General features: G+C 62.7%; 90 protein-coding genes, 4 tRNA genes and 1 pseudogene (1 of these 95 only partly in view). 52 read left to right on the top strand and 43 right to left on the bottom strand.

Translation table 11 applies throughout. From position 1 onward, the window contains the following. Positions 1-242 precede the first annotated feature (242 nt). The 3 genes from BMY68_RS28485 to BMY68_RS28475 all read left to right on the top strand — a co-directional run bounded on the left by BMY68_RS28485 (position 243) and on the right by BMY68_RS28475 (position 3,098). A complete protein-coding gene (locus BMY68_RS28485) occupies positions 243-1,298 on the top strand; it encodes a Gfo/Idh/MocA family protein (protein ID WP_085534575.1) in 1,056 nt (351 codons plus the stop codon). Positions 1,299-1,300: 2 nt separating this feature from the next. Next, complete coding sequence (locus BMY68_RS28480) at positions 1,301-2,116, top strand: sugar phosphate isomerase/epimerase family protein (RefSeq protein WP_085534577.1); 816 nt, start codon at positions 1,301-1,303, stop codon at positions 2,114-2,116. A 103-nt stretch (positions 2,117-2,219) separates the two neighbouring features. After that, positions 2,220-3,098 carry a DMT family transporter gene (locus tag BMY68_RS28475; RefSeq protein WP_085534579.1) on the top strand — a complete coding sequence of 293 codons (879 nt, stop codon included), beginning with the start codon at positions 2,220-2,222 and terminating at the stop codon, positions 3,096-3,098. Positions 3,099-3,180: 82 nt separating this feature from the next. Here the strand turns inward: BMY68_RS28475 and BMY68_RS28470 are convergent, their stop codons facing one another. Continuing rightward, positions 3,181-4,494 (bottom strand): MFS transporter, encoded by a 1,314-nt coding sequence (locus BMY68_RS28470; RefSeq protein ID WP_239694143.1) that lies wholly within the window; start codon positions 4,492-4,494, stop codon positions 3,181-3,183. Positions 4,495-5,163: 669 nt separating this feature from the next. Between BMY68_RS28470 and quiC the strand changes: the two genes are divergently transcribed. Together quiC and BMY68_RS28460 are read left to right on the top strand one after the other, a co-directional pair. Continuing rightward, entirely contained in the window at positions 5,164-7,074 is a 1,911-nt protein-coding gene (quiC, locus tag BMY68_RS28465; RefSeq protein ID WP_009045747.1) for a 3-dehydroshikimate dehydratase QuiC, read from the top strand. Positions 7,075-7,178: 104 nt separating this feature from the next. Beyond that, complete coding sequence (locus BMY68_RS28460; RefSeq protein WP_007928882.1) at positions 7,179-7,856, top strand: TetR/AcrR family transcriptional regulator; 678 nt, start codon at positions 7,179-7,181, stop codon at positions 7,854-7,856. A gap of 4 nt (positions 7,857-7,860) precedes the next feature. Here BMY68_RS28460 and BMY68_RS28455 read toward each other — a convergent pair whose 3' ends face one another. Continuing rightward, the gene (locus tag BMY68_RS28455; protein WP_085534581.1) at positions 7,861-9,348 is read right to left on the bottom strand and encodes a MocR-like pyridoxine biosynthesis transcription factor PdxR; all 1,488 of its coding nucleotides are present in this window, start codon (positions 9,346-9,348) and stop codon (positions 7,861-7,863) included. Between the two features lie 135 nt (positions 9,349-9,483). Here BMY68_RS28455 and BMY68_RS28450 point away from each other — a divergent pair, with 135 nt between their 5' ends. Continuing rightward, positions 9,484-10,683: a benzoate/H(+) symporter BenE family transporter gene (locus BMY68_RS28450; protein WP_085534583.1), complete on the top strand. Its 1,200-nt coding sequence runs from the start codon at positions 9,484-9,486 to the stop codon at positions 10,681-10,683. 86 nt (positions 10,684-10,769) lie between these two features. Here BMY68_RS28450 and BMY68_RS28445 read toward each other — a convergent pair whose 3' ends face one another. From BMY68_RS28445 to BMY68_RS28430, 4 genes are all read right to left on the bottom strand, one after another. After that, entirely contained in the window at positions 10,770-11,624 is an 855-nt protein-coding gene (locus tag BMY68_RS28445; RefSeq protein ID WP_085534585.1) for a shikimate dehydrogenase, read from the bottom strand. Next, on the bottom strand, positions 11,621-12,070 hold the full coding sequence (gene aroQ, locus BMY68_RS28440) for a type II 3-dehydroquinate dehydratase (protein WP_007928871.1): 450 nt from the start codon (positions 12,068-12,070) through the stop codon (positions 11,621-11,623). The genes BMY68_RS28445 and aroQ overlap by 4 nt, the downstream gene beginning before the upstream one ends. Positions 12,071-12,403: 333 nt before the next feature. Further along, positions 12,404-13,483 carry a tRNA (uridine(54)-C5)-methyltransferase TrmA gene (gene trmA, locus BMY68_RS28435; protein ID WP_085534587.1) on the bottom strand — a complete coding sequence of 360 codons (1,080 nt, stop codon included), beginning with the start codon at positions 13,481-13,483 and terminating at the stop codon, positions 12,404-12,406. Continuing rightward, positions 13,480-14,775, bottom strand: coding sequence for an NCS2 family permease (locus BMY68_RS28430; protein WP_009045742.1), 1,296 nt, complete (start codon positions 14,773-14,775; stop codon positions 13,480-13,482). Before BMY68_RS28430 ends, trmA begins: the two co-directional genes overlap by 4 nt. A gap of 205 nt (positions 14,776-14,980) precedes the next feature. Here BMY68_RS28430 and BMY68_RS28425 point away from each other — a divergent pair, with 205 nt between their 5' ends. The 3 genes from BMY68_RS28425 to BMY68_RS28415 all read left to right on the top strand — a co-directional run bounded on the left by BMY68_RS28425 (position 14,981) and on the right by BMY68_RS28415 (position 16,672). After that, positions 14,981-15,430, top strand: a complete 450-nt coding sequence (locus tag BMY68_RS28425; RefSeq protein WP_062824522.1) for a DUF4879 domain-containing protein — start codon at positions 14,981-14,983, stop codon at positions 15,428-15,430. A gap of 69 nt (positions 15,431-15,499) precedes the next feature. Next, positions 15,500-16,051 carry a DJ-1 family glyoxalase III gene (locus BMY68_RS28420; RefSeq protein ID WP_009045740.1) on the top strand — a complete coding sequence of 184 codons (552 nt, stop codon included), beginning with the start codon at positions 15,500-15,502 and terminating at the stop codon, positions 16,049-16,051. A 324-nt stretch (positions 16,052-16,375) separates the two neighbouring features. Further along, on the top strand, positions 16,376-16,672 hold the full coding sequence (locus tag BMY68_RS28415; RefSeq protein WP_007930022.1) for a hypothetical protein: 297 nt from the start codon (positions 16,376-16,378) through the stop codon (positions 16,670-16,672). A 22-nt stretch (positions 16,673-16,694) separates the two neighbouring features. On the opposite strand, the gene BMY68_RS28410 is transcribed toward BMY68_RS28415, so the two are convergent. Beyond that, entirely contained in the window at positions 16,695-17,948 is a 1,254-nt protein-coding gene (locus tag BMY68_RS28410) for an MFS transporter (protein WP_085534589.1), read from the bottom strand. A gap of 501 nt (positions 17,949-18,449) precedes the next feature. Here BMY68_RS28410 and BMY68_RS28405 point away from each other — a divergent pair. The 3 genes from BMY68_RS28405 to BMY68_RS28395 all read left to right on the top strand — a co-directional run bounded on the left by BMY68_RS28405 (position 18,450) and on the right by BMY68_RS28395 (position 21,156). Next, positions 18,450-19,886: a cytochrome ubiquinol oxidase subunit I gene (locus BMY68_RS28405; protein ID WP_085534591.1), complete on the top strand. Its 1,437-nt coding sequence runs from the start codon at positions 18,450-18,452 to the stop codon at positions 19,884-19,886. Between the two features lie 3 nt (positions 19,887-19,889). Further along, positions 19,890-20,897, top strand: a complete 1,008-nt coding sequence (cydB, locus tag BMY68_RS28400) for a cytochrome d ubiquinol oxidase subunit II (protein ID WP_009045736.1) — start codon at positions 19,890-19,892, stop codon at positions 20,895-20,897. A gap of 91 nt (positions 20,898-20,988) precedes the next feature. Next, the gene (locus tag BMY68_RS28395; RefSeq protein WP_023969448.1) at positions 20,989-21,156 is read left to right on the top strand and encodes a DUF2474 domain-containing protein; all 168 of its coding nucleotides are present in this window, start codon (positions 20,989-20,991) and stop codon (positions 21,154-21,156) included. Between the two features lie 151 nt (positions 21,157-21,307). Here BMY68_RS28395 and BMY68_RS28390 read toward each other — a convergent pair whose 3' ends face one another. Further along, positions 21,308-22,432: a methyltransferase gene (locus BMY68_RS28390; RefSeq protein ID WP_085534593.1), complete on the bottom strand. Its 1,125-nt coding sequence runs from the start codon at positions 22,430-22,432 to the stop codon at positions 21,308-21,310. Between the two features lie 228 nt (positions 22,433-22,660). Between BMY68_RS28390 and BMY68_RS28385 the strand changes: the two genes are divergently transcribed. After that, positions 22,661-23,437: a ferredoxin--NADP reductase gene (locus BMY68_RS28385; RefSeq protein WP_009045734.1), complete on the top strand. Its 777-nt coding sequence runs from the start codon at positions 22,661-22,663 to the stop codon at positions 23,435-23,437. A gap of 53 nt (positions 23,438-23,490) precedes the next feature. Here the strand turns inward: BMY68_RS28385 and mscL are convergent, their stop codons facing one another. Continuing rightward, positions 23,491-23,904: a large-conductance mechanosensitive channel protein MscL gene (gene mscL, locus BMY68_RS28380; protein WP_085534595.1), complete on the bottom strand. Its 414-nt coding sequence runs from the start codon at positions 23,902-23,904 to the stop codon at positions 23,491-23,493. 286 nt (positions 23,905-24,190) lie between these two features. Between mscL and katB the strand changes: the two genes are divergently transcribed. The 4 genes from katB to BMY68_RS28360 all read left to right on the top strand — a co-directional run bounded on the left by katB (position 24,191) and on the right by BMY68_RS28360 (position 28,634). Next, the gene (gene katB, locus BMY68_RS28375; RefSeq protein WP_085534597.1) at positions 24,191-25,732 is read left to right on the top strand and encodes a catalase KatB; all 1,542 of its coding nucleotides are present in this window, start codon (positions 24,191-24,193) and stop codon (positions 25,730-25,732) included. A gap of 187 nt (positions 25,733-25,919) precedes the next feature. Further along, positions 25,920-26,468 (top strand): ankyrin repeat domain-containing protein, encoded by a 549-nt coding sequence (locus BMY68_RS28370; RefSeq protein WP_007930033.1) that lies wholly within the window; start codon positions 25,920-25,922, stop codon positions 26,466-26,468. Between the two features lie 45 nt (positions 26,469-26,513). Then, a complete protein-coding gene (gene radA / locus BMY68_RS28365; protein ID WP_007930034.1) occupies positions 26,514-27,881 on the top strand; it encodes a DNA repair protein RadA in 1,368 nt (455 codons plus the stop codon). Positions 27,882-27,905: 24 nt separating this feature from the next. Next, positions 27,906-28,634 (top strand): hypothetical protein, encoded by a 729-nt coding sequence (locus BMY68_RS28360; protein ID WP_085534599.1) that lies wholly within the window; start codon positions 27,906-27,908, stop codon positions 28,632-28,634. A gap of 25 nt (positions 28,635-28,659) precedes the next feature. Here the strand turns inward: BMY68_RS28360 and BMY68_RS28355 are convergent, their stop codons facing one another. Continuing rightward, positions 28,660-29,028 carry a PilZ domain-containing protein gene (locus tag BMY68_RS28355; RefSeq protein ID WP_007930036.1) on the bottom strand — a complete coding sequence of 123 codons (369 nt, stop codon included), beginning with the start codon at positions 29,026-29,028 and terminating at the stop codon, positions 28,660-28,662. 53 nt (positions 29,029-29,081) lie between these two features. After that, on the bottom strand, positions 29,082-29,543 hold the full coding sequence (locus BMY68_RS28350) for a methyltransferase family protein (RefSeq protein ID WP_007930037.1): 462 nt from the start codon (positions 29,541-29,543) through the stop codon (positions 29,082-29,084). Between the two features lie 210 nt (positions 29,544-29,753). On the opposite strand from BMY68_RS28350, the gene BMY68_RS28345 reads away from it, so the two are divergent. The 3 genes from BMY68_RS28345 to yjiA all read left to right on the top strand — a co-directional run bounded on the left by BMY68_RS28345 (position 29,754) and on the right by yjiA (position 33,156). Continuing rightward, positions 29,754-31,820: a carbon starvation CstA family protein gene (locus tag BMY68_RS28345; RefSeq protein ID WP_009045728.1), complete on the top strand. Its 2,067-nt coding sequence runs from the start codon at positions 29,754-29,756 to the stop codon at positions 31,818-31,820. 15 nt (positions 31,821-31,835) lie between these two features. Beyond that, on the top strand, positions 31,836-32,033 hold the full coding sequence (locus tag BMY68_RS28340; RefSeq protein ID WP_007930039.1) for a YbdD/YjiX family protein: 198 nt from the start codon (positions 31,836-31,838) through the stop codon (positions 32,031-32,033). 151 nt (positions 32,034-32,184) lie between these two features. Next, positions 32,185-33,156 (top strand): GTPase, encoded by a 972-nt coding sequence (gene yjiA, locus BMY68_RS28335; RefSeq protein ID WP_085534601.1) that lies wholly within the window; start codon positions 32,185-32,187, stop codon positions 33,154-33,156. Between the two features lie 81 nt (positions 33,157-33,237). On the opposite strand, the gene BMY68_RS28330 is transcribed toward yjiA, so the two are convergent. The 5 genes from BMY68_RS28330 to BMY68_RS28305 all read right to left on the bottom strand — a co-directional run bounded on the left by BMY68_RS28330 (position 33,238) and on the right by BMY68_RS28305 (position 41,779). Further along, positions 33,238-33,948: a GntR family transcriptional regulator gene (locus BMY68_RS28330; RefSeq protein ID WP_085534603.1), complete on the bottom strand. Its 711-nt coding sequence runs from the start codon at positions 33,946-33,948 to the stop codon at positions 33,238-33,240. A 45-nt stretch (positions 33,949-33,993) separates the two neighbouring features. After that, a complete protein-coding gene (locus tag BMY68_RS28325; RefSeq protein WP_053281003.1) occupies positions 33,994-34,698 on the bottom strand; it encodes a FadR/GntR family transcriptional regulator in 705 nt (234 codons plus the stop codon). Positions 34,699-34,781: 83 nt separating this feature from the next. After that, positions 34,782-36,095 carry a C4-dicarboxylate transporter DctA gene (locus BMY68_RS28320; RefSeq protein WP_009045724.1) on the bottom strand — a complete coding sequence of 438 codons (1,314 nt, stop codon included), beginning with the start codon at positions 36,093-36,095 and terminating at the stop codon, positions 34,782-34,784. Between the two features lie 354 nt (positions 36,096-36,449). After that, a complete protein-coding gene (gene glyA, locus BMY68_RS28310) occupies positions 36,450-37,703 on the bottom strand; it encodes a serine hydroxymethyltransferase (protein ID WP_009045723.1) in 1,254 nt (417 codons plus the stop codon). A gap of 236 nt (positions 37,704-37,939) precedes the next feature. Then, positions 37,940-41,779, bottom strand: a complete 3,840-nt coding sequence (locus BMY68_RS28305) for a sensor domain-containing protein (RefSeq protein ID WP_085534605.1) — start codon at positions 41,777-41,779, stop codon at positions 37,940-37,942. Positions 41,780-42,064: 285 nt separating this feature from the next. Between BMY68_RS28305 and ettA the strand changes: the two genes are divergently transcribed. Together ettA and gdhA are read left to right on the top strand one after the other, a co-directional pair. Then, a complete protein-coding gene (ettA, locus tag BMY68_RS28300) occupies positions 42,065-43,729 on the top strand; it encodes an energy-dependent translational throttle protein EttA (protein ID WP_009045721.1) in 1,665 nt (554 codons plus the stop codon). Positions 43,730-44,101: 372 nt separating this feature from the next. After that, on the top strand, positions 44,102-45,439 hold the full coding sequence (gdhA, locus tag BMY68_RS28295) for an NADP-specific glutamate dehydrogenase (protein WP_085534607.1): 1,338 nt from the start codon (positions 44,102-44,104) through the stop codon (positions 45,437-45,439). On the opposite strand, the gene BMY68_RS28290 is transcribed toward gdhA, so the two are convergent. The 4 genes from BMY68_RS28290 to BMY68_RS28275 form a co-directional block, all read right to left on the bottom strand. After that, entirely contained in the window at positions 45,436-45,930 is a 495-nt protein-coding gene (locus tag BMY68_RS28290; RefSeq protein WP_085534609.1) for a GreA/GreB family elongation factor, read from the bottom strand. The genes gdhA and BMY68_RS28290 overlap by 4 nt on opposite strands. A gap of 72 nt (positions 45,931-46,002) precedes the next feature. After that, positions 46,003-46,359 carry a hypothetical protein gene (locus tag BMY68_RS28285; RefSeq protein WP_009045718.1) on the bottom strand — a complete coding sequence of 119 codons (357 nt, stop codon included), beginning with the start codon at positions 46,357-46,359 and terminating at the stop codon, positions 46,003-46,005. A gap of 94 nt (positions 46,360-46,453) precedes the next feature. Then, entirely contained in the window at positions 46,454-48,307 is a 1,854-nt protein-coding gene (locus tag BMY68_RS28280; protein WP_085534611.1) for a DUF7840 domain-containing protein, read from the bottom strand. Positions 48,308-48,401: 94 nt separating this feature from the next. Next, positions 48,402-48,890, bottom strand: coding sequence for a DUF3015 domain-containing protein (locus BMY68_RS28275; protein ID WP_007924760.1), 489 nt, complete (start codon positions 48,888-48,890; stop codon positions 48,402-48,404). Positions 48,891-49,163: 273 nt separating this feature from the next. On the opposite strand from BMY68_RS28275, the gene BMY68_RS28270 reads away from it, so the two are divergent. Next, positions 49,164-51,602, top strand: a complete 2,439-nt coding sequence (locus BMY68_RS28270) for a Lon protease family protein (protein ID WP_007924759.1) — start codon at positions 49,164-49,166, stop codon at positions 51,600-51,602. Positions 51,603-51,812: 210 nt separating this feature from the next. Further along, positions 51,813-52,124: a PA4575 family protein gene (locus BMY68_RS28265; RefSeq protein ID WP_007924756.1), complete on the top strand. Its 312-nt coding sequence runs from the start codon at positions 51,813-51,815 to the stop codon at positions 52,122-52,124. Between the two features lie 32 nt (positions 52,125-52,156). Here the strand turns inward: BMY68_RS28265 and BMY68_RS28260 are convergent, their stop codons facing one another. Further along, on the bottom strand, positions 52,157-53,989 hold the full coding sequence (locus BMY68_RS28260) for a hypothetical protein (protein ID WP_085534613.1): 1,833 nt from the start codon (positions 53,987-53,989) through the stop codon (positions 52,157-52,159). A 159-nt stretch (positions 53,990-54,148) separates the two neighbouring features. Here BMY68_RS28260 and BMY68_RS28255 point away from each other — a divergent pair, with 159 nt between their 5' ends. From BMY68_RS28255 to BMY68_RS28245, 3 genes are all read left to right on the top strand, one after another. Beyond that, on the top strand, positions 54,149-54,637 hold the full coding sequence (locus tag BMY68_RS28255; RefSeq protein ID WP_062824539.1) for a TIGR00645 family protein: 489 nt from the start codon (positions 54,149-54,151) through the stop codon (positions 54,635-54,637). 135 nt (positions 54,638-54,772) lie between these two features. Further along, entirely contained in the window at positions 54,773-55,075 is a 303-nt protein-coding gene (locus tag BMY68_RS28250; RefSeq protein WP_009045713.1) for a DUF6482 family protein, read from the top strand. A gap of 131 nt (positions 55,076-55,206) precedes the next feature. Beyond that, positions 55,207-55,824 (top strand): BamJ family beta-barrel-assembly machinery protein, encoded by a 618-nt coding sequence (locus BMY68_RS28245; protein WP_007924751.1) that lies wholly within the window; start codon positions 55,207-55,209, stop codon positions 55,822-55,824. 98 nt (positions 55,825-55,922) lie between these two features. Here BMY68_RS28245 and BMY68_RS28240 read toward each other — a convergent pair whose 3' ends face one another. The 3 genes from BMY68_RS28240 to BMY68_RS28230 form a co-directional block, all read right to left on the bottom strand. Beyond that, positions 55,923-56,195, bottom strand: coding sequence for a PA4570 family protein (locus tag BMY68_RS28240; RefSeq protein WP_009045712.1), 273 nt, complete (start codon positions 56,193-56,195; stop codon positions 55,923-55,925). Between the two features lie 208 nt (positions 56,196-56,403). Then, complete coding sequence (locus tag BMY68_RS28235; protein ID WP_007924748.1) at positions 56,404-56,745, bottom strand: zinc ribbon domain-containing protein YjdM; 342 nt, start codon at positions 56,743-56,745, stop codon at positions 56,404-56,406. A gap of 149 nt (positions 56,746-56,894) precedes the next feature. Then, positions 56,895-57,863, bottom strand: coding sequence for a polyprenyl synthetase family protein (locus tag BMY68_RS28230; RefSeq protein WP_009045711.1), 969 nt, complete (start codon positions 57,861-57,863; stop codon positions 56,895-56,897). Between the two features lie 241 nt (positions 57,864-58,104). On the opposite strand from BMY68_RS28230, the gene rplU reads away from it, so the two are divergent. From rplU to BMY68_RS28205, 5 genes are all read left to right on the top strand, one after another. Then, positions 58,105-58,416 carry a 50S ribosomal protein L21 gene (gene rplU, locus BMY68_RS28225; RefSeq protein WP_007924746.1) on the top strand — a complete coding sequence of 104 codons (312 nt, stop codon included), beginning with the start codon at positions 58,105-58,107 and terminating at the stop codon, positions 58,414-58,416. A 35-nt stretch (positions 58,417-58,451) separates the two neighbouring features. Beyond that, on the top strand, positions 58,452-58,709 hold the full coding sequence (gene rpmA / locus BMY68_RS28220; RefSeq protein WP_003228360.1) for a 50S ribosomal protein L27: 258 nt from the start codon (positions 58,452-58,454) through the stop codon (positions 58,707-58,709). A 195-nt stretch (positions 58,710-58,904) separates the two neighbouring features. After that, entirely contained in the window at positions 58,905-60,128 is a 1,224-nt protein-coding gene (gene cgtA / locus BMY68_RS28215) for an Obg family GTPase CgtA (RefSeq protein WP_007924745.1), read from the top strand. A gap of 121 nt (positions 60,129-60,249) precedes the next feature. Continuing rightward, positions 60,250-61,368 (top strand): glutamate 5-kinase, encoded by a 1,119-nt coding sequence (gene proB / locus BMY68_RS28210; protein WP_085534615.1) that lies wholly within the window; start codon positions 60,250-60,252, stop codon positions 61,366-61,368. Positions 61,369-61,378: 10 nt separating this feature from the next. Continuing rightward, a complete protein-coding gene (locus tag BMY68_RS28205; protein WP_062824544.1) occupies positions 61,379-61,843 on the top strand; it encodes a CreA family protein in 465 nt (154 codons plus the stop codon). Positions 61,844-61,995: 152 nt separating this feature from the next. Here the strand turns inward: BMY68_RS28205 and rpsT are convergent, their stop codons facing one another. Further along, complete coding sequence (gene rpsT, locus BMY68_RS28200) at positions 61,996-62,274, bottom strand: 30S ribosomal protein S20 (protein WP_007924739.1); 279 nt, start codon at positions 62,272-62,274, stop codon at positions 61,996-61,998. A 253-nt stretch (positions 62,275-62,527) separates the two neighbouring features. On the opposite strand from rpsT, the gene murJ reads away from it, so the two are divergent. The 6 genes from murJ (at position 62,528) to ispH (ending at position 70,022) form a co-directional block, all read left to right on the top strand. Then, positions 62,528-64,066 carry a murein biosynthesis integral membrane protein MurJ gene (gene murJ, locus BMY68_RS28190; RefSeq protein WP_062824545.1) on the top strand — a complete coding sequence of 513 codons (1,539 nt, stop codon included), beginning with the start codon at positions 62,528-62,530 and terminating at the stop codon, positions 64,064-64,066. 129 nt (positions 64,067-64,195) lie between these two features. Then, entirely contained in the window at positions 64,196-65,140 is a 945-nt protein-coding gene (gene ribF, locus BMY68_RS28185; protein ID WP_007924736.1) for a bifunctional riboflavin kinase/FAD synthetase, read from the top strand. Positions 65,141-65,153: 13 nt separating this feature from the next. Beyond that, a complete protein-coding gene (gene ileS / locus BMY68_RS28180; RefSeq protein ID WP_085534617.1) occupies positions 65,154-67,985 on the top strand; it encodes an isoleucine--tRNA ligase in 2,832 nt (943 codons plus the stop codon). Then, the gene (gene lspA / locus BMY68_RS28175) at positions 67,978-68,490 is read left to right on the top strand and encodes a signal peptidase II (protein WP_009045705.1); all 513 of its coding nucleotides are present in this window, start codon (positions 67,978-67,980) and stop codon (positions 68,488-68,490) included. Before ileS ends, lspA begins: the two co-directional genes overlap by 8 nt. A gap of 7 nt (positions 68,491-68,497) precedes the next feature. Next, positions 68,498-68,935, top strand: coding sequence for an FKBP-type peptidyl-prolyl cis-trans isomerase (fkpB, locus tag BMY68_RS28170; RefSeq protein ID WP_172833189.1), 438 nt, complete (start codon positions 68,498-68,500; stop codon positions 68,933-68,935). Positions 68,936-69,074: 139 nt separating this feature from the next. After that, the gene (gene ispH, locus BMY68_RS28165) at positions 69,075-70,022 is read left to right on the top strand and encodes a 4-hydroxy-3-methylbut-2-enyl diphosphate reductase (protein ID WP_085534619.1); all 948 of its coding nucleotides are present in this window, start codon (positions 69,075-69,077) and stop codon (positions 70,020-70,022) included. Here ispH and BMY68_RS28160 read toward each other — a convergent pair whose 3' ends face one another. After that, complete coding sequence (locus tag BMY68_RS28160; protein ID WP_085534620.1) at positions 70,023-70,547, bottom strand: GspH/FimT family pseudopilin; 525 nt, start codon at positions 70,545-70,547, stop codon at positions 70,023-70,025. A gap of 133 nt (positions 70,548-70,680) precedes the next feature. Here BMY68_RS28160 and BMY68_RS28155 point away from each other — a divergent pair, with 133 nt between their 5' ends. The 7 genes from BMY68_RS28155 to thiO are packed head-to-tail and all read left to right on the top strand — an operon-like array spanning position 70,681 to position 77,426. Then, the gene (locus BMY68_RS28155; RefSeq protein WP_062824548.1) at positions 70,681-71,151 is read left to right on the top strand and encodes a GspH/FimT family pseudopilin; all 471 of its coding nucleotides are present in this window, start codon (positions 70,681-70,683) and stop codon (positions 71,149-71,151) included. Beyond that, the gene (pilV, locus tag BMY68_RS28150; RefSeq protein ID WP_085534622.1) at positions 71,148-71,603 is read left to right on the top strand and encodes a type IV pilus modification protein PilV; all 456 of its coding nucleotides are present in this window, start codon (positions 71,148-71,150) and stop codon (positions 71,601-71,603) included. Before BMY68_RS28155 ends, pilV begins: the two co-directional genes overlap by 4 nt. Then, a complete protein-coding gene (locus tag BMY68_RS28145; RefSeq protein WP_085534624.1) occupies positions 71,600-72,310 on the top strand; it encodes a PilW family protein in 711 nt (236 codons plus the stop codon). The genes pilV and BMY68_RS28145 overlap by 4 nt, the downstream gene beginning before the upstream one ends. 11 nt (positions 72,311-72,321) lie before the next feature. Beyond that, a complete protein-coding gene (locus BMY68_RS28140) occupies positions 72,322-72,798 on the top strand; it encodes a pilus assembly PilX family protein (protein WP_239694141.1) in 477 nt (158 codons plus the stop codon). Continuing rightward, a complete protein-coding gene (locus BMY68_RS28135; RefSeq protein WP_085534628.1) occupies positions 72,785-75,856 on the top strand; it encodes a pilus assembly protein in 3,072 nt (1,023 codons plus the stop codon). The genes BMY68_RS28140 and BMY68_RS28135 overlap by 14 nt, the downstream gene beginning before the upstream one ends. 13 nt (positions 75,857-75,869) lie before the next feature. Further along, on the top strand, positions 75,870-76,271 hold the full coding sequence (locus BMY68_RS28130; RefSeq protein ID WP_007924724.1) for a type IV pilin protein: 402 nt from the start codon (positions 75,870-75,872) through the stop codon (positions 76,269-76,271). 54 nt (positions 76,272-76,325) lie between these two features. Next, a complete protein-coding gene (gene thiO, locus BMY68_RS28125; protein ID WP_085534630.1) occupies positions 76,326-77,426 on the top strand; it encodes a glycine oxidase ThiO in 1,101 nt (366 codons plus the stop codon). Here the strand turns inward: thiO and BMY68_RS28120 are convergent. From BMY68_RS28120 to BMY68_RS28110, 3 genes are all read right to left on the bottom strand, one after another. Beyond that, the gene (locus BMY68_RS28120; protein WP_085534644.1) at positions 77,423-78,751 is read right to left on the bottom strand and encodes a sigma-54-dependent transcriptional regulator; all 1,329 of its coding nucleotides are present in this window, start codon (positions 78,749-78,751) and stop codon (positions 77,423-77,425) included. The genes thiO and BMY68_RS28120 overlap by 4 nt on opposite strands. A gap of 290 nt (positions 78,752-79,041) precedes the next feature. Then, entirely contained in the window at positions 79,042-79,269 is a 228-nt protein-coding gene (locus BMY68_RS28115) for a PP0621 family protein (RefSeq protein ID WP_009045695.1), read from the bottom strand. A 134-nt stretch (positions 79,270-79,403) separates the two neighbouring features. After that, positions 79,404-80,426 (bottom strand): outer membrane protein assembly factor BamD, encoded by a 1,023-nt coding sequence (locus BMY68_RS28110; RefSeq protein ID WP_007924720.1) that lies wholly within the window; start codon positions 80,424-80,426, stop codon positions 79,404-79,406. A 151-nt stretch (positions 80,427-80,577) separates the two neighbouring features. On the opposite strand from BMY68_RS28110, the gene rluD reads away from it, so the two are divergent. The 7 genes from rluD to BMY68_RS28075 all read left to right on the top strand — a co-directional run bounded on the left by rluD (position 80,578) and on the right by BMY68_RS28075 (position 85,685). Further along, positions 80,578-81,540, top strand: coding sequence for a 23S rRNA pseudouridine(1911/1915/1917) synthase RluD (gene rluD / locus BMY68_RS28105; protein WP_007924719.1), 963 nt, complete (start codon positions 80,578-80,580; stop codon positions 81,538-81,540). Then, positions 81,537-82,262: a peptidoglycan editing factor PgeF gene (gene pgeF / locus BMY68_RS28100; RefSeq protein WP_085534646.1), complete on the top strand. Its 726-nt coding sequence runs from the start codon at positions 81,537-81,539 to the stop codon at positions 82,260-82,262. Before rluD ends, pgeF begins: the two co-directional genes overlap by 4 nt. Positions 82,263-82,392: 130 nt before the next feature. Next, positions 82,393-84,957 carry an ATP-dependent chaperone ClpB gene (gene clpB / locus BMY68_RS28095; protein ID WP_009045693.1) on the top strand — a complete coding sequence of 855 codons (2,565 nt, stop codon included), beginning with the start codon at positions 82,393-82,395 and terminating at the stop codon, positions 84,955-84,957. A gap of 315 nt (positions 84,958-85,272) precedes the next feature. After that, positions 85,273-85,348, top strand: a tRNA-Asn gene (locus tag BMY68_RS28090). 9 nt (positions 85,349-85,357) lie between these two features. Further along, positions 85,358-85,434, top strand: a tRNA-Pro gene (locus tag BMY68_RS28085). A 5-nt stretch (positions 85,435-85,439) separates the two neighbouring features. Further along, positions 85,440-85,515 (top strand) — tRNA-Lys (locus BMY68_RS28080). A gap of 93 nt (positions 85,516-85,608) precedes the next feature. Continuing rightward, a tRNA-Pro gene (locus BMY68_RS28075) sits at positions 85,609-85,685 on the top strand. Between the two features lie 32 nt (positions 85,686-85,717). On the opposite strand, the pseudogene BMY68_RS28070 reads toward BMY68_RS28075, so the two are convergent. The 14 genes and pseudogenes from BMY68_RS28070 to BMY68_RS28005 form a co-directional block, all read right to left on the bottom strand. Continuing rightward, positions 85,718-86,415 (bottom strand): annotated as a pseudogene (locus BMY68_RS28070) (transposase domain-containing protein); the annotation flags it as partial. Positions 86,416-86,562: 147 nt separating this feature from the next. After that, positions 86,563-89,055, bottom strand: coding sequence for a fimbria/pilus outer membrane usher protein (locus BMY68_RS28065; RefSeq protein ID WP_085534648.1), 2,493 nt, complete (start codon positions 89,053-89,055; stop codon positions 86,563-86,565). A gap of 113 nt (positions 89,056-89,168) precedes the next feature. Then, positions 89,169-89,894 (bottom strand): fimbrial biogenesis chaperone, encoded by a 726-nt coding sequence (locus BMY68_RS28060; RefSeq protein ID WP_085534650.1) that lies wholly within the window; start codon positions 89,892-89,894, stop codon positions 89,169-89,171. A gap of 50 nt (positions 89,895-89,944) precedes the next feature. Then, complete coding sequence (locus BMY68_RS28055) at positions 89,945-90,538, bottom strand: fimbrial protein (RefSeq protein ID WP_085534652.1); 594 nt, start codon at positions 90,536-90,538, stop codon at positions 89,945-89,947. Positions 90,539-91,186: 648 nt separating this feature from the next. After that, positions 91,187-92,485: an NAD(P)/FAD-dependent oxidoreductase gene (locus BMY68_RS28050; protein ID WP_009050927.1), complete on the bottom strand. Its 1,299-nt coding sequence runs from the start codon at positions 92,483-92,485 to the stop codon at positions 91,187-91,189. Between the two features lie 60 nt (positions 92,486-92,545). Next, complete coding sequence (locus BMY68_RS28045) at positions 92,546-92,719, bottom strand: DUF3094 family protein (RefSeq protein WP_009045687.1); 174 nt, start codon at positions 92,717-92,719, stop codon at positions 92,546-92,548. 209 nt (positions 92,720-92,928) lie between these two features. Then, positions 92,929-93,558: a DUF1780 domain-containing protein gene (locus BMY68_RS28040; protein WP_007924708.1), complete on the bottom strand. Its 630-nt coding sequence runs from the start codon at positions 93,556-93,558 to the stop codon at positions 92,929-92,931. A gap of 115 nt (positions 93,559-93,673) precedes the next feature. Continuing rightward, the gene (locus BMY68_RS28035; protein ID WP_085534654.1) at positions 93,674-95,080 is read right to left on the bottom strand and encodes a lipid II flippase MurJ; all 1,407 of its coding nucleotides are present in this window, start codon (positions 95,078-95,080) and stop codon (positions 93,674-93,676) included. Next, positions 95,080-95,901, bottom strand: coding sequence for an acyltransferase (locus BMY68_RS28030; protein WP_009045684.1), 822 nt, complete (start codon positions 95,899-95,901; stop codon positions 95,080-95,082). Before BMY68_RS28030 ends, BMY68_RS28035 begins: the two co-directional genes overlap by 1 nt. After that, positions 95,898-97,295, bottom strand: a complete 1,398-nt coding sequence (locus tag BMY68_RS28025; RefSeq protein ID WP_009045683.1) for an O-antigen ligase family protein — start codon at positions 97,293-97,295, stop codon at positions 95,898-95,900. The genes BMY68_RS28030 and BMY68_RS28025 overlap by 4 nt, the downstream gene beginning before the upstream one ends. Continuing rightward, positions 97,295-98,398 (bottom strand): glycosyltransferase family 4 protein, encoded by a 1,104-nt coding sequence (locus tag BMY68_RS28020; RefSeq protein ID WP_085534656.1) that lies wholly within the window; start codon positions 98,396-98,398, stop codon positions 97,295-97,297. The genes BMY68_RS28025 and BMY68_RS28020 overlap by 1 nt, the downstream gene beginning before the upstream one ends. Further along, positions 98,389-99,603 (bottom strand): glycosyltransferase family 4 protein, encoded by a 1,215-nt coding sequence (locus BMY68_RS28015; protein ID WP_085534658.1) that lies wholly within the window; start codon positions 99,601-99,603, stop codon positions 98,389-98,391. The genes BMY68_RS28020 and BMY68_RS28015 overlap by 10 nt, the downstream gene beginning before the upstream one ends. A gap of 25 nt (positions 99,604-99,628) precedes the next feature. Further along, the gene (locus BMY68_RS28010; protein WP_085534660.1) at positions 99,629-100,978 is read right to left on the bottom strand and encodes a glycoside hydrolase 5 family protein; all 1,350 of its coding nucleotides are present in this window, start codon (positions 100,976-100,978) and stop codon (positions 99,629-99,631) included. Beyond that, positions 100,975-101,302: the final stretch of a glycosyltransferase gene (locus tag BMY68_RS28005; protein ID WP_062824564.1), read on the bottom strand. 854 nt of this gene lie beyond the right edge of the window; 328 of the gene's 1,182 nt are visible here — the last part of the coding sequence; its start codon lies off the right edge, out of view; the stop codon is at positions 100,975-100,977. The genes BMY68_RS28010 and BMY68_RS28005 overlap by 4 nt, the downstream gene beginning before the upstream one ends.

Genomic DNA, 101,302 nt, shown 5'->3' with positions numbered 1-101,302 from the left:
GTTTTACGGCCGCTGCGCGCCCGATCGCAGCCTCGCGGGGCTCGGCAGCGGCTACAGGGTTTCCTCGTTTTCTGTAGCCGCTGGCGCAGCCTGCGATAAGGCTTGCAGGGCCTTTGCGATCTCAAGCCTTAAAGCTGTTCGCTGATCGGACACTATTTTGTTTTGCTCTTGTATGAAAATGGAACCGAGTTCTAAATATTTGAAATTTCGCGTTCCCATAACAATCACAAGAGGATCCCGCCTTGGACTCGCCTTTGCGCATTGCCCTGATCGGCGTCGGCAATATGGGCCAGCAGCATTACCAGCACCTCAAGACCCTCACCGAGGCCAGGCTCTGCGCCGTGGCCGACCCCGGCCCGCAAGCAGCCGGGATCGCCGCGCAGTGGCAGGTGCCGTATTACCCCAACCATGGACTGATGCTCGAACAGGCCCGCCCCGACGCCGTGATAGTCGCCAACCCAAACAACCTGCACGTCGGCACCGCCCTGGATTGCCTGGCGGCCGGTGTGCCGGTGCTGCTGGAGAAACCGGTCGGCGTGCGCCTGGATGAAGCGCGCGAACTGGTGGCCGCGGTGAAAAGCAGCGGTGTTCCCGTGCTGGTGGGCCATCACCGGCGCCACAACCCGCTGATCGTCCGTGCCCATGCGCTGGTGCGGGGCGGGGCATTGGGCCGGTTGACTACGGTCACCGCGCTCTGGCAATTGCAGAAGCCCGACAGCTATTTCGAGATTCCCTGGCGTCGCGAGCCCGGGGCCGGGATGTTGCTGACCAACCTGATTCACGACCTCGACCTGCTGCGTCATCTGTGCGGCGAGGTGCATCAGGTGCAGGCCGTCACCAGCAACGCGGTGCGCGGTTTTGCCAACGAGGATTGCGCCGCCGTCCTGCTGCAATTCGCCAACGGTGCCCTCGGCAGCCTGACCGGTTCCGACGCTGTTGCGGCGCCCTGGAGCTGGGAGCTGGATTCCGGCGAGAACCCGGTGTACCCGCGCCAGGCCGACCAGCCGTGCTACCTCTTGGCCGGCACCGGTGGCGCCCTGAGCATTCCGCAACTCAAGCGCTGGCGGTACGCCGAGGCCGGCGCCGGCTGGCATCGGCCGTTGCTGGCGATCGAGGAGCCTTTCACTGCTGCCGAGGCCCTGCGCCTGCAGTTGCAGCATTTCGTCAAAGTGGCGCGACGCGAGGTCGAGCCGCTGGTCAGCGTGGCCGATGCGGCGCGGACCCTGGCGCTGATCGAGGCGATCCGTAAAGCGGCGGCGACCGGTCGCGCCTGTGCCCCGGCGCCGATCGAGGGATGAGCATGAGCGAACGCATTCTGTCCCTGGCCAGCCTCACGGTGCTGGAAATTTCACCGCCGCAGATGGTCGAGGTGGCGGCCCGTGCCGGTTATAGCCACGTCGGTTTGCGCCTGGTGCCGGCGACGCCGCAGGAGCATCACTTTGCCCTGGTGGCCGATGCCGGGCTGCGCCGACAGACCCTGAGCCGCCTGCGCGACACCGGCGTCGGCGTGCTGGATGTGGAGATCCTGCGGCTCAAGCCGCACACCCGGGTGGCGGATTTCGAGGCGGTGCTGGCGGTCGGCGCGGAGTTCGGTGCCAGCGAGCTGCTGGTGGCCGGCAACGACCCCGACGAGGGGCGCATGACCGAGCGCTTCGCCGAACTGTGCGACCTGGCGTCGATCTACGGCCTGCACCCGCACCTGGAGTTCATGCCCTGGACCGATGCACGCAACCTGCAGCAGGCAGTGCGGGTGGTGGAGAACGCCAGGCGCGATAACGCTGCGGTGCTGGTGGACGCATTCCACTTCGATCGCTCGGCCTCGCGCCTGGAGGATCTGGCAAAGGTCGCGCCGTCACGGCTGCGTTATGCCCAGCTGTGCGACGTGGCCGGCCCGCGACCGGACGATATGCAGGAGATCCTGCGCCAGGCCCGCAACGAGCGGCGTTTCCCCGGGGATGGCGATTGCGACCTGGCGGGGCTCTTGCATTGTCTGCCGGCCAACTTGCCGTTGAGCCTGGAGATCCCCACGGTGAAATTGCTCGAACAGGGCGTTGGCGCCCTGGAGCGGGCGCAGATGGCCCTGGACAAGACCCGGGCGTTGTTGGCCAGGATTTAATGGATAGCCCGGATAGCCCTATCGCGGGCAAGGACTGGGCGCCCAGTCCTTGCCCGCGAAGCTGTTTTTCTACAAACAAACCCTATCTTGAGAGACTCCGCGGATGACCCTCAGCACACCCCTTTCCGGTGTCAACCAGCCCTTCAAGGGCATCCTGCTGGTCGTCGTGGCGACCTTCCTGTTCGCCAGTCATGACGCCCTGTCGAAATACCTTTCGGGGTTCTATCCGATCGTGATGGTGGTCTGGGCCCGCTACCTGGTTCATACCCTGCTGATGGCCGGGATCTTCCTGCCGCAATCGGGCCTGCGGGTGTTGCGCACCAAGCGGCCGTTGCTGCAAATAGCGCGGGCCTTGTGCCTGCTTGGCACCAGCCTGCTGTTCACCTCGGCGCTGCTGTTTATCCCGCTGGCGGAAGCCACGGCGGTCAACTTCCTGGCGCCGGTGCTGGTCACCGCGCTGTCGGTGCCGCTGCTGGGCGAGCGGGTCACGAAGGGTCAATGGCTGGCGGTGATCTGCGGTTTTATTGGGGTGCTGATCATCGTTCACCCGGGTGGCGACCTGTTCACCCCGGCGGTGCTGCTGCCTTTCTGCTCGGCGCTGTTTTTCTGCTTCTACCAACTGCTGACCCGCAAGCTCGCCGAGCACGACAGCCCGACCACCAGTAACTTCTTCGCCGGCCTGTGCAACACCCTGGTGATGAGCGCGCTGGTGCCGTTGTTCTGGCAGGTACCGAGCTTTGTCCATGGCGCGCTGATGCTGGCGCTGGGGGCCTGCGGCATGACCGCCCACCTGTTCCTGACCCAGGCTTTCCGCCACGCGGCGCCGGCGCTGCTGGCGCCGTTCGGCTATTGCCAGATCGTCTTCGCCGGGTTGCTGGGCTGGCTGTTGTTCAGCCATACGCCGCAGCCGATCACCCAATTGGGCATCGCGGTGATCTGTCTCAGCGGCCTGGCGGCTGCCTGGCAACAGCGGCAGCGCTGAGTGGCGTTGGTAACGGGAGGACAGTGAGAGAAGCGGGGGAGAAAAAAAGCAGGCCCGGAACCGGGCCTGCGAGAGGAAAGCGTCAGTCTTCTACTTTCGGAATCTTGCGGGGAGCCATGAAGTACATCCAGGTCAGGGCAATGAAGTACATCGCCGGGATCAGGGTGAACAACACGGTGTAGTTGTTGTTGGTGACGGTGAGGATGTGGCCGACGATCTGGGTCATGAACATGCCGCCGATGGCTGCGCACATACCGCCGAAACCGAACACCGTGCTCATCATGTGCTTGGGCGTGTAGTCCATCACCAGGCTCCAGATGTTGGCGGTCCAGGCCTGGTGCGCGCCGATCCCCAGGGAGATGGCGAACACTGCCAGCCACAGGCTGGAGGTACCGGCTGCCATGATCACGCCGATGATGCAGCAGGCGAACAGGAACATGGAGACCAGGCGCGCCTTGATCGGGTTGACCCCGCGGCCGATCAGGAACGACGAGAGGATGCCGCCACCGACGCTGCCGAAGTCGGCGGTCAGGTAGATGATGATCAGCGGGATGCCCATCTGGGTCACGTTGATGCCCAGGTTGTACTGCTGGTTGAGGAAGGGTGGCAGCCAGTACAGGTAGAACCAGAACACCGGCGCGGTGATCGCGTAGGCCAGGGCGAAGGCCCAGGTGCCGCGCATGCGCAGGATGCGCGAGAAAGGCACGCGGGCCTGCTCCGGTTCGACTTCTTTCTGGATGTACTCGAGCTCGGACTGTTTGACGCTCGGGTGATCTTCCGGGTTGAAGTACTTCAGGCCCCAGAACAGCAGCCAGATGCCGCCCAGCGCAGCCATGCACAGGAACGCCGCCTGCCAGCCCCAGGCGTGCAGGATCAACGGCAGCAGCATCGGCGTGAACATGGCGCCGACGTTGGTCCCGGCGTTGAAGATGCCGGTGGCCACGGCGCGTTCGCCGGCCGGGAACCACAGGCGCGTGGTCTTCACGCAGGCCGGGTAGTTGGCGGCCTCGGTCAGCCCGAGGATGAAGCGGCAGACCATGAAACCCGCGGCAGAGGTGGCCAGGCCATGAGCGCCGGTGGCCAGGCTCCACAGCAGCACGGCGAAGAAGAACACGCGCTTGACGCCGACCCGGTCGATCAACCGTCCTTGCAGGACGAAACCGACGGCGTAGCCGACCTGGAACCAGAAGTTGATGTTGGCGTAGTCCATCGCCGTCCAGCTCATTTCCTTGGCCAGGATCGGCTGCATCACACCCAGGGCGGCGCGGTCGATGTAGTTCAGGGTGGTGGCGAAAAACACCAGAGCGAGCATGCCCCAGCGGGTCTTGCCGACCGCCATGGCGCCGCGGATCTTGTCGCCGATGCCGCCGGAGGCGGTGCCGAGGCTCGGGGCCATGCGGGAGCTTTGAGAAGGAATCATGTGTGCCATCCGTTCAATGACTGACGAGGGACAACTCGTCGGGACTCAAGGGCGCGTGATCGATTGTCGGCTATGCGGACGGGCCGCGGGTGAACTCGATGATCGATCGGCTGAGTGCTTTGGTCGACGCGCGTCGGGCGCGGCGGTGGAAAGCGGGTTGGTCAGCGTGCGGGCATGATCAGCCCAGGGGCCGTAGTGCGTCGGTCTGAAGGCGGCTGTTGGAGGCATGGCCGGGTGAGGGCCAGAGGGCCAGGCAGAGAGGTGTGGCGTTGAGTGCAAGCATGAGGGTGTACCCGATTTTTGAAATTTTTATGGTGTGTTCTGGGTCTGGGTGATTGAAGCCGGCGGTTCGGTGCCGGCTCAATGTGTTGCCGATGGTGCGCAGCGGACGAAAAATCGTCAATTCGCCAATGGCCATTTTGTTCGATAATCGCACGAAAAACTAACTGGTTCGTACACTTTGAATTGCTGTCTGCAATGCCCGGCTCAATAATCCGCCCCATCCAATAACAAACGTACCTGTAGCTGCTGCCGCAGGCTGCGATCGCCCGCGAAGCGGGCGCGGGATCTTCAGTGCGCTGGAGGACCTGCGGCAGCGGCCACAGGCACGGCGCCCGATCTGTGGTCATTACCGGGAGTTGAAACATGCAGCGTTCCATTGCCACCGTCTCCTTGAGCGGTACCCTGCCGGAAAAACTCGAAGCCATTGCCGCCGCCGGTTTCGACGGCGTGGAGATTTTCGAGAACGACCTGCTCTACTACGACGGCAGCCCCCGGGAAATCCGCCAGATGTGCGCGGACCTGGGCATCGCCATCACCCTGTTCCAGCCTTTTCGCGATTTCGAAGGTTGCCGCCGCGACCGCCTGCAACGCAACCTGGAACGCGCCGAGCGCAAGTTCGACCTGATGCAGGAACTGGGCACCGACCTGGTTCTGGTGTGCAGCAATGCCGCGGCCGACAGCGTCGGCGACCGGCAGATCCTGGTGGACGACCTGCGCCTGCTGGCCGAGCGCGCTGGCAGCCGTGGCCTGCGGATCGGCTACGAAGCCCTGGCCTGGGGCCGGCACGTCAATACTTATCAACAGGTCTGGGACATCGTTCGCGAGGCCGACCATCCGAGCCTGGGCGTGCTGCTCGACAGCTTCCACACCTTGTCGCTCAAGGGCGACCCGGCGGCGATCGCCGAGATTCCCGGGGACAAGATCTTCTTCGTGCAGATGGCCGACGCGCCGATCCTGGCCATGGACGTGCTGGAGTGGAGCCGGCATTTCCGCTGCTTCCCGGGGCAGGGTGATTTCGACTTGCCGGGGTTCCTCGCGCCGATCATCAAGAGCGGCTACACCGGGCCTTTGTCCCTGGAGATCTTCAACGACGGTTTCCGCGCCGCGCCACCGCGGGCCAACGCCGCGGACGGCCTGCGTTCGCTGCTGTACCTCGAGGAGAAAACCCGCCAGCGCCTGGAACAGGAAGCCGCGCCGGTGGCCAATATCGATACGCTGTTCGCGCCGCCGCCGGCCAGTGAATATGGCGGCACCGAGTTTCTCGAGTTCGCCGTGGACGAAGCGCTGGGCGCCAAGCTTGGCGGCTGGCTGGAACGCCTGGGGTTCGCCAGGGCCGGCCAGCACCGCTCGAAGAATGTCAGCCTGATGCGCCAGGGCGATATCAACCTGATCCTCAACTCCGAGCCTTATTCCTTTGCCCACAGCTTCTTCGAAGCCCACGGCCCCTCGGTGTGCGCCACGGCGATCCGGGTCAAGGACAGCGCCAAGGCGCTGGAGCGCGCGGTGGCCTACAAGGGCCAGCCGTACCGCGGCTTGGTGGGCCCCAACGAACTGGAACTGGCCGCCGTGCGCGAGCTGGATGGCAGCCTGATCTACCTGGTGGACCAGGAGCAGGGCGGCCAGCACCTGTACGACACCGATTTCAATATGCTCCCGGGCGTGGTGGCCAAGGGCGGCCTCAAGCGCATCGACCACATGGCCATGGCGCTGCCGGCCGACAACCTCGACAGCTGGGTGCTGTTCTACAAGAGCCTGCTGGATTTCACCGCCGACGACGAAGTGGTGCTGCCCGATCCCTACGGCCTGGTGAAGAGCCGGGCACTGCGCAGCCGTTGCAGCACCATTCGTTTGCCGCTGAACATTTCCGAGAACCGCAAGACCGCGATCTCCCACGCGCTGTCCAGTTACGGCGGCTCGGGCGTGCATCACATCGCCTTCGATTGCGACGATATCTTTGCCGAAGTCAGCCGGGCCAAGGAGGCGGGCGTGCCGCTGCTGGACATCCCGCTCAACTACTACGACGACCTGGCGGCGCGCTTCGATTTCGACGACGAGTTCCTCAGCGAGCTGGCCTACTACAACGTGCTCTACGACCGTGACGCCCAGGGTGGCGAGCTGTTCCATGTCTACACCGAGCCGTTCGAGGGGCGCTTCTTCTTCGAGATCATCCAGCGCAAGAATGGCTATGTCGGGTATGGCGCGGCGAACGTCGCGGTACGCCTGGCGGCCATGGCCAAGTCGCGCAGCGGTGGGGTACGGCACGCGAAGTTGTAGGAGTTTCGTAACGGCGGCGGCAAAGGGCCGCCGTCCTGCTTTCCTTCGCTGCGCGAGGCGGCCCATAATCGCCCGCGTGTGCAGCGATGGCCGTGAGCCCCAGAATGACAATGACCACAGAACTCTCCGTAGCGCCCGAGCAGCCCGTGATCGAGCCACGCAAGAGTCGCAAGAACAACCCGGAAAAGACCCGCGAGAACATTCTTCAAGAGGCTATTGTCGAGTTCGTGCAGCAGGGCCTGTCCGGTGCTCGGGTGGATGCCATCGCCGAGCGCATCCACACCTCCAAGCGCATGATCTATTACTACTTCGGCAGCAAGGAGCAGCTGTACGTCGAGGTGCTGGAGAAGCTCTACGGCGATATCCGCAACACCGAAAGCCGCCTGCACCTGGCGGAGCTGGCGCCGCGCGAGGCGATTCGCCGGCTGGTGGAGTTCACCTTCGATCACCACGACCGCAACGTCGATTTCGTGCGCATCGTCAGCATCGAGAACATCCATAACGCCGAATACGTGAAGCGCTCCGAAGCGATCAAGGCGATGAACAACACCATCCTGCATGCCCTGGGCGAGATCCTCCGGCGCGGGGCCGACGAGGGCGTGTTCCGCGCCGGCCTGGACCCTCTGGATGTGCACTTGCTGATCAGTTCGTTCTGCTTCTACCGCGTGTCCAACCGCCACACTTTCGGCGAGATCTTCCAGATCGACCTGCCCGACGAAGCGATCAAGCAGCGCCACCGCGAGATGATCTGCGAGTCGGTGCTGCGCTACTTGCAGGCCTGATCCTCTAGGCGGTTGAACCCCGTTGCCGGTCGATCAGCCGGCACAGGGTTTCAACCGCATCCTGCATCGACTCCGCTCGGGTATTGCCAAAGCCCATCAGCAAGCCGGGGCGTGATCCGCCCTGGGCACCCACGAAAAAACCTGACAGCGGCGCGACGCCGATCTTCCGGGCATGGGCGGCGGCCGCGATCGCCTGGTCGTCGAGCCCATCGGGCAGTTCGGCGAGCAGGTGCAATCCGCTGGCGCTGCTGGCTACCGTCATGCGCTCGCTGCCGGTGTTGTGAATGGCCGCCAGCAAGGCGGCGCGACGCTGCGCATAAACCGCCTGGCTACGACGGATATGGCTGCCGAGGTGGCCATTGCCGATGAACTCCGCCGCCGTCGCCTGGAGCGACAAAGGCACGCGGTGGCCGCTGCCATTGCGCACGTTGCGCAACACCTCCACTACCCCCTCGGGGGCGACCAGGAAGCCCAGGCGCAGGCCCGGCGCCAGCAGCTTGCTCAAGGTCCCGACGTAAATGACCCGCCCCTGATTGCCGTCCAGGGCCTTGAGCGCCGGGGTTGGCGCGCCGCCGTAGCGAAACTCGCTGTCGTAATCGTCTTCGAGGATGAAGGCATCGGCATCGTGGGCCCATTGCAGCAAGGCCAGGCGTCGCGCCAGGCTCATGCCGACCCCCAGGGGATACTGGTGCGAAGGCGATACCAGGGCGAGCCGCGCGTCGGGCGCGAGCCGGCGGCCGGCCTGCACATCCAGGCCTTCCGCATCCACCGGAACGCCCACGGCTTGCACACCGGCCAGCAACACGCTGCGGTAGGCCGCATCGTAGCCGGGGTTCTCGACCCAGACCCGCTCTCCCAGGTCGGTGAGCGCCAGGGTGGCAATCGACACCGCCGCCTGGGCACCGGGGGTAATCACGATGTGACTGGCCTGGCACACCACTCCGCGCGCCGCGCCGAGATACGCCGCCAGGGCTTCGCGCAATGGCAGGAAACCCTGCGGGTCGCCGTAGGACAGGTCGGGAAGTGGCCGGCGTCGCCAGAAGCGGCCTTCCAGGCGCCCCCACAGCGCATAGGGAAAGGCGTCCAGCCCCGGCAGGCCCGGGGTCAGCGGCCAGGCGGCCCGGGCCAGGGACATCGAGTCGGTCCCCGTCAGCGCCCGGGCCCGGGTGGAGCCGGCGGGGGCCTCTGTCCGGGCGGGCGGCGAGGCCGTTTGCTCGGCGATCCGCGCCATGACGTAGGTACCCGAACCTGTCCGGGCCTCGAGGAACCCCTCGGCGATCAACTGCCCATAGGCCTCGGTCACGGTCATGCGCGATAGCCCCAACTGTGTCGCCAGCACGCGTGAGGCGGGCAGGCGGATCCCGGCCTTGACGCTGCCGTCGGCGATGCCTTTGCGCAGGAACAGCAGCAATTGCTCGCGCAAGGACAAGTGGCCGTCCTTGGCCAGTTGCAGGCGGTTCCAGATGGGATAGGCGGTTTTGCGGGTTTTCATCGGGGGGCCTGGGGATCGCCGGTCGGCGGCAGCTGGAAAAGTGGTCTGGGATATTGATCGAAAGTGGATATTTTATACAGGCCATTACCTGCGGATACTCCCTCGCCTTGCCAACACAGCCAGAGGGTTTCCCCGATGAAAACCGCCAGCATCAGAATTGCTGACCTGCTGCATCCAAGCGTTGCCGCGCTGATCTCGGTCATCGTCAATTACGGGGGAACCTTCATTCTGGTTTTCCAGGGGGCCAAGGCGGCCGGGCTGAGCCCGGAGCAGACCGCCTCGTGGATCTGGTCGATCTCTATCGGCGTTGGCCTGACCGGCGCCTGGCTGAGCTATCGCTACCGCGAGCCGATCATTACCGCCTGGTCGACACCGGGCGCGGCCTTCCTGATCGCGGTACTGCCGGGCACGCCTTACCCGGAAATGATCGGCGCCTTCATGCTGTCGGCTGCCGGCTTCGTGGTGCTGGGCATGTCGGGTTATTTCGAGCGGGTGGTGAAGCTGATCCCGCCGGGGATCGCGGCGGGCCTGCTGGCGGGTATTCTGTTGCGCTTCGGGATTGGTGCTTTCGACGGCGCGGGGGTCGATCCTTTGCTGGTGGGCGCGCTGCTGCTCAGCTATGTACTGCTACGGCGCTTTACCGCGCGTTATGCGATTGTCGGGGTGTTGCTGATCGGCATCGTGCTGCTGCTCGGGTTGGGGCAGGTCAGTTTCGCCAGCCTCGAACTCAAGCCGGCCCTACCGGTGCTGACCGTGCCGGTGTTCTCGCTGAATGCGCTGCTGAGCGTGGCCCTGCCGTTGTTTCTGATCACCCTGACCGGCCAGTACATGCCCGGCATGCTGGTGCTGCGCAACGATGGGTTCAAGACCAGTGCCAATCCGATTCTCACCGCGACCGGCCTGGGCTCCTTGCTGATGGCGCCGTTCGGTTCCCATGCGTTCAACGTCGCCGCCATTACCGCCGCCATCTGCACGGGCAAGGAGGCGCATGAAGAACCGGCCAAGCGTTATCTGGCCGGGCTCGCGTGTGGGGTGTTCTATCTGCTGGTGGGGATCTTCGGCAGCACCCTGGCGGCGCTGTTCGTGGTCCTGCCGGCGACCTTTATCACCACCCTGGCGGGCCTGGCCCTGCTGGGGGCGATCGGCGGCAGCCTCGCCACCGCGCTGGTCGAGCCTAATGGCCGGGAAACCGCCTTGATCACCTTCCTGGCGACCGCCGCCAATATCACCTTGTTCGGGTTGGGCGGCGCATTCTGGGGCTTGCTGGCGGGGTTGCTGGCGCACGGCGTGATGCACGGACGGCTGCGGCCAGCCGGTCGCCATGAACGCGCCTAGTCGCCATGCATGGCCGCGGGGAGTGTGGCAGGTACCTGCCGAGAGCGGAGCCGATCACAGCCCCGCATTGGCCCGGTCAGGCACTGTCAGCCATTCATGCTCTGGAAATGCGCGAGCATGCGTTGGGCATCCGGCGCCACGCCGCTGAACAGCTCGAACGCTTTCACCGCCTGAAACACCGCCATGTTGCCGCCGTCCAGGGTGCGGCAACCAAGGGCGCGGGCGTTGCGCAGCAGCTCGGTTTCCAGGGGGAAATAGACGATTTCCGCGACCCACAATCCGGGGCGCAGCAACTCGACCGGTACCGGCATGCCCGGCAGCTTGGCCATGCCCACGGGCGTGGTGTTCACCAGGCCGTCGGCGGCAGCCAGGGTGGCGGGCAGGTCGACGCCGGCCTTGGCCCGGCCGGGGCCGAAATGTTGGTTGAGGTTATCCGCCAGGCTCTGGGCGCGAGCGCTTTCCACATCGAAGATGCTCAGTTGCTGCACGCCTTCGCTGAGCAACGCATGGGCCACCGCGGCACCGGCACCGCCGGCGCCCATCTGCACCACGCGCGCCAGGGCCACGCCCTGCAAGCCGCGGCGGAAACCTTCAGCAAAACCCAGGCAATCGGTGTTGTGGCCGATGCGCTTGCCATCCTTGAGCACCACGGTGTTCACCGCGCCGATGCCGCGGGCTTCCGGCGACAGCTCGTCGAGCAGCGGGATGATGCTTTGCTTGCACGGGAAGGTGATGTTCAACCCGGTGAAGTTCATGCGTTCGGCGGCCAGCAGCAGGTCGGGCAGGGCGTTGCTGTCGAGTTGCAGCTGGTCCAGGTCGATCAGCCGGTACAGGTAACGCAGGCCCTGGGCGTCGCCCTCGTGTTCATGCAGCGCCGGGGTACGCGAGGCCTGGATGCCGGCGCCGATCAGTCCGGCCAGTACTGTGTTCTGCTGGGTCATGCCTGGGCTCCTTGAAAGCGCTGGCTGAAATGCGCCAGTGCCAGGCGATAGCCATGGCTGCCAAAGCCGCACATTACCGCCAGGGCGATGCCCGAGACAAAGGAATGATGGCGGAACGGTTCGCGGGCGTGGACGTTCGACAGGTGCACTTCGATCACCGGCAACTCACTGGCCACCAGGGCATCGCGGATCGCCACCGAGGTGTGGGTCCAGGCCGCCGGGTTGATCACGATCCCGGCGCAACGGCCACGGGCGCCGTGAATCCAGTCCAGCAGTTCGCCTTCGTGGTTGGTCTGGCGAAACTCCACGGTCAGGCCGAACTCCTCGGCGGCACGCCCGCACAGGGCGGAAATGTCGGCCAGGGTCTCGTGACCATAGGTGGCGGGTTCGCGGGTGCCGAGCAAGTTCAGGTTCGGGCCGTTGAGCACCAGAACGATAGGGCGCATGGGGGGAATTCTCCGTTGTTATTGTGGGCGTGGCTTGAGCGGCCAGCGGCTGGAGCTAAATTGTACTAACTAGTTAATTTGGTCAATTGCGACGGGAGAAGGCAAGGCAGGTCCTGTCAATAAGTGTTCGGTGATCGAACATGTTCATGCCGCTGCCAGCGAATGCTTGCCACCTGGCCAGGGTTGCCGGAGCTTGCGGACCGGCCTCAATCACGCCAGGCGAGGGTTCATCGATAAAGGTGGCAGCGCACAAGGCGCAGGCGTTGTCATGAAAGGGCGCAGCCACAAAAAAGCCGTCGCAGGGACGGCTTTTTTGTGGTTCGCGACAGGCCATCAACGCCGGGTCAGCAAGACCCCTGATTCCATGTGGTGGGTCCACGGGAACTGGTCGAACATCGCACAGCGGGTGATGCGGTGGGTGTCGTGCAACTGGGCGATGTTGGCCGCCAGGGTCTCTGGGTTGCACGAGATGTACAGGATGTTGTCGAAGCGCCGGGTCAGCTCGCAGGTGTCCGGGTCCATGCCGGCGCGCGGCGGGTCGACGAACACGCTGCCGAACTCGTAGCTCTTCAGGTCCACGCCCTGCAGGCGGCGGAACGGACGCACTTCGTTCAGCGCCTCGGTCAGCTCTTCGGCGGACAGACGCACCAGGGTGACGTTGTCCACCGCGTTTTCACTGAGGTTGCTCAGGGCCGCGTTGACCGAGGTCTTGCTGATCTCGGTGGCCAGTACCTTGCGCACCCGGGTGGCCAGGGGCAGGGTGAAGTTGCCGTTGCCGCAGTACAGCTCCAGCAGGTCGTCCGGGCGATCGCCCAGGGCGTCGTAGGCCCAGTTGAGCATCTTCTGGTTGACCGTGCCGTTGGGCTGGGTGAAGGCGCCTTCGGGCTGGCGGTAGCTGAAGGTGCGCCCGCCGACTTCGAGTTTCTCCACCACGTAATCGTGGCCGATCACTTCGCGCTTGCCTTTGGAACGACCGATGACGCTGACGTTCAGCTCGGCCGCCAACTGGCTCGCCGCGGCGTGCCAGTGTTCGTCCAGCGGGCGGTGATAACACAGGGTGATCATCGCGTCGCCGGCCAGGGTGGTGAGGAACTCGACCTGGAACAGCTTGTGGCTCAAGGCGCTGCTGGCTTGCCAGGCGGCCTTGAGTCGCGGCATCAGCTGATTGATGCGCTGGCTGGCGATGGGGAATTCTTCGATCAGGATCGGCGTGCGTTTGTCTTCCTGGGAAAACATCGCGTAGTGACGCTCGCCGGCTTCGCGCCACAGGCGAAACTCCGCGCGCAGGCGGAAGTGCTGCAGCGGCGAATCGAAGACCTGGGGCTCGGGGGCATCGAACGGCGCCAGCAGTTGACGCAGGCGCGCGACCTTGTCGGCGAGCTGGGTGGCGTAAGCCTGGGAATCGAAAGTCATGCGTTGAACCAACCCAACTTGATCACAAACAGTACCGACAGAATTACCAGCGGCGCGTTCAGCTCACGGGCACGGCCCGACAGCAGCTTGATCGCGGTCCAGGCAATGAAGCCGAAGGCGATGCCGTTGGCGATGGAGTAGGTGAACGGCATGGCCAGGGCGGTGACCACCACGGGCGCGGCGACGGTGATGTCGTCCCAGTCTATTTCCGCCAGGCCCGAAGTCATCAGCACCGCGACGAACAGCAGGGCCGGGGCGGTGGCGAAGGCCGGGACGCTGGCCGCCAGTGGCGAGAAGAACAGCGCCAGGAGGAACAGAATGGCCACGACGATGGCGGTCAGGCCGGTGCGGCCACCGGCGCTGACGCCCGCGGCGGATTCGATGTAACTGGTGGTGGTCGAGGTGCCCAGCAGCGAACCGGCCATGGCCGCGGTGCTGTCGGCGATCAGGGCCCGGCCCATTTTCGGCATGTGGCCGTCCTTGCCCATCAGGCCGGCGCGCTTGGCGACGCCGATCAGGGTGCCGGAGTTGTCGAACAGGTCGACGAACAGGAAGGCGAAGATCACGCTGACCAGGCCGATGTCCAGCGCGCCCTTGATGTCCAGTTGCAGGAAGGTCGGCGCCAGCGAAGGCGGCATCGAGGTCACGCCGCCGAACGGGGTGAAGCCCAGGGCGATGGAGACGATGGTCACCGAGAGGATGCCGATCAGGACCGCGCCGCGCACTTTCAGGGCTTCCAGGGCGACGATCAGGGCGAAGCCCAGGGTCGCGAGGATCGGTGCCGGTTGCTTGAGGTCGCCGAGGCCGACCATGGTCGCCGGGTTGCTGACCACGATGCCGGCGTTGTGCAGGGCGATCAGCGCCAGGAACAGGCCGATACCGGCGGCGATCGCCGAGCGCAGCGGCAGCGGGATGCTGTTGATGATCCATTCGCGGATCTTGAAGATCGACAGCAGGAAGAACAGCACCGCCGAGATGAACACCGCGCCCAGCGCCACTTGCCAGGTATGGCCCATGTGCAGGACTACGGTGTAGGTGAAGAAGGCGTTCAGGCCCATGCCCGGAGCCAGGGCGATCGGGTAGTTGGCGATCAGGCCCATCACGGTCGAGCCGATGGCGGCGGCCAGGCAGGTGGCGACGAACACCGCACCCTTGTCCATGCCGGTCTCGCCCAGGATGCTCGGGTTGACGAAGAGAATGTAGGCCATGGCCAGGAAGGTCGTGAGGCCCGCGAGAATCTCGGTCCGCACATTGGTGTTGTGTGCCTTGAGTTGAAACAGCCTTTCCAGCATGTCTGCTCCCCGTGGCGCGCAGGGCGCCGTGAATGTATCGACCCAGACAGCAAAGCACAGACCCTGAAAAAGCGTCCGGGGATTTTGTGCGGGTCGGAAAAAGCCGCGCATCATACCAGCAGCGCAGGGCTATGGCTGCGATCCTCGGCGATGTTTTGCCCGAGTGGCGACTGGGGCATACTGCGCCGACGTTTTGGGGGGACTTATGCACAGCACGATAAAAACGATGGCCTTGGCGGTAGTGGCCAGCAGCCTGTGGTTGGGTGCGGCGCCGGCCATGGCCCGTTCCGCGCCGCCCTTGAGCCAGGTGGAAATCCTCAAGGTCGAGTCGCAGTCCTGCGGCCTGGAGGATGTGTCGGACGGACGCGACAAGACCGCCTGCGATCACCAGGGCCCGAACATCAAGGTGTATGTGCTGGAAATCGGCTATGGCCGCCAGCCCCGGGTGGCGCTGGACGGCTTCGAGGTCAACGGCACGCGCGCGGCGGTCTGCGAAGAGGGTTCCAGCCTGGTGCCGTGCGGCAACTCCGGGACCACCGTCGGCTACATCTATACCTTCGACCTGGCCGGCAGGCAGGAAGGGACCTTCACCTTCAGCAACACCTCGCTCAACGCGCCGGGCAACAGCATGAGCGCGCAGATCTACATCAAGTGACGGCAGCGTCCGAACGCGGAGGGCTTTAAAGCTGACTAAGCTTTAAAGACCCTACCGCGGACACAGCCCATGACCTTTAGAGCCCTGATTCCCCTCGCCGAGGGTGTCGACGATCTGCAAAGCGTGACCCTGATCGATGTGCTGCGTCGTGCCCAGGTCGAAGTGCTGGTGGCCAGTATCGAAGGGCGGCGCATGCTCACTTGTGCCCGCGGCACCCGCATGACCGCCGACGGCATGCTGGTGGATGTGCTGGCCCAGCACTTCGACCTGATCGTGCTGCCCGGTGGCGCGGTTGGCGCGCAGCACCTGGCGGCCCATCAACCGCTGATGCAATTGGTCAAGGACCAGGCCGCCGCCGGGCGCCTGTTCGCCGGCATCGCCGAAGCGCCGGCCCTGGCTTTGCAGAATTACGGGGTGCTGCGCCAGCGGCGCATGACCTGCCTGCCCAGCGCCAGCCATCAGCTGTCGGGCTGCAACTTCGTCGACCAGCCGGTGGTGGTGGATGGCAACTGCATCACCGCGCAAGGCTCGGGGGCGGCCCTGAGTTTTGCCCTGACCCTGGTGGAACAACTGTGCGGCAGGGGCCGGCGGACGGTGGTGGAGGGGGAGTTGCTGGTTTAGGGGCGACTGCGACTGACGCTCAAAAAACCGGGTAACAAAGGCTAATTAGCCGCTCCTTGCACAGCCCATCCGATCACACCTATAGTTCGCGCCGTCGCTGCCAATTCAGCGAACGGGTTTGGTCACCCGAAATTAAGAAGGCGCATGCGCCACCCTGGTATTGCGGGCATTTTTTCTATGCCCGCACGCTTTATGGTGGGCTGTGCGCGGGACACCTTCGGGTGTGCCGGGTGCCTTCTTTCCCGGTTGACCAACCTGTGCACAGTCCGCCACCTATCGTTTGGTCACGATTGGGGGCGGTCATTCATAAAGAAGGATTTAAGGATGAATACCCCGAAAACTACCGCTCACTATGTGCCGCTCAAATCCAACATAAGCCGGCCAGGCGTTTTCTTTATCAACGCCAACGCTTCCTCGGAGGCACTTCACGAAGCGGCGGAGCAACGTATGCGTGCGGCTGCCAATCTGCTGGAAACCCTGTGCTGTCTGAACTTCAGCCACGGCGATGTGAAGGACATACCGCACATCATCGATGTGCTCTATCTGCTGACCCGGGATGGGTGCGATCTATTGGAGGCGGCAAAATGGCGAGTGGTCGATGAGGCGCAACCCAGCCACTGACGCTTGAGTCTGGCCGCGCCTGTCAGGCGCGGCTTTCGGCCTTGGCTTCTTCTTCCACCGGCCCATGCATGCGATCGCGATGGGCCAGGGTCGGGAACAGTTTTATCCACACCCCGGTCACCAGCAGGGTGCCGACTCCGCCGAGGACCACCGCCGGCACGGTGCCGAACCAGTGGGCGGTGAGCCCGGACTCGAACTCGCCGAGCTGGTTGGAGGCGCCGATGAACAGGCCATTGACGGCGCTGACCCGGCCACGCATTTCATCCGGGGTTTCCAGTTGCACGAAGGAGGCGCGGATCACCATGCTGATCATGTCCGCCGCGCCCAGCACCACCAGCACCGCAAGCGAGAACCAGAACGAGGTCGACAGGCCGAAGGCGATGGTGGCGACGCCGAATACGCCGACGGCGCTGAACATCACCCGGCCGACATGGCGGTCGACGGCAAAGCGCGCCAGCCACAGCGACATCAGCAGTGCCCCCACCGCCGGCGCCGAGCGCAGCAGGCCCAAGCCCCAGGCGCCGGTGAGCAGGATGTCCTTGGCGAACACCGGCAGCAGCGCGGTGGCGCCGCCCAGCAATACGGCGAACAGGTCCAGGGAGATCGCCCCGAGAATGTCCGGGCGGCTGCGAATGAAGCGCACCCCAGCCAGCAATGAGTCCAGGGTGGCCTTGCCCTTGTTCAGCGGCGTCTGCCGCGCGGGCAGGTTGAGCATCAGGCAGCAGGCGATCACATACAGCAGCACGGTCGGGCCATAGACCCACACGCTGCCAAAGGCGTAGAGCAGGCCGCCGAGGGCGGGCGCGACGATGGTCGCCGATTGCTGGGCGGACTGGGCCGCCGCCACGGCGCGCGGGAACAGCGCGCTGGGCACGATGCTCGGCAGCAGCGCCTGGGTGGTCGGCATCTCGAAGGAGCGGGCGGCGCCCAGCAGGAACGCGAGGATGAAGATCATCTCGCGAGTGACGTTATGGGTGGCGCTGCCGATGGCCAGGGACAGGGCGATCAGCGCCTGCAGCGACTGGCAGATGGCTGCCACCTTGCGCCGGTCATAGCGGTCGGCCACATGCCCGGTGTGCAGCATGAACAGCACCCGCGGCGCGAACTCCACCAGCCCGACCAGGCCCAGGTCGAGCACGTTGCCGGTCAGTTGGTAGAGGTTCCAGCCGATGGCCACGGTGAGCATCTGGAAGCCGCTGGCGGTGAAGATCCGCGCCAGCCAGAAAGCAATGAACGGACGGTGATGGCGAAGCAGCAGAGGGTCTTGGCTGGGCATCTGAAAGACAGGTCTGGGCGTGGAGTAAGGCGAGGTTATCACCAAGATGTAACCAATAGTTGCAGAATCGTTAGCCCCGCATCTATCCCGGTTATTCGAAATAGCCCAATCCCTGTAGCCGCTGCCGCAGGCTGCGATAAGGGCCGAAGGACCTTCGACGGAGCAGAAATCGCCACGACCGTTCCGGTCGATCGCAGCCTGCGGCAGCGGCTACAGGGAGAGCAAAACTTCGGGGAAACCCCGTGCTTGACGTGGTGAGGCAACCTGTCACGCGACAAAAGACCACACAAACCAATGGCGAAAATGCGACTACTCTTTCAACGTTGATTGATCCAGATCAAAACCTTTTGCAAGGTTGGGTCTGGTGGCCAGATGGCCAGACTCCCTGCGTTGCGATGGGTTTAAAAAGAACGAATTCGAATTCGCCACACTCCAGATCCGTGGGGGCAGTGGGTGCAGGCCTCCAGCCGGCAGCCGGTATTACCTGACAGAGGAAAGCTTATGTTCGGTTTGGAGGCACTAGATCTCGCCCGAATTCAGTTCGCGTTCACCATCTCGTTCCACATCCTGTTCCCCGCCATCACCATCGGTCTGGCGAGTTACCTGGCGGTGCTCGAAGGTTTGTGGCTCAAGACCCGCGACGATACCTACCGTGACCTGTACCACTTCTGGTCGAAGATCTTCGCCGTCAACTTCGGCATGGGGGTGGTCTCGGGCCTGGTCATGGCCTACCAGTTCGGCACCAACTGGAGTCGCTTCTCCGATTTTGCCGGCGCCGTTACCGGGCCGCTGCTGACCTATGAAGTGCTCACCGCATTCTTCCTCGAAGCCGGCTTCCTCGGGGTCATGCTGTTCGGCTGGAACCGCGTGGGGCGCGGCCTGCACTTCTTCTCCACGGTGATGGTGGCCATCGGTACGCTGATTTCGACCTTCTGGATTCTCTCGTCCAACAGCTGGATGCAGACCCCGCAAGGCTACGAAATCATCGACGGCCGCGTGATTCCGGTGGACTGGCTGGCGGTGGTGTTCAACCCGTCGTTCCCGTACCGCCTGGCGCACATGGCCACGGCGGCCTTTGTCGCCACCGCGTTCTTCGTCGGTTCGTCCGCTGCCTGGCACCTGCTGCGCGGCCGTGACAACCCGGCGATCCGCCGCATGCTCTCGATGGCGATGTGGATGGCCCTGATCGTCGCGCCGATCCAGGCCGTGATCGGCGACTTCCACGGCCTCAACACCCTCAAGCACCAGCCGGCGAAAATCGCCGCGATCGAAGGGCACTGGGAAAACGTCGGTCACGAGCCGACCCCGCTGATCCTGTTCGGCTGGCCGGACATGAAGGCTGAAAAGACCAGGTTCGCCGTCGAGATCCCGTATCTGGGCAGCCTCATCCTCACCCACTCGCTGGACAAACAGGTGCCGGCGCTCAAGGAATTCCCGCCGCAAGACCGGCCGAATTCGACCATCGTGTTCTGGTCGTTCCGGATCATGGTCGGCCTGGGCATGCTGATGATCCTCACCGGCCTGTGGAGCCTTTGGCTGCGCAAGCGTGACCGCATCTACCAGAACCGCGCGTTCCTGTACCTGGCGCTGTGGATGGGGCCGTCCGGCCTGATCGCGATCCTCGCCGGCTGGTTCACCACCGAGATCGGCCGCCAGCCGTGGGTGGTCTACGGGCTGATGCGTACCGCGGACGCTTCGTCCGGGCATAGCCTGATGCAGATGAGCATCACCCTGGCGCTGTTTGTCGTGGTGTATTTCTCGCTGTTCGGGGTCGGTATCGGCTACATGATGCGCCTGGTGCGCAAAGGGCCGAAGACCAACGAAGGCACGGAAGTCAGCCACGGTGGTCCTGGCCAGAAACGCACGCCGGCCCGTCCGCTGTCGGCCGCCGACGACGATGCCGAAGACAACGGCACCAGCCTGAACAAGGGGAATTGAGTCATGGGTATCGATCTTCCGCTGATCTGGGCCGTGATTATCATCTTCGGCATCATGATGTACGTAGTCATGGACGGGTTCGACCTGGGGATCGGGATTCTCTTCCCGTTCGTCAAGGATTCCCGCGACCGTGACGTGATGATGAACACCGTCGCCCCGGTCTGGGACGGCAACGAAACCTGGCTGGTGCTGGGCGGTGCCGCGTTGTTCGGCGCCTTCCCGCTGGCCTATTCGGTGGTGCTTTCGGCGCTGTACATGCCGCTGATCCTGATGCTTATCGGCCTGATCTTCCGCGGCGTGGCCTTCGAGTTCCGCTTCAAGGCCAAGGAAGCCAAGCGCCACATCTGGGACAAGGCGTTCATCGGCGGCTCGGTGGCGGCGACTTTCTTCCAGGGCCTGGCGCTGGGTGCCTTCATCGATGGCCTGCCGGTGGTCGACCGCCAGTACGCCGGTGGTTCGCTGGACTGGTTCACGCCGTTCACCCTGTTCTGCGGCGGCGCGCTGGTGGTGGCCTATGCCTTGCTCGGCTGCACCTGGCTGATCATGAAGACCGAAGGCAAGCTGCAGGAGCAGATGCATGACCTGGCGCGGCCGTTGGCTTTCGTGCTGCTGGCGGTGATCGGTGTCGTCAGTATCTGGACGCCGCTGGCCCACCCGGAAATCGCTTCGCGCTGGTTCACCCTGCCGAACCTGTTCTGGTTCCTGCCGGTGCCGATCCTGGTGCTGGTGACCCTGTACGGCCTGCTGCGCGCGGTGGCCCGCAATGCCCACTACACGCCGTTCCTGCTGACCCTGGTGCTGATCTTCCTCGGCTACAGCGGCCTGGGCATCAGCCTGTGGCCGAACATCGTGCCGCCGTCGATCTCGATCTGGGACGCCGCCGCGCCGCCGCAAAGCCAGGGCTTCATGCTGGTGGGCACGCTGTTCATCATCCCGTTCATCCTGGGTTACACCTTCTGGAGCTACTACGTGTTCCGCGGCAAGGTCACCCACGAAGACGGCTACCACTAGTCAATGCGCCGCTCCCCGTGCGGGAGCGGACCTGCTCGCGATGGCGCCCCGAGCGACGCCATCGTCTCCATTCCGAGAGGAGTATTCGATGATGGCTGGTAAACCCACGTTGCAGGAAATCGAAGAAGCCGAGAAGAAACCGCTCTGGCAGCGTCTGGGCTGGCTCGCCGGGATCTGGGTCGGCAGCGTGCTGGCGCTGTTTATCGTCGCCAGCCTGATGCGCATGTTCATGAACGCTGCGGGCCTGACCACGCACTGATTTTCACCACCGCTCATCCCATCCCGTTGCCTTGCGGCACGGTTTTATAGCCCTCCTTTGGAGGGCTTTTTTTGGCCTGGAGTTTTATAAGAGAAAGGGGGGCTGGCGATGGCCGTGCAGTCGACCGCGAATGGGGCGGCTGCCGGGGGGATTATTTGCGCGCCTTGAGGATCACGAACTTGGGCGTGGCAGCCACTTGCTCGACGCCGCGGAACAGCCGCGCCAGCTTGCTGTGATAGCCCAGGTGGCGGTTGCCGACGATGTACAGCGCGCCGCCCACCACCAGGGCTTCGCGGGCCTGCTGGAACATGCGCCAGGCGAGGAAGTCGCCGACCACCTGCTGCTGGTGGAAGGGCGGGTTGCACAGCACCACGTCCAACGACTGCGGTTCCTGCCCGGCCAGGCCGTCGCCGGCGCGCACGGTCACTTCGCGCTGGCCCAGGGTCGCGCGCCAGTTCTCCAGGGCCGACTGCACGGCCATGAAGGATTCGTCCACCAGGGTGTAATGGGCATCGGGGTTGTGCAGGGCGCTGGCGATGGCCAGCACGCCGTTGCCGCAACCCAGGTCCGCGACCCGGGCCTTGCCGAGGTTTTTCGGCAGGTGCGGGAGGAAGGCGCGGGTGCCGATGTCCAGGCCTTCGCGGCAGAACACGTTGGCGTGGTTGAGCAGCTCGATGGCGGGCTCGTCGAGCTTGTAGCGGGTCGGGTAGGGCGAAACCGCCGGGGTTTTCGCCTCCGGGGTGGCGATCAGCAAACGGGCCTTTTTCACCGCCAGCGAGGCTTGTACCGGACCGATGTAGCGTTCCAGCAGGTCGCCGGCGGCCCGTGGCAGGTGCTTGACCATCGCCGCTGCCACCACCTGGGCGCCCGGGGCCAGTTGGCCTTGCAGGCGGATCAGCTGTTCTTCCAGCAGGGCCAGGGTCTTGGGCACGCGGATCAGTACGCGGTCGAACGGCCCGGTCAACGGCTCGCTGGCCGGCACCACTGTTACGGCGTCGAATGGCCGGCCATTGCGCACCAGGTTCTTCTCCAGCGCCAGCGCGCCGAGAAACGAATCGCCGCTGCTGTGCACCTGTACGCGCCCGACCAGGCTGGCCGCCAGCGCGCCGAAACTGTCATTGAGCACCAGCACCCGGGTGTCCGCCGTCGGCTGCTGTTCGGCCAGGTGATTGAGCAGGTACTCGTCCGCCGCGTCGAAAGCTTGCAGGGGCTCGTTCTGTTGTTCGGGCTGGCGGATCAGGTCGAGCTGGGCGAAGGGGCTTTCGAGCAGGGGCATGGGACGGACTCTTGGTAATCGGTGAATGTCCTGCCGGCGGGAGGGGCGCGATGCGGGCTGGACCGTTCGGGCAGGTGGCGCGCAGGCCGCGTGGCACCTGCCCGAAGAGGGGGCCAATGGTACGTTTTTTTGCGCCCGATTGCCCGCGCTCTATGCCATTACAAACCGCCGGTGTTTCTGCCGCGCGCTTTGCGGGACACTAAGGGCATTCGCTTATTGGAGCCTGCCATGACTGCCAGTGCAGAAAAATACACGCGCCAGACCTTGCTCGACGTCCAGCCCCTGACTCCCAGCCTGTTTACCCTGCGCGCCACGCGGGACGCGGGTTTTCGCTTTCGTGCCGGGCAATTCGCCCGCCTGGGGGTGACCAAGGCCGATGGCAGCACGGTGTGGCGTGCGTACTCCATGGTGTCTTCGCCCTTCGACGAGTTTCTTGAGTTCTTCTCCATTGTCGTGCCCGGCGGCGAGTTCACCAGCGAGCTGAGCCGGCTGGGGGAGGGCGATACCCTGATGGTGGACCGCCAGGCGTTCGGTTATCTGACCCTGGACCGTTTCGTCGATGGCCGCGACCTCTGGTTGCTGTCCACCGGCACCGGGATCGCGCCTTTTGTTTCGATCCTGCAGGACTTCGAAGTCTGGGAGAAATTCGAGCGGATCATCCTGGTCTACAGCGTGCGCGAAGCCAAGGAGCTGGCTTATCAGCAATTGCTGGCCGAGCTGAAACAGCGCGATTATCTGGCGGAAGTTGCCCACAAGCTGCAAGTCATCACCACGGTGACCCGTGAACAGCATCCGGGCAGCCTCAACGGGCGGATCACCCATCTGATCGAGAGTGGCGAACTGGAACGGGTCGCTGGCGTGCCCCTGAGCGCCGAGCACTCGCGAGTGATGCTTTGCGGCAACCCACAGATGATCGACGACACCCGCGCCTTGCTCAAACAACGGGATATGCACCTGAGCCTGACCCGGCGGCCCGGGCAGGTGGCGGTGGAAAACTACTGGTAAAAAAATGGCGCCGCCTGACTTGCAGGGGGCGCCGTTTTGTTGCGGCAGAAGCCTCAGGGCTTGTTGTTCTGCGCCTTGAGCAGGTCGCGGATCTCGCCCAGCAGCTCTTCTTCCTTAGTCGGAACCGGCGGCAGGGTTGGCGCCACGGCCTCTTCGCGCTTCAGGCGGTTGATCGCCTTCACACCCATGAAGATGGCAAAGGCAACGATGATGAAATCGATCAGGCTCTGGATGAATTTGCCATAGGCCAGCGTCACGGCCGGTGTCTCGCCGACGGCGTCCTTGAGCGTGATCGCCAGATCACTGAAGTCCACCCCACCGATCAGCAGGCCGATTGGCGGCATCACCACATCACCAACAAACGACGAGACGATCTTGCCGAATGCGGCGCCGATGATAATACCGACGGCCATGTCGACCACATTACCTTTGACCGCGAAGGCCTTGAACTCACTTAGCACGCTCATAGGTTATTCCTTGTTACAGATGAGGTTGGTGAACGCAGTGTAATTCAGCACAAGGTATCTTGCTTGCAACAACTGCTTACAGCGTTCGCAGTTATCGACCGAGTTAACGGCAAATAGTTTACAAAGTGCCATCAATCGCGCGCGAAATACCCGCGCTTGCTCTTAGATACCAGAATATTTTTTCAATCAGACTGTTGCGACCTTTCTATTTAGAGTTCGACTCTTTGGTCACTAGCCTCTGACAGGCGCACCTGGATGCGTTCGATTAAAACCAGAGGAATAAAACATGACCATGATCATTGGCCTTGGGAGTTTTTCCCAACGACGCGTATTGGGCGTACTCGCCGCCAGTATGCTTTCTCTTTCCGTACAGGCCGCCACTCTGACCCGCGATAACGGGGCCGCGGTGGGCGATAACCAGAACTCGCAGACTGCGGGCGCTACCGGACCGGTATTGCTGCAGGATGTGCAGTTGATCCAGAAACTCCAGCGTTTCGATCGCGAGCGCATTCCAGAGCGGGTGGTGCATGCCCGTGGCACCGGTGCCCATGGTTCCTTCACCGTGACCGACAGCCTGAGCGACCTGACCAAGGCCAAGGTATTCGCCGCCGGCCAGGTAACACCGGTATTCGTGCGTTTTTCCGCGGTAGTGCATGGCAACCACTCGCCGGAAACCCTGCGTGACCCGCGCGGTTTTGCCACCAAGTTCTATACCGCCGACGGTAACTGGGACCTGGTCGGCAACAACTTCCCGACTTTCTTTATTCGCGACGCGATCAAATTCCCGGACATGGTGCATGCGTTCAAACCTGATCCGCGCACCAACCTGGATGACGATTCCCGGCGCTTCGATTTCTTCTCCCATGTTCCGGAAGCCACCCGGACCCTGACCGAGCTGTATTCCAATTCCGGCACTCCGGCCAGTTACCGGGAAATGGACGGTAACGGCGTGCACGCCTACAAGTTGGTGAATGCCAAGGGCGAAGTGCATTACGTGAAGTTTCACTGGAAGAGTTTGCAGGGCATCAACAACCTCGATCCCAAACAAGTGGTCGAGGTGCAGGGGCGTGATTACAGCCATATGACCAATGACCTGGTCACGCATATCAACAAGGGCGACTTCCCGAAATGGGACCTGTATGTCCAGGTCCTGAAGCCGGAAGATCTGGCCAAGTTCGATTTCGACCCGCTGGATGCCACCAAAATCTGGCCGGGCGTGCCTGAGCGCAAGGTCGGGCAGATGGTGCTCAACCGCAACCCGGCCAACGTGTTCCAGGAAACCGAACAGGTGGCCATGGCCCCGGCCAACCTGGTGCCGGGCATCGAGCCTTCGGAAGACCGCCTGCTGCAAGGCCGGGTGTTCTCCTATGCCGATACCCAGCTGTACCGCCTGGGCGCCAACGCCCTGCAATTGCCGATCAACGCGCCGAAAGTCGCGGTGAACAATGGCAACCAGGATGGCGCGATGAACAGCGGCAGCACCAGCACCGGCGTGAACTACCAGCCGAGCCGCCTGATGCCGCGTGAAGAGCCGCAAAGCGCGCGTTACAGCCAGCTGGCGCTGAGTGGCAGCACCCAGCAGGCGAAGATCCAGCGCGAGCAGAACTTCAAGCAGGCCGGCGATCTGTATCGTTCGCTGAGCGAGAAGGAGCGTCAGGACCTGATCGAGAACTTCGGTGGCTCCCTGGCGACCACCGATGACGAGAGCAAGCACATCATGCTGTCGTTCCTCTACAAGGCCGATCCGGAGTACGGCACTGGCGTGACCAAGGTGGCCAAGGGCGACCTGGCCCGGGTCAAGGCCCTGGCCGCCAAGCTGTCGGATTGATCCCACCCCGCGTCACGCCCCTGGCGTGACGCTTCCTCTTTATATAGGCGCGAGGCTTGCCCGCGAAAGGCCGCAAAGCGGCCCCAATGCCGGTGATGGCGTTCTAGCTGACGAACGTTTGCCCGGGCTGAAGTCATTGCGGGCAAGCCTCGCTCCTACAGAATCTTTGAGACAAGGGAGTCGCACCATGCGCCTGTTCATTTCGCTGCTGCTGGCCGCCTGCTCGCTGGGCGCTCATGCGCAGCCACCGGCCCCCGCGGACCCGGTGGCGGTCAAGGTCCAACTAGAGAATTACTACTTCGATGCGGCCCGTCGCGGCGACGTCGAGATGCTCAATACCTTTATCGAGGCCGGATATTCCCTCGATACCCAGGACGAGAAGGGCTACACCGCCCTGATCCTCGCGGCATATCACGGCCAGGGGCCGGCGGTGGAGCGTTTGCTGGCCGCCGGTGCCGACGCCTGCGTGCAGGATAAAAGAGGCAACACGGCGCTGATGGGCGCCATTTTCAAGGGCGAAGTGAAGATCGCCCGGCGCCTGCTGGCCACCGACTGCAACCCCGATCAGCGCAACGGCGCCGGCCAGACGGCGGCGATGTACGCCGGGCTGTTCAAGCGGGTGGAACTGCTCGACGCCCTGGCGACCAAGGGCGCCGACCTGAATGCCGAAGATTCGCTGGGCAATAGCGCCACGCGTCTGGCCGAGGGCGAAATCCGCACGGTGGCGCCGCGCTGATCCGCTCCAGCTGAGCTATCATCGCGGTTTTGCCCGGGGGATCAGATGGCCAAGGCCAAGCGCATGTACGGCTGCACCGAGTGCGGCGCAACCTTTCCCAAATGGGCCGGCCAGTGCGGCGAATGCGGGGCCTGGAACACCCTGACCGAAACCATGGTGGAAAGCGGCGGTGCCGCGGCCCCCAGCGGTCGTACCGGCTGGGCCGGGCAGCAGGCGCAGATCAAGACCCTGGCCGAGGTCAGCGTCGAAGAGATCCCGCGTTTTTCCACGGCTTCCGGCGAGCTGGACCGGGTGCTCGGCGGCGGCCTGGTCGACGGTTCGGTGGTGCTGATCGGCGGCGACCCGGGGATCGGCAAGTCGACCATTCTGTTACAGACCTTGTGCAACATCGCCACGCGCATGCCGGCGCTCTACGTCACAGGCGAGGAATCGCAGCAACAGGTAGCGATGCGCGCCCGGCGCCTGGGCCTGCCCCAGGACCAGCTGCGGGTGATGACCGAAACCTGTATCGAAACCATCATCGCCACGGCCCGGCAGGAGAAGCCCAAGGTCATGGTGATCGACTCGATCCAGACCATCTTCACCGAGCAACTGCAATCGGCCCCCGGCGGTGTTTCCCAGGTGCGCGAAAGCGCGGCGCTGCTGGTGCGCTACGCCAAGCAGAGCGGCACGGCGATCTTCCTGGTGGGCCACGTGACCAAGGAGGGCGCGCTGGCCGGGCCGCGGGTTCTCGAGCACATGGTCGACACCGTGCTGTATTTCGAAGGTGAATCCGACGGCCGCCTGCGCTTGCTGCGGGCGGTGAAGAACCGTTTCGGCGCGGTCAACGAACTGGGCGTGTTCGGCATGACCGACCGCGGCCTGAAAGAAGTTTCCAATCCTTCGGCGATCTTTCTCACCCGTGCCCAGGAAGAAGTCCCGGGCAGTGTGGTCATGGCTACCTGGGAAGGCACCCGGCCGATGCTGGTGGAAGTCCAGGCGCTGGTGGATGACAGCCACCTGGCCAATCCGCGGCGGGTCACCCTGGGCCTGGACCAGAATCGCCTGGCGATGCTGCTGGCGGTACTGCACCGCCACGGCGGCATTCCGACCCACGATCAGGACGTGTTCCTCAACGTCGTCGGCGGGGTCAAGGTGCTGGAAACCGCCTCCGACCTGGCGTTGATGGCGGCGGTGATGTCCAGCCTGCGCAATCGGCCCTTGCCCCACGACTTGCTGGTGTTCGGCGAAGTCGGCCTGTCCGGTGAAGTGCGCCCGGTGCCGAGCGGCCAGGAGCGCCTCAAGGAAGCGGCCAAGCACGGCTTCAAACGGGCCATCGTGCCCAAGGGCAATGCCCCTAAAGAGCCTCCACCGGGCCTGCGGATCATTGCGGTAACCCGTCTGGAGCAGGCGCTGGATGCGCTGTTCGAATGATCCCTTACTGAAAGGAAGCAGTTGATGCGGATGACAGGAGTGGGCCTCGGCGCCCTTGGTTTTACGCTGTTGTGGGCCAGCGGCCTGGCTGTGGCCAGCCAGGAAGATGCGCCGCACGGCTATCGGATCGCCCAGGAACTGCTGGTCGGCGACGGCACGGTGCTCGAGGTGCTGGAAGACCGACGCATCACCGCGCAATTGCATGCGCAGAGCTGGGGCAGCGGCCTGGACGAGGAAACCTTCGACGAGTCGACGGACAGCGAGCACCAGCCGCAGCTGGAGGCTCGGGTGCGCCTGGTGTCGGAGGCCGGCGAAGTGCTGGCCGAGCAGTCCCTGGGCTACCCGCTGGCGAAGGTGGAGAAGGCGCCGCTCAGTGGCCTGCCATACCCGGCGTTTTTCCTCACCGTCGATCAGACGGCCCCAATGGGCAGCTATAGCGGCCCGGCCACGCAGATCCTGGCGCCGACGCAAAGCCACTTGGAGCCCGTACTGTATCGGGACGAAAACGGGGAGCAGCGACCGCTGGCGATGGCCCAGACCGGCAAGGCGGCCTGGCAGATCCTTCCATCGGCATCGGGGGCTACCGAGTCGATCGCCCAGGTGTCTTCAGCGCCTGCCAGCGAGGGTGACGATTTTGTGACCACCTACCGGATTTATCGCTGGGTGGACGGGCAGTGGACCGCCGCCAGTCGGCAACAGCCCGGTTATTGGGATATGGAAAGCGAATTCCCCGAGCCCTCGGCGTTCCCCTGAACGGCTGACGGGAAGAGGCGGGCGCTCAAACCTCCAGCAGCGCCCCCAGCTCGCGCTCCAGCTCCTGCGGGTCGGCGAGATTCAGTTCGATCAGCCGGCGCAGATGTTCGATCGACTCCAGGTCTATATGCAGGCAGACGAAGCCCAACTGACCGTGATCGTCGTGCGCCAGTCGCACGTCCATGCGTACTTCGGCGTCATCGCTCAAATGGATATCGGCTTCGAACGGCTGGCTTTCGTCCCCCAGCCAGGGATCGGGGCGCTGGATCAGCATGCCCCTGAGCGAGAGATCGACCAACTGCACGGACCAGCGATAAGGACCCTGGCTCAGTTCGGTACGGGCATCGAAGGCGATGCGTTTGAAACGGCGACGATCGGAATGGTGTTCGCTCATGAGCAGCCCCCCTGCATGGTGAAATGACTATAGACCCGGGTTTGCCCAACCCGCTACAGCCAGCGGCGCACCTTGCGGCAATAGTCACGGTAGCGGTCGCCGAACAACTCCAGCAGATGGTGCTCGTCCGGCCGGATCACCGTCAGGTTCATCAGGTAAATCAGCAGCGGCAACAGCAGCCATGGCCACAGGCTGCCGAGCAACAGGGCGATGGCGCAGTAACCCAGGGTGTCGCCGAGATTGATGGGGTTGCGCGAGATTGCGAACGGGCCATCGCACAGCAGGCGCCGGGGTTCGCCGGCATTGCTGGTGGTGGTGTGCCGTTGCCTGAGACGCCACATCGCCCAGAACGACAGGCCCTGGCCGCCGATAATCAACAGCAGGGCCAGGGTGCGCAGCCAGCCGTTGACCGGGACCGGCAAGGGCACTCCGTCGGCAAGCGACAGCGCCGCCACCAGGAACAGCAGATACAGCAGCGGCGGTGACAACGGCGGTCTATTGGGCGGCGCGGGCATGGGCACTCCAGGCGACGAGTCGTTAAAGGTGCGACCGCTTTTTCGCTCGGGTGGTTCAGTGCTTGCGCAAACGCTTGCACCGAGGCGGTGCAAAACCTAGGAAAAAACTCAAAAGGACGCTCTAGACCAACGTGGGGGGTGGCCTTTGGGGCCAGTAGCGCTAAACTCCGGATGGCTGTCTTTCTTGTCCACCCTGGCTGGAATAATAAAATGAAAAATAATAATAGCCCGCTACGCCACTTACCCTGGCTGGTGCTGGCAATCGTAGGAGCGTGCGCCCTCGGCGTAGTGGCATTGCGCCGCGGCGAGGCGATCAACGCCTTGTGGATCGTGGTCGCTGCCGTGGCCATCTATCTGGTCGCATACCGTTACTACAGCCTGTTCATCGCTAACAACGTGATGCAGCTCGATGCGCGCCGGGCCACCCCCGCCGTGCTCAACAACGACGGTCTGGACTACGTTCCGACCAACAAGCACATTCTTTTCGGTCACCACTTCGCGGCCATCGCCGGCGCGGGCCCACTGGTGGGTCCGGTGCTGGCGGCGCAGATGGGCTACCTGCCCGGCACGCTCTGGCTGATTGCCGGGGTGGTGCTGGCGGGGGCGGTGCAGGACTTCATGGTCCTGTTCATGTCCACCCGGCGCAACGGCCGTTCCCTGGGCGACATGGTCCGTGAGGAAATGGGCCGGATCCCCGGGACCATCGCGCTGTTCGGCTGCTTCCTGATCATGATCATCATCCTCGCGGTGCTGGCGCTGATCGTGGTCAAGGCCCTGGCCGAAAGCCCGTGGGGCATTTTCACGGTGATGGCGACCATCCCGATCGCGATGTTCATGGGCGTCTACATGCGCTACATCCGCCCGGGCCGCATCGGTGAAATCTCCGTCATCGGCGTGCTCCTGCTGCTGGGCTCGATCTGGCTGGGGGGCCAGATTGCCGCGGATCCAGTGTGGTCCAAGGCTTTCACCTTCACCGGCGTACAGATCACCTGGATGCTGATCGGCTACGGTTTCGTCGCCGCGGTGCTGCCGGTATGGCTGATCCTGGCACCTCGCGACTACCTGTCGACCTTCCTCAAGATCGGTACCATCATCGCCCTGGCGATCGGCATCCTGATCACCATGCCCGAGCTGAAAATGCCGGCGCTGACCCAGTTCACCGACGGCACCGGCCCGGTCTGGAAAGGCGGCCTGTTCCCGTTCCTGTTCATCACCATCGCCTGTGGCGCGGTGTCCGGCTTCCACGCGCTGATCTCTTCCGGGACCACGCCGAAGCTGCTGGATAACGAAACCAACGCCCGTTACATCGGTTACGGCGGCATGCTGATGGAATCCTTCGTGGCCATCATGGCGATGGTTGCCGCTTCGGTGATCGAGCCTGGCGTGTACTTCGCCATGAACAGCCCGGCGGCCATCGTTGGCGGTGACGTGGTCACTGTGGCGCAGACGGTTAGCAGCTGGGGCTTCGCCATCACTCCGGACGCCCTGCAAGCGGTGGCCAAGGACATCGGTGAAACCACCATCCTGGCCCGTGCTGGCGGTGCGCCGACCCTGGCGGTCGGTATCGCGCAGATCCTGCACACGGTGCTGCCGGGCGAGAACACCATGGCGTTCTGGTACCACTTCGCGATCCTGTTCGAAGCGCTGTTTATCCTGACCGCGGTGGACGCCGGTACCCGTGCCGGTCGTTTCATGCTGCAGGACCTGCTGGGTTCCTTCGTGCCGGCACTGAAACGCACCGAGTCCTGGACCGCCAACCTGATCGCCACCGCGGGCTGCGTGGCCCTCTGGGGTTACCTGCTGTACCAGGGCGTGATCGATCCGCTGGGTGGCATCAACACCCTGTGGCCGCTGTTCGGCATCTCCAACCAGATGCTGGCGGGTATCGCGCTGATGCTCGGCACCGTGGTGCTGATCAAGATGAAGCGTCAACGCTACATCTGGGTGACCTTGCTGCCAGCCGCCTGGCTGCTGATCTGCACCACCACCGCGGGCCTCATCAAGCTGTTCGACGCCAACCCGGCAGTCGGTTTCCTGGCCCTGGCCAAGAAGTACAGCGATGCCCTGGCCAATGGTCAGATCCTCGCGCCGGCCAAGGACATCACGCAGATGCAGCACGTGATCTTCAACGCCTACACCAACGCCACGCTGACGGTGCTGTTCCTGCTGGTGGTATTCAGCATCCTGTTCTACGCCCTCAAGGTGGGTATTTCCGCCTGGGGTAAAAAAGAGCGCACGGATAAAGAATCGCCATTCCATGCACTGCCAGATGCTTGATCGAGGATTGCAATCGTGTTCAATGACCTGAGTCGCCTCGGTAAATACCTCGGTCAGGCCGCGCGCCTGATGGTCGGCATGCCCGACTACGACAACTACGTCGAGCATATGCAGACCAAGCACCCGGACAAGCCGGTGATGTCGTACGAGGCGTTCTTCCGGGAACGCCAGGAAGCACGGTACGGCGGCAAAGCCGGGCCAAAATGCTGTTGATTCGTTAGTCCCTCTGTAGGAGCGAGCGTGCTCGCGAAAAACGTAAAGACGCCGAGTTCATTCTGAACGCACGCGGTGTCCTTGAGTTCTTCGCGAGCAAGCTCGCTCCTACAGTTGTTTTTGCGTTCCCATTTTTTCAGGAGAACCGCTTTTGTCCTCTCCAATCCCCGTCACCGTTCTCAGCGGCTTCCTCGGCGCCGGCAAAACCACCTTGCTGCGTCACCTGCTCAAGGCCGAGCACGGCCTGAAAATCGCCGTGATCGAAAACGAATTCAGCGATGCCGGCATCGACACCCAGTTGCTGGGCGACGAGCCGGTACAAGTGATGACGCTGTCCAATGGCTGCGTCTGCTGCACCATCCACACCGATCTGACCAAGGCGCTGTACCTGTTGCTGGAACGGCTGGACAGCGGCGAGATCGCCTTCGACCGGCTGGTGATCGAATGCACCGGGCTGGCCGACCCCGCGCCCGTGGCCCAGACCTTCTTCATCGACGAAGAGCTGCGCGAGCGCTATATCCTCGACGGCATCATCACCCTGGTGGACGCCAGGCACGCCGAGCACCACCTGACCCAGACCATCGCCCAGGCCCAGATCGGCTTTGCCGACCGCTTGCTGGTGAGCAAGCGCGACTTGGTGGACGAGCAGACCTTCAATGCGCTGAGCGAGCGCCTGACCCGGATCAACCGCCGTGCGCCGATCCGTGTGGTCGAGCATGGGCGCATCGATTTGGCCGAACTGCTGGATGTGCGAGGCTTCAACCTGAATGCCGACCTGGGCGGCGGTGTCAGCCTGCGTCCGGTGAGCAAGGCGCCCTCTATCGATCGTATTTCCAGCCTGGTGCTGCGCACCGACGCGCCGCTGGATATCGACCGACTCAGCGAGTTCATGAACGAGCTGCTGGAAGAACATGGCAAGCAGCTGCTGCGCTACAAGGGCGTGCTGAACATTGCCGGCGAGCCACGGCGCCTGGTGTTCCAGGGTGTGCTCAAGCTGTACGGTTTCGACTGGGATACCGAATGGGCCGAAGGCGAGACACGGGAGAGCGTGATTGTGTTTATTGCCGACGATCTGCCGGAAGAGAAGATCCGTGCCGGGTTCGCCCGGATGGCGGCGCAGTAGTTTCGTTACACATTTGCCACGAGGTCATCGCGAACAAGCCCGCTCCGGTCTGCAGGAGCGAGCGTGCTCGCGAAACGCCGGTTACTGCGAACCCGCGCTGGCCTTGAGCAGCCTTTCCTCCAGGTGATCCAGGTGCCCGGTCATCAAGGCGACCGCGGCCTTTACGTCACCGTCTTCGATGGCATCGACAATCGCCGCGTGCTCCTGCCAGGCGCAATGGCTGCAGGCGCGGGTTTCATGGTGGGCAATCGCCAATGACGTCAGCGGCACCAGGCTGCCGAGGAAGTGCGCCAGCGGCGCGTTGCCGGCCACCTCGGCCAATTGCAGGTGGAATTCGCCGGACAGGCGGATCGCCGGGCCACGCAAGCCGCGGTCGATGCAGTCGCGCTCAGCGGCGATCAGCTCCCGCAGACGCTTGAGGTTGCGCGGTGCCGATTGCTGGCAGGCAAGCCTGACCAGGGTGATTTCCGTCAGGCGTCGGGCATGCAGGATCTGCCGCGTTTGCTCGTGGTCCGGAGCCGCCACCTGAGGCCGGTGGTTGGGCCGCAGGATGATCACCTGCTGGTGGGACAAACGCGCCAGGACCTGGCGAATGATGCTGCGACTGACCCCGAACACTTCGCCGAGGCTGTCCTCGGTGAACCGGCTGGCGGGGGCGATGCGTTGTTCGAGAATGGCATCGAAAATCTGCGGGTAGACATCGTCGACCAGCAGTTTTTTCTCGCCGCTGCGGCGCCGTGGCAGGGCAGTGGGGAGGGGAAATGCAAGTTTGTTCAAGGCGTAGCTGGCCATGGCCTGTCTCCAGTCCGGTTACCGATACGAAGGTGTTGGTGCGGCTTAGTTGCCCAGATGGTCGTCCGGGATGTTCAGCTCGATGCCCATGCGCTGGCCTTCCTTGAGGATGTGCCGGCGCATTTCGGCACTGGCCAGCGCGCTGTTCTTGTTGCGGATCGCCCGGACCACCGCTTCGTTTTCTTCCAGGCGTTCGGCCAGGTGCTCCGGCGAGTTGCGCAGGATCTCAGCGCTCTGCTTGAGGGCGTTGCTGGTCTGCTGCACCACGTTCTGGAAGATCGGGTTGGAGGTCAGGGTGAACAGCTCTTCATGGAAGGCGATGTAGGCGTTCATCCCGGCTTCGCTGTCGTTGGCGTCCAGGGCTTCGCGCATGTCCATCAGGGTCAGGCGCAGTTGGCCCACTTCCTTGCTGCTGATGGACTGCGCCACCAGGCCGACGATGAACGGCTCGAGGGTGTAGCGCAGTTGCAGCACATCCTCGAGGCTGGCGCCCGCCACGCCGCTGTCGCTGGCCGGTTGTTCATTGAGGCTGGCCTCCAGCACCACCACGCCTTTGCCGGGCATGGAGCGCACCAGGCCCAGGGTTTCCAGAACAGTCACCGCCTCACGCAGGCTCGGGCGGCTGATGCCCAGTTGCTCGGCCAATTCACGTTGCCCCGGCAGCATGTCGCCGGAGCGCCATTGGCCACGGGCCAAGGCCGCCCGCAGCTTTTCTACCACTGAATTTACAACCGTTGACGAGGTGATCACTGTTCACTCCCTGGAATATGGCGGATGAGGCCCATGGCAGGCGCTGATTGTTGTGCCTGCCGGCGAGAGGCACAAGGCATGCCTCAGAACTCCTGCTGCTGCGCGCCGGGCAGCGGTTTGCGCGGTTGGAAACCATAGCCCTGCTGGCCGCTCAGGACTTTGTTGGCCCGTTGAATATCGATGTCTTTTTCCCAGCGGGCGATCGCCACGGTGGCGACGCAGTTACCGATCAGATTGGTCAGCGCCCGGCCGATGCCCATGAACCAGTCCACCGCCAGCACCAGCACCAGGCCCACCACCGGGATGGCCGGGATCGCCGTCAGGGTGGCGGCCAGGATCACCAGCGCCGAACCGGGAATCCCGTGGGCGCCTTTGGAGGTGATCAGCGACACCAGCAGGATGGTCAGCAGGTCGGACATCGACAGCGGCGTACCGGTGGCATTGGCGATGAAGACGATGGCGAGGGTCAGGTAGATCGAGAACCCGTCGAGGTTGAACGAGTAGCCCGTCGGGATGACCAGGCCGACTGTGGAGCTGCCGATGCCCAGGTGCTCCAGTTTGCGCATGATCTGTGGCAGTACGGCGTCGGAGGAGGCGGTGCCGAGGACGATCAGCAGCTCTTCGCGCAGGTATTTGAGGAACGGCAGCATGCGCAGGCCGGAACAGCGCATGACCAGCCCGAGAATCACCGCCACGAAGGCGAAGCAGGTCAGGTAGAACAGGCCCACCAGGCTGCCCAGGTGCTGCAGCGAGTCCAGGCCGTATTTGCTGGTGGTGAAGGCGATGGCGCCGAACACGCCGATCGGCGCCAGGCGCACGATCATGCCCATGATGCGGAAGATGATGTGGCTGAGTTCGTTGATCAGCCGCGAGATGCCGGAAGCGGCTTCGCCCACCAGGTTCAACGCGCTGCCGAACAGCACGGAGAACAGCAGTACCTGCAGGATGTTGTTTTCGGCGAAGGCGCCCAGTACCGAGTTGGGGATCAGCCCCATCAGGAACTCGGAGGTGCCGTGCATGTGCTGGCTGCGTTGGGCGATGTCGCCCATGTCGGCGGCGGACAGCTGTTCCAGATGGATATTGGCGCCGCTGCCGATGCCAGTGGTGAAGGCGAAGACCAGGCCGATCACCAGGGCGATGGTGGTCAGGACTTCGAAGTAGATGACCGATTTGAGCCCGATGCGTCCGACCTTTTTCAGGTCGCCGGCGCCGGAGATGCCGCTGACCACCACGCAGAAGACGATCAGGCCGATCAGCATCTTGATCAGCTTGATAAAGGCGTCGCCCAGTGGCTTGAGTTGCGAGGAGTATTCGGGGAGTGTCAGTCCGCACACGATGCCGAGCATCAGTCCGAGGACTACCTGGAGGAAAATCGAACGCGAGCACCATCTGAGCATGAGGGGAATCCTGGTCGGTGTCCCGGCTGCCGTGCGCGGAGCGCATCAGATTCGGGACTTAATTATTGTGGTCTTACCGGTATGTCCAGTGCAGGCGCAGTCTATGCCCGAGTTTCCCGCGAATACAAGGGTAAATCCGAAAATTGGCATGACCGGTCTGACCAGTGGTGCTGGTCCTGTAGCCGCTGCCGCAGGCTGTGATAAGGCCGAAGGCCTTCCTGCGATCTTCAGAGTGTCACAGCCGTGCCGGCCGATCGCAGCCTGCGGCAGCGGCTACAGGTCCCGGGCCAGGCAATTTGCGGACGAAAAAAAGCCCGGCGCGAAGGCCGGGCTTTTCAGGTAACGCTCTGCTAATTAAGCGCCGTATACCGGCAGCTTCTTGCAGATGGCTTTGACTTTCTCACGAACGGCGTCGATCACCGCTTCGTTGTTCAGGTCGGCCAGGATGTCGCAGATCCAGCCCGCCAGTTCCTTGCACTCGGCTTCCTTGAAGCCGCGAGTGGTCACTGCCGGAGTACCGAAGCGCAGGCCGGAGGTGACGAATGGGGAGCGTGGGTCGTTTGGCACGGAGTTCTTGTTCACGGTGATGAAAGCCTTGCCCAGGGCGGCGTCGGCGTCTTTACCGGAGATTTCCTGCTTGATCAGCGACAGCAGGAACAGGTGGTTCTGCGTACCGCCGGAAACCACGTCGAAACCGCGCTCGATGAACACGCCGGCCATGGCCTGGGCGTTCTTCACCACTTGTTGCTGGTAGGCCTTGAATTCAGGCTGCAGCGCTTCCTTGAAGCAGATCGCCTTGGCCGCGATCACGTGCTCCAGCGGGCCGCCCTGGGCGCCCGGGAATACCGCGGAGTTCAGCTTCTTCTCGATGTCGGCGTTGGCGCGCGCCAGGATCAGGCCGCCACGTGGACCGCGCAGGGTCTTGTGGGTGGTGGTGGTTACCACGTCGGCGAAAGGCACCGGGTTCGGGTAGACGCCAGCGGCGACCAGTCCCGCAACGTGAGCCATATCAACAAAGAGGTAGGCACCGACCTTGTCGGCGATTGCGCGGAAACGTGGGAAGTCCAGGATCTGCGAGTAGGCAGAGAAACCGGCCACGATCATTTTCGGCTTGTGCTCGACCGCCAGGCGTTCGACTTCGTCGTAGTCGATCAGGCCGTTGGCATCGATGCCGTACTGGATGGCGTTGTACAGCTTGCCGGAGGAGGAAACGCTGGCGCCGTGGGTCAGGTGACCGCCGTGGGCCAGGCTCATGCCCAGGATGGTGTCGCCAGCCGACAGCAGCGCCAGGTAAACGGCGGCGTTGGCTTGCGAGCCGGCGTGCGGCTGAACGTTGGCGTAGTCGGCGCCGAACAGCTCCTTGGCACGGTCGATGGCCAGCTGCTCAACCACATCGACGTATTCGCAGCCACCGTAGTAACGCTTGCCTGGGTAACCTTCGGCGTATTTGTTGGTCAGCACCGAGCCTTGAGCTTCCATCACCGCAGGGCTGGTGTAGTTTTCCGAAGCGATCAGCTCAATGTGCTCTTCCTGGCGCTGAGCTTCTTGCTCCATGGCGGCAAAGAGATCGGCGTCGTACTTGGCAATAGTCAAATCACGGCTGAACATGGCGGTCCTCAAGGATCGGGGCAGAAAAGGGGGGCATTCTAACCCAACGGGTTTTAGATGGCATATGAAAGGACATCATGTCGCAGACAAGTGGTGTTCATGAGCTGCCCAGGCTGAGTCCTGTAGCCGCTGCCGCAGGCTGCGATCGACCACGCAGTGGTCGTGCTCTTGAGGCCACTGAAGGCCTTCGGCCTTATCGCAGCCTGCGGCAGCGGCTACAGGGAAGGCGAGGTTGATCAATCGAACATGAACAGCGCGTCGTTGCTGAACTGCCCTTCGAAGCTGTTGGCCGGCATCGGCCGGCCGAACAGGTAGCCCTGGACCTCGTCACAGCCGTGTTCGCGCAGGAAGTCCAGTTGCTCATGGGTTTCCACGCCCTCGGCGATCACCGCCAGATTCAGGCTGTGGGCCATGGCGATGATGGCGCGGGCGATCTGCGCGTCCTGCTCGCCGGACGGCAGGCCGTCGACGAAGGTGCGGTCGATCTTCAAGACATCGATGGGGAACTGCTTGAGGTAGTTCAGCGATGAATAACCGGTGCCGAAGTCGTCGACTGCGATGCTCAGGCCGAGGTTCTTCAGGCCGTCGAGGATCTGCATCGCCTCGCTGACTTCACGCATCAGGATACTTTCGGTCAGTTCCAGCTCCAGGCAGGCCGGCGGCAGGCCGGTGTCCTTGAGGATGGTGGCGATCCGCATGCCCAGCTGGCCATCGGAGAATTGCCGGGCCGAGATGTTCACCGAGACCTTCGGCACCCGGACCTTGGCCTGGTGCCAGGCCTTGAGCTGGCGGCAGGCTTCGCTGATAACCCAGTCGCCGACATCCACCACCAGTCCCAGTTCTTCGAGCACCGGGATGAAGTCCCCCGGCGGTACCAGCCCGCGTCGCGGATGGCGCCAGCGCAGCAGGGCCTCGGCGCCGGTCAGGCGCTTGCCGTCGCCGCTGAACTGCGGCTGGTAGTAGAGGATGAATTCCTGCTGTTCCAGGGCGTGGCGCAGGTCGCTTTCCAGCTCCAGGCGTTCCAGGGCGCTGGCGTTCATGTCGGCCTGGTAGAACTGGAAGTTGTTCTTGCCGCGCTCCTTGGCGTGGTACATCGCGGTGTCCGCGTTTTTCATCAGCTGGCTCAGTTCGTTGCCGTCCTGCGGGCTCAGGGCGATGCCGATACTGGCGGTGACGAAGAACTCACGGCCTTCGAGCACGAACGGCTTCACCAGGCTGGCGAGAATCTGTTCGGCGACGTGGATCGCCCGGTTCAGGGCGATCTCGCGGCTGGTCCGCGGTTGCAGGAGCAGGGTGAACTCATCGCCGCCCATGCGCGCCACGGTGTCGTCATCGTCGACGCAATCGAGCAGGCGGGTGGCCATTTCCTTGAGCATGCGGTCGCCCGCGGCGTGGCCCAGGGAGTCGTTGATCGGCTTGAAGCGGTCCAGGTCGAGGAACATCAGCACCACCCAGGACTTCTGCCGCTCCGCCGATTGCAGGGCGGTGTGCAGGCGGTCCTGGAACAGGGTGCGGTTGGGCAGGTGAGTCAGGGCGTCGTAGTAGGCCAGGCGGTGAATGCGCTGTTCGCTGGCCTTGCGTTCGCTGATGTCGGTGAAGAAACACACGTAGCTGGCCAGGTCGCCTTCGTCATCGAGCACCGCGGTGATGCCGACCCAGGCCGGATAGTGCTCGCCGTTGCGCCGCTTGAGCCAGACCTCGCCTTCCCAGGTGCTGTGCTGGTGCAACTGCTTGAGCACATAACGCAGATGGGCTTCCTGTTGCTCGTCGACGGTGAGCATGTTCGGCAACTGGTCGAGCACCTGGGACACCGCGTAGCCACTGACCCGGCTGAACGCCTCGTTGGCCTGGACGATGTAGCCCGCCGGGTCGGTGATCAGGATCGCCGAGGTCGAGTGCTCGAATACCGTGGCCGCCATGCGCAGGTCTTTTTCCGCGCGACGCTGCTGGCTGATATCGCGGCCGACCCCGAGCACGCCTTCGAAAGCGCCGTGTTCGTCCCATACCAGCACCAGGCGCAACTCGATCGGAATCTTGCGCCCGTCGGCCCGCAGGCAGTCGAACAGGAACAACTGGGTCTGCACCTGGTTGCGCAATCGCGCCAGTTGCTCGGGTTTGTCCAGGGCCTTGCTGACCCGCTCCATCAGGGCATAGATGCCGGTCAGCTGTTGCGGGTTGGCGATGGTCGATTGCCAGCCGTTCTGGAAGATCCACTCCGCGTCATAACCCAGTACCGACTGCACCGAGGGGCTGACATAGTTGAGGGCCATCTTACTGTCGGTGGAGAAAATCACGTCGCTGATGCTTTCGGCGAGCATGCGATAGCGTCGTTCGCTGTCGCGCAGGGATTCGCTGGCCTCGATCTGGTCGGTGATGTCCTTGGCCACGCCGATGATGCGCGTGACCTGGTCGTACTTGTCCCGCGCCAGGGCCTGTTCGCGGATGTCGAAACAGCGCCATTGGCCGCTGCGGTGGCGAAAGCGCAAATGGCACTGCAGCAACTGCAGGTAGCCGGCATGCCGCTGTTCCTGGCGCAGGCGGTGATAGAGGTCAGCGTCTTCCGGGTGCAGGAGGATTTCCCAGAAATACTCGCCCATCTGGTGCAGTTCGGTCTTGTTGTAGCCCAGGGTCTGGCCCAGGTGATGGTTGCTGAAGATCATCCGCTGGCTGATGACGTCCTGCACATACAGGTGGTCCGGCACGGTGCGCACCACATCCGACCAGAAACCCTCGCGCTCCAGCAGCGACAGCTCGATAAGCTTGCGGCTGGTGATGTCGCTGATGCTGAGGATCACCGCGCGATAGTCGCAGGGGTCTTCCGGCAGGCGCAGGACCAGCCACAGATGCTGGTCGTGGCCCTGGGCGTCGCTGAGGCGGATTTCCAGCTCCAGCTGTTTGTGCTGGTTGATCACGGTCTCCAGCAGTTGGTTGCCGATGGCGCTGCTGTGGAGCGGGCTGCCTTCGATCAGCAGTTTCCAGGCCTGCTCGCAGGAGTCGACGTTGAGCAGCCGCAGGGCTACCTGATTGACCTCGGTGACGCGCAGTTCTTCAAGCAGCAGCTGGCGCTGCTGTGGGTTGTGCTCCAGCCAGGCCTTGAGCTGTTCGCTGTCGTGCAGTTGCGCCTTGTCGAGAAATGCCGGCAGCCCGGAGATATCCAGGACACAGAGAGCGACCCCGGTGCCTTCGAAAATATCCTGATAGCGCCGACGCCCTTCGTGCAACTGACGCTGGCGGCGGCGCATGTTCAGCAACGCGATCACCGGCAGCAGGGAAAACGCCAGCCCCAGCAGGCATTTGGCGATAAACGCCGGCAACAGTTGCTCGATCACCGCGCGCTCGTCGAACAGGCCGCGCAGTTGCCAGTCGCTATTGCCCAGGGGGGCGACCAGCACGCTGTTGGCGATGTCGTCGGTGCTCACCGAGGTGCTGCTGCCGTCGTCGCGACTGAGGGTTTTCTGGTTCAGGCGGTTTTCAATGACCCAGGTCGGGTGAAAACCCTGGTCGGGACTGGGCTGCAGGGACTGGACGAAAGACGGTGCCAGGCGCAGCACCCAGTAACTCTTGAGGGCGCCGCTGGGCTGGTGCAACAGCAGCTGTACCAGCGCGCCGTTGGTGGCGTTGCTGTAGTAATAGCGCTGGCCTCGGCTGCGGCTGGTCAGCTCGGCGAGCCATGCGGCGTCCTGGCCGTCGGCGCCGCTGTCGCTGATGAGCTGGCCCTTGGCATCCAGCAACGCGATGCTTTGCAGGTCGGGCAGGGACAACTGCAGCTTTTTCAGCAGCAGTTGTTGCTGTTCGGCATTCTGGGGCGGCTCGACGATCGGCAGCAGGTTGAGGGCGATCTGCGCATTGAGTGCCAGGTTGAGGCTGATGTGCTCGGCCAGGTCGGCGTTGTAGTCGATCGCATGTTGACGCTGGTCTTTGCGGGTCTGTTGCAGTTGGTCGAGCAGTTGCCAGAACAGCAGGGCGAGCAGCAGCAGGACCAGGGTCGCCAGCACGCCTTTCACGGTGCCGCGCAGGGGCGAGCCGGACGCAGGTGCAGGTGCGCGCAGGGAAAAGGGCGGAGTGGCATTGGACAAACTGTGATCCTGCGGTTTGGCTGGACTGGCGCGACGTGCACTATAAGCCGGACGCCCGAAGGGCGGCTAGCATGCCTTGAGTTGTGGCAAAGTGCCAGTCCGGGCTGGCTGGACCTTGCCCGGCCATTGAGGTAGCTTTGCCGGTTACGCGGGAGCGCTCCAGCTCCAGACAATCAGGCTTTTTCCGTACGCAGGCATTGATCGCGATCAAATGCCGGCGCCGCGCATGGCCTGGCCCGGGCTTCGCCCGCTCTCCATTCATCAGTCACTGACGCTAGGTTCATCATGGCTCAATACGTCTTCACCATGCATCGGCTGGGAAAAGTTGTTCCGCCGAAGCGGGAAATCCTGAAAAACATCTCTCTGTCGTTCTTCCCGGGCGCCAAGATCGGCGTGCTGGGCCTCAACGGTTCGGGTAAGTCCACCCTGCTGAAAATCATGGCTGGCGTCGACACCGAGTTCGAGGGCGAAGCCCGTCCGATGCCCGAGCTGAACATCGGCTACCTGCCCCAGGAGCCTCAGCTGGATCCGACCAAGACCGTGCGTGAAGTGGTCGAGGAAGCGGTCAGCGTGATCAAGGACGCCCAGGCGCGCCTGGACGAGGTCTACGCGGCCTACGCCGATCCGGATGCCGACTTCGACAAGCTGGCCGCCGAACAGGCCAAGCTCGAAGCGATCCTGCAGGCCAGCGATGGCCACAACCTGGAGCGCCAGCTGGAAGTCGCCGCCGATGCGCTGCGCCTGCCGGCCTGGGACGCCAAGGTCGAACACCTGTCCGGTGGTGAAAAACGTCGCGTGGCCCTGTGCCGCCTGCTGCTGTCCGCCCCGGACATGCTGCTGCTCGACGAACCGACCAACCACCTGGACGCCGATTCCGTGGCCTGGCTGGAACACTTCCTCCATGATTTCCCGGGCACCGTGGTTGCGATCACGCACGACCGTTACTTCCTGGACAACGTCGCCGGCTGGATCCTCGAGCTCGACCGCGGCGCCGGCATTCCTTACGAGGGCAACTATTCGGGCTGGCTGGAAGCCAAGTCCGATCGTCTGGCCCAGGAGTCCAAACAGCAGTCGGCCCATGAAAAGGCCATGAAGGAAGAGCTGGAGTGGGTGCGCAAGGGCGCCAAGGCTCGCCAGTCGAAATCCAAGGCCCGTCTGGCCCGCTTCGAAGAAATGCAATCGCAGGAATTCCAGAAGCGCAGCGAGACCAACGAGATCTACATCCCGGCCGGTCCGCGCCTGGGCGACAAGGTCATCGAGTTCAAGAACGTCACCAAGGGCTACGGCGATCGCGTGCTGATCGACAACCTGTCGTTCTCCATGCCAAAAGGCGCCATCGTCGGCGTGATCGGCGGTAACGGTGCCGGTAAGTCCACCCTGTTCCGCATGCTGATGGGCAAGGAAACGCCGGACTCGGGCAGCATCGAAGTCGGCGAAACCGTGCAGCTGGCTTGCGTGGATCAAAGCCGCGAAGACCTGGACGGCAGCAAGACTGTGTTCCAGCAGATCTCCGACGGTTCCGACCAGATCCGCATCGGCAACTACGAGATCCCGTCGCGTACCTACGTCGGCCGTTTCAACTTCAAGGGCGGCGACCAGCAGAAGTTCGTCAAGGACCTGTCCGGTGGTGAGCGTGGCCGCCTGCACCTGGCCCTGACCCTGAAAGAGGGCGGCAACGTCCTGCTGCTCGACGAACCGTCCAACGACCTCGACGTCGAAACCCTGCGTTCCCTGGAAGAAGCCCTGCTGGACTTCCCGGGCGCCGCCATTGTGATCTCCCACGACCGGTGGTTCCTTGACCGTGTCGCGACCCACATCCTGGCGTACGAAGACGACTCGCAAGCGGTGTTCTTCGAAGGCAACTACACCGAGTACGAAGCCGATCGCAAGAAGCGCCTCGGCGACGCGGCAGCCCAACCGCACCGCGTGCGTTACAAGAAACTGGCCTGATCCGGGCCGGTTGCTTGAAAGAAACGGAGCCTTCGGGCTCCGTTTTTTTTGCGCGTGTTTCCAGGTGGAGCCTGTGGCTCTTATCTCGAGCAAGCTCGCTCCTACAGGGGCTGTGTCGTTCTTGTAGGAGCGAGCTTGCTCGCGATGCGCCCTGACTGGCATCGCCGATTTTTAGGTTGCCCAACATGGGGCGAGACCTGCGGTTTTAATCCCTTGAATGGTGCGTAAAAGGCCGAAAACAGCCGAATATTTATATCTATTGCACCATTTAAATTCATAACTGCGACATTTTGCGCTGTCATGGTGCTGTTCGAGTTGCTAAAGTCCCGGACAAATCTGCGTTAACGACAATAAATTTGCCGAGACTTTCCCATGATCGAATCCGTCGAAGACTTCCTCGCCCGCCTGAAAAAGCGCGACCCGGACCAGCCTGAATTCCACCAGGCGGTGGAAGAGGTGCTGCGCAGCCTGTGGCCGTTCCTGGAGGCTAACCCGCATTACCTGACCTCGGGCATTCTCGAGCGCATCTGTGAGCCGGAGCGGGCGGTGGTGTTTCGTGTGTCGTGGGTCGACGATCAGGGCAAGGTCCAGGTCAATCGCGGGTTCCGCATCCAGATGAACAGTGCTATCGGCCCGTACAAGGGCGGTTTGCGCTTCCACCCTTCGGTCAATCTGGGGGTGCTGAAATTCCTCGCCTTCGAGCAGACCTTCAAGAACTCCCTGACTTCGCTGCCCATGGGCGGCGGCAAAGGCGGCTCGGACTTCGATCCGAAGGGCAAGAGCGACGCCGAGGTGATGCGTTTCTGCCAGGCCTTCATGAGCGAGTTGTATCGCCATATCGGTTCGGACGTGGACGTGCCAGCGGGGGATATCGGCGTGGGTGCCCGGGAAATCGGCTTCCTGTTCGGCCAGTACAAGCGCCTGAGCAATCAGTTCACTTCGGTGCTGACCGGCAAGGGCATGAGTTACGGCGGCAGCCTGATCCGTCCGGAGGCTACCGGCTTTGGCTGCGTGTACTTCGCCGAAGAAATGCTCAAGCGCCGTGACGAGCGGGTGGAGGGCAAGCGCGTGGCGATTTCCGGCTCCGGCAACGTGGCGCAATACGCCGCGCGCAAGGTCATGGACCTGGGCGGCAAGGTGATCTCCCTGTCGGACTCCGAAGGCACGCTGTACTGCGAGGCCGGGCTGACCGAGGAGCAATGGCAGGCGGTGCTGGAACTGAAGAACGTCAAGCGTGGGCGCATCAGCGAGCTGGCGACCCGGTTCAACCTCGAGTTCCTTGCCGGACAGCACCCCTGGGCGCTGCCGTGCGACATCGCGCTGCCGTGCGCCACCCAGAACGAACTGGACGCCGAGTCGGCACGCGCGCTGCTGCGCAATGGCTGCATGTGCGTGGCTGAAGGGGCGAACATGCCGACCACCCTGGAGGCTGTGGATATCTTTATCGAGGCCGGCATTCTGTTCGCCCCGGGCAAGGCGTCCAACGCCGGGGGCGTGGCGGTCAGCGGGTTGGAGATGTCGCAGAACGCCATGCGCCTGCTGTGGAGCGCCGGCGAGGTGGACAGCAAGCTGCACGGCATCATGCAGTCGATCCACCACGCCTGCGTGCATTACGGCGAAGAAAACGGCCGGATCAACTACGTCAAAGGGGCCAACATCGCCGGCTTCGTCAAGGTCGCCGATGCCATGCTGGCCCAGGGCGTGGTTTAAGCCGGGTCGATGCGGATCACCTCGATCAGTTGATCGCCCGCCGGCCGCTGCCACAGCACTTCATCGCCAAGCTGGGTGCCCAGCAGCGCCCGGCCCAGCGGCGAGTCCCAATTGATCAGGCCCTTGGCGACATCGGCCTGATCCTCTCCCACCAGTTGCACACACTGCTCGGTGCCGTGCTCGTCGGCGAAGACGACCCGGCTGCCGATCTGCACTTTCGACCGCGATGTTGCCTGGGGAACCACCTGGGCGCTTTGCAGGCGCTGGTTGAAGTAGCGCAGATCGCGCTCGATATCGGCCAGCTGCTGTGGGTCCGCCTGGTCGCCCAGCGCCGATTGTTCGTTGTGCCGGGTTTGCAGGAACGCGACCTTGGCTTGCAGTTCGCTCAGGCCCTGCGGGGTGACGTAGTTGGGCTGCGCGCTGATCTGCCGTTCCACTGGTTGGTCGGCCTGGGCGGCAGTCAGTTCCTCATTGACGAAGGCTCGGCTCATGGGCGTTTTCCCGTAATGGAGGTTTGGGCCATGGTCGCAGCCTTTTGGTTTCGGGCCATGCCTGAAAGCGACTTACTGTGAGCGATAGGCTCTCGCGGCGTCGCGGTCTTTTTCTTCTTGCCAGGCGCGTTCGCGTTCGTCCCAGTGACGCTCCCGATAATCGTTGCGGTCCTGGTTTTCCAGCATGGCCTGGCACTGGCGAAAGCCGTCGCTCCAGCCCTCGGCGTATTGCGGGTCCTTGAGGTAGCGCGGCACATTCTTGCGAAATTCGCCGTTGATCGCCCCGGCGGCCTGGCGACCGCTGGCGCAGCCATCATCGAAGCCGTCGGCGAAGGCCGGTGGATAACCTTGCTTGAGCAACTGCTCGTGGGTCGTCTCACAACCGGTCATCAACGCCAGCAACGCTGCCACTACCGCATACCGCCACATCTCTGACTCCCACGCCGCTGAACGGCTGATAGAGAAAGTCTAGAAGGGGATTCGTCAGTGGTCTGTGAAAGCGCGGCAAGAATGCTACCGGGCGTCAGTAGTGGTACCACTTCAGTTCCAGCATCACCTCGTTTTCCGCCGTGGCCAGGTGGCTGAACTCGCGCTGGGCGCTCAGGCGCAGGCCCAGGTTGCGCGACAGCTCCCATTGCTGGTTGAGGCTCAGGCTGCGGCGCACCTCGCCATTGGTGAAGTAATCGCCCTTGGCTTCGACGCTGAAGTTGCCCAACGGATTTTTCCACAGCAGGCCGGTGTTGAAGCCGGCCGCCGGGGTGATGAAACCGGCGAAATCGGCGTTGTGCTCGACGCGCACGGTGCCCAGGGCGAAGCCGAGCATGTTCTCGGTGAGCTGCCAGGTGCCGCCACCGCCACCGTTGACATGGCTGACCAGGGTTTCATCGTCGTGTTTGCCCGGCACCCGCTCCAGGCCGCCGGTGACCTGCCAGGACCAGGGTTGCAGCAGTTCGTTACGCGGCGTCAGCGAACGAATGGTCGCCAGGTCCAGTTGCTGCAGCTGCCAGTGGTTGCCTTCGTACTGGCGCAGTTTCATTTGCAGGATTTCGATCTGTGCGCCCAAGGGGAAACCTTCGGCGTTGTCATTGAGGTCGTGATAGGCCATGCGCAGCCCGTATTCGCCAAAGGCCTGGTCGCCGCGGGTGCCCACGCCGACCTGCCAGGTGCGCGATTCATGGCCGTCTTCCGGCAGGCCAGGGCGCTCGATGGACAGTTCGGGCGGCGGGTTGCGGTTGATCGCCCGCAACAGCTCGAAACTGCGCTGCGCCCGTTGCGGATCGCGCTCCTGGCCGTTGGCCCGGTAGCGCTCAAGGCGATAGGCCGCATCGATGATCAACGCCTGGCGGTCCCGTGGCAGGGCCTTGAAGGCGGGCTCCTGCAACTGTTGCTGGTCGGCGCTGACCTTCAGCACCCATTGCTGTTCGTCGCTGCTCAGCGGCTTGGCGCGCTCGAGCAGCTCACGTTCGCGGGACGGGCGGTACTCGATCTTCTCCACCAGGCCGGCTTCCTTCACCGCCTTGACGGTGTCGGTAGGAATCGCCGTCAACGGGAATTGCCCGGTCAGGCGCAGGCTCGGACGGGCTACTTGCAGCAGCTCGAGCAAGCGGTAGGAGCAGTTCTCGTCGAAGAAGAAGTAGTCGAACTTGATCTGCTTCAGTTCCCAGACGTGCTCGACCATGCGTTCGGTTTCGGCCTGGGTCAGGTTCAGCCGGTATTCCCACAGGTCGCGGTTTTCCAGGCTGCGGTATTCCGAGAGCTTTTCCTGGTAGGGCACCAGGGCGAACAGGCCGGGATAGCCACCCATCAGGCCTTTCCAGGCATAGAGAATGCTGTTGTCCGAGCCTTCGATGTAGGCGCCGAAGTTGATCGCGTAGCTGAGCAGGGCGGTGTGGTTGCTTTGTACGTCGGCCTGGTCGATGCGCAGCAGGGTATGGCCGAACATCGACGACGGGCTGTTCAGGTAAGCCGCCGGGAAAATCATCACCGTGCTGTGGGGCGAGACGTCCTTGAACCACTGGTTGAACTCATTGCAGTCCACCGCCGGCAGATCGCTCAGGCGCAGCTGGGCCTTGAGCCAGCGGGTGCGGGCGGGGTACACGCATTGAGCATGCTGGTTGCCGCTGCCGGCGGGGGCGTAGAGCGCGTCAAGGGTGGCCTTGAGTTCGGCGTCGGGGTGTTCGGCGCCGTCTTTGGCGAGGAAAAATTTCGGGTCGCTGACATAACTGCGCCAGCCACCGAGCTTGGCGGTTTCGTAGTGGCCAAGGGAAATCCAGAACGGATCGCTGGCCAGTTGCTGCAAACGTGAGTGGTCGATTTGTGGCGCGGCGGACAGCGGGGCGCAGACACAGAGCGCCAGGGAGGCAAGGCGTTTGAGCATGGTGGGCAACTTGAGTCGGAAAAAACAAAGACCCGGGAGGGGTCATGTCCGAAAAACAAAAGCCCGCTCCTCGAAAAGAGCGGGCGGGTCGAGATTAAGCCGGGGTGGCGTACTTGGCCAGGCGTGCATCGCTTTTCAGCACGGCCAGGGTGTTGGTGTGCACATCTTCCGCGGTCACGTCGGCTTTGCTGAAGATCTGCTGGAAGTGCTCGTGGGTGACTGCGGCGAAGTGCGCGCGGTCTTCAGGAGCGACGCCCAGGACCACGGCGTAGGTGGTCAGCGCTTCGCCTTCACCTTTGGCCATGTCTTCGGAGAGCTCGTTCATCATGCCATTCATGGCAAACCAGGATTTGCCGCCGTAAGTCAGCGCGCTGTTGGTCGAGCAGCCGTTGGTGCCGGAAGTCATACCGAAGGTCGCGTTACCGGAGGTGCCGTTGGTGGTAGAGGCCAGGAAGTGAGCCGGAGTGCCGCGCTGTCCTTCGAACAGCAGGTTGCCCCACCCACAATCCGGACCGCCTGGCGCTTGGGCCATTGCATTGATGGAAACAGCGGTGAAGAGAGTACCGAGAAGAATCCGTTTCATAGCTTTGTTCTCTTTGTGTGCAAACCAATGGACAAGGGTTCTGGCCCATGTCGGCGCCAGTGGGCCGGTTATTAGTCCAGCCGCGCAGCTTGGAGTTTAGGCAGATTCCAAGGGTTCCGTGTTTTTTTGCATGACATTCCTTGAAATAGACGGTTTTTATGCTGTCTGCGTGGGACCAGGGATCTGTCCGCGCTTTCGCTGCGTCGCGCCTTGCCAGCCGCTGTACCCGGCGCCAGAATGCCCCATCTGCCCCGCCTGATGTAAGGAAGCCCGATGCCTGATCCTGTTGCTGCCAGCTTGCGTCTAGCGCCCGAAGCGCTGACCCGTCCGTTTTCCGCTGAACAGTTCAGCTTCTCGACCACCAATGATTTGGAGCCCTTTCGCGGTGTGCTTGGCCAGGAACGTGCGGTCGAAGCCTTGCAGTTCGGTGTGGCCATGCCACGCCCCGGTTACAACGTCTTTGTCATGGGCGAGCCCGGCACTGGCCGCTTCTCTTTCGTCAAACGCTACCTGAAGGCTGAAGGCAAACGTCTGCAGACCCCGTCCGACTGGGTCTACGTCAACAATTTCGATGAGCCGCGCGAGCCTCGCGCGCTGGAGCTGCCTTCGGGGGCCGCGGGTGCGTTCATCAGTGACATCAACGGCCTGATCGACAATCTGCTGGCGACCTTTCCGGCGGTCTTCGAGCATCCGTCCTATCAACAGAAGAAAAGCGCCATCGACCGCGCGTTCAACCAGCGTTACGACCGTGCCCTCGACGTTATCGAGCGCCTGGCGCTGGAGAAGGACGTCGCGCTGTACCGCGACAGCAGCAATATCGCCTTCACCCCGATGCTCGACGGCAAGGCGCTGGACGAGGCCGAGTTCGCGCAATTGCCCGAAGCCGATCGCGAACGTTTCCACGAGGACATTTCCGCCCTGGAAGAGCGCCTCAACGAAGAACTGGCGAGCCTGCCGCAGTGGAAGCGCGAGTCGAGCAACCAGCTGCGTCACCTCAACGAAGAAACCATCACCCTGGCCTTGCAGCCGCTGCTGGCGCCGCTGTCCGAGAAGTACGCGGAAAACGCCGGTGTGTGTGGCTACCTGCAAGCCATGCAGGTGTACCTGCTCAAGACCGTGGTCGAGCAACTGGTGGACGACAGCAAGACCGACGCCGTGGCCCGCAAGCTGCTGGAAGAACAGTACGGCCCGAGCCTGGTGGTCGGCCACCCGGCCAGTGGCGGCGCGCCGGTGGTGTTCGAGCCGCACCCGACCTACGACAACCTGTTTGGCCGCATCGAATACAGCACCGATCAGGGCGCGCTCTACACCACTTACCGGCAGTTGCGTCCGGGTGCCCTGCATCGGGCCAATGGCGGTTTCCTGATTCTCGAAGCCGAGAAGATGCTCAGCGAACCCTTTGTCTGGGATGCTCTCAAGCGGGCCCTGCAATCGCGCAAGCTGAAGATGGAGTCGCCGCTGGGCGAACTGGGGCGCCTGGCCACCGTGACCCTGACCCCGCAACACATCCCGTTGCAGGTCAAGGTCGTGATCATCGGTGCCCGCCAGCTGTACTACACGCTGCAGGACCTGGATCCGGACTTCCAGGAAATGTTCCGCGTGCTGGTGGATTTCGACGAAGACATCCCGATGGTGGACGAGAGCCTCGAACAGTTCGCCCAGCTGCTGAAGACCCGCACTTCCGAAGAAGGCATGGCACCGCTGACCGCGGACGCGGTGGCGCGCCTGGCGACCTACAGCGCCCGGCTGGCGGAGCACCAGGGGCGCTTGTCGGCGCGTATTGGCGATCTGTTCCAGCTGGTCAGCGAGGCGGACTTCATCCGTCACCTGGCCTCGGACGAGATGACTGATGCCGGGCACATCGAACGGGCACTCAAAGCCAAGGCCACACGCACCGGGCGGGTCTCGGCGCGGATTCTCGATGACATGCTGGCGGGGATCATCCTGATCGACACCGATGGCGCTGCGGTAGGCAAGTGCAACGGACTGACCGTGCTGGAAGTAGGCGACTCGGCCTTTGGCGTGCCGGCGCGGATTTCCGCCACGGTCTATCCGGGAGGCAGCGGTATCGTCGACATCGAGCGCGAGGTCAATCTCGGCCAGCCGATTCACTCCAAGGGCGTGATGATCCTCACCGGCTACCTGGGCAGTCGTTACGCCCAGGAATTCCCCCTGGCGATCTCGGCGAGCATCGCGCTGGAGCAATCCTACGGTTATGTCGATGGCGACAGTGCGTCGCTGGGCGAGGCGTGCACGCTGATCTCGGCCTTGTCGAAAACCCCGCTCAAGCAATGCTTTGCCATTACCGGATCGATCAACCAGTTCGGCGAAGTGCAGGCGGTTGGCGGGGTCAACGAGAAGATCGAAGGCTTCTTCCGCCTCTGCGAAGCTCGGGGCCTGACGGGCGAGCAAGGTGCGATCATTCCTCACGCCAACGTCGCCACCCTGATGCTCGATGAGAAGGTGCTGGCGGCGGTCCGCGCCGGGCAATTCCACGTGTATGCCGTGCGCCAGGCTGACGAGGCCCTGAGCCTGCTGGTCGGCGAGCCCGCGGGCGAGCCGGATGCGGATGGCCAGTTCCCGGAAGGCAGCGTCAACGCGCGGGTGGTGGAGCGCCTGCGGGTCATCGCTGAAATGGTCAGCGAGGAGGACCTCAAGGAAGCGGAAAAAGAGCAGGCGCAAGAAGCATTGGCGCAAACCAAGCCGGCATGAGCCTTGCCGCGACGAGGGCTCGGCCTTCGTCGCGGCGCCGGTCCGCTGGCGTCAACTTTCGCGAATAGACCATTCGGCGCCTGTTCAGCCGGTCAACTTTGCTTCTCAGGCTTTTCTTCCTATTCTCAGGCAAGGAGAACGACAGTCGTCACTGGATCGAAACAGTCTTCACATGAGGGCTGAATACCGGATCTACCGAGGGTCGCCGCCATGTCGCGCAACCTCTGCCTTACCCGCCAGTGTCTTGGCCTGGTCACCCGTATCGAATGCAGTATCCGCCCGCTGGCGGGAGATAACGGAATGTGGACCCTACTGTTCGCGGCCGGAATGGCCGGCGAGCAACCTTCGGCCATCAAGGCCCAGGGACCTTTCTGCGGTCCCAGCGTGGCCGAATCCATCCTTGATTCCATCGTCGAAAGCCTGACCACCCATGGTTATGAGCTGGCCGACGATCCGCAGATCTGGTGCCTGCACCTTCAGGCGCAACTACGGCAGATCAATGGCGAACGCTGCCGTCATTGACGCAATCTCCCGTTAATCCCTACCGCTGAGTCCTACTCGGCGGGTGGTGGGTTCTCCAGCTTGTCGAGCTTGACCTCAAAGCCATATTCGACGGTGTTGAGTTCGCTGCGCTGGTAGGTTTCCAGCTCGGTGGGCTGTCCATAGAAGTAATGCACGTCGAACAAGGCCGGGCCGTTTGCCGGCGCCTCATGGCTGACCGCAAGAATCTCCTTCAGGTACTGACCGCTGGCGTCCTTGGCATAGAAACGCCAGGCCTCGGACGGGAACAGGCGCTGGTCGACGATCAGCGCATTGCCCCGCAGCTCCAGGCCTTTGGGCAGCTGGCTGACGGGCAGGGCTTTCTTCTCGATGCTGGCCAGGAACAGCGGGATCGAACCGACGGCGTAAGCCGGGGTTTCCGGGAACAGAGTCAGGTCGTAAGTGATCGAGCTGCGCATCGGATCGACCTCGACTGCCTCCGATGGCAGTTCGATGGGCTCACCGCGTTTGCCGTTTTCGTTCTGGGTGAAGAAGGTCACGGGGCTGTCGCCGGTGGAGAAGGACGTGCCCAGCAACTCGTCATTGAAGGTTCTCGGGTGGTCGAACTCGATCCGCGCCGCGCTGGCGTCCTCGGTGGATTGATGAACGACCACGCTTTTCTTCAAGGTTTCTTGGTCGAGGTTGGCGCCCTTGAGGTAGTTCGGAGCCTGATCGTCATACACCACTACCGGCATGGGCAGGGGCTGGATCTTGCTGTCGGTGGTCAGAGGGTCGAAGCGCCGCACCGGCAGATTGAGGTCTTTGCGGGTGATGGTGGCTCCAGAGAAATCCAGCACATTGACTTCGAGCTTGTCGATCAGGCCGTTGAAATACACCTTGGTGTAATGGCTGTGCTGTTCGCGCTCGAAGGCTTTGCGCTCATTTTCAAGCTGCTGCTCGAACGCTTGGCTCCAGGCCTTCTGCTTCTGCATTTCGCTGAGCTGTTTGGTGTAGAAGGCGATCTGTTGGCTGTTTTCGTTGATCGACCCGGAGCGCGAAAGGATCTGCCCGGTAGTATCCCGTGCCTGCACCAGCAATGGGTTGAGCGGCGTCTCGCTGAGTTCGGGCGACAGTGGGGCGCTGTTGGTCAACTCGATTTCGGCGCTGTTCTTGTCCAGGGACAACAGTTTCACGCTGACATTCTTGTCGCTGCGTTGCTTGCCGATATCGGCCTTGCCCAGTTCGAAGGTGAGGACCTGGTGTGGCGCGATCACTTCGGCCTTGCCTTGCAGCGTCACGGGTTGGGGCTGGTTCTTGTTTTCGACTTCCAGGCCTTCGATGAACGGGTAGGTCACCGTCAGGTCATCCGGGTTGGTCAGGTTGGAACTGGACGGGCTCAACTGGATGCCGGGATCGGTTTCCGACCATTCGGGCTGGAAGGCGATGACCTTGCCGTTGCTCAGGGTCACGGACTGCCATTCCAGGCCGTGGGGGAAGGGGAATTGCGCCGGCATGTTGAAGCTGAAGGGAAACACCGGCTGCAGGTCGGTCAGGTAGTCGGAGTTGGAGGTCTTGCGCAGTACGAACAGGCCGTTGAGGTAGGTGTCGACCAGTGCCTGCGGGCTGGGGTAGTGCTTGAGCAGGGCCAGGGCGTCATCGCCGTATTCGGTCTCGATGGGCTTGTTCTGGAGCCGCAGTTGCGCGCGTTCGAGCAGTAACAGCGAACCGCCCAGGTCAGCGATGGCGTCCTTGAGCTTGGGGTCCTGGATAGCATCCAGGGATTGTTCGAACTGTGCGGTTTTCTGTTCCAGGCTGACTTGCTGCTTCTCGTCGCTGGGCGAGCAGCCGCTGCTGAGCAGTACCGCGATACACAGGCCGGTACCCGCCAAAGGCAATCGCAAATCCATTCTCCAGGCTTCCTGTCCGATGTCATTGAGCTGTTCACGTGCTTGCGACACTAGCAGAAAACGCTTTGACAGACGCGCAGGTAATGGATTTCGTTGCGGTTTATGGGCTTTTGGGCGGCTGATATACTCGCCGCCGTTTTCAGACCTGTGTGAGATTCAATGGAACGTTTTATCGAGAATGCAATGTACGCCTCGCGCTGGCTGCTGGCGCCGATCTACTTTGGTCTGTCGTTGGGGCTGCTGGCCCTGGCCCTGAAGTTCTTCCAGGAAGTCTTCCACGTCATTCCCAACGTGTTCACCATGGCCGAGTCCGATCTGATCCTGGTGCTGCTGTCGTTGATCGACATGGCGCTGGTGGGTGGCCTGTTGGTGATGGTGATGATCTCCGGCTACGAGAACTTCGTGTCTCAGCTGGACATTGACGAGGACAAGGAAAAGCTCAACTGGCTGGGCAAGATGGACTCCTCCTCGCTGAAGATGAAGGTGGCCGCGTCCATCGTGGCGATCTCCTCGATCCATCTGCTGCGGGTATTCATGGATGCGAAGAACATCGAGCCGCAGTACCTGATGTGGTACGTGATCATCCACATGACCTTCGTGATTTCGGCCTTCGCCATGGGCTACCTGGACAAGCTGACCAAGCACTGATCACCTGATCACCGCTGTAGCCGCGCCGCCCGGCCGTTGTGAAACGGACGGGCGGTGTCGTTTGTGGCTTGTGCTTTTACGGGCCGAGGCATATCCCTGTAAGGGTCAAGGGCTTGAACTGCGCGAGGTGCACTCATGAACCTGCACGAGTTGAATGCTTATGCCGTCGCCGGAAAAATCGACGAGCTGAACCTGATCTCCCTCGAAGGCGGCATCTATCTGCTCGAGGCGCGGATGCATGGGGCGGCCTATCCGTTGAGCGACGCCCACGGTCAGATGTTGCATCTGCGTTCGGTGGAGCATGCCCGGGAAGTGCTGCACGCCTTTCCCAAGCTGCCCTTCAACCTGATCCATGCCTCAGTGCATGACGAGATGTGTGGCCTCTCGGCCGGTACCGATGACAGCCTGCGGGTGCCCCTCGCCGTCCGCTCGGCCTGACAGGCGGGACGCACGTTCATCATCGCCATGGCATCTGTGCTAGTCTGCTCGCCCTTTTGGTTCCGGGCGTCCCGGGATGCGCTGTGTACGCACGGCGGATTTCCGAGCCGTCCGCACAGCGGAGCAGTGTCATGTCCGAAGTAAATCTGTCCACCGACGAAACCCGCGTCAGCTACGGTATCGGCCGTCAGCTGGGCGACCAGCTGCGTGACAACCCGCCACCGGGCGTGAGCCTGGACGCCATCCTGGCTGGCCTGACCGACGCGTTCGCCGGCAAGCCTAGCCGTGTAGGCCAGGAAGAAATGTCCGCCAGCTTCAAGGTGATCCGCGAAATCATGCAGGCCGAAGCCGCTGCCAAGGCTGAAGCCGCTGCTGGCGCGGGCCTGGCTTTCCTGGCTGAAAACGCCAAGCGTGAAGGCATCACCACTCTGGCCTCCGGCCTGCAGTTCGAAGTGCTGACCCAGGGCGAAGGCGCCAAGCCATCCCGTGAAGACAGCGTGCGTACCCACTACCACGGCACCCTGATCGACGGCACTGTGTTCGACAGTTCCTACGAGCGCGGCCAGCCTGCGGAATTCCCGGTCGGCGGCGTGATCGCTGGCTGGACCGAGGCGCTGCAACTGATGAATGCCGGTAGCAAATGGCGTCTGTACGTGCCGAGCGAGCTGGCTTACGGCGCGCAAGGTGTTGGCAGCATCCCGCCGCACAGCGTTCTGGTGTTTGACGTCGAGCTGCTCGACGTTCTGTAAGCCTCAGTTGCCGGGTTGAGCTTGCTCGCGATCCATACGCCGTGTTTGCGGTGTACGAATCGCGAGAAGGCTTGCCTTGGCAGAGGGGTCAGGTGGGGTCATAGACGTATTTTTGCGCTCAGGCCTTGCCCTTCCGCTGTTCCAGCAGGGCGCAAGGCCCGCGCATAGCAGAACAGAAACAGGTTGCGCACCAGTTCCTTGAGCACCACCGGCTCGCTGGAACTCAGGCCGTTGAGGTCCAGGTCGCCCTGATCCTGCAGCTCGTTCAAGGCTTCTTCTTCCAGTACCGCACAGACTTCCCCGGTTTCCCGATGCAGGATTCTCAGGTAAGGGTGTGGGCGGTCCAGCCATGCGTCGATCAAATAAGTCATGAGTCTCATCTCCTTGATGGATTTCAATGAGAATAATTCTTATTCAATGAATAGCAAGTACCTATTGGCGGTTTCTGCTTTTTTCTGTGTGGAAATTGTTGTGGGTCAAAAGGGCTGGCCTTTTGATATATAGCGGGAAATGAGGGGGAGTCTGGCGGGAGTGGGAAGGGCTTCACCCCGTGCCTGGCACGGGGCGATAGCCGGAATATCAGACCTTGCGGACGAACTCGGACTTGAGCTTCATCGGGCCGATACCGTCGATCTTGCAGTCGATATCGTGGTCGCCATCGCACAGGCGGATGTTCTTGACCTTGGTGCCGACCTTGACCACCAGCGAGGTGCCCTTGACCTTGAGGTCCTTGATCACGGTGATGGTGTCGCCGTCTTGCAGGACGTTACCGACCGAGTCCTTTTTCACGGTTTCATCGGATGCGGCCTCGGCTTCGCCATTGGCGGACCATTCGTGGGCGCATTCCGGGCAGACCAGTTGGGCGCCGTCTTCATAGGTGTATTCGGAATTGCATTTCGGGCAGGGTGGCAACGTGCTCACTAAGACTCCTCGGATTCAGGAAGGCTAAAAAAGCGCACATTATATAGGGTTTTGCCCGGGGAAGGGGGATCGCGGGGGATCGAGGGGAAAGCATCATGAGCAAGCCCGCTCCTGCGCAGGGCAGGAGCGGGCTTGTGTGCAATCGGATCTTAGTGGGTGCGGGCTACGGCGAATTCGCTCAGTTCCACCAGCGCGTCGCGGTATTCGCTCGGCGGCAGGGCTTCCAGGCAGGCAATGGCGCGAGCGACATAGTCGCGGGCCAGTTGCGCGGTGTAGTCCAGGGAGCCGGAGGCTTCCACGGCTGCACGGATGCTTTCCAGGTCTTCGATACCGCCTTTCTGGATCGCCTGGCGCACCAGGGCAGCCTGTTCCGGCGTGCCTTCGCGCATGGTGTAGATCAGCGGCAGGGTCGGCTTGCCTTCGGCCAGGTCGTCGCCGACGTTCTTGCCCAGGGTTTCCGCGTCACCACGGTAGTCGAGCAGGTCGTCCACCAGTTGGAAGGCCACGCCCAGGTGATCGCCGAAGGTGCGCAGGGCTTCGCTCTGCTCTTCGGTGGCGCCGGCCAGGGCGGCGGCGCTGTGGGTCGAGGCCTCGAAGAGCATCGCGGTCTTGCCGCGGATGACTTCCATGTAGGTTTCTTCGGTGGTGCTGGCATCACGGACTTTCGACAGCTGCAGCACTTCACCTTCGGCGATGATGCGGGTGGCCTGCGAAAGGATCTTCATCACCGGCATCGAGCCCAGCTCGACCATCATCTCGAAGGAGCGCGAGTACAGGAAGTCGCCCACCAGCACACTCGGGGCGTTGCCCCACATGGCGTTGGCGGTCGAGCGGCCGCGGCGCATGCCGGACATGTCGACCACGTCGTCATGCAGCAGGGTGGCGGTGTGCAGGAATTCGATGGTGGCGGCCAGCAGGCGCAGGTCGTCGCCTTCGCGACCCAGGGCCTTGCCACACAGCAGCACCAATAAAGGACGCAGGCGTTTACCCCCGGCCGAGGTAATGTAGTCGCCGATTTTCGATACCAGCGGCACTCGGGAGGTCAGCTGCTTCTTGATGATGCCGTCGACGGCGCTAAAATCGTCCGCCACCGCGCGGTAGAAAGCTTGGGGTTGCATCAGCGACAGGTGCTCCAGAAGGGTTGCGCGGCATGCTAGGACCCACGTCCGGGGCTGTCAAGGCGCGATGGACGGCCCCTTGCATCGCCAAGACAGCTTGCGTACAATCGCGCACCCTGAACTTCCTGGGCAGCACCTGCCTTACGCAATTGCACTTGGGCCGTTCCAGCCCCATGCAGCCATGCCAGCCAATACCTCTTCTTATAAAGAGCTGGGTGAGCAGGATTATCGGAGAAATACCATGTACGCAGTAATCGTTACCGGCGGTAAGCAATACAAGGTCGCTGAAGGTGAATACCTGAAGATCGAAAAACTGGAAATCGCCACTGGCGAATCCGTGACTTTTGACCGCGTTCTGTTGGTTGCCAATGGCGACGACGTGAACATCGGCGCACCTGTTGTTGCTGGCGCAACCGTCAAGGCTGAAGTGATCTCCCAAGGTCGTCACGATAAAGTCCGCATCATCAAGTTCCGTCGCCGTAAGCACCACATGAAGCGTATGGGCCACCGCCAGTGGTTCACCGAGATCAAAATCACCGGTATTCAGGCTTAATTTCAGCCTAATTCCTCACTAGGAGAATTGAACTCATGGCACACAAAAAAGCTGGTGGTAGTACCCGTAACGGTCGCGACTCAGAAGCCAAACGCCTTGGCGTGAAGATGTATGGCGGCCAGGTCATCAAGGCCGGCAACATCATCGTGCGTCAGCGCGGCACCCAATTCCACGCTGGCTACGGCGTTGGCATGGGTAAGGATCACACCCTCTTCGCGAAAATCGAAGGCGTGATCAAGTTTGAAGTAAAAGGCGCCTTCGGTCGTCGTTACGTGAGCGTCGTCGCAGCTTAATTGCGCGATCGCTGGAAAAGCCCTGTCTCGCGACGGGGCTTTTTCGTTTGTGGGGTGAGTCTCTTGCAAAACTGTTTGTATGGGCTGCCAGCGCTGGATGTTACGGCCGTTGATCGGGGTCGCTGCGCTCATTTTTGCAAGAGTCTTATGTCTTAGTGTTTTTCGGCTCGCCCGTGCGGCGAGAGGCGTTTTGTTATGAAGTTCGTTGATGAAGTTTCGATCCGAGTAAAAGCTGGCGACGGCGGCAATGGCTGCATGAGTTTCCGTCGGGAAAAGTTCATCGAAAACGGTGGTCCGAACGGTGGTGATGGTGGTGATGGCGGCTCGATCTACATGATCGCCGACGAAAACCTCAATACCCTGGTGGACTACCGCTACACCCGTCATTTCGATGCCGAGCGCGGCTCCAATGGCGGCAGTACCGATTGCACTGGCAAGAAGGGTGAGGATCTCGAGCTGCGCGTACCGGTCGGCACCACGGTGATCGACGCCGGGACCCAGGAAGTGATCGGTGACCTGACCAAGGCCGGCCAGCGTTTGCTGGTGGTGCAGGGCGGTTGGCACGGTCTGGGTAACACCCGTTTCAAATCCAGTACCAACCGTGCGCCACGCCAGACCACGCCGGGCAAGCCGGGTGAGCAGCGTGACCTCAAGCTGGAGTTGAAAGTGCTGGCGGACGTTGGTCTGCTGGGCTTGCCGAACGCCGGTAAGAGCACCTTCATTCGTTCGGTGTCCGCGGCCAAGCCGAAAGTGGCCGACTATCCGTTCACGACCCTGGTGCCGAACCTGGGCGTGGTCAGTGTCGACCGCTGGAAGAGCTTCGTGATCGCCGACATTCCGGGTCTGATCGAAGGCGCTTCGGATGGTGCGGGCCTGGGTATCCGTTTCCTCAAGCACCTGGCGCGTACTCGTCTGCTGTTGCACCTCGTGGACATGGCGCCACTGGATGAAAGCAGTCCGGCCGATGCGGCGGAAGTGATCGTCAACGAGCTGACCAAGTTCAGCCCGTCCCTGGCTGAGCGTGATCGCTGGCTGGTGCTGAACAAATGCGACCAGATCCTCGAGGAGGAGCATGAAGCGCGGGTCAAGGAGATCGTCGATCGCCTGGAGTGGACCGGTCCGGTGTACGTGATCTCGGCTATTTCCAAAGACGGTACCGAGCGCCTGAGTCGCGACATCATGCGGTATCTGGAGGATCGTGCCGATCGTCTGGCGGCTGACCCGGCTTATGCCGACGAATTGGCCGAGCTCGATCAGCGTATCGAGGACGAGGCGCGTGCCCAGCTGCAGGCTCTGGACGACCAGCGTGCCCTGCGCCGCAGCGGCGTGAAGAGCGTGCACGACATCGGCGACGATGATTGGGATGAGGAGGATGTGGATGACGAAGATGGTCCGGAAATCATTTACGTCCGCGACTGATTCGTTGCAGTAAACTACAAGCGCCGCTCACTGAGCGGCGTTTTAGTATCCGGGAAACGTAGCCACGAATAACTTTATGGGCGCGCTCGGTCGCGTGGCTCTCAAGCTAAGGTTGAAGAAGATGCGGAGTAAGGTGACAGGTGCGCAGCGCTGGGTCGTGAAGATCGGCAGTGCGCTGCTGACGGCGGACGGCAAAGGGCTGGATCGCGCGGCAATGGGTGTCTGGGTCGAGCAGATGGTGGCCTTGCATGAGGCTGGCGTCGAGCTGGTATTGGTTTCCTCCGGCGCGGTCGCGGCCGGCATGAGCCGCCTGGGCTGGACCGCACGACCGAGTGCGATGCATGAGCTGCAGGCGGCCGCGGCCATTGGCCAGATGGGCCTGGTGCAGGCCTGGGAGTCGAGCTTTGCCGAGCACGGCCTGCACACTGCGCAGATTCTGCTGACCCATGACGACCTGTCCGACCGCAAGCGTTACCTCAATGCCCGCAGCACCTTGCGTGCGCTGGTCGAGCTGAAGGTGATTCCGGTCATCAATGAAAACGACACCGTGGTTACCGATGAGATCCGCTTCGGCGACAACGACACCCTGGCGGCCCTGGTGGCCAATCTGGTTGAGGCTGATCTGCTGGTGATTCTTACGGATCGCGACGGCATGTTCGATGCGGACCCCCGTAATAATCCTAATGCCCAGCTGATTTATGAGGCGCGTGCCGACGATCCGGCGCTGGACGCAGTGGCGGGCGGCACGGGTGGCGCGCTGGGGCGTGGCGGTATGCAGACCAAGCTGCGCGCGGCGCGTCTGGCGGCCCGTTCCGGGGCGCACACCATCATTGTCGGTGGGCGTCTGGAGCGTGTGCTGGATCGCCTCAAGGCGGGTGAGCGCCTGGGTACCTTGCTGTCGCCTGAGCGCGGCATGCTGGCGGCGCGCAAGCAATGGCTGGCTGGGCACCTGCAAACCCGAGGCACCCTGGTGTTGGATGATGGTGCGGTGTCGGCCTTGTCCCAGGGCAACAAAAGCTTGCTGCCGGTGGGGGTCAAGCTGGTTCAGGGCAGCTTCCGTCGTGGCGAGATGGTGGTATGCGTGGCGCCGGACGGGCGTGAAATCGCCCGCGGCCTGGCCAACTACAGCGCTCTGGAGGCGCAAAAAATCATCGGTCAGTCCTCTGATGCGATTGTCGGTTTGTTGGGGTACATGGCTGAGCCCGAGCTGGTTCACCGTGACAACCTGATTCTGGTCTAAGGAAAAACCAATGCGTGTAGCAAAAGGGTTGTTGGGATTGCTGTTGGCGATGCCGCTGCTGGCCTGCGCTGAAGAAATCGGCCAGGTGTCGACGGTGTTCAAGTTTGTCGGGCCTAATGACCGCATTGTGGTCGAGGCCTTCGACGATCCGAAGGTGGAGGGCGTGACCTGCTACCTGTCGCGCGCCAAGACCGGTGGTGTGAAGGGTGGGTTGGGTCTGGCGGAGGATCGCGCCGAAGCCTCCATTGCCTGTCGTCAGGTCGGCCCGATCAGCTTCAAGGGCGAACTCAAGGATGGCGACGAGGTGTTCAAGGAGCGCACTTCGCTGGTGTTCAAGACCATGCAGGTGGTGCGTTTCCTCGACAAGAAGCGCAATACCCTGGTGTACCTGGTCTATAGCGATCGGTTGATCGAGGGCAGCCCGCAGAATGCGGTGACGGCGATCCCGATCCTGCCTTGGGCGCAAACCCCGTAACGGCCTTCGGGGCTGGCTCCTGCAGTGGTTATTGCCTGTAGGGGCTGGCGGTCGATGTTCGGTTGCTGGCGATGGCGGTTTGGTGGTCAAGGCAGCAAATCGCAGGCAATAAAAAACCGACCCTGAGGTCGGTTTTTTAACAAGCGTGTCGCTTAGGCTGCAGCAGCAAGGTTCAGAGCCTTGATGTGGCCATTCAGACGACCTTTATGGCGAGCAGCTTTGTTCTTGTGGATGATGCCTTTATCGGCCATGCGGTCGATAACTGGCACGGCCAGAACATAAGCAGCTTGCGCTTTTTCAGCGTCTTTTGCGTCGATGGCTTTAACTACATTCTTGATGTAGGTACGAACCATGGAACGCAGGCTGGCGTTGTGGCTGCGACGCTTCTCAGCCTGTTTTGCACGTTTTTTGGCGGAAGGTGAGTTGGCCACCGTCGAGCTCCTCGAAAGACTTTTTGGGAAATAGCAAACAAAATAGGCCGCGAATCATGCCGATGAGTTGAAGTCTTGTCAAGGGCAGGTGATGCGTTCCGCTGAGTGGTTGGATCTGAAGAGGCGGGATATTTATTTCCGGCGCTTGACCTGTAAACTCGCGAGCTTTGGCTCTGTGCTGTTGCGGCGCGGAGTATCGCACAAGTGGGCGCATTGTTCGCCTGCTGTTTATCTACAGGCAAAAAACCTTTCCATGAACCTGCTCAAGTCGTTGGCCGCTGTCAGCTCTATCACCATGCTTTCCCGGGTTCTGGGGTTCGTGCGCGATACCATCATTGCGCGCACATTCGGCGCCGGAATGGCGACGGACGCCTTTTTCATCGCCTTCAAGCTGCCCAACCTGCTGCGCCGCATCTTCGCCGAGGGCGCCTTTTCCCAGGCCTTTGTGCCGATCCTGGCGGAATACAAAAGCCAGCAGGGTGAGGAGGCGACCCGTACCTTTATTGCCTATGTGTCCGGCCTGCTGACCCTGGTACTGGCGCTGGTGACGGCGCTGGGGATCATCGCCGCGCCCTGGGTGATCTGGGCGACGGCGCCAGGTTTTGTCGACACCCCGGAAAAATTCACGCTGACCACCGATCTGTTGCGCGTGACCTTTCCTTATATATTGCTGATCTCGTTGTCCTCCCTGGCGGGGGCGATCCTCAATACCTGGAACCGCTTTTCGGTCCCGGCGTTCGTGCCGACGTTGCTGAACGTCGCCATGATCGTGTTCTCGGTATTCCTGACGCCTTATTTCGATCCGCCGGTCATGGCCCTGGGCTGGGCGGTTCTGGCGGGTGGCCTGGCGCAGTTGCTGTATCAGCTGCCGCACCTGAAAAAGATCGGCATGCTCGTGCTACCGCGCCTGAATCTGCGCGACACCGGGGTCTGGCGGGTGCTGAAGCAGATGCTGCCGGCCATTCTCGGGGTTTCGGTGAGCCAGATCTCGCTGATCATCAACACCATCTTCGCCTCGTTCCTGGTGGCCGGCTCGGTGTCCTGGATGTATTACGCCGATCGCCTGATGGAGCTGCCTTCAGGGGTTCTGGGGGTGGCGCTGGGCACGATCCTGCTGCCGACGCTGGCCAAGACTTACGCCAACAAGGATCGGCATGAATATTCGCGGATTCTCGATTGGGGCCTGCGCCTGTGCTTCATGCTGGTGCTGCCTTGCGCGCTGGCCCTGGGGATTCTGGCGGAGCCATTGACGGTGTCACTGTTCCAGTACGGCCAGTTCAGCGCTTTCGATGCCTCGATGACCCAGCGTGCGCTGGTCGCGTATTCGGTCGGTTTGCTCGCGATCATTGTGATCAAGGTGCTGGCGCCGGGTTTCTATGCCCAGCAAAACATCCGTACCCCGGTGAAAATCGCGATTTTCACGCTGATCGTCACGCAGCTGCTGAACCTGGCGTTCATCGGCCCGTTGAAACATGCGGGCCTGGCGCTGGCGATCAGCGCCGGGGCCTGTATCAACGCGGGTTTGCTGTTCTATCAGCTGCGCAAGCAGCAGATGTTCTTGCCGCAGCCTGGCTGGGGCAAGTTTGCGATCAAGCTGGTCGTTGCGGTGAGCGTGATGTCGGCGGTGTTGTTGGGGCTGATGCAGTTCATGCCGGCCTGGGATCAGGGGAATATGCTTGCACGCTTCCTGCGTCTGGGTGTGCTGGTGGTGGCGGGCGTGGTGGCCTATTTCGGCATGCTGGCGTTGTTCGGCTTCCGTCTGCGCGACTTCAATCGCAAGGCGTTGCACTGAGGTCCTGAGGCACTTGGACGCCGGCGAGGCAGTGGTTTTGTCGGTTCGATCACTTTGGCGCGTGCTGTTGCCTGTCACCGGCCGTCGGGTGTGGTTATAATCGACCACTTTATGAGCAAGAAGCGCGTTATGCAGCTGGTCCGAGGCCTCCACAACCTGCGCCCCCAGCATCGGGGCTGTGTCGCCACTATTGGCAACTTCGACGGTGTTCACCGTGGCCACCAGGCTATCCTGGGCCGGTTGCGTGAGCGTGCGCTTGAGTTGGGCGTGCCCAGCTGCGTGGTGATATTCGAGCCGCAGCCGCGCGAGTTCTTCGCTCCGGATACCGCCCCGGCCCGCCTGGCACGCTTGCGCGACAAGCTGCAGCTGCTGGCCGAAGAGGGCGTCGACCGGGTCCTGTGCCTGGCGTTCAACCAGCGCTTGAGCAAGCTCAGCGCCAGTGAGTTCGTCGAGACCATCCTGGTCGACGGCCTGGGTGTACAGCACCTGGAAGTCGGCGATGACTTTCGTTTTGGCTGCGACCGGGTCGGTGACTTCGATTTCCTGCAAAAGGCCGGTATCACCCACGGGTTTACCGTCGAGGCCGCGCAGACCGTCGAACTGGATGGCCTGCGTGTCAGCAGCACCCAGGTCCGCAATGCACTGGCGGCTGCCGACTTCGTATTGGCCGAGCGTCTGCTCGGTCGCCCGTTCCGCATCGCCGGGCGGGTCCTGCACGGGCAGAAGCTGGCGCGCCAGTTGGGTACGCCAACTATCAATGTGCAGCTCAAGCGCCGTCGCGTACCGTTGTCCGGGGTGTACCTGGTCGATGTCGACATCGACGGCAAGACCTGGCCGGGCGTCGCCAATATCGGTGTGCGGCCGACGGTAGCAGGTGATGGCAAGGCCCACCTGGAAGTCCATCTTTTAGATTTTGCCGGCGATCTGTATGACCGGCGTTTGACGGTGGTTTTCCACCACAAGCTGCGTGAAGAGCAGCGTTTCGCCTCTCTGGAGGCGCTGAAGACGGCGATCAACGCGGATGTCGCCGCCGCCCGTGCCGAAGTTGCACGTATCCATAGCGCCAATCGCTAATGAAGAGCCTTAAATGACCGACTATAAAGCCACGCTAAACCTTCCGGACACCGCCTTCCCAATGAAGGCCGGCCTGCCTCAGCGCGAACCGCAGATTCTGCAGCGCTGGGACAGCATTGGCCTGTACGGTAAGTTGCGCGAAATTGGCAAGAATCGTCCGAAGTTCGTACTTCACGACGGTCCGCCCTACGCCAACGGCTCGATTCACATCGGTCATGCGGTCAACAAGATTCTCAAGGACATGATCATCCGCTCGAAGACCCTGGCGGGCTTCGACGCGCCTTATGTTCCGGGTTGGGACTGCCACGGTCTGCCGATCGAGCACAAGGTCGAGGTCACCCACGGCAAGAACCTGTCCTCGGACAAGACCCGTGAGCTGTGCCGTGCCTACGCCACCGAGCAGATCGAAGGCCAGAAAGCCGAGTTCATCCGCCTCGGCGTGCTGGGCGACTGGGCCAACCCGTACAAGACCATGGACTTCGCCAACGAGGCCGGGGAAATCCGTGCCCTGGCGGAAATGGTCAAGGGCGGTTTCGTGTTCAAGGGCCTCAAGCCGGTGAACTGGTGCTTCGACTGCGGCTCGGCCCTGGCTGAAGCGGAAGTCGAGTACCAGGACAAGAAGTCCTCGACCATCGACGTGGCCTTCCCGATCGCCGACGCAGACAAGCTGGCTGCTGCCTTTGGCCTGGCCAAGCTGAGCAAGCCGGCTTCGATCGTGATCTGGACCACCACTCCGTGGACCATCCCGGCCAACCAGGCGTTGAACGTTCACCCTGAGTTCAACTACGCCCTGGTCGACGCTGGCGACAAGCTGCTGGTGCTGGCCGAGGAGCTGGTGGAGTCCTGCCTGGCCCGCTACAACCTGGAAGGCTCGGTCATCGCCACCGCCCCGGGTTCGGCGCTGGAGCTGATCAACTTCCGTCACCCGTTCTACGATCGTCTGTCGCCGGTGTACCTGGCTGACTACGTCGAGCTGGGCGCGGGTACCGGCGTGGTTCACTCCTCGCCAGCCTACGGCGAAGACGACTTCGTGACCTGCAAGCGTTACGGCATGGTCAACGACGACATCCTCAACCCAGTGCAGAGCAATGGCGTGTACGCCACCTCGCTGGAGTTCTTCGGCGGCCAGTTCATCTGGAAGGCCAACCCGGCCATCGTCGACAAGCTGACTGAAGTCGGTGCGCTGCTGCACACCGAAACCATCAGCCACAGCTACATGCATTGCTGGCGCCACAAGACCCCGCTGATCTACCGCGCCACCGCGCAGTGGTTCGTCGGCATGGACAAGCAGCCAACCAGCGGCAACACCCTGCGCCAGCGTGCGTTGCAGGCCATCGAAGAGACTCAGTTCGTGCCGGCCTGGGGCCAGGCGCGCCTGCATTCGATGATCGCCAACCGTCCGGACTGGTGCATCTCCCGTCAGCGTAACTGGGGCGTGCCGATCCCATTCTTCCTGCACAAGGAAAGCGGCGAGCTGCACCCACGCACCGTCGAGTTGATGGAAGAAGTCGCCAAGCGCGTCGAGCACGAAGGCATCGAGGCCTGGTTCAAGATGGACGCGGCCGAGTTGCTGGGTGACGAAGCCCCGCAATACGACAAGATCAGCGACACCCTGGACGTCTGGTTCGACTCCGGTACCACTCACTGGCACGTACTGCGCGGCTCGCACCCTATGGGCCACGCCAGCGGCCCGCGTGCCGACCTGTACCTGGAAGGTTCCGACCAGCACCGCGGCTGGTTCCACTCGTCCCTGCTGACCGGCTGCGCGATCGATGGCAATGCGCCGTATCGCGAACTGCTGACCCACGGTTTCACCGTCGACGAGAACGGTCGCAAGATGTCCAAGTCCCTGGGCAACGTGATCGCGCCGCAGAAGGTCAACGACACCCTGGGCGCCGACATCATGCGCCTGTGGGTCTCGGCCACCGACTACTCCGGTGAAATGGCGGTTTCCGACCAGATCCTGCAGCGCAGCGCCGACGCCTACCGGCGTATCCGCAACACCGCGCGCTTCCTGCTTTCCAACCTGAGCGGCTTCAACCCTGCCACCGATATCCTGCCGGCCGAAGAAATGCTCGCCCTGGACCGTTGGGCCGTGGACCGCACCCTGCTGCTGCAGCGCGAGCTGGAACTGCACTACGGCGAATACCGCTTCTGGAACGTCTACTCCAAGGTGCACAACTTCTGTGTGCAGGAGCTGGGCGGTTTCTACCTGGACATCATCAAGGACCGCCAGTACACCACTGGCGCCGACAGCAAGGCCCGTCGTTCGTGCCAGACTGCGCTGTTCCACATCTCCGAAGCGCTGGTGCGCTGGATCGCGCCGATCCTCGCCTTCACCGCCGACGAGCTGTGGGAGTACCTGCCGGGCGAGCGCAACGAGTCCGTGATGCTCAACACCTGGTACCAGGGCCTCAGCGAGCTGCCGGAAGGCTTCGAGCTGGACCGTGCCTACTGGGAGCGGATCATGGCGGTCAAGGTCGCGGTCAACAAGGAAATGGAAATCCAGCGCGCGGCCAAGGCCGTCGGTGGCAACCTGCAAGCCGAAGTGACCCTGTACGCCGAGGAAGCGCTGAGCGCCGACCTGGCCAAGCTGAGCAACGAACTGCGCTTCGTGCTGATCACCTCCACCGCCAGCGTCGCGCCTTTCGCGCAGGCACCGGCGGATGCGGTGGAAACCGAAGTCGCCGGCCTCAAGCTGAAAGTGGTCAAGTCGAGCTTCGCCAAGTGCGCCCGTTGCTGGCACTGCCGTGAAGATGTCGGTGTGCACCCCGAGCACCCGGAAATCTGCGGTCGCTGCGTCGACAACATCAGCGGCGCAGGCGAGGTTCGTCACTATGCCTAATGCCACGGGCCGTTTCGGCCGTCTGGGCTGGCTGTGGTTGAGCGTGCTGGTCCTGGTCATCGACCAGGCCAGCAAGCTGCACTTCGAAAGCTCGCTGTCGATGTACCAGCAGATCGTGGTGATTCCGGATTACTTCAGCTGGACCCTGGCCTACAACACCGGCGCGGCATTCAGCTTCCTGGCGGACAGCTCGGGCTGGCAGCGCTGGTTGTTCGCCCTGATCGCGGTGGTGGTCAGCGCGGTACTGGTGGTCTGGCTCAAGCGCCTGGGGCGCAACGAAACCTGGCTGGCGGTCGCCCTGGCACTGGTGCTGGGCGGCGCGCTGGGCAACCTGTATGACCGCATCGCCCTGGGCCATGTGATCGATTTCATCCTGGTGCATTGGCAGAACCGCTGGTATTTCCCGGCGTTCAACTTTGCCGACAGCGCCATCAGCGTAGGTGCGGTGATGCTTGCGCTGGATATGTTCAAAAGCAAGAAAACCGGAGAAGCCGTTCATGACTGAACAGGTATTGGCTGAACAACGCATCGGCCAGAACACGGAAGTCACTTTGCATTTCGCATTGCGCCTGGAGAACGGCGACACGGTGGACAGCACCTTCGACAAGGCCCCGGCGACCTTCAAGGTCGGTGACGGCAACCTGTTGCCAGGTTTTGAAGCGGCCCTGTTCGGCTTCAAGGCGGGTGACAAGCGTAACCTGACTATCGAGCCGGAAAACGCCTTTGGCCAGCCGAACCCGCAAAACGTGCAGATCATCCCGCGTTCGCAGTTCCAGGATATGGAACTGTCCGAAGGCCTGCTGGTGATCTTCAACGATGCGGCGAATACCGAGCTGCCAGGCGTGGTCAAAGCCTTTGATGACGCCCAGGTGACGGTTGACTTCAACCATCCGTTGGCCGGTAAAACCTTGACCTTTGATGTCGAGATCATCGACGTTAAAGCGCTGTAACTAACGAAACCAGCCTGCTGTAGGAGCGAGCTTGCTCGCGAAGTTCTTCAACGATAACGCTGGCATTCAGGATGACCGCGGCGTCTTTGAGTTCTTCGCGAGCAAGCTCGCTCCTACAGGGCAAGACACGAGGCACAGCATGCAAATCAAACTCGCCAACCCCCGTGGCTTCTGCGCTGGCGTGGACCGCGCGATCGAAATCGTCAATCGCGCCCTGGAGGTCTTCGGGCCGCCGATCTACGTGCGTCATGAAGTGGTGCACAACAAATTTGTCGTCGAAGACCTGCGCGCTCGCGGCGCGATCTTTGTCGAGGAGCTGGACCAGGTGCCGGATGACGTCATCGTGATCTTCAGCGCCCACGGCGTTTCCCAGGCCGTGCGCAGCGAAGCGGCGGGCCGTGGCCTGAAAGTCTTCGATGCGACCTGCCCGCTGGTGACCAAGGTGCATATCGAAGTGGCGCGCTACAGCCGCGACGGTCGCGAATGCATCCTGATCGGCCATGCCGGCCACCCGGAAGTCGAAGGCACCATGGGCCAGTACGACGCCAGCAATGGCGGCTCGATCTACCTGGTGGAAGACGAGCAAGACGTCGCCGAGCTGCAGGTGCGCAATCCTGAAAAGCTGGCGTTCGTTACCCAGACCACCTTGTCGATGGACGACACCAGCCGGGTCATCGATGCCTTGCGCCAGCGTTTCCCGGCGATTGGCGGGCCGCGCAAGGACGACATCTGCTACGCCACGCAGAACCGTCAGGATGCGGTCAAGCAACTGGCCGACGAGTGCGATGTGGTACTGGTGGTGGGCAGCCCGAACAGCTCCAATTCCAACCGCCTGCGTGAACTGGCCGAGCGCATGGCCACGCCGGCGTACCTGATCGACGGTGCCGAGGACATGCAACGCAGCTGGTTCGACGGCGTCGAGCGCATCGGCATCACCGCCGGGGCTTCGGCTCCCGAGGTGCTGGTACGGGGCGTGATCGAGCAGTTGCACGCCTGGGGCGCTACCGGCGCCGACGAACTGGCCGGCCGCGAAGAAAACATCACCTTTTCCATGCCCAAAGAGCTGCGCGTTCGCTCCCTGCTCTGATCAGCCCTGCCTGTCGCATAACGCCTGCGCGGCCTTGTCGCTGCGCAGGCTGACCCGCCCACTGCGGGAAAGCACCACCTGGTGCTGGCTCGTTCCCGGATCGGCCGCGCAGATGTGCAGCGTCCCGGCCTGAAAGGCGCCGCTGGGCAGCTGCGGATCGCCCAGGCCACTGAAGCGCACGAAATGCTCCACCGGACGATTGCCGACAATCGCCACCCGGGCGTCCCCCCGGCGTTCAAGCAGTACCGGGTTACCGCTGTCCTGCGAGCCCTCGCCGCTGATATCCAGAATGATCCGCCAGCCTTGGCTCCAGTCATCGTTCAACCCGTGAATCACGGTCCGCTGCTGACGCAGGATGGCTTCGGTGCGCGCATTGCGAATGCCGCTGGCAAGCATCTGTGCGGCATCCAGCCGGCGTGTCGACTGGAACAACTCCCCGAATGAGGTGGTGGCGAACAGCATCAGCAGGCTGGCAAGCGCCAAGCCCACGATTATTTCGATCAGGCCGAAACCCTTTTGCGACATGGTTCTCCCTCCATGGAGTGCGCCAGGCCCGGACAATCCTTGCCCGGCCATTGAGCAAAACCTCAAACCCTCGGTCTATGAAGGTTCGAAGTGCCAGAGCCAGTTATAGCCGCTGGCCGCTCAAGGGGATGGCATGCGTCACCGTACAGAAGGCTTCACGCTGATCGAATTGCTGGTGGCCCTGGCAGTTTTGGCGGTTTTGTTGACCCTGGTGGTTCCCGCGTTCAGTCAGATGGCGCAGCGCTCCAAGGCCGACAGCGACATCAGCGAACTGCTGCGCAGCTTGAATTACGCGCGCCTGGAGGCGATCGACAGCGGCTTGCCGGTTCACCTGCGCCCGGCCGCGGTCGATTCGGACTGGAGCCGGGGGCTGTCGATTTATCAAGGCGACGGACCGGCGACGAATGTATTGCGGGTTGTTCCCGCGGTCAGTCGCGGCGCCCGGCTGACGCTAACCTCTGAATTCGACAGCATTGGCTTCAACGCGTTGGGCGGTGTATCGGCAGCGGTCCCGCCGGTCATGACTTATGTGCTGGGCGAGCAACACAGGACGATCACGCTGTGCCTGAACGGACGGATAGCGGTAAACGGGGAGTGCAAATGACGGGCAGGAGCGTGCAGGCCGGAATGACGCTGATCGAGGTGCTGGTGGCGGTGCTGATTCTCGGCGTCGGCCTGCTCGGTGCGGCGGCGGTCCAGCTCAATGCCCTGCGCTACACCGACAGTGCATTGATGACCAGCCAGGCCAGCTTCATCGCCTATGACATGCTCGATCGCATCCGCGCCAACAGCGCCGCGGACTACACCGTGGCAGCTCCCGAGGCCGGCAATTTCGGCGTGGTTCGGGACCAGGACCTCTATGACTTCAAGCGCAATGTCGAGAGTTTTGGCGGGCCGACCGCCGAGGGCCATATCAGCCTCAAGCAGGGCGTGTTCACCATCAGCATCACCTGGGACGACGCCCGTGCCGCCCATTCTTCTGGCGAGCCTGCTGAAGGCTCCCGCAGTTTTGTCCTGAGCAGCCGGGTGGCAGTGGATCCGGGGAGCAAGCCATGAGACGCGGGAACAGCGGCTTCGGCCTGATCGAAATGCTGGTGGCGCTGGCGTTGAGCCTGATCGTGGCCTTGGGCGTGACGCAGATTTTCATCTCGGCCAAAAACACCTATGTCAGCCAGAACGCCTCGGCCAGCCTGCAAGAGGATGCGCGCTTCGTACTGAGCAAGATGATCCAGGAAATACGCATGGTCGGCATGTTCGGTTGCCTGCAGAACATTGCCGATTCCAGCATTGCCGCGGACTTCGCCGGCCATGCGCAAACGCCTATCCGCTGGGACAACGCCAACCACCGGCTGACGCTGGTCACGGCCGATATCGGCGACAGCGGTGGCGCCCCGACCTGGACCGTGCTGAGCGATTGCCGCAATAGCGCCACCGCCTATACCGGCGCCCGCAAGGCCCCCTCGGGGCAGCAGGCGTTTGCGGTGCGGCGCCTGGTGTACAGCTTGAAGGACGATCAACTGCTGATGGGCACCGGCACTGGCTCCGGCCAGGCGGTGCTGGTGAACAATGTCAGCGCGTTCGACGTGTCGTTCGGCATCGCCAGCACCGCCACGGATGTCGCGGCCTCCAGCTATAGCCGTGATCCCGCAGACCCGGCACGGATTCGCAGCGTGCGCTTGAGCCTGACCCTGAGCGATCCCCAGGCGCGAGTGCGGCCGCAGACGTTCAATGTGGTGGCCGCCTTGCGCAATCGCCTGTTGTGAGGGAGTTGCCGATGACTTCGTATCGAACGGCTCCCGGGGCGCAGCGCGGCATGGCGCTGCTGATGAGCCTGGTGTTCCTGTTACTGCTGACCTTGATCGGCATTTCGTCGATGCAGAACGCGACCTTGCAGGAAAAGATGGCTGGCGGCCTGTGGCTGCGCAATCAGTCGTTCCAGGCGGCGGAGATGGCCCTGCGTATCGGTGAGAGCGCGGTGCAGCAGGATAGTTATGTATTGGCGGCCTGTAGCGGCGGCCAGTGCGCGCCGCCCGGCGAGTCCGCGGCTGTCAGCGCCGCGGGCCACAACAGCCATTCGGGCGTGACCTGGATCGCCACCGATAACGGTTTTTACGCTGTGCAGAACCTCGGTACGACGCTGGGGGCAGTCCATGTGCCGAGTAACACTTCCGCGACCCTGTACCGGGTGACCGCTGTCGGGCTGGCCGGCCACTCGCGCAGCGTGCTGGAGAGCATTTATGCCAAGTATTGAAAGGCCTGGGGGATTGCTGGCTGGCGCTTTGCTGGGCCTCTATCTGAGTGCTCCGGCCTATGGCTTCAGCCCGGCGCAGGCACCTTTGGCGAATTCGGCGGCGGTGGCACCGAATGTGATGCTGCTGCTCGACGACTCGCAGAGCATGAACAGCATTGTCTATGCCCCGGGTTTCGATCCCGGGCTGGCGCGGGCGCCGGTCAGGCCGTGCCGGATGCAGGCGGGCGAATGCCTGGCCGGAGCCAGTCCGAGCGCGGATTCGCTTGCTCTTTCAACGCTGAGCCAGGCGGGCTGCGCCAGCGGTTATGTCGGTTTCTACCGCGACAGTGCCCGGCCACAGTGCCTCAAGCTGCCTGATCCAGCGGGGAACGGCCGCACCCGCTATTCGGCTGCCTATTTGGCTTACCTGCTGGCCCTGGCCGACGGTCGCGACCGGGATTTCACCGATGGCTCGATTCCCGCTCAGGACCGGATGACCCTGGTGCGTGAGGCCGCCAGCAAGCTGGTGGCTGACAACCGCGCGCTGCGCATTGGCCTGGCGAGCTTCAACCCGCCAGCGGGCGGCGATCTGGCGCCGGGTGGGCGTATCGTGCGCACCATCAGCGATCTGGCTCCGCTCAGCGACCAGGTCAGCCAGGCTCAGGCCGACGCTAACTACCAGGCATTGCTGTCCGCCATCGGCGGGCTCAGGGCCTCGGCCGAGGCGCCGCTGGCGGAAACCTATTACGAGATCAGCCGTTATTTTCGGGGGCTGACGCCTTACTACAACAGCACGCCCTCTACCTATGGCAGCCCGATCCAGTATCGCTGTCAGCGCAATTACGGCCTGGTGGTGACCGATGGCCTGCCCAGTTACGACCACAGTTTTCCCTCCCGTGAACCCCAGGGGGCGAGCAGCCTGCCAGATTGGGATGGGGTGCCCAATGACGGTATTAATCCTGGCGGCAACGAGGAGGGCAGCAGCCTGTATCTGGATGACATCGCCAAGCTGGCGGTGGATATCGACATGCGCGCGGCAGGCCTGGATATCGCGGGGAAAAGCTGGGATTCGGCGGGCTTCGCGCAGCAGCACATGAACACTTACACCATCGGTCTCAACGCGCAGTACCCCATGCTGGCGGATGCGGCGAACTATGGCCGGGGCAAGTTCTACCCGGTGACCGACAAGGCGGGGCTCGACGCCGCACTGGCCTCGGCCCTGGGCGAGGTTTCGGCTTCCGCCGCCCAGGCGGGGAGTGCCACGGCGGGGGCCGCCGGGCTGGCCAGCGGTTCGAGTTATTTCCAGGCGTCTTATGACTCCGTCGATTGGCACGGCACCATCAGGGCGTATGGCATCAGCCCTGCTGGTGCGATCGACACCCGTACGCCGCTGTGGAGCACGGACTCGACCCTGGTTGCCGATGCATCGCCGGGGATCTTCCAGAGCTGGAACAGCGCCACCCGGACCGCCGTTGCCTTGCGCCATGACCAACTGTCCGGCGCGCAGCAGGCCGCGCTCGCCCAGAACCTGCTGCCCGGCACCACCGCGGCCGATCTACTGGCCTGGAGCCAGGGGAGTAACCGGGCCGGGCTCAAGGTGCGTACCCGCCTGCTGGGGGACATCGTCAACTCGCCGCTGGTCATGGCGACGCCGACCGCGCAGGACGCCGCCGACCTGCAGGGCGACAGCGACTACAGCGCCTACCTGGCGAGCAAGGCCCAAGGCATGACCCCGAGCCTGCTGGTCAATGCCAATGACGGCCTGCTTTCGCTGATCGACCCTGAGAATGGCCGGCGCCGCTACGCCTATATGCCCTCCAGTGCCTTGCCGCTGCTGCATCACATCGCCGACCCCGGCTACGTCAACGGGGAACGTCACCGGTTTTTGGCCGATGGCCCGGTGGCGGTCTTCGATGCCCAACTCGGCACAGCCTGGGCAACCCTGGCGCTGGCGGGCACCGGGGCCGGCGGCAAGGTGTTTTATGCGGTGCAGCTGTATGGCCAGGCCGGCAATACGCCGCAGGCGCTGTGGGAAATCGCCGCGCCTGAGGTTGCCGATAACAGCCACCCGTTCAATGACCTGGGTTATGCCTACGCCCGTCCGGAAGTGGCACGCTTGGCCGACGGGCGCTGGGCGGCCTTTATCGGCAATGGCTATGGCAGCCATTCCGGGGTCGCCGCCTTGTATGTGGTGGATATTCGCGATGGCTCGCTGATCAGGAAAATTCTGGTCGATGGCAATGGGCAGGAGAACGGCTTGTCCTCGGTGAAGGTGCGGGTGGACAGCCAGAATGTGGTCCAGGCGGCCTATGGCGGCGACCTCCAGGGCCATCTGTGGAAGTTCGATTTGAGCGGTTCGGCGCCGGATAGCTGGGGCCCGGCCTTTGGCGGTGCTCCGTTGTTCAGCGCTCCGGGTGGCGCGAGCCAGCCGATCACCGCGCAGCCGTTGCTGGTGGATCATCCCGAGGGCGGCAAGCTGGTGCTGTTCGGCACCGGCAAGCTCAGCGAGCTGGCCGACAAACGCAGCAAGGATGCCCAGGGTTTCTACGCGGTCTGGGATGCCCCGGACGGGGCGGGGCGGATCACCGTGGCTGACCTGCAGGCGCAAGCGATCACCGGGCTGTTTGCCGGTAGCGCGGGCTCCTATATCACCAGCACCCAGGCGGATGTCAGTTATCCGGCCGAGCAGGGCTGGTACCTGCCGCTGGGGGAGGCGTCCAGCGGCGAGCGGGTCATCAATCAGGCCACGCTGGTGGCGGGTCGCATTGTCTTCAGCACCGCCGCTGTCGAGGCGGGCGACCCTTGTTCCAGCGCGGGCAACGGCAAATTGGTCGAGCTGGACGCATTCAGCGGTAAGATGCAGGACGACGCGGTGCTCGACACCAATGGCGATGAAGTGGTCGATGGTCTGGACACGCCTTCCAGCGGTGTCATCTTTACCGGCGGCATTCCTGCGTTGAGCGCTGTGCTTAACCGCGCTACCCGCAAAATCGTCAGCGATTCCGGCGGCGGTATTGCCTCCCTGGTCGAGAGACCGGGCGGTGGCAGCCGTCGCATCATGTGGCGACAAATACAGTAAGTGAGAGTGAGGCATGCGTAGATCCAACCAAGGTTTTACCCTGATCGAAATCATGATCGTGATTGCGATCATCGGGCTCGTCGTCACCCTGAGCCTGCCCAGCATCACCGAGTACGTGAAGAAAACCCATCGCACGCAAATCGCCGGCCTGCTGTCGGAACAGGCGCAGAGCCTCGAGCGGTTTCATTCCAAGGGCGGTGTCTACAGCAACGCTCCGGGCCTCAGCGCCGGCAACGACGACTACAGCATCACGCCAGTCCTGGCCGACCAGAGCTTTACCCTGACCGCGACGCCGAAAACCGAGAGCATGATGGCCGGCGACAAATGCGGCGAGTTCACCCTTAGCCACACCGGTGCCATGGGCAACAACAATATGGCCGACGGGGTGACCAGCAAGGATTGCTGGGGGCGCTGAACAACCTTCTCGGGCGCTGGCGGCGCCCGGTGTTTTCATTTCCTGGACTGGACTATGGCAAAGCAACAGCAAGTGGTGATTGTCGGCGGTGGAGTGATCGGCCTGCTGACCGCGTTCAACCTGGCGTCCGCCGGGCAGCAGGTGGTGGTGCTCGAACGCTCGAATGTCGGCCAGGAATCCTCCTGGGCCGGCGGCGGGATCGTCTCGCCGCTGTACCCCTGGCGCTACAGCCCGGCGGTCACCGCGCTGGCGCATTGGTCGCAGGATTTTTATCCACAGCTGGCCGAACGCCTGTTTGCCACGACCGGTGTCGATCCTGAAGTGCACACCACCGGCCTGTACTGGCTGGACCTCGACGATGAGGCCGAAGCGCTGGCCTGGGCCCGGCGGGAACAGCGGCCATTGAGCGCTGTGGATATCTCGGTGGCTCATGACGCGGTGCCGGTGCTGGGCGGCGGTTTTTCGCGGGCGATCTACATGGCCGACGTGGCCAACGTGCGCAATCCGCGCCTGGTCAAATCGCTGAAGGCCGCTCTGTCGGCCCTGCCGGCGGTGACCCTTCACGAGCAGTGCGAAGTCAGCGGGTTTATCCGCGAAGGTGAGCGAGTGCTCGGGGTGCAGACCTCCCTGGGCGAAATCCGTGGCGATCAGGTGGTGCTGGCGGCAGGGGCCTGGAGCGGCGAATTGCTCCAGAGCCTGGGGCTGGCGTTGCCGGTGGAGCCGGTCAAAGGCCAGATGATCCTCTACAAGTGCGCGTCGGATTTTCTTTCCTGCATGGTCCTGGCCAAGGGGCGTTACGCGATTCCCCGGCGCGACGGCCACATCTTGATCGGCAGTACCCTGGAGCACGAAGGCTTCGACAAGACCCCGACCTTATCGGCCCTGGAAAGCCTGAAGGCTTCGGCCATCGAGTTGATCCCGGCGCTGGCGCAGGCCGAGGTGGTGGGGCATTGGGCGGGCTTGCGTCCGGGTTCGCCAGAGGGCATTCCCTATATCGGCCCGGTGCCGGGGCTGGCGGGGCTGTGGTTGAACTGCGGGCACTACCGCAACGGTCTGGTCCTGGCGCCAGCGTCCTGCCAGCTGTTCGCCGACCTGATGCTGGGCCGGGAGCCGATCATCGATCCGGCGCCTTATGCGCCCAGTGGGCGAATTTAATCCAGGCCGAGTTTCTTCAGCCGGTAGCGCATCGAACGAAACGACAAGCTCAAGCGCTGGGCCGCCGCCGTGCGGTTCCAGCGGGTGTGCTCCAGGGCCTGGAGGATCAGTCGGCGCTCGACTTCTTGCAGATGTTTCTCAAGGTTGATCACCTGTGCCGGTCCGGGCGTGATGGCCGGGTGGGCGCCGTTTGGTGTCAGGCGCAGGTCGCGTGCTTCGATCCGCCGGTTCTCGCACAGGGTGTGCGCCCGTTCGAGCAGGTTCTCCAGTTCGCGCACGTTACCGGGAAAGTCGTAGCCCTGGAGCGCTTGCAGCGCGCTTGGCTGAAGCCGTGCCAGTTGTTGGCCGTTACCCTGCGCCAGGCGCTCGAGAATGGCGGTGGCCAAGGGTTCGATATCAGCCTTGCGCGCCCGTAGCGCTGGCACCAGCAACTCGATCACGTTCAGGCGGTAGTAGAGATCCTGGCGAAAGCGCCCGGCATGCACTTCCGCCAGCAACGCCTTGTGGGTGGCGCAGAGAATGCGCACATCGACCTGGACCTCCTGTTGCCCGCCGACGCAACGTACCGCCTTCTCCTGCAGTGCGCGGAGCAATTTGACCTGCATCGCCAGCGGCAGATCGGCCACCTCATCGAGAAACAGCGTGCCGCCGTGCGCTGCCTGGAACAGGCCGGGCTTGTCTTCGATAGCGCCGCTGAAGCTGCCTTTGCGATGGCCGAAAAACTCGCTCTCCATCAGTTCCGGTGGGATGGCTCCGCAATTGACCGGCACGAAGGCGTGTCTGGCCCGAGGACCCAGGTCGTGGATCGCGCGGGCGACCAGTTCCTTGCCGCTTCCGGACTCTCCGCTGATATAGACCGAGGCCTGGCTCCGGGCCAGTTTGCCGATTTGTCCGCGCAGTTTGTGCATGGCGGCCGAATCGCCGAGCAATGGACCGGTAGCAGGGTTCGGTGGTGTCGATCCGGGCAGGGCGCCATTCAGCAGCTCGCGCAAGCGCGCCAGGGCCACGGGCTTGCTCAGGAAGTCGATGGCGCCGGCCTTCAGGGCGTGGACCGCGGTTTCCTGGCGGGCGCAGGTGCTGAGTATTGCCAGCGGCATTCGCAGCTGGCGGCACTGGATATGCTCGAGTAATTCCAGCCCCGTGCCGTCGGGCAGATGCAGGTCGCTCAGGCACAGGTCGAAGCCTTCCCGGGCCAGCCAGTGACGCGCTTCTCCCAGGGTGCGGGCGCTGCGGGTATGACGTTGCATCCGGCCGAGGCTGATTTCCAGATATTCGCGAATGCCTGGATCGTCATCGACGATCAAGACTTTTTGTCGTGGGCTCATGCCGCTTACTGCTTCATCCGTGAGCGAAAGAGGTGCGGGAGCACCCGCCATCCTGGCGTGTCGTGAAGTCTAGGCAGGCTTGAACTCGTTCGCCCTACTCAAGGCCGGGTGGGGTGTGGTGGTTTGGTCGGGTTCAGGATGATGTGCAGGGTAATAGCCCCGATTTGCCGAGGGTTGCCGGCTAGAAGCGGGACGATGCTGAAACGGTGGATTTTTTGTAGCGAATTATTCAGCGGTGCTAGCAGCGGGCTTTCGCCGTTGCTAGCACCGCTGCCGGTCGGGGCTTGGTGCTAGCGGGATACCGGGCCTTGCTCCAGGTGCGCCTGGCTGCAATACCACTGCTGCTCGAGGGGCAGCGCCCGGTCGCGGGGCAGGTGCACGCCGCAGTGGGCGCAGCGCACCATGGGCGTGGTGCTGGGTTCGCGGGGCGCAGCGGTGCCGGAGGCGGGCTGCTTGAATTTGCGCCAGAGCCATACCGCAGCGGCAATCAGGGCGATCCAGAACAGTAGACGAAGCATGGTAGCCAGCTATGTGAGTGAGGAACCGGCAGTTTAGCCAAGCTCATGCCGGGCGCACAGTGCAATCAGCGCTGAAATCCACGGACAAAAAAAGGGAGACTCGAAAGTCTCCCTTTTTTGTGACCGCGGCGGTGTCAGTCGAACACGCCGAAGGTCATGTAGCTGAACCACGAGCGGTCGCTGTTGTTGCCTTCGGCTTCATGCTGTTCTTCTTCGACAGCGTCGCCATTGGCGTCTTTAGGCTTGAGCTCGGCCGGAATCGCATCCTTGGCGTCCTGGTATTGCTTCATCACGTCCTGGTTGGCGCGGGTTTCTCCCGGCGGCAGCGGTGGACGGGACTCGATCAGGCCCAGGGTGGCCTTGCTCAGCCAGGAGCGGTTGTCCGCCTCGGCGACCCGTGGCACGAACTGGCCGTCGACCAGGGTCGGGTGATCGGGGTAGTTGAGCTTCAGGGTTTCCAGGCTGGTGGCGGCCAGTTCGTCCAGGTGCAGACGCTGGTAAGCCTCGGTCATCACCGCCAGGCCATCGGCCACCGACGGGGTTTCCTGGAAGTTTTCCACCACGTAGCGGCCACGGTTGGCGGCGGCTACATAGGCCTGACGGGTCAGGTAGTAGTCGGCCACGTGGATTTCGTAGGAGGCCAGCAGGTTGCGCAGGTAGATCATGCGCTGCTTGGCGTCCGGCGCGTAGCGGCTGTTCGGGAAACGGCTGGTGAGCTGGGCGAACTCGTTGTAGGAGTCGCGCGCGGCACCCGGGTCACGCTTGGTCATGTCCAGCGGCAGGAAGCGCGCCAGCAGGCCGACGTCCTGGTCGAAGGAGGTCAGGCCCTTGAGGTAGTAGGCGTAGTCCACGTTCGGGTGTTGTGGGTGCAGGCGGATGAAGCGCTCGGCGGCGGACTTGGCGGCCTCCGGCTCGGCGTTCTTGTAGTTGGCATAGATCAGTTCGAGCTGTGCCTGATCCGCGTAGCGACCGAACGGATAACGCGACTCCAGGGCCTTGAGCTTGGCGGTGGCGCTGGTATAGCTGTTGTTGTCGAGGTCGGTCTGCGCCTGCTGGTACAGCTCGACCTCGCTCAGGTTTTCGTCAACGACTTCCTTCGATGAGCAAGCAGCGGTCAGTGCGAGGATGGCGATCAGCAGCAGGTGTTTCACTTGCATGGCGGCTTGCGTCCCTATGACGGCCGCTGTCTTGGGCGGGGCCGTCCTGTTATGATGAGCGCCCCGTTGAAAAGCCTCGGGGCAAAAGACGCCGTATTTAACCACAAGCGCGCAGCCGAAACCAAAGGCTGTGCCGACGCCTAGTCTGAGCATGTCCGATAAAATTGAACTTCGCGCAGAGGTGCCGTCCGAACTGGGCGGCCAACGCCTCGATCAAGTCGCCGCCCAATTATTCGCTGAGCACTCGCGCTCGCGCCTTTCCGCCTGGATCAAAGACGGCCGCCTGACTGTGGATGGAGCGGTTATCCGCCCGCGAGACATCGTCCATGGCGGCGCGGTTCTTGAGCTGACCGCCGAGCAGGAAGCTCAGGGAGAATGGATCGCTCAGGACATCGAACTGGATATCGTCTATGAAGACGACGACATCCTGGTGATCAACAAGCCTGCCGGCCTGGTGGTCCACCCCGCCGCCGGTCACGCCGATGGCACGCTGCTCAATGCCCTGCTGCACCATGTCCCGGACATCATCAACGTGCCGCGCGCCGGCATCGTGCATCGCCTGGACAAGGACACCACCGGTCTGATGGTGGTGGCCAAGACCATCCAGGCGCAGACCCAGCTGGTTGCCCAGTTGCAGAGCCGCAGCGTCAGCCGCATCTATGAATGCATCGTGATCGGCGTGGTCACCGCCGGTGGCAAGATCAACGCCCCGATCGGCCGTCACGGTCAGCAACGCCAGCGCATGGCGGTGATGGAAGGCGGCAAGCCGGCCGTCAGCCACTACCGCGTGCTGGAGCGTTTCCGTTCCCACACCCACGTCCGGGTGAAACTGGAAACCGGGCGGACCCACCAGATTCGTGTGCACATGGCCCATATCAACTATCCATTGGTCGGCGATCCGGCCTACGGTGGCCGTTTCCGCATTCCGCCCGCCGCGAATCCGACCATGGTCGAATCCCTCAAGCACTTCCCGCGTCAGGCGCTGCATGCGCGGTTCCTTGAGCTGGACCATCCGACCACCGGCGAGCGCATGAGCTGGGAATCGCCGCTGCCGGAAGATTTCGTCTGGCTGCTGACCCTGCTCAAGCAGGATCGCGAGGCTTTCGTCGGATGAGTGACTGGCTGATTCCTGACTGGCCCGCGCCGGCCGGGGTCAAAGCCTGCGTCACCACCCGTGCGGGCGGCGTCAGCCTGGCGCCGTTCGACAGCCTCAACCTGGGCGATCATGTCGATGACAACCCAGAGGCGGTGGCCGAAAACCGCCGTCGCCTGACCGATCGTTTCTCTATAAAGCCAGCCTGGCTGAAACAGGTTCACGGTATTGATGTGGTCGAGGCGGATCCGTCCGTCGTCGCCACCGCCGATGCCAGCTGGACCGCCACGCCCGGCATTGCCTGTAGCGCCATGACCGCCGATTGCCTGCCAGCGCTGTTCTGCGACCGTGCCGGTACTCGGGTGGCAGCGGCCCATGCCGGTTGGCGTGGGCTGGCGGCCGGGGTGCTGGAAGCGACGCTCGATAGCCTGAAAGTCGCGCCAGAAGATGTATTGGTCTGGCTGGGGCCAGCCATTGGACCGCAAGCCTTCGAGGTCGGTCCGGAAGTGCGTGAGGCTTTCGTCCGGCACTTGCCACAGACCGAACAGGCCTTTGTGCCGAGCCACAACCCCGGCAAACTCATGGCTGATATCTATATGCTGGCTCGCTTGCGCCTGGCGGCATGCGGCGTCACCGCTGTGTATGGTGGCGGTTTCTGCACCGTGAGCGATGCGCGTTTCTATTCCTACCGCCGCAGCCCGCGCACCGGGCGCTTCGCTTCCCTGATCTGGCTGGAACGCTAGACTCTTCTGACCTGTGTCAAGCTCGCAAGGCTTGAATCTTCCAGAATCGACCGCATCTACAGGGGTATCTGGCAGGTTTCTCTATTTAGGTGTGTTTATCGCTCCGACCTGCTCAAAAGGAAGGTGACTAATGCGTATAGACCGATTAACCAGCAAGCTTCAGCTGGCATTATCCGATTCTCAATCCCTGGCGGTCGGCCTCGACCATCCGGCCATCGAGCCGGCGCACTTGATGCAGGCGCTGCTCGAACAGCAGGGCGGCTCGATCAAGCCGCTGCTGATGCAAGTGGGCTTCGACGTGAACAGCCTGCGCAAGGAACTGAGCAAAGAGCTCGACCACTTGCCGAAAATCCAGAACCCCACCGGCGACGTGAACATGTCGCAGGATCTGGCGCGCTTGCTGAACCAGGCCGATCGCCTGGCGCAACAGAAAGGCGACCAGTTCATCTCCAGCGAGTTGGTGCTGCTGGCGGCCATGGACGAAAACAGCAAGCTCGGCAAATTGTTGCTGGGGCAGGGCGTCAGCAAGAAAGCGCTGGAAAACGCCATTAATAACCTGCGAGGCGGCGAGGCGGTGAATGACGCCAACGTCGAGGAGTCGCGTCAGGCCCTGGATAAATATACCGTCGACCTGACCAAGCGCGCCGAAGACGGCAAGCTCGACCCGGTGATCGGCCGTGACGACGAAATCCGCCGGACCATCCAGGTGCTGCAACGTCGGACCAAGAACAACCCGGTGCTGATCGGTGAGCCTGGCGTGGGTAAAACCGCGATTGCCGAAGGCCTGGCCCAACGCATCATCAACGGCGAAGTGCCGGATGGCCTGAAGGGCAAGCGCCTGCTGTCCCTGGACATGGGGGCGCTGATCGCTGGCGCCAAATACCGTGGCGAGTTCGAAGAGCGCCTGAAATCCCTGCTCAACGAGCTGTCCAAGCAGGAAGGGCAGATCATTCTGTTCATCGACGAACTGCATACCATGGTCGGCGCCGGTAAAGGCGAAGGTTCGATGGATGCGGGCAACATGCTCAAGCCAGCCTTGGCCCGGGGTGAGCTGCACTGTGTCGGCGCCACCACGCTCAATGAGTACCGCCAATATATAGAGAAGGACGCGGCCCTCGAGCGGCGTTTCCAGAAAGTCCTGGTGGACGAGCCGAGCGAAGAAGACACCATTGCCATCCTGCGCGGCCTGAAAGAGCGTTATGAGGTGCACCACAAGGTGGCGATCACCGATGGCGCGATCATTGCCGCGGCCAAGCTCAGCCATCGCTACATCACCGACCGGCAACTGCCGGACAAGGCGATCGACCTGATCGACGAAGCCGCCAGCCGTATCCGCATGGAGATCGACTCCAAGCCGGAAGTCCTGGACCGCCTGGAACGGCGCCTGATTCAACTGAAGGTCGAATCCCAGGCTCTGAAGAAAGAAGACGACGAAGCGGCGATCAAGCGCCTGGAGAAACTCCAGGAGGAAATCACCCGCCTGGAGCGCGAATACGCCGATCTGGAAGAAGTCTGGACCTCGGAGAAAGCCGAAGTGCAGGGTTCGGCGCAGATTCAGCAGAAAATCGAGCAGTCCCGCCAGGAATTGGAAGCCGCGCGCCGCAAAGGCGACCTGAACCGCATGGCCGAGTTGCAGTATGGGGTGATCCCGGACCTGGAGCGCAGCCTGCAGATGGTCGACCAGCACGGCCAAAGCGAGAACCAGCTGTTGCGCAGCAAGGTGACCGAAGAGGAAATCGCCGAAGTCGTGTCCAAGTGGACCGGTATTCCGGTGTCGAAGATGCTCGAAGGCGAGCGCGACAAGCTGCTGAAGATGGAAAGCCTGCTGCACCAGCGTGTCATTGGCCAGGACGAAGCCGTGGTGGCGGTAGCCAACGCAGTGCGGCGTTCTCGCGCCGGGTTGTCCGATCCGAACCGGCCAAGTGGTTCGTTCATGTTCCTCGGCCCGACCGGTGTGGGTAAGACCGAGTTGTGCAAGGCGCTGGCCGAATTCCTTTTCGATACCGAAGAGGCGATGGTGCGGATCGATATGTCCGAATTCATGGAGAAACACTCCGTGGCTCGGTTGATCGGTGCGCCTCCAGGCTACGTCGGCTACGAGGAGGGCGGTTACCTGACCGAGGCGGTGCGGCGCAAGCCTTATTCGGTGATCCTGTTGGACGAGGTCGAGAAGGCCCATCCGGACGTGTTCAACATCCTGCTGCAGGTGCTGGAAGATGGTCGCCTGACGGACAGCCACGGGCGTACCGTGGACTTCCGTAATACGGTGATCGTCATGACCTCCAACCTGGGCTCGGCGCAGATCCAGGAGCTGGTGGGGGATCGCGAAGCACAGCGGGCGGCGGTGATGGATGCGGTGTCGACCCATTTCCGTCCGGAGTTCATCAACCGGATCGACGAAGTGGTGATCTTCGAGCCACTGGCCCGGGATCAGATCGCCGGCATCACCGAGATCCAGCTGGGACGCCTGCGCAGCCGCCTGGCCGAGCGCGAGCTCAAGCTGGAGCTGAGTGGCGAGGCCTTGGACAAACTGATTGCCGTGGGTTACGACCCGGTCTATGGCGCGCGTCCGCTGAAACGGGCGATCCAGCGCTGGATCGAGAACCCATTGGCGCAGTTGATTCTGTCCGGCAGTTTCCTGCCGGGGGCCACTGTGACGGCCAAGGTGGAAAACGACGAAATCGTCTTCACCTGAGCCCGATAGGGCGTCGTTGTGAAGGAGGCCTCGCATTGCGAGGCCTTTTTTTGCATAGGGCGTTGAACTGTAAGGCAAAGGCTTGTAAAGTGCGCCCCGCAGTACGTCGCCCCAAGGCTTTTTCCTCCCTGAGGAAAAAACTGAAATAAGTTGCAAATCATTGTCTTGAAAGCAATTTAGGGGGTTGACAGAGGTTTTTAAGATTGTAGAATAGCGCGCCTCAGAGACATGAACGTAGCGATACGGACCAAGTCGACGAGGAGGCTTCTAGAAATAAAAGCCTGCTGTAAAAGTTGTAAAATTGAAATGTTCAGTTCCGTGATAGCTCAGTCGGTAGAGCAAATGACTGTTAATCATTGGGTCCCAGGTTCGAGTCCTGGTCACGGAGCCAATTTCAAGCCGGGGTATAGCGCAGTCCGGTAGCGCGCCTGCTTTGGGAGCAGGATGTCAGGAGTTCGAATCCCCTTACCCCGACCATATTTGGGTCGTTAGCTCAGTTGGTAGAGCAGTTGGCTTTTAACCAATTGGTCGTAGGTTCGAATCCCACACGACCCACCATTTTTGAAACCAGTTCGCTGGAATCGAATCTTAAGATCAGACGCCAAAAGCTCTGTTCGCAGAAGGCGCCTTTAAAAGGTGCCTTTTTTTTACCGGGGTATAGCGCAGTCCGGTAGCGCGCCTGCTTTGGGAGCAGGATGTCAGGAGTTCGAATCCCCTTACCCCGACCATACTGAAAATCCTCGTATCGAAAGATACGGGGATTTTTTTTGCCCGGAATTTGGTGCCGGTTGTGTCTTGCCGGTTCTGCCCAGGTTCGACAGCAGTTCCGCGCCCCAGAACCCTTTGTCGAGCAGCGTCACCGAGTGGTCGGGAATCTGCTGCAAAACTCGTCGGCCAAACGCATTTCACTGCGTCGGTAAGGGCTCATTGTGCATCCAGGATCACATGCGAACGCACGTTCATCAGCGCCACCAGGCGCAGCATAGGAAACGGTGTCTGATGGTCGCTTGCAGTGTTTCCCGAGCCGAAGTGATCTCAACGCTCGGGCGTCCACAATGCGCAACAGCGCACCGTCCACTACAAAGACCGGCAGGTCATGCCTGGCATCATCGTTATAGCGCTCTATATCCCAATGGTTGCCCGGTCTTGCGCAATAACCACTCAACAGGACCGGCGCCGAGCCGTTTACGAGCTTCGGTTGCCTGCTGCGAGCCAGCAAATGGTCAGAAGCCAGGCCTTGGGCGCGGATATTCAAATGTCTGGCCACCTCATGAACCGGCTCGTCACGAAATAACGCCACGCCGAGCACCCGCCAAAGCACTTGATCGGTGGGCAGACAATGTCGGCGAAGGGTTACCTGGCTGGAGAGATTCAGCGCAGACGCCATTCACTCTATGGGGATATGTCGCAGACGTTGAAAAGGTCGCCGAGGTCGAGCAGGTTCTGTTGAGCAGATATAAAAAATCCGATGCCAGAAGTCTGGCATCGGATTTTCTAGAAAGCCCGGCATGAGCTCAAATGCTTAGCTCATGACAATTAACCTGATGTGGGAGTGATCGCCTGTGTCCGTGGCCAGCCCCTCGTTGCGAAGGGCGTTTACGGTACTCACAAGACCCGGCAAAGGCCGTCCACGCGTTCGTAAGCCAGTTCCTTGTTTGTTGGGGGGAGCTTGTAGTCCACCATGCAGCTGCCTTCGGCCCAGCGAATCTCCAGCCGGCCCTGGTCGGGAACACCAAAGACCAGCAGGCGCGACAGGTTGTCGACCATGCCCAGGGGCTTGCCTTGTTCGTCGTAGCCTTGGGCGCCGAAGGGGATTGGATCGCCCTTGTCCGCGCGCAGCACGAATTGCAGGCGGCGACCTGTCTGTGCGGCATAGGTGGCCTTGACGATGGCGCCACGGGTTGGCACCAGCACCTTGGAGGTTTCGTTGATCTCGGTGTCGGTACCCAGGGTCTGGGTATCCAGGTTCAGCCAGTTGTAGCGATAAGGCTGCATATAGGGCACCACCGCGTAACCCTTGCCATTGGTGCGAACGGCGTTCCAGCCGGATACACCGACGCCGTCGACATCCGGAACTTCCAGAAGGCCGAAAGTCTCGCCAAGCGGCTGGCCGAGGGTAACGCCACCACTGTGCACCAGCAGCGATCCAGATGCGCCCAGGTCGATATGTTTGTCGTCACGGCCCTGGTTATAGCCACCACGCAGCTTGGCGACGGGGGTGTCCCAGTCCAGGCTGGCGCCGGCCGTACTGCCGTTTCTTTTGCTGTGGCCTGCCTGTGCCGAGTAGCTGAGGGTCGCCTGGTCGTCCAGGTAGCCGGACACGTTCGACTGCAGCGAGGAATCGCCTTTGCTCGAGCTGATGGCGTTGCTGGAGAGGCGGTGAGAACTACCCCGGCCTCCCAGTGGCATGCTGACACTGGCGGTGAGTTGCGTATCCGAACCACCGTTCATGGGATCGCTCTGGGTGCGTGACACCGCCAGGTTGTAGCTGACGTTGGCAACGCTGCTGCCATAACCAAATTGCCAGTTGCGCGTACGGCCCTGCTGATTCCAGTAGTTGGTTTCATCCATGCTGAGGTACAACGAGCCTCGCTGTGACAGGCTCTGGTTCACCCGGAGGTTGATTCGGCTCTTTTGTGCGCTGAAGCCGGCACGCTCCTGATACATGAGGTCGTCCACATGCTGGCTGAAGCTGCGATAGCCTTCGGTGGAGTAGCGGTAGCCGGCCATGGTGAAGGTGGTATCGGTGGCGTTCAGCGTCTTGGAGTACAGGAAGCGCGCACTGTGACCCTTGTTGCTCCTGCCGTTCGGGGTTTTCGATTCACTGCTGGTGACGTCGAAGGAAATACCGCCGAGGCTGGAGTTCACGCCCGCACCAATGTTGACGGCGCGATAGTCTTGCGCGAGCAGCGCGCCGCCATAACCGGTGACGTTATCGGTCACACCGTAGACGGCTGTGCCCTGGGTGAACGACGGCGACGGTTGGTCGGCGACGCGATATTCCCCGGCGGTGACGCTGTAGCGAAGGTTGCCGCGCCGGGTCATGATCGGCTGGTAGGCATAGGACTGCAGATATTCGCGTACCCGGCCATCCGCTTCGATGATCTTGATCTGCAGGTCGCCGTTGGAGCCGCTGGGATAGATGTCAGTGAACTCGAAGGCGCCAGGAGGCACCGACGCGGAATAGATCACGTAGCCGTTTTGCCGTACTTCTACGGTGGCATTGGTTTCAGCGATGCCACGGATCACGGGTGCGTAGCCGACCTCGTTGTCAGGCAGCATGCCGAGGTCCGAAGCGATCTGTGCACCGCGAAAGCGCACGCTGTCGAAGATCTCGCCTGGGGTGTACAGCTCGCCCAGGGAAAGCTTGCCTTTCAGGCGCTGGACATCGCGCTCCAGATAGTTGCGGTTGCTCTTGAATTCGCTTTTTGTACCGGTTCCTCCGGTCAAGGCGGATTCGTTGCGAAAGCGCCAGCCGGCGATATTGAAACCGTTGCGCAGGTTCAGGTTGTGGTAGTCGCTCTTCCTGCCCTGGTTGGTATTGCGGTTGAAGTTGGCCTGGTAGTCGCTGTAGAAGGCGGTGATGCCTTCGTCCCAAACCGACGGGTCGACGTAACCACGGGAATAGCGCTGGACGTACGCCTGCGGAATGCTGAACTGCAATGCCAGGTTGGTGACGTCGAAGTCCACCGCGGCGCCGGTGATCTGGGCGCTGACGTCGAACGGCTGCTCATCCTTGGCGTCCGCGGCGATGAGTCCATCCTGCTGGGCTTTGCCCGCGTTGAGTCCAAGTTCTTTGAGCAGCCCGAGCGAGATGGCGGGTTTGACCTGCCCGGAGGCATCGGCGCTGAAGGTGATTTCCTGGCGCTTGATCAGCACGTTGTTCAGGTAGAGGTCGACGCTGTAGGTACCTGGCGGAACTGCACTGCCTTTCTCAAAAAACTTGAGGTCCACCGGAGTGCCCTCCATTTTCAGAAAGGAGTCGGCGAACTCGGCCTCTGCGGCGGACAGCTTCGAGGCCAGCCCCAGTGCCATGAGGCAGGTCGCGCACGCCCGTCGGGCGATCCTGAAGCTGAGCTCTCTCTGAAAAATGGGCATGCGAAATCCTTTCGATCGTGCATCGGATGTCCGGGGCACTGACCTGATTAAAAAGTCGGATTAGATAAAGCGGTGCGCTCTATGCGAGCGACACGAGTGATGGCTGTTTTCCGTTAGTTGGAAAGTTTGCTGGTGACTCGGTCCAGCCCGCCGTAATCGTTGATGCTGTCGAATTCCACTGTTGTGGCTCCGGGCTTCATGCCAGTCGAGCCTTTGATCTCGACGGTGCGTGTTGCTCCTGGTGCCAGCATTTCCACGGTAGCGGTGCCCGCGTCTTTGCCATTGCGCAGTTTCACGCTGCTCCCAGCAAGGGTCACATGGAACGCGGAAGGGTTGGTCACCGAAAGCGCGGCTTTGCCGCCTTGTTCCACCAGCTTCCATTGCAGGCTCTTGGCTGCATTGGCGGCGGTGTCCGGCAGGTTGGCCGGGCGGTAGAACAGTTTCACGCGCTGGCGTATGGCAATTTGCAGGGTGTTCTCGCTTTTGGCTTTTTGCGGGATCTCTTGCACGGCCAGCCAGAACACGGATTCCTTGTCGGTCGGCAGCCCCTGGCCTTGATAGAGGATGCGCAGGATCTGCTGCTTGTTGCCTCCAAGGCGAACCAAGGGAGGGGTAATGGCGAACGGTACATCGGTCGCGAGCCCGTTTTTGTCTGGCTCGACCCAAGACTGGATCATGATGTCGTTCGAGCCTTGATTCCTGACGACGACGGATGTTTCCTTGGCTGGCGCAGCGAAGACGACGCGGGTGCCATCCAGCGTAATGCCGGCACTGGCCATCGACGCAAAGAGCGTCATCGCGCTGGCGAGCGCAAGACGTGTCAATAGTGAGGCTTTCATAGCGGCTCCAGGTCGGAGGGAGGGGCACAGGCCCCTCCCTTTGTCGCGGGTTACTCGTAAGTCAAGGTAAACGGCAGGGTGCCGTTCGCAGGACCTGCTTTGATCGTCGCGCCGTTTGCCACATAACCTGCACGCATGTTCAGGTTGGCGCTGTAGGTGGTGGTTTCACCTACTGTGGTTGGCACCAGCGCGCCATCGATGGTTTCGTTCGCGCCGAGGTTCACCAGCTTGTTGCTGCTGTTGTAAAGACCGATACCCACGCCCTCTGCACCACCGGTGACTTTCAGCAGCGAGACGTTCTTGCTGTCGATGCCGGAGCCACTGCTTGGGTCGAACTGCAGCTTGACGGACTTCAGGCCCTCTGCGGTGCCGCCGCAATCCAGGTTCAGGTTGATACCCTTACCGCCGACGATGCCGCCACCTGCAGAGCCCGTGAGCGAGTCGCTGCTGACCTTGCCGAGGTTGATATCGATGTTCTGGTTGCCCTTGCTACCACCAACGTTGGTACCGGAACCGGCGGCGATTGTGCAGGAGGCAGCGACGATGTCGCCGGTGAAGTTGATGGTGCCATCTGCTGCGAGAGCGGAAGTGCTGACCGCGCCAGCGATAGCCATGGAGACGATGCTTTTGAGAAGTTTGGACATTTCATGTACCTGCTAAAGTTGGAGGTGCAATCTTGTATCTTCACTTCGATCGTTACAATAAGACCATTCTTAAAGTACTGAATGCTCTATGGTTTTGAATGGCGGCTAATACTTTTTTGCCTGATAGGATTTCAATAAGAAGATTCTTAAAATTTGATCGGTCAGCATGAAGTTGTCGGAATACCTGTCGGCAGCTAAACGGGATGAACGCCGCAAAAATCTTCGATTCTTGTATGTAAGTAGCTGTTTTGCAGGGGCTAATCTTTAGGGGTAGCAGGTTGGAGTCGAAGGTTTAAGCGTGCAGGGCAAACTATCAATGCAACTAGATAGAGCATGAGTGGCGTCTTGAATACTATCGGGCCAGCTATCTATATGCCGCAGTAAGAGGTGGCGAGGAGTCAGGCTTATGTATTCGGTACGCCCGGGGGAGAGCAACTTTTTGATGTATGGGCCAAGTCGGGCGGCTCTTCTATTTTAGAATTAAGACTAATCTTAAAGCTGCGTGGAAAGTTGGAAATAGAGTGCGGGAAGTCTCTAGGTACTTCGATCTTTAACCGTCTGCCTGTTTGCCTGAGTCCGTGTTGAACAGGGCGCAAAAAAATGCCCCGATCGCTCGGGGCACTCTTGTCCTGGTCTACAGGCTCAGATTCAGTGCAGCTTGAGGCGTGGCTCGGTGCCGCGGCCGATCCGGCTGCCGAGCATCAGCATGGCGGTACGGAACGGGCCGTAGAGCGCCATCTGGTGCATGCGATACAGCGACACATAGAACATCCGCGCCAGCCAGCCTTCGAGCATCACGCTGCCGGTTAGGTTGCCCATCAGGTTGCCCACCGCGGAGAAGCGCGACAGCGAGATCAGCGAGCCGTAGTCGGTGTATTTGTACTCCGGCAGGGCCTTGCCTTCGATACGCAGTTTCAGCGACTTGGTCAGCAGCGATGCCTGCTGGTGAGCCGCCTGCGCCCGCGGTGGAACGTTGCGGTCGGTACCCGGTTGCGGGCAGGCGGCGCAGTCGCCAAAGGCGAAGATGTTTTCGTCGCGGGTGGTCTGCAGGGTTGGCAAGACCTGCAGCTGGTTGATGCGGTTGGTTTCCAGGCCGTCGATGTCCTTGAGGAAGCCCGGGGCGCGAATGCCCGCGGCCCAGACTTTCAGGCTGGCGGCAATCACCTGGCCATCGGCGGTGATCAGGCTGTCGGCGGTGACTTCGCTGACCGCGGCATTGGTCATGACCTTGACCCCGAGTTTTTCCAGGGTCTTGTGCACCGGGCCGCCGATCCGCTCCGGCAGGGCCGGCAGTACCCGTGGGCCGGCCTCGATCAGGGTGATGTGCATGTTTTCCGGCTTGATCCGGTCCAGGCCGTAGGCCGCCAGTTCATGGGCGGCGTTGTGCAGCTCGGCGGCCAGTTCGACGCCCGTGGCACCGGCACCGACGATAGCCACGCTGATCTGCTCCACCACATCGGTCTGCCCGGCATGGGCGCGCAGGTAGTGGTTGAGCAGTTGCTGGTGGAAGCGTTCAGCCTGTTTGCGCGTGTCGAGGAACAGGCAGTGCTGGGCGGCGCCCTGGGTGCCGAAGTCGTTGGTGGTGCTGCCCACGGCGATCACCAGGGTGTCGTAGCCCAGCTCGCGGGCCGGCAGCAGCTCCACGCCGTTTTCGTCGTAGGTGGCGGCCAGCTGGATCTTCTTCTGCTGGCGATCGAGCCCGCTCATGCGGCCCAGCTGGAACTCGAAGTGGTTCCATTTGGCTTGGGCGACATAGTTGAGTTCGTCTTCGGAAGAGTTCAGCGAGCCGGCGGCCACTTCATGCAGCAAGGGCTTCCAGATGTGGGTCAGATTCGCGTCGACCAGCATCACACTGGCGGTACCGCGCTTGCCCAGAGTCTTACCCAGACGGGTAGCCAACTCCAGACCGCCGGCGCCGCCGCCAACGATGACAATACGATGAGTCATGGGGATATCTCGCAAGGCTAAAAGAAATCGGTACGGTTACCCGAGCGAGCGCGATGCAGCTCATAGCGTCAGGTAACTGATAAGTCGGCTCAGCAGGCCCAGGCCAATGGTGACGCTCACGACTATCACGAGGAGCATCCACGGCCGGAAGGGCCGGCGCTCGACTCGGTGCTGGGCCAGTTGCAGGTATTCTTCGACATGGCGTTGGTCGTCGGGGTTCAGGCGGCTGGTCATAAAAAGCCTCGTCAGCTAGACGTTGCGAAAAGTATGAAGGTTACAGCGCAGTGCCATCTTGTCGGGCTATGCGGCAATGAACGGAGCATAGCTGCTCGCGGATGCCGGCCTTGTCATCCCGTGAATGATTGCGCTTTGTAACACTCGCGCGGTGTTTGCGCCATGCCACGAATGGCCGGCAAGGCCCGGGAAATTCCGCTCCAGCAGGCTTACAGGCTGATACCGACATCGAAGAGGATGCTGCGCCCCAGGTTGCCACGCAGGAAGTCCGGCGCGTCGGGGTGAGCGAACAGCACGCGGGCGAAGGTCGGCCCGACCAGCGACAACGAGCGCCAGCCCTGGCGCAGGTATTCGGTCGGCGGCGGGAAGTGGCTGTTGAGGTCCAGCACTTCGCGCTTGAGGCTGGCGAAGGCGATGATGTCCAGCTCCCCCAGGTCCATGCCGCGTTCCTTGTAGTTGTGGGCTTTCTTGCGCAGGGTCGGGGCCAGCCTGAGCAACAGTTCGTTGGCCGGAATGCGTTTGGGCTTGGCCTCGCGCCGTACTAGCTGGCTGAGGGAGAAGGCACTGCGGCGCCGTTGCAACTCGTCGCGCCATTCGTCGTTGAGGCGGCGGCCTTCGTCCAGCACGAAGAACACCTCGAAACAGGCCTCGCGAAACAGTACGTCCGGCGGCTCCTGCCCGGCGGGCGTGAACTCGTCGGCACGGTAGGGGATGTTCAAGCCTTGCAGCAGGCGTTGGCAGACCCAACGCTCACGCTCCCATTTGCGCGCATTGGACAGGAACGCGTTGGCTTGTTCGGCCTGAATGGTGAGCAGGCGCAAGTAATCTGAGTCATCCATAGTCCAAGCTTAGCGTCCAAACGCTGATCCAAGAAATACACTCTGCCGGGTCGGCGGGGGCTGACTGCACTTATAACGGATAAGTGTGACATCCGGTCAACCCTCTGCCGCTCGTTCAGGCCCGCCAGGGTTTCAGCCATAGCCCCAGGACGATCAGCAGGAGCAGACCAGCCACTGTGCTGAGCCCCAATTGCAGCCAGACATTCAACAGCGGATGCAACAGCAGCGCCGCCGCGCTCAGCAGGACGGCGCTGACTGCCCAGCGCACCGGCCAGTTGATCAGGGTGAGCAATTGCTGGCGCTGCATCAGCAGCAGGTTGGTCAGGAGCACACCGCCGAGGGCCGCCAGAGGAATTGCGGTCAGCCCCAGGACCAGCGGCAGGCCCGCCAGCAGCAAGGCGTTGAGCAGGCTGCCGAGCAACTCGCAATGCAGTGGCGTGCTGGTATCACCGGCGGCATAGGCGTAACGCGCGAGCATGGCGTTCCAGGCACCAAATACCAACGACACGGCGAACCAGCCCAGCAACGTCGGCAGCGGGCCATCGGCGCTCTGGGCGGGCAGCAGCCAGTGGATCAGCGCCGGGCTGGCACCCACCAGGCCGAGCGCGGCTGGCAGGCTCAGCAGGGTCGCGGCGTCGAGCCCACGATGCAGCAGCCCCAGGCGCTGATCGCCGGACTTGCCGCTCATCAAGCCAAGCAGGACCTGGTTCAGGCTCATCAAGGCAATCAGCGGCAGGTTGATCAGCTTGCGCGCCAGGTTGACCCAGGTCACCACGCCTTCGCCCAGGTAGCTGGCGACCAGCCGTTCCACCAGCGCCAGGCCCTGGCTGGCCAGGTTGCTGGTCAACAGCGGGCCGAGGCGGCCGAGCAGTTCCCGGCCGGCCCCGGCGTCCCCGCGGACTTGCCAGGGGCGCCAGCCGGTTTGCCAGACCGCCGGCACCAGCGACAGGCACATCAGCAGGCTGCCGAGGAAAAATGCCAGCGAAAGGCCGGAGCCAAGGCTCGCCTGGCCGTAGAAAAACAGGTAAAGCACCGGTGGCAGGTTGAACAGCAGCGAGCCTAGCCCCGGCAGGACAAAACGTTGCCGGGCGTGCAGGGGGATGCTGAACAGCGCGTGCATGAGCAGGCCGGGGATGCAGGCGGCCAGGCTGCGCAGGTTGGCGGCGGCTTCGGCCTGGGCTGCGCTGTCGAGCCCGGGGCCGATCAGGCGGATCCACAATGGCGCGCTCAAGGCCAGCAGGGCATACAGCCCCAGCCCCAGGCCCAGCAGGCGTGGGCACAGGCCGGCCAGCCAGGCGTGCTGGCGCTGGGCGTCGCGTTCCTGATAGAGCGGCAGGGCCGCGGCCGCGAGAATGCCGGCGGCCAGGGTCATGCGCAGGGCTTCGGGAATGAACACCGCGACCAGGAACGCATCGCTGCGGCTGCCCGCGCCCCAGGCCGCCACCAGCAGCCATTCGCGGGCAAAACCGGCGAGCAGCCCGGCGAGGGTCGCCAGGGTCAGCAGCAGGGTGCTGCCGAGCATCAGTAGAACAGGGTGAACAGGCCTTTGCCACCCACCTTGTAGTTCAGGTCGTGAGGGCGCTCGCCCATGGGTTTGGCACCGCTGCCGCCGATGATCTTGTAGGGGGCAACGGCCTTGGCCACGAGGGTGTTGGCGGTCACTACGGCCCCGCGACCGATATGCGAGCCATGGGCGAGCAGCGCCCGGGTGGCGATCCAGGCGTAGTCATCGATGTAGATGGGCGCGGACACCGACCAGAACTCGGGGCTCATCGGGTCATGGCCGCCGGCGAGAATCAGCACGTGGGAGGCGATCGTCACATGATCGCCGATGATCAGCCCGGCTCGGGCATCGATCTGACAATGCCAGGCGATCACGCTGTCATCGCCGATCACCAGGTTTTCCACCCCCAGCACCTCGGTGTTGCGCCAGATGCTCGAGCCCTTGCCGATTTTCGCGCCGCCCAGGCGCAGCCAGGCGATGCGCACGTGATGGCTGGGGATCTTGTTGATCAGGATGTTGTAGGCCTGCTCCCAGGCCCGCAGCCAGCGGTCCTTGAGGGTGGCCAGGTTCTTGCCGTAGCGCGGCACCAGGGTGGTGGGGATGTCCCGCTTCAAACGGCCAAACAGGCGTCGGGCCAGGGGATGCTCGATGATCGGTTCGATATCCACCGCACAGATGCTGTAGCGCGCCTGCTCGCCGTCGCCCTCGACGAACAGCACGTCGTTGTTCAGCCCCCAGCTGTAGGCCTCGAGCAGTTCATCGTGGCTGACGCCCAGCTCCGAGGCCAGGGCAGGCAGGCGTTCCGGCAGATCCGCAGAATGGAAAATACGATGTTTCATGCTTGGCGATCCTTGGGGTTGATGAGAGGAAGAGTGATGGCCGGGCGCAACCGGACCTGTTGCAGGCTCATGCCCATCAACAGCCAGAACAGACCGATCAGCACGAAAGTGAAGCTGAAGTAGTGGTCGAACAAACCCGTCAGCAAGGCCGCCAGCAGGCCGGAAATGCACCCCAGCCACAGCGCGTTGTCGGCGGTCACCTGGCGGATCGGCGCCAGCGGGCGCACCTCGCGCCACCACAACAGGGTGACGGCGATGAACAGCAGCATCCCCGGAATGCCGATCTTGTAGATGAAGTTCAGCCACAGGTTGGAGATGCCCGGCAGGTCGGTGCCCGGTACCGGCGGGTCGACCTTGAAGCCGATGCCCAGCGGGTAGCGCATCATCGCCTCGGGGAATTTCGCGTACTCGTCGAAACGCACTTCGGTACTGGCGTTGGTTGCCGAGAACATGGTCATCAGGCGTTCCTGCAGCGGCGGGTAGAACATCACCAGGGCCACCGCGAAGGCCGCCCCGAGGCCGATGATCCGGCCGCTGTAGGGCACGCGTTTGTAGGTCAGCCAGATCAGCACCAGGGCCAGGGCCAGGATCGCCCCGCGGGAAATACTCAGCAGCAGCCCCGCGCAACCCAGGATCGCCACCGCCAGCCCCAGGGCCCGGCGCGCGCCGGTGCGGGTCCAGCCATAGAGCAGCGCCAGGGGAATGAACAGCACCAGCACGCCGCCCGTGAGGTTGGGGTGAACCCAGGGCGATGCCATGCGCTGGTAGTTGGCGGAGAAGATGTCCCTCACCGCTTCCGGGTGGGCGTACTTGAGGTCGGTGAGGATCGGGATCATCGACATCGCGTTGCGTGACTTGATGAACATGCCGATCGACAACAGCAGCATCAGCAGGGTGCCCAGCAGCAGGGCGATCACCAGTTTGTCGCGGTCGGCGTCGGTACGCAGGAGCAGCGGCACCATGAACAGCAGCGACAGGTTCATCAGCCAGCGCACCCAGTTCACCGGGCCGTTGCCTTCGGCGTGGATGATCAGCATGCCCCAGACAAAGGGAATGGCACTGAACAGCATCAGCCAGACCATGGCCCGCTCGGTGGGGCGCCAGAGCATGAGGTTGCGGGTCTTGCCGATGAACGATTGCCAGAACAGCCCGACCCACGTCAGGCCGAGCACCGCTTCACTGACCGTGGTGCGAATCCCCAGTTGCAGCGTGGTGTAGGGAATGCAGGTGGCCAGCACGGCGAAGATCAGCAGGCCCCACAGCGGCTTGCGGATCAGTGTGAGGGTCACGGCCAGGCCGATCACCACGAAGATGACTTTTGCCGGTGGCAGGGCCCACAACAGAATCCCGAAGATCAACCCCAGGGTCAGGCCAATGAATTTTCCTGGCAGCATCAGTGAAAGAGCCCTGTGAGCAAGGTGTCGAGGCGCTGGCGGTGGGCCGGCTCGGCAAATTGCCGGGCCCAGTCGCGCAGGGTATCCGGATCGGGTCTGGCGCTGTCCTGCGCCTGTTCGATCAGCGCGTTGCGCAGGCTGGCGCGATCGCGGGCATTGAAGCGTCGCGCGCCGGGTGGCGTGACCTCATCGAGCGCCGAACCCCTGGCCACCGCGACCGGCGTGCCCTGCCACAGCGCCTCGACCACCGGCAGGCCGAAGCCTTCGGCGTAGGAGGGCTGCCACAGGCAGTCGGCATGCCGGTACAGGGCCTGCAACTGCTCGTCGCTGACGCCATTGACCCAATGCAGGCCGGGCAACTGGCTCAGGTTGGCGGGCAGGTCGCTGGCATGGCCGACCAGGACCAGCTCCGGTACTTGCGGGTTTTCCTGGCGGCAGCGCTGCCACTGCTCGATGAAGAGCGGCATGTTCTTGCGCGGCTCCCGCGTCCCGACGGCCAGCCAGTAACGCTCGGGCAGGCCCGTCGGCAGTGGGCCGACGACGCCCTGGAACTCCGGCACCAGGTTGTGCAGCACGCGGAATTTCGGCCGCGCCCAGGGAAACAGCCGGGCCGCTTCACTGCAGGAAAACCGCGAAGGGCACCAGACCTCATCGGCAACCCAGATCGACCAGGCGATCGACACGGCGTCGATCAGCCGATAGGCCATGGCCTTGAGCGGCGAGCGGTGGAAGTTGCGCTGGGTCAGCTGGAACAGGTCATGCAGGATCAGCACATAACGGGTGCCCGCCGGCTTGTGGCCGATGGGCAGGCCCATGTTGGCGGTGGCGATATACAGGTCGACCGACTGCTCGCGAATGGTCGCCGGCAAGAATTTGCGTTCGAAGCGCAGGCGCACGCCGGGGCGTTGCACGCCATCGAGGGGGCTCGGCCAGGCTGGGCAAAAGGCGGTCTGGCGTTGTTCATGCTCCAGTGGCGCTTCGCTCACCAGCAGCAATTCGGTGTCTTCACGGGCACGCAGGGCCTGTTCCAGTGCCTTGACCTGACGGGCGATGCCCGAGGAGGGAGCGACCGTGGCCGGACGATAATCGAGGGCTACACGCATGCGGGATGCTCCTGTGTGGAGGGCAGAGTCCGGTAGATCTGTTCCAGTTCGTCACCGGCCACGGCCCAGTCGTGATGCTGGCGGGCATACAGGCGGGCGGCGCCGGCCAGTTGGGCGGCGAGGGTCGGCTCGCTCACCAGGCGAATCACGGCATCGGCCAGGGCCTGGGCATTGTCGCCTGCCAGGTAATGTTCCTCGGGGCGGATGGCCAGGCCCGAGGCGCCTTGCGCGGTGCTGACCAGCGGCAGGCCGGCGGCCATGGCTTCGAGCACCTTGAGCTTGGAGCCGCCGCCCTGGCGCAACGGCGCGATGAACAGCGCGCAACGCCGTTGCAGATCGGGCAGGTCCGGCACGAAGCCGACCCATTCGATGCGGCTGTCGGTCCAGCGTTCGGCCCAGTTGCTCGGCAAGGCATACCCGGCCACCGCCAGGCGCGCCTCGGGGCAGTGGCTCCAGACCCGCGGGAAAATCTCGTCGAGCATCCACTGCACGGCGTCCAGGTTCGGCGCGTATTCGTAGTTGCCGACAAACAGCACCCGCTGGCTCTGCGGGTCGGCCGAGACCTCGGCAAAGCTGCGGCTGTCGACACCGTTGACCACCACCTCGACCGGGGTACGGGTCAGCTGGCGCATGGTCCGGGCGTCGCTTTCGGTCACCGCGACCACCTGGCGGGCCGTGTCGAACGCCTTGCGTTCCCACTGTCGGCAGCGCCATTGGTCGTAGCGCACGAAGAGACTGGCCCAGGCCGGGAAGCGGTCATAGGTTGCGCCGCCCAGGCTGGATTCGAGGTTGTGCTCGGTGAGCACGAAGTCCCGGCCGGCCCGCCGCAGCGGTTGCAGATAGGGTTGCAGGCTGTAGCTGTGCTCGACCTGGATCACATCCCAGGGCTCTTGCAGCAGGCTGTCGAAGCGCTCGCGCAAGGGGCGCGACACGCCGTTGACCGTGGTCAGCAGCGGCCACGGCGCGAACAGCCCGGCCAGTACCGTGACCGGGTGCTTCAGCGGGCGCCGGGGCACCACGATCAGGCGTTCCAGCCAGGGCTCGAGGGCGGCGCGGGTGGCGGCATCGGCCTCGGTCTTCGACTGCACCAGCAAGGTGATGCGGTGGCCCCGCTCGCTCAAGGTCCGCAGCAAGTGAAACTGGCGAGTCTTGCCTCCACTGGTCATGGGCCAGGGCAGGTAGGGGAGAATCCAGAGAATCTTCACGTACGGCACTCCAGGTCGAGATCGATTACCACACGAGAATCTGCAGGGACGACTTCACGGCCGGCTGGATGCCGTCCGCGGCCTCGAGACTGGCCCGGGTTCCGCTGAGCGGGTCGTAGAGCTCGGCCTGGTGCACCTGGGGCAAGCGGATAGTGCCGCCCTTGGCGCTCCAGAACATCAGCAGGCGCTTACCGTCGTCGCGGGTCCAGGACACGCTATAGAAGGTGTCGGGCAGGTTCTCGAGCTCTGGCGTCTTGCCGGGTTTGAGGCGCGCGCCGGTAATCTCGAGAAAACGCGCGAGCGCCTTGTACACCGGCTTGGGTTCGCCGTTGAGATCGAGCAGGCCGTAATGCTGGTCGCGGGCCGAGGCGCGCGAGTCGAGATCGGAAAGGGCGAAGAGAAAGATCCGCTCGTAGTCCTGGTCGCTCATCAACGCCAGGCGACGCAGGGTGTAGTCGGCCTGACCGTCGACGCCGATCAGCCGCTGCATCTCCTTGGGCCCGGCGTAGCTCGACCAGCCCCACTCGGTGGCCCAGACCCTCTTCAGGCCGGCGCCGTGCAGCATGTCGTTGAGCTGCTTGCCGCGCAGCAGCACTTCGTTCTTGCCTGGCTCATCAGTTTCCGGGGTTTCCGAATACGGGTGGTAGGCGGCGACCATGCCCAGGCTCTGCACGCCCAATTCGCCGAGTTTCTCGAACATCAGCGCGTTGCGCTGGGTCGGCATCTGGCTGTAGTAGGCCATGCCGCCCATGACCTGGATCTTGTCCGGCGCCACTTGGTTCAGGGCCTGATGGGTCGCCAGCAACAGCTCGCCGTAGCCCTTGGCATCGGGTTTCGGCCGCCAGTTGTTGGGTATGTTCTGCTCGTTCCACACCTGCCAGGCGTCGATGTTCGGGTAACGCTGGGCCAGCATGGCCATGCGCGTGGCGAAGACTTTCGGATCGCGCGGCGGGTACTGATCCTGGAACGGCCCGCCCTTGGGGGCGGTGGTCACGAAGGGCGCCGAGCCTACGAGGTAGAACAGCGACTTGAGTTTCGAGTCGCTCAGGGTCCGGTCCAGTTCGTCGAGGGTGCTGAGTTGATAACCCTCTTCGGTGGGTTCGAGCCGATCCCAGTGCAGGTCGACCCGCACCCATTGCAGGCCGAGCTGCTTATAGGCGGCGATCTGTTTGCGGTATTGCTGCGGGGTGAACCACAGGAAGTGCGCATTGACCCCCAGGTAGTCCTTCCACACCAGGGTGCGATCGGGGGCCAGGTTGATCGGCGTGGCATCGACCTGTTCGCTGAGCAGCAGGGCGCCGCCTACCGCCAGCGCGGCGACCAGTGGCAGATAGCGCAAAAGAGGGCGACGTTTAAGGCCTGCTCGGGTCTTCATTTCGATCGCTCCTTGCACACTTCATTGAACAGTTCGGCGAAGCGCCGCGCGGTCGCGCTCCACTCGCGTTGTTGCCCGGCCTCGCTGGCCCGCGCGGCCCACTGGCGGGCCAGTTCGGGCTCCAGCACCAGGCGGCTCAGGTGCTGGCTCAGCGCTTCGACATCGCCTTGCTGATAGGTCACGCCATTGCCGCCGGCCACCTCCTCGGCAAAGGCCCGGGCATTGGAGGTGACGACCCCGCGACCGCAGGCATTGGCCCAGGACAGGGCGCCGCTGGTGCCGCGCATCTGGCCGAGCCAGGCGAGTTTTTTCGATTCCCGGTAC

The sequence above is a fragment of the Pseudomonas sp. NFACC41-3 genome, assembly GCF_900109505.1.
GTDB classification, from domain to species: Bacteria; Pseudomonadota; Gammaproteobacteria; order Pseudomonadales; family Pseudomonadaceae; genus Aquipseudomonas; species Aquipseudomonas chlororaphis.
Note: the sequence above shows the minus strand (reverse complement) of the source record. Positions and strands in the feature narration are given on the sequence as shown.

Bases quoted from the DNA above. Each gene is read 5' to 3' on its own strand.
- BMY68_RS28020 (WP_085534656.1), bottom strand. From the start codon at position 98,398: ATGCGTGTAGCCCTCGATTATCGTCCGGCCACGGTCGCTCCCTCCTCG.
- BMY68_RS28390 (WP_085534593.1), bottom strand. From the start codon at position 22,432: ATGCCCCTGCTCGAAAGCCCCTTCGCCCAGCTCGACCTGATCCGCCAG.
- BMY68_RS28405 (WP_085534591.1), top strand. From the start codon at position 18,450: ATGTTCGGTTTGGAGGCACTAGATCTCGCCCGAATTCAGTTCGCGTTC.
- trmA (WP_085534587.1), bottom strand. From the start codon at position 13,483: ATGACTTTCGATTCCCAGGCTTACGCCACCCAGCTCGCCGACAAGGTC.
- BMY68_RS28230 (WP_009045711.1), bottom strand. From the start codon at position 57,863: ATGCAACCCCAAGCTTTCTACCGCGCGGTGGCGGACGATTTTAGCGCC.
- BMY68_RS28160 (WP_085534620.1), bottom strand. From the start codon at position 70,547: ATGTCGCAAAAGGGTTTCGGCCTGATCGAAATAATCGTGGGCTTGGCG.
- BMY68_RS28025 (WP_009045683.1), bottom strand. From the start codon at position 97,295: ATGCTGCCAGGAAAATTCATTGGCCTGACCCTGGGGTTGATCTTCGGG.
- BMY68_RS28285 (WP_009045718.1), bottom strand. From the start codon at position 46,359: ATGTGGCGGTATGCGGTAGTGGCAGCGTTGCTGGCGTTGATGACCGGT.
- BMY68_RS28265 (WP_007924756.1), top strand. From the start codon at position 51,813: ATGTCGCGCAACCTCTGCCTTACCCGCCAGTGTCTTGGCCTGGTCACC.
- BMY68_RS28350 (WP_007930037.1), bottom strand. From the start codon at position 29,543: ATGCCCGCGCCGCCCAATAGACCGCCGTTGTCACCGCCGCTGCTGTAT.
- BMY68_RS28040 (WP_007924708.1), bottom strand. From the start codon at position 93,558: ATGGATGACTCAGATTACTTGCGCCTGCTCACCATTCAGGCCGAACAA.
- BMY68_RS28330 (WP_085534603.1), bottom strand. From the start codon at position 33,948: ATGGCCAGCTACGCCTTGAACAAACTTGCATTTCCCCTCCCCACTGCC.
- ettA (WP_009045721.1), top strand. From the start codon at position 42,065: ATGGCTCAATACGTCTTCACCATGCATCGGCTGGGAAAAGTTGTTCCG.
- pgeF (WP_085534646.1), top strand. From the start codon at position 81,537: ATGAGTGACTGGCTGATTCCTGACTGGCCCGCGCCGGCCGGGGTCAAA.
- BMY68_RS28260 (WP_085534613.1), bottom strand. From the start codon at position 53,989: ATGGATTTGCGATTGCCTTTGGCGGGTACCGGCCTGTGTATCGCGGTA.
- BMY68_RS28120 (WP_085534644.1), bottom strand. From the start codon at position 78,751: ATGAGCCCACGACAAAAAGTCTTGATCGTCGATGACGATCCAGGCATT.
- pilV (WP_085534622.1), top strand. From the start codon at position 71,148: ATGACGGGCAGGAGCGTGCAGGCCGGAATGACGCTGATCGAGGTGCTG.
- katB (WP_085534597.1), top strand. From the start codon at position 24,191: ATGACCATGATCATTGGCCTTGGGAGTTTTTCCCAACGACGCGTATTG.
- BMY68_RS28370 (WP_007930033.1), top strand. From the start codon at position 25,920: ATGCGCCTGTTCATTTCGCTGCTGCTGGCCGCCTGCTCGCTGGGCGCT.
- BMY68_RS28450 (WP_085534583.1), top strand. From the start codon at position 9,484: ATGAAAACCGCCAGCATCAGAATTGCTGACCTGCTGCATCCAAGCGTT.
- BMY68_RS28035 (WP_085534654.1), bottom strand. From the start codon at position 95,080: ATGCTCGGCAGCACCCTGCTGCTGACCCTGGCGACCCTCGCCGGGCTG.
- cgtA (WP_007924745.1), top strand. From the start codon at position 58,905: ATGAAGTTCGTTGATGAAGTTTCGATCCGAGTAAAAGCTGGCGACGGC.
- BMY68_RS28445 (WP_085534585.1), bottom strand. From the start codon at position 11,624: ATGACCCAGCAGAACACAGTACTGGCCGGACTGATCGGCGCCGGCATC.
- BMY68_RS28245 (WP_007924751.1), top strand. From the start codon at position 55,207: ATGTCCGAAGTAAATCTGTCCACCGACGAAACCCGCGTCAGCTACGGT.
- BMY68_RS28280 (WP_085534611.1), bottom strand. From the start codon at position 48,307: ATGCTCAAACGCCTTGCCTCCCTGGCGCTCTGTGTCTGCGCCCCGCTG.
- BMY68_RS28385 (WP_009045734.1), top strand. From the start codon at position 22,661: ATGACTGCCAGTGCAGAAAAATACACGCGCCAGACCTTGCTCGACGTC.
- BMY68_RS28130 (WP_007924724.1), top strand. From the start codon at position 75,870: ATGCGTAGATCCAACCAAGGTTTTACCCTGATCGAAATCATGATCGTG.
- BMY68_RS28360 (WP_085534599.1), top strand. From the start codon at position 27,906: ATGCGGATGACAGGAGTGGGCCTCGGCGCCCTTGGTTTTACGCTGTTG.
- murJ (WP_062824545.1), top strand. From the start codon at position 62,528: ATGAACCTGCTCAAGTCGTTGGCCGCTGTCAGCTCTATCACCATGCTT.
- BMY68_RS28460 (WP_007928882.1), top strand. From the start codon at position 7,179: ATGACAATGACCACAGAACTCTCCGTAGCGCCCGAGCAGCCCGTGATC.
- BMY68_RS28270 (WP_007924759.1), top strand. From the start codon at position 49,164: ATGCCTGATCCTGTTGCTGCCAGCTTGCGTCTAGCGCCCGAAGCGCTG.
- BMY68_RS28065 (WP_085534648.1), bottom strand. From the start codon at position 89,055: ATGCCCATTTTTCAGAGAGAGCTCAGCTTCAGGATCGCCCGACGGGCG.
- BMY68_RS28135 (WP_085534628.1), top strand. From the start codon at position 72,785: ATGCCAAGTATTGAAAGGCCTGGGGGATTGCTGGCTGGCGCTTTGCTG.
- BMY68_RS28430 (WP_009045742.1), bottom strand. From the start codon at position 14,775: ATGCTGGAAAGGCTGTTTCAACTCAAGGCACACAACACCAATGTGCGG.
- BMY68_RS28240 (WP_009045712.1), bottom strand. From the start codon at position 56,195: ATGACTTATTTGATCGACGCATGGCTGGACCGCCCACACCCTTACCTG.
- gdhA (WP_085534607.1), top strand. From the start codon at position 44,102: ATGATCGAATCCGTCGAAGACTTCCTCGCCCGCCTGAAAAAGCGCGAC.
- BMY68_RS28115 (WP_009045695.1), bottom strand. From the start codon at position 79,269: ATGCTTCGTCTACTGTTCTGGATCGCCCTGATTGCCGCTGCGGTATGG.
- BMY68_RS28455 (WP_085534581.1), bottom strand. From the start codon at position 9,348: ATGAAAACCCGCAAAACCGCCTATCCCATCTGGAACCGCCTGCAACTG.
- BMY68_RS28030 (WP_009045684.1), bottom strand. From the start codon at position 95,901: ATGAAACATCGTATTTTCCATTCTGCGGATCTGCCGGAACGCCTGCCT.
- BMY68_RS28055 (WP_085534652.1), bottom strand. From the start codon at position 90,538: ATGTCCAAACTTCTCAAAAGCATCGTCTCCATGGCTATCGCTGGCGCG.
- BMY68_RS28425 (WP_062824522.1), top strand. From the start codon at position 14,981: ATGCACAGCACGATAAAAACGATGGCCTTGGCGGTAGTGGCCAGCAGC.
- BMY68_RS28140 (WP_239694141.1), top strand. From the start codon at position 72,322: ATGACTTCGTATCGAACGGCTCCCGGGGCGCAGCGCGGCATGGCGCTG.
- lspA (WP_009045705.1), top strand. From the start codon at position 67,978: ATGCCTAATGCCACGGGCCGTTTCGGCCGTCTGGGCTGGCTGTGGTTG.
- BMY68_RS28155 (WP_062824548.1), top strand. From the start codon at position 70,681: ATGCGTCACCGTACAGAAGGCTTCACGCTGATCGAATTGCTGGTGGCC.
- aroQ (WP_007928871.1), bottom strand. From the start codon at position 12,070: ATGCGCCCTATCGTTCTGGTGCTCAACGGCCCGAACCTGAACTTGCTC.
- BMY68_RS28250 (WP_009045713.1), top strand. From the start codon at position 54,773: ATGAACCTGCACGAGTTGAATGCTTATGCCGTCGCCGGAAAAATCGAC.
- ribF (WP_007924736.1), top strand. From the start codon at position 64,196: ATGCAGCTGGTCCGAGGCCTCCACAACCTGCGCCCCCAGCATCGGGGC.
- BMY68_RS28420 (WP_009045740.1), top strand. From the start codon at position 15,500: ATGACCTTTAGAGCCCTGATTCCCCTCGCCGAGGGTGTCGACGATCTG.
- ileS (WP_085534617.1), top strand. From the start codon at position 65,154: ATGACCGACTATAAAGCCACGCTAAACCTTCCGGACACCGCCTTCCCA.
- thiO (WP_085534630.1), top strand. From the start codon at position 76,326: ATGGCAAAGCAACAGCAAGTGGTGATTGTCGGCGGTGGAGTGATCGGC.
- BMY68_RS28415 (WP_007930022.1), top strand. From the start codon at position 16,376: ATGAATACCCCGAAAACTACCGCTCACTATGTGCCGCTCAAATCCAAC.
- BMY68_RS28320 (WP_009045724.1), bottom strand. From the start codon at position 36,095: ATGCTCAGATGGTGCTCGCGTTCGATTTTCCTCCAGGTAGTCCTCGGA.
- BMY68_RS28480 (WP_085534577.1), top strand. From the start codon at position 1,301: ATGAGCGAACGCATTCTGTCCCTGGCCAGCCTCACGGTGCTGGAAATT.
- BMY68_RS28345 (WP_009045728.1), top strand. From the start codon at position 29,754: ATGAAAAATAATAATAGCCCGCTACGCCACTTACCCTGGCTGGTGCTG.
- BMY68_RS28110 (WP_007924720.1), bottom strand. From the start codon at position 80,426: ATGCAAGTGAAACACCTGCTGCTGATCGCCATCCTCGCACTGACCGCT.
- rluD (WP_007924719.1), top strand. From the start codon at position 80,578: ATGTCCGATAAAATTGAACTTCGCGCAGAGGTGCCGTCCGAACTGGGC.
- rpmA (WP_003228360.1), top strand. From the start codon at position 58,452: ATGGCACACAAAAAAGCTGGTGGTAGTACCCGTAACGGTCGCGACTCA.
- BMY68_RS28050 (WP_009050927.1), bottom strand. From the start codon at position 92,485: ATGACTCATCGTATTGTCATCGTTGGCGGCGGCGCCGGCGGTCTGGAG.
- BMY68_RS28395 (WP_023969448.1), top strand. From the start codon at position 20,989: ATGGCTGGTAAACCCACGTTGCAGGAAATCGAAGAAGCCGAGAAGAAA.
- BMY68_RS28205 (WP_062824544.1), top strand. From the start codon at position 61,379: ATGCGTGTAGCAAAAGGGTTGTTGGGATTGCTGTTGGCGATGCCGCTG.
- quiC (WP_009045747.1), top strand. From the start codon at position 5,164: ATGCAGCGTTCCATTGCCACCGTCTCCTTGAGCGGTACCCTGCCGGAA.
- BMY68_RS28275 (WP_007924760.1), bottom strand. From the start codon at position 48,890: ATGAAACGGATTCTTCTCGGTACTCTCTTCACCGCTGTTTCCATCAAT.
- mscL (WP_085534595.1), bottom strand. From the start codon at position 23,904: ATGAGCGTGCTAAGTGAGTTCAAGGCCTTCGCGGTCAAAGGTAATGTG.
- clpB (WP_009045693.1), top strand. From the start codon at position 82,393: ATGCGTATAGACCGATTAACCAGCAAGCTTCAGCTGGCATTATCCGAT.
- glyA (WP_009045723.1), bottom strand. From the start codon at position 37,703: ATGTTCAGCCGTGATTTGACTATTGCCAAGTACGACGCCGATCTCTTT.
- BMY68_RS28470 (WP_239694143.1), bottom strand. From the start codon at position 4,494: ATGGCCCCGAGCCTCGGCACCGCCTCCGGCGGCATCGGCGACAAGATC.
- BMY68_RS28145 (WP_085534624.1), top strand. From the start codon at position 71,600: ATGAGACGCGGGAACAGCGGCTTCGGCCTGATCGAAATGCTGGTGGCG.
- radA (WP_007930034.1), top strand. From the start codon at position 26,514: ATGGCCAAGGCCAAGCGCATGTACGGCTGCACCGAGTGCGGCGCAACC.
- BMY68_RS28255 (WP_062824539.1), top strand. From the start codon at position 54,149: ATGGAACGTTTTATCGAGAATGCAATGTACGCCTCGCGCTGGCTGCTG.
- rplU (WP_007924746.1), top strand. From the start codon at position 58,105: ATGTACGCAGTAATCGTTACCGGCGGTAAGCAATACAAGGTCGCTGAA.
- BMY68_RS28010 (WP_085534660.1), bottom strand. From the start codon at position 100,978: ATGAAGACCCGAGCAGGCCTTAAACGTCGCCCTCTTTTGCGCTATCTG.
- BMY68_RS28290 (WP_085534609.1), bottom strand. From the start codon at position 45,930: ATGAGCCGAGCCTTCGTCAATGAGGAACTGACTGCCGCCCAGGCCGAC.
- BMY68_RS28045 (WP_009045687.1), bottom strand. From the start codon at position 92,719: ATGACCAGCCGCCTGAACCCCGACGACCAACGCCATGTCGAAGAATAC.
- BMY68_RS28410 (WP_085534589.1), bottom strand. From the start codon at position 17,948: ATGCCCAGCCAAGACCCTCTGCTGCTTCGCCATCACCGTCCGTTCATT.
- ispH (WP_085534619.1), top strand. From the start codon at position 69,075: ATGCAAATCAAACTCGCCAACCCCCGTGGCTTCTGCGCTGGCGTGGAC.
- BMY68_RS28355 (WP_007930036.1), bottom strand. From the start codon at position 29,028: ATGAGCGAACACCATTCCGATCGTCGCCGTTTCAAACGCATCGCCTTC.
- BMY68_RS28475 (WP_085534579.1), top strand. From the start codon at position 2,220: ATGACCCTCAGCACACCCCTTTCCGGTGTCAACCAGCCCTTCAAGGGC.
- proB (WP_085534615.1), top strand. From the start codon at position 60,250: ATGCGGAGTAAGGTGACAGGTGCGCAGCGCTGGGTCGTGAAGATCGGC.
- cydB (WP_009045736.1), top strand. From the start codon at position 19,890: ATGGGTATCGATCTTCCGCTGATCTGGGCCGTGATTATCATCTTCGGC.
- BMY68_RS28060 (WP_085534650.1), bottom strand. From the start codon at position 89,894: ATGAAAGCCTCACTATTGACACGTCTTGCGCTCGCCAGCGCGATGACG.